The sequence below is a fragment of the Desulforamulus aquiferis genome, from assembly GCF_030577015.1.
Lineage (GTDB): Bacteria > Bacillota > Desulfotomaculia > Desulfotomaculales > Desulfotomaculaceae > Desulfotomaculum > Desulfotomaculum aquiferis.
This window is the reverse complement of the sequence record NZ_JARPTC010000008.1, coordinates 1-102,378: the sequence shown is the minus strand read 5'-3', so window position 1 is coordinate 102,378 and position 102,378 is coordinate 1. Positions and strand designations below refer to the sequence as shown.

General features: G+C 41.1%; 90 protein-coding genes, 1 pseudogene and 1 riboswitch. Of the genes and pseudogenes, 6 read left to right on the top strand and 85 right to left on the bottom strand.

All coding sequences use genetic code 11. From position 1 onward, the window contains the following. From P6N53_RS06580 to P6N53_RS06565, 4 genes are all read right to left on the bottom strand, one after another. Positions 1-422: FAD-dependent oxidoreductase (locus P6N53_RS06580; RefSeq protein ID WP_304542007.1), on the bottom strand; the 422-nt coding region annotated here is incomplete at its 3' end. Positions 423-460: 38 nt separating this feature from the next. Continuing rightward, on the bottom strand, positions 461-1,789 hold the full coding sequence (locus tag P6N53_RS06575) for an LCP family protein (RefSeq protein ID WP_304542006.1): 1,329 nt from the start codon (positions 1,787-1,789) through the stop codon (positions 461-463). Positions 1,790-1,873: 84 nt separating this feature from the next. Continuing rightward, complete coding sequence (locus P6N53_RS06570) at positions 1,874-2,329, bottom strand: hypothetical protein (RefSeq protein WP_304542005.1); 456 nt, start codon at positions 2,327-2,329, stop codon at positions 1,874-1,876. A 136-nt stretch (positions 2,330-2,465) separates the two neighbouring features. Then, positions 2,466-3,194 carry a WecB/TagA/CpsF family glycosyltransferase gene (locus tag P6N53_RS06565; RefSeq protein WP_304542004.1) on the bottom strand — a complete coding sequence of 243 codons (729 nt, stop codon included), beginning with the start codon at positions 3,192-3,194 and terminating at the stop codon, positions 2,466-2,468. A 124-nt stretch (positions 3,195-3,318) separates the two neighbouring features. Here P6N53_RS06565 and P6N53_RS06560 point away from each other — a divergent pair, with 124 nt between their 5' ends. After that, on the top strand, positions 3,319-3,891 hold the full coding sequence (locus tag P6N53_RS06560) for a hypothetical protein (RefSeq protein WP_304542003.1): 573 nt from the start codon (positions 3,319-3,321) through the stop codon (positions 3,889-3,891). A gap of 8 nt (positions 3,892-3,899) precedes the next feature. Here the strand turns inward: P6N53_RS06560 and P6N53_RS06555 are convergent, their stop codons facing one another. The 8 genes from P6N53_RS06555 to galE all read right to left on the bottom strand — a co-directional run bounded on the left by P6N53_RS06555 (position 3,900) and on the right by galE (position 12,697). Then, positions 3,900-4,163 (bottom strand): hypothetical protein, encoded by a 264-nt coding sequence (locus P6N53_RS06555; protein ID WP_304542002.1) that lies wholly within the window; start codon positions 4,161-4,163, stop codon positions 3,900-3,902. A 44-nt stretch (positions 4,164-4,207) separates the two neighbouring features. Further along, a riboswitch (cyclic di-GMP riboswitch) is annotated at positions 4,208-4,289 on the bottom strand. 89 nt (positions 4,290-4,378) lie between these two features. Continuing rightward, complete coding sequence (locus P6N53_RS06550; RefSeq protein ID WP_304542001.1) at positions 4,379-4,972, bottom strand: hypothetical protein; 594 nt, start codon at positions 4,970-4,972, stop codon at positions 4,379-4,381. Between the two features lie 14 nt (positions 4,973-4,986). Then, complete coding sequence (locus P6N53_RS06545) at positions 4,987-5,811, bottom strand: tyrosine-protein phosphatase (RefSeq protein WP_304542000.1); 825 nt, start codon at positions 5,809-5,811, stop codon at positions 4,987-4,989. Positions 5,812-5,901: 90 nt separating this feature from the next. Continuing rightward, complete coding sequence (locus tag P6N53_RS06540) at positions 5,902-8,532, bottom strand: S-layer homology domain-containing protein (RefSeq protein ID WP_304541999.1); 2,631 nt, start codon at positions 8,530-8,532, stop codon at positions 5,902-5,904. Between the two features lie 97 nt (positions 8,533-8,629). Next, positions 8,630-10,186 carry an S-layer homology domain-containing protein gene (locus P6N53_RS06535; protein ID WP_304541998.1) on the bottom strand — a complete coding sequence of 519 codons (1,557 nt, stop codon included), beginning with the start codon at positions 10,184-10,186 and terminating at the stop codon, positions 8,630-8,632. Positions 10,187-10,221: 35 nt separating this feature from the next. Continuing rightward, positions 10,222-10,929: a CpsD/CapB family tyrosine-protein kinase gene (locus P6N53_RS06530; protein ID WP_308447260.1), complete on the bottom strand. Its 708-nt coding sequence runs from the start codon at positions 10,927-10,929 to the stop codon at positions 10,222-10,224. Between the two features lie 11 nt (positions 10,930-10,940). After that, entirely contained in the window at positions 10,941-11,648 is a 708-nt protein-coding gene (locus tag P6N53_RS06525) for a YveK family protein (RefSeq protein WP_304541996.1), read from the bottom strand. 35 nt (positions 11,649-11,683) lie between these two features. Next, on the bottom strand, positions 11,684-12,697 hold the full coding sequence (gene galE, locus P6N53_RS06520; RefSeq protein ID WP_304541995.1) for a UDP-glucose 4-epimerase GalE: 1,014 nt from the start codon (positions 12,695-12,697) through the stop codon (positions 11,684-11,686). Between the two features lie 385 nt (positions 12,698-13,082). Between galE and P6N53_RS18735 the strand changes: the two genes are divergently transcribed. Next, a complete protein-coding gene (locus P6N53_RS18735) occupies positions 13,083-13,235 on the top strand; it encodes a nucleotidyltransferase domain-containing protein (protein ID WP_373323013.1) in 153 nt (50 codons plus the stop codon). A 99-nt stretch (positions 13,236-13,334) separates the two neighbouring features. Here P6N53_RS18735 and P6N53_RS06515 read toward each other — a convergent pair whose 3' ends face one another. The 11 genes from P6N53_RS06515 to murJ (P6N53_RS06470) all read right to left on the bottom strand — a co-directional run bounded on the left by P6N53_RS06515 (position 13,335) and on the right by murJ (P6N53_RS06470) (position 28,267). Next, positions 13,335-17,756, bottom strand: a complete 4,422-nt coding sequence (locus tag P6N53_RS06515; RefSeq protein ID WP_304541994.1) for a coiled-coil domain-containing protein — start codon at positions 17,754-17,756, stop codon at positions 13,335-13,337. A gap of 12 nt (positions 17,757-17,768) precedes the next feature. Further along, positions 17,769-18,506, bottom strand: a complete 738-nt coding sequence (locus P6N53_RS06510) for a DUF6063 family protein (RefSeq protein WP_304541993.1) — start codon at positions 18,504-18,506, stop codon at positions 17,769-17,771. Next, positions 18,493-20,049, bottom strand: coding sequence for a hypothetical protein (locus P6N53_RS06505; RefSeq protein WP_304541992.1), 1,557 nt, complete (start codon positions 20,047-20,049; stop codon positions 18,493-18,495). The genes P6N53_RS06510 and P6N53_RS06505 overlap by 14 nt, the downstream gene beginning before the upstream one ends. 21 nt (positions 20,050-20,070) lie before the next feature. Beyond that, positions 20,071-21,144 (bottom strand): Wadjet anti-phage system protein JetD domain-containing protein, encoded by a 1,074-nt coding sequence (locus tag P6N53_RS06500; protein WP_304541991.1) that lies wholly within the window; start codon positions 21,142-21,144, stop codon positions 20,071-20,073. 685 nt (positions 21,145-21,829) lie between these two features. Further along, complete coding sequence (locus tag P6N53_RS06495; protein WP_304541990.1) at positions 21,830-22,408, bottom strand: Uma2 family endonuclease; 579 nt, start codon at positions 22,406-22,408, stop codon at positions 21,830-21,832. Positions 22,409-23,041: 633 nt separating this feature from the next. After that, positions 23,042-23,467 carry a type VII toxin-antitoxin system HepT family RNase toxin gene (gene hepT / locus P6N53_RS06490; protein ID WP_304541989.1) on the bottom strand — a complete coding sequence of 142 codons (426 nt, stop codon included), beginning with the start codon at positions 23,465-23,467 and terminating at the stop codon, positions 23,042-23,044. Continuing rightward, positions 23,460-23,867: a type VII toxin-antitoxin system MntA family adenylyltransferase antitoxin gene (mntA, locus tag P6N53_RS06485; protein WP_304541988.1), complete on the bottom strand. Its 408-nt coding sequence runs from the start codon at positions 23,865-23,867 to the stop codon at positions 23,460-23,462. Before mntA ends, hepT begins: the two co-directional genes overlap by 8 nt. Before the next feature lie 122 nt (positions 23,868-23,989). Then, a complete protein-coding gene (xerA, locus tag P6N53_RS06480; protein ID WP_304541987.1) occupies positions 23,990-24,913 on the bottom strand; it encodes a site-specific tyrosine recombinase/integron integrase in 924 nt (307 codons plus the stop codon). 233 nt (positions 24,914-25,146) lie between these two features. Then, positions 25,147-26,085, bottom strand: coding sequence for a tyrosine-type recombinase/integrase (locus tag P6N53_RS06475; RefSeq protein WP_304541986.1), 939 nt, complete (start codon positions 26,083-26,085; stop codon positions 25,147-25,149). Between the two features lie 123 nt (positions 26,086-26,208). After that, entirely contained in the window at positions 26,209-26,355 is a 147-nt protein-coding gene (locus tag P6N53_RS18730) for a hypothetical protein (RefSeq protein ID WP_373323012.1), read from the bottom strand. A gap of 337 nt (positions 26,356-26,692) precedes the next feature. Next, the gene (gene murJ, locus P6N53_RS06470; RefSeq protein ID WP_304541985.1) at positions 26,693-28,267 is read right to left on the bottom strand and encodes a murein biosynthesis integral membrane protein MurJ; all 1,575 of its coding nucleotides are present in this window, start codon (positions 28,265-28,267) and stop codon (positions 26,693-26,695) included. A 229-nt stretch (positions 28,268-28,496) separates the two neighbouring features. On the opposite strand from murJ (P6N53_RS06470), the pseudogene P6N53_RS06465 reads away from it, so the two are divergent. Beyond that, positions 28,497-29,928: pseudogene (locus tag P6N53_RS06465) on the top strand (IS5 family transposase). 344 nt (positions 29,929-30,272) lie between these two features. Here the strand turns inward: P6N53_RS06465 and P6N53_RS06460 are convergent. From P6N53_RS06460 to spoIID, 32 genes are all read right to left on the bottom strand, one after another. After that, entirely contained in the window at positions 30,273-31,481 is a 1,209-nt protein-coding gene (locus P6N53_RS06460; RefSeq protein WP_304541984.1) for a Coenzyme F420 hydrogenase/dehydrogenase, beta subunit C-terminal domain, read from the bottom strand. Positions 31,482-31,627: 146 nt separating this feature from the next. Next, positions 31,628-32,776, bottom strand: a complete 1,149-nt coding sequence (locus tag P6N53_RS06455) for a polysaccharide pyruvyl transferase family protein (RefSeq protein ID WP_304541983.1) — start codon at positions 32,774-32,776, stop codon at positions 31,628-31,630. 89 nt (positions 32,777-32,865) lie between these two features. Next, on the bottom strand, positions 32,866-34,020 hold the full coding sequence (locus P6N53_RS06450; protein WP_304541982.1) for an EpsG family protein: 1,155 nt from the start codon (positions 34,018-34,020) through the stop codon (positions 32,866-32,868). Between the two features lie 239 nt (positions 34,021-34,259). Continuing rightward, positions 34,260-35,354, bottom strand: a complete 1,095-nt coding sequence (locus P6N53_RS06445) for a glycosyltransferase family 4 protein (protein WP_304541981.1) — start codon at positions 35,352-35,354, stop codon at positions 34,260-34,262. Positions 35,355-35,537: 183 nt separating this feature from the next. Continuing rightward, the gene (locus P6N53_RS06440; protein ID WP_373323011.1) at positions 35,538-35,993 is read right to left on the bottom strand and encodes a D-glycero-alpha-D-manno-heptose-1,7-bisphosphate 7-phosphatase; all 456 of its coding nucleotides are present in this window, start codon (positions 35,991-35,993) and stop codon (positions 35,538-35,540) included. Continuing rightward, complete coding sequence (locus P6N53_RS06435) at positions 35,990-36,685, bottom strand: nucleotidyltransferase family protein (protein WP_304541980.1); 696 nt, start codon at positions 36,683-36,685, stop codon at positions 35,990-35,992. Before P6N53_RS06435 ends, P6N53_RS06440 begins: the two co-directional genes overlap by 4 nt. 2 nt (positions 36,686-36,687) lie before the next feature. Beyond that, entirely contained in the window at positions 36,688-37,338 is a 651-nt protein-coding gene (locus tag P6N53_RS06430; protein ID WP_304541979.1) for a D-sedoheptulose-7-phosphate isomerase, read from the bottom strand. 43 nt (positions 37,339-37,381) lie between these two features. Beyond that, the gene (locus P6N53_RS06425) at positions 37,382-38,410 is read right to left on the bottom strand and encodes a GHMP family kinase ATP-binding protein (RefSeq protein WP_304541978.1); all 1,029 of its coding nucleotides are present in this window, start codon (positions 38,408-38,410) and stop codon (positions 37,382-37,384) included. A gap of 128 nt (positions 38,411-38,538) precedes the next feature. Further along, a complete protein-coding gene (gene wbaP, locus P6N53_RS06420; RefSeq protein ID WP_304541977.1) occupies positions 38,539-40,053 on the bottom strand; it encodes an undecaprenyl-phosphate galactose phosphotransferase WbaP in 1,515 nt (504 codons plus the stop codon). Positions 40,054-40,656: 603 nt separating this feature from the next. Continuing rightward, positions 40,657-43,170: a glycosyltransferase gene (locus tag P6N53_RS06415; protein WP_304541976.1), complete on the bottom strand. Its 2,514-nt coding sequence runs from the start codon at positions 43,168-43,170 to the stop codon at positions 40,657-40,659. Positions 43,171-43,192: 22 nt separating this feature from the next. Next, a complete protein-coding gene (locus P6N53_RS06410) occupies positions 43,193-45,337 on the bottom strand; it encodes a glycosyltransferase family protein (protein WP_304541975.1) in 2,145 nt (714 codons plus the stop codon). 19 nt (positions 45,338-45,356) lie between these two features. After that, entirely contained in the window at positions 45,357-46,838 is a 1,482-nt protein-coding gene (locus tag P6N53_RS06405; RefSeq protein ID WP_304541974.1) for an ABC transporter ATP-binding protein, read from the bottom strand. Positions 46,839-46,867: 29 nt separating this feature from the next. Next, positions 46,868-47,644, bottom strand: coding sequence for an ABC transporter permease (locus P6N53_RS06400; protein WP_304541973.1), 777 nt, complete (start codon positions 47,642-47,644; stop codon positions 46,868-46,870). Positions 47,645-47,700: 56 nt separating this feature from the next. Continuing rightward, positions 47,701-48,981, bottom strand: coding sequence for a nucleotide sugar dehydrogenase (locus tag P6N53_RS06395; protein WP_304541972.1), 1,281 nt, complete (start codon positions 48,979-48,981; stop codon positions 47,701-47,703). Positions 48,982-49,473: 492 nt separating this feature from the next. Continuing rightward, on the bottom strand, positions 49,474-50,844 hold the full coding sequence (locus P6N53_RS06390) for a phosphohexomutase domain-containing protein (RefSeq protein WP_304542010.1): 1,371 nt from the start codon (positions 50,842-50,844) through the stop codon (positions 49,474-49,476). Between the two features lie 14 nt (positions 50,845-50,858). Further along, complete coding sequence (locus P6N53_RS06385; protein ID WP_304541971.1) at positions 50,859-51,995, bottom strand: glycosyltransferase family 4 protein; 1,137 nt, start codon at positions 51,993-51,995, stop codon at positions 50,859-50,861. Beyond that, positions 51,973-53,172, bottom strand: a complete 1,200-nt coding sequence (locus P6N53_RS06380; protein WP_304541970.1) for a glycosyltransferase — start codon at positions 53,170-53,172, stop codon at positions 51,973-51,975. The genes P6N53_RS06385 and P6N53_RS06380 overlap by 23 nt, the downstream gene beginning before the upstream one ends. 4 nt (positions 53,173-53,176) lie before the next feature. Continuing rightward, positions 53,177-54,694 (bottom strand): murein biosynthesis integral membrane protein MurJ, encoded by a 1,518-nt coding sequence (murJ, locus tag P6N53_RS06375; RefSeq protein ID WP_304541969.1) that lies wholly within the window; start codon positions 54,692-54,694, stop codon positions 53,177-53,179. 203 nt (positions 54,695-54,897) lie between these two features. Next, positions 54,898-56,064 carry a glycosyltransferase family 4 protein gene (locus P6N53_RS06370; RefSeq protein ID WP_304541968.1) on the bottom strand — a complete coding sequence of 389 codons (1,167 nt, stop codon included), beginning with the start codon at positions 56,062-56,064 and terminating at the stop codon, positions 54,898-54,900. Next, the gene (locus P6N53_RS06365) at positions 56,061-57,179 is read right to left on the bottom strand and encodes a glycosyltransferase (protein WP_304541967.1); all 1,119 of its coding nucleotides are present in this window, start codon (positions 57,177-57,179) and stop codon (positions 56,061-56,063) included. The genes P6N53_RS06370 and P6N53_RS06365 overlap by 4 nt, the downstream gene beginning before the upstream one ends. Next, a complete protein-coding gene (locus P6N53_RS06360; RefSeq protein WP_304541966.1) occupies positions 57,142-58,599 on the bottom strand; it encodes an O-antigen ligase family protein in 1,458 nt (485 codons plus the stop codon). The genes P6N53_RS06365 and P6N53_RS06360 overlap by 38 nt, the downstream gene beginning before the upstream one ends. 23 nt (positions 58,600-58,622) lie before the next feature. Further along, complete coding sequence (locus tag P6N53_RS06355) at positions 58,623-59,969, bottom strand: UDP-glucose dehydrogenase family protein (RefSeq protein ID WP_304541965.1); 1,347 nt, start codon at positions 59,967-59,969, stop codon at positions 58,623-58,625. Between the two features lie 14 nt (positions 59,970-59,983). Further along, on the bottom strand, positions 59,984-61,363 hold the full coding sequence (locus P6N53_RS06350) for a mannose-1-phosphate guanylyltransferase/mannose-6-phosphate isomerase (protein ID WP_304541964.1): 1,380 nt from the start codon (positions 61,361-61,363) through the stop codon (positions 59,984-59,986). Positions 61,364-61,374: 11 nt separating this feature from the next. Continuing rightward, a complete protein-coding gene (gene wbaP / locus P6N53_RS06345; protein WP_304541963.1) occupies positions 61,375-62,880 on the bottom strand; it encodes an undecaprenyl-phosphate galactose phosphotransferase WbaP in 1,506 nt (501 codons plus the stop codon). Positions 62,881-62,906: 26 nt separating this feature from the next. Beyond that, complete coding sequence (locus P6N53_RS06340) at positions 62,907-65,426, bottom strand: O-antigen ligase family protein (protein ID WP_304541962.1); 2,520 nt, start codon at positions 65,424-65,426, stop codon at positions 62,907-62,909. A gap of 263 nt (positions 65,427-65,689) precedes the next feature. After that, positions 65,690-66,763 carry a TolC family protein gene (locus P6N53_RS06335; RefSeq protein ID WP_304541960.1) on the bottom strand — a complete coding sequence of 358 codons (1,074 nt, stop codon included), beginning with the start codon at positions 66,761-66,763 and terminating at the stop codon, positions 65,690-65,692. 92 nt (positions 66,764-66,855) lie between these two features. Then, positions 66,856-69,075: a stalk domain-containing protein gene (locus tag P6N53_RS06330; protein WP_304541959.1), complete on the bottom strand. Its 2,220-nt coding sequence runs from the start codon at positions 69,073-69,075 to the stop codon at positions 66,856-66,858. A 429-nt stretch (positions 69,076-69,504) separates the two neighbouring features. Beyond that, on the bottom strand, positions 69,505-70,866 hold the full coding sequence (locus tag P6N53_RS06325) for a stalk domain-containing protein (RefSeq protein WP_304541958.1): 1,362 nt from the start codon (positions 70,864-70,866) through the stop codon (positions 69,505-69,507). A 99-nt stretch (positions 70,867-70,965) separates the two neighbouring features. Continuing rightward, positions 70,966-72,003, bottom strand: a complete 1,038-nt coding sequence (locus P6N53_RS06320; RefSeq protein ID WP_304541957.1) for a rod shape-determining protein — start codon at positions 72,001-72,003, stop codon at positions 70,966-70,968. Positions 72,004-72,187: 184 nt separating this feature from the next. Then, the gene (spoIIID, locus tag P6N53_RS06315) at positions 72,188-72,439 is read right to left on the bottom strand and encodes a sporulation transcriptional regulator SpoIIID (RefSeq protein WP_304541956.1); all 252 of its coding nucleotides are present in this window, start codon (positions 72,437-72,439) and stop codon (positions 72,188-72,190) included. A 181-nt stretch (positions 72,440-72,620) separates the two neighbouring features. Continuing rightward, positions 72,621-73,328, bottom strand: coding sequence for a M23 family metallopeptidase (locus tag P6N53_RS06310; protein ID WP_304541955.1), 708 nt, complete (start codon positions 73,326-73,328; stop codon positions 72,621-72,623). A gap of 67 nt (positions 73,329-73,395) precedes the next feature. Continuing rightward, complete coding sequence (spoIID, locus tag P6N53_RS06305) at positions 73,396-74,364, bottom strand: stage II sporulation protein D (RefSeq protein WP_304541954.1); 969 nt, start codon at positions 74,362-74,364, stop codon at positions 73,396-73,398. A 232-nt stretch (positions 74,365-74,596) separates the two neighbouring features. Between spoIID and P6N53_RS06300 the strand changes: the two genes are divergently transcribed. Continuing rightward, a complete protein-coding gene (locus P6N53_RS06300) occupies positions 74,597-75,514 on the top strand; it encodes a stalk domain-containing protein (RefSeq protein WP_304541953.1) in 918 nt (305 codons plus the stop codon). Between the two features lie 47 nt (positions 75,515-75,561). Here P6N53_RS06300 and murA read toward each other — a convergent pair whose 3' ends face one another. From murA to P6N53_RS06205, 19 genes are all read right to left on the bottom strand, one after another. Next, positions 75,562-76,827: a UDP-N-acetylglucosamine 1-carboxyvinyltransferase gene (gene murA / locus P6N53_RS06295; RefSeq protein WP_304541952.1), complete on the bottom strand. Its 1,266-nt coding sequence runs from the start codon at positions 76,825-76,827 to the stop codon at positions 75,562-75,564. A 253-nt stretch (positions 76,828-77,080) separates the two neighbouring features. Continuing rightward, complete coding sequence (locus tag P6N53_RS06290; protein WP_304541951.1) at positions 77,081-77,479, bottom strand: F0F1 ATP synthase subunit epsilon; 399 nt, start codon at positions 77,477-77,479, stop codon at positions 77,081-77,083. A 2-nt stretch (positions 77,480-77,481) separates the two neighbouring features. After that, positions 77,482-78,900 carry a F0F1 ATP synthase subunit beta gene (atpD, locus tag P6N53_RS06285; protein WP_304541950.1) on the bottom strand — a complete coding sequence of 473 codons (1,419 nt, stop codon included), beginning with the start codon at positions 78,898-78,900 and terminating at the stop codon, positions 77,482-77,484. 44 nt (positions 78,901-78,944) lie between these two features. Next, positions 78,945-79,796, bottom strand: a complete 852-nt coding sequence (gene atpG, locus P6N53_RS06280; protein ID WP_304541949.1) for an ATP synthase F1 subunit gamma — start codon at positions 79,794-79,796, stop codon at positions 78,945-78,947. Between the two features lie 40 nt (positions 79,797-79,836). After that, on the bottom strand, positions 79,837-81,342 hold the full coding sequence (gene atpA, locus P6N53_RS06275) for a F0F1 ATP synthase subunit alpha (RefSeq protein WP_304541948.1): 1,506 nt from the start codon (positions 81,340-81,342) through the stop codon (positions 79,837-79,839). A 21-nt stretch (positions 81,343-81,363) separates the two neighbouring features. Then, positions 81,364-81,909, bottom strand: a complete 546-nt coding sequence (locus tag P6N53_RS06270; protein WP_304541947.1) for a F0F1 ATP synthase subunit delta — start codon at positions 81,907-81,909, stop codon at positions 81,364-81,366. Then, positions 81,903-82,397, bottom strand: a complete 495-nt coding sequence (atpF, locus tag P6N53_RS06265; RefSeq protein ID WP_304542009.1) for a F0F1 ATP synthase subunit B — start codon at positions 82,395-82,397, stop codon at positions 81,903-81,905. The genes P6N53_RS06270 and atpF overlap by 7 nt, the downstream gene beginning before the upstream one ends. A gap of 127 nt (positions 82,398-82,524) precedes the next feature. After that, the gene (atpE, locus tag P6N53_RS06260; protein ID WP_304541946.1) at positions 82,525-82,755 is read right to left on the bottom strand and encodes a F0F1 ATP synthase subunit C; all 231 of its coding nucleotides are present in this window, start codon (positions 82,753-82,755) and stop codon (positions 82,525-82,527) included. Positions 82,756-82,862: 107 nt separating this feature from the next. Then, the gene (gene atpB, locus P6N53_RS06255) at positions 82,863-83,597 is read right to left on the bottom strand and encodes a F0F1 ATP synthase subunit A (RefSeq protein WP_304542008.1); all 735 of its coding nucleotides are present in this window, start codon (positions 83,595-83,597) and stop codon (positions 82,863-82,865) included. Positions 83,598-83,660: 63 nt separating this feature from the next. Continuing rightward, positions 83,661-84,071 carry an ATP synthase subunit I gene (locus P6N53_RS06250; protein ID WP_304541945.1) on the bottom strand — a complete coding sequence of 137 codons (411 nt, stop codon included), beginning with the start codon at positions 84,069-84,071 and terminating at the stop codon, positions 83,661-83,663. Between the two features lie 4 nt (positions 84,072-84,075). Beyond that, on the bottom strand, positions 84,076-84,306 hold the full coding sequence (locus P6N53_RS06245; RefSeq protein ID WP_304541944.1) for an AtpZ/AtpI family protein: 231 nt from the start codon (positions 84,304-84,306) through the stop codon (positions 84,076-84,078). Positions 84,307-84,532: 226 nt separating this feature from the next. Further along, complete coding sequence (gene wecB, locus P6N53_RS06240) at positions 84,533-85,684, bottom strand: non-hydrolyzing UDP-N-acetylglucosamine 2-epimerase (RefSeq protein ID WP_304541943.1); 1,152 nt, start codon at positions 85,682-85,684, stop codon at positions 84,533-84,535. 137 nt (positions 85,685-85,821) lie between these two features. Next, positions 85,822-86,133: a MazG-like family protein gene (locus tag P6N53_RS06235; protein WP_304541942.1), complete on the bottom strand. Its 312-nt coding sequence runs from the start codon at positions 86,131-86,133 to the stop codon at positions 85,822-85,824. Between the two features lie 196 nt (positions 86,134-86,329). Then, positions 86,330-86,770: a deoxycytidylate deaminase gene (locus tag P6N53_RS06230; protein WP_304541941.1), complete on the bottom strand. Its 441-nt coding sequence runs from the start codon at positions 86,768-86,770 to the stop codon at positions 86,330-86,332. A gap of 12 nt (positions 86,771-86,782) precedes the next feature. Further along, complete coding sequence (glyA, locus tag P6N53_RS06225; protein ID WP_304541940.1) at positions 86,783-88,021, bottom strand: serine hydroxymethyltransferase; 1,239 nt, start codon at positions 88,019-88,021, stop codon at positions 86,783-86,785. A gap of 39 nt (positions 88,022-88,060) precedes the next feature. Continuing rightward, positions 88,061-88,516: a ribose 5-phosphate isomerase B gene (gene rpiB / locus P6N53_RS06220; protein WP_304541939.1), complete on the bottom strand. Its 456-nt coding sequence runs from the start codon at positions 88,514-88,516 to the stop codon at positions 88,061-88,063. A gap of 69 nt (positions 88,517-88,585) precedes the next feature. Further along, positions 88,586-89,047: a low molecular weight protein arginine phosphatase gene (locus P6N53_RS06215; RefSeq protein WP_304541938.1), complete on the bottom strand. Its 462-nt coding sequence runs from the start codon at positions 89,045-89,047 to the stop codon at positions 88,586-88,588. Positions 89,048-89,201: 154 nt separating this feature from the next. Then, positions 89,202-89,741 (bottom strand): manganese efflux pump MntP, encoded by a 540-nt coding sequence (locus tag P6N53_RS06210; protein ID WP_304541937.1) that lies wholly within the window; start codon positions 89,739-89,741, stop codon positions 89,202-89,204. A gap of 95 nt (positions 89,742-89,836) precedes the next feature. After that, positions 89,837-90,901 (bottom strand): L-threonylcarbamoyladenylate synthase, encoded by a 1,065-nt coding sequence (locus tag P6N53_RS06205; RefSeq protein ID WP_304541936.1) that lies wholly within the window; start codon positions 90,899-90,901, stop codon positions 89,837-89,839. A gap of 147 nt (positions 90,902-91,048) precedes the next feature. On the opposite strand from P6N53_RS06205, the gene P6N53_RS06200 reads away from it, so the two are divergent. Further along, the gene (locus P6N53_RS06200; RefSeq protein WP_304541935.1) at positions 91,049-91,816 is read left to right on the top strand and encodes a HoxN/HupN/NixA family nickel/cobalt transporter; all 768 of its coding nucleotides are present in this window, start codon (positions 91,049-91,051) and stop codon (positions 91,814-91,816) included. 11 nt (positions 91,817-91,827) lie between these two features. Here the strand turns inward: P6N53_RS06200 and prmC are convergent, their stop codons facing one another. From prmC to rpmE, 3 genes are all read right to left on the bottom strand, one after another. Beyond that, the gene (gene prmC, locus P6N53_RS06195; RefSeq protein ID WP_304541934.1) at positions 91,828-92,691 is read right to left on the bottom strand and encodes a peptide chain release factor N(5)-glutamine methyltransferase; all 864 of its coding nucleotides are present in this window, start codon (positions 92,689-92,691) and stop codon (positions 91,828-91,830) included. A 190-nt stretch (positions 92,692-92,881) separates the two neighbouring features. Continuing rightward, entirely contained in the window at positions 92,882-93,952 is a 1,071-nt protein-coding gene (prfA, locus tag P6N53_RS06190; RefSeq protein ID WP_304541931.1) for a peptide chain release factor 1, read from the bottom strand. A 90-nt stretch (positions 93,953-94,042) separates the two neighbouring features. Beyond that, positions 94,043-94,243: a 50S ribosomal protein L31 gene (rpmE, locus tag P6N53_RS06185; protein ID WP_304541930.1), complete on the bottom strand. Its 201-nt coding sequence runs from the start codon at positions 94,241-94,243 to the stop codon at positions 94,043-94,045. Between the two features lie 424 nt (positions 94,244-94,667). Here rpmE and P6N53_RS06180 point away from each other — a divergent pair, with 424 nt between their 5' ends. Then, positions 94,668-94,994, top strand: coding sequence for a hypothetical protein (locus P6N53_RS06180; protein ID WP_304541929.1), 327 nt, complete (start codon positions 94,668-94,670; stop codon positions 94,992-94,994). Between the two features lie 394 nt (positions 94,995-95,388). On the opposite strand, the gene P6N53_RS06175 is transcribed toward P6N53_RS06180, so the two are convergent. The 8 genes from P6N53_RS06175 to P6N53_RS06140 form a co-directional block, all read right to left on the bottom strand. Then, on the bottom strand, positions 95,389-96,315 hold the full coding sequence (locus P6N53_RS06175; protein ID WP_304541927.1) for a LysM peptidoglycan-binding domain-containing protein: 927 nt from the start codon (positions 96,313-96,315) through the stop codon (positions 95,389-95,391). A 76-nt stretch (positions 96,316-96,391) separates the two neighbouring features. Further along, positions 96,392-97,720 (bottom strand): transcription termination factor Rho, encoded by a 1,329-nt coding sequence (gene rho / locus P6N53_RS06170; protein ID WP_373323014.1) that lies wholly within the window; start codon positions 97,718-97,720, stop codon positions 96,392-96,394. Positions 97,721-97,788: 68 nt separating this feature from the next. Then, the gene (locus tag P6N53_RS06165) at positions 97,789-98,295 is read right to left on the bottom strand and encodes a DUF2062 domain-containing protein (RefSeq protein ID WP_304541924.1); all 507 of its coding nucleotides are present in this window, start codon (positions 98,293-98,295) and stop codon (positions 97,789-97,791) included. A 111-nt stretch (positions 98,296-98,406) separates the two neighbouring features. Further along, positions 98,407-99,051, bottom strand: coding sequence for a fructose-6-phosphate aldolase (gene fsa / locus P6N53_RS06160; RefSeq protein ID WP_304541923.1), 645 nt, complete (start codon positions 99,049-99,051; stop codon positions 98,407-98,409). Between the two features lie 88 nt (positions 99,052-99,139). After that, entirely contained in the window at positions 99,140-99,994 is an 855-nt protein-coding gene (locus P6N53_RS06155) for a class II fructose-1,6-bisphosphate aldolase (protein WP_304541922.1), read from the bottom strand. A gap of 188 nt (positions 99,995-100,182) precedes the next feature. Beyond that, positions 100,183-100,872, bottom strand: a complete 690-nt coding sequence (locus P6N53_RS06150) for a hypothetical protein (protein WP_304541920.1) — start codon at positions 100,870-100,872, stop codon at positions 100,183-100,185. A gap of 105 nt (positions 100,873-100,977) precedes the next feature. Then, positions 100,978-101,364, bottom strand: coding sequence for a response regulator (locus tag P6N53_RS06145; protein ID WP_304541919.1), 387 nt, complete (start codon positions 101,362-101,364; stop codon positions 100,978-100,980). 124 nt (positions 101,365-101,488) lie between these two features. Then, on the bottom strand, positions 101,489-102,271 hold the full coding sequence (locus tag P6N53_RS06140) for a Yip1 family protein (RefSeq protein WP_304541918.1): 783 nt from the start codon (positions 102,269-102,271) through the stop codon (positions 101,489-101,491). Positions 102,272-102,378: the final 107 nt, after the last annotated feature.

Here is a 102,378-nt window from a genome sequence, read left to right as displayed (position 1 = left end):
TTCTCTTTATTTACCATCTCATGGAATACATTGGCGGCAGTGGTCACATCAAAGGAGTCTCCCTCAATCTTGTCAAAGAACTCCTGGAAAATACCTTTATTTAAAATAACCCTACCAGGGCCATAGTTCATATCCAGGCTGTTTAACCAGCCCTGGGTCATCAGGCCCCCTAGTATAGGTCGGGTGTCGATCAGCAGTGTTTTCATACCACTGCGAGCGGCGGCAACTGCGGCGGCTACCCCCTCGGGGTCCCCACCGACAACTACAACCTGGTAGGAGTCAGTTAATTCCGGATAGTTTACAGGTGTCACCCGGTTACTGGCACTGCTGCAATCTGGTATAATCAGCCAGGCCAAACCGGTAACCAGGATTGTGGCACACAATGAAAGCAGGATATAGTGCCACTTCTTTTTGCGAATCATTTTTCCTTACCACCTTCTCTCTGTGTTATTAAATGTGCTTATATGGGCTTTGTTGGAAGCCAACTGCCGGACCCATTATCTGAGCCCTGCTGGTTGCCGCTGTTAGTTGGTACTTTGGTCTCCTCAGAACCGATTTGGTTCTCAGCAGAGCCTGGTACCGGCTGAACTATAATCTCAACATTAGCTGGTTTTTGTCCATCGGTATTCTTAGAGTCTTTTTTACCGTCAGTTTGATTGGCAGCCGAACCAGTTTGGTTGGTTTTTGGATCAGTCTTTTTGCCATCGGTCTGCTTATTATCAGTCTGCTTGTTATCGGTCTGCTTTGTTTCAGTTCCGTTGCCGGGCAGATAATCGACTTTATTCTCGGCACTGGCTTGCTGTGTGGTATTTTGTGGCGCCTTAGTATTGACCGTTTCTTCACCCAGCACTACATCAAAGACCTTGCCCTCTTGAATCATGGATTTAGCGACGTTTTTGGCCTGGGCCGGATCGATGCTCCAGTAGCTAATCCCATCCATATCCAGGAATTTGCCGGGCATAGTTTGGGAAACAATCTCAACATTGCTCAAATTCTGGGCCGCCCGGGCCAGTGACACCATATCGGTAAGACCCAGGTTTGTGTCAATATACTTGTTAATAGTAGGAACCAGCTTAGGAAGCTTGGTAATAGTGGAGGGCTGCATCATTTCTTTAGCCAGGGCCTTCAGAAACTTCTGCTGACGCTCGGTCCTGGTTACATCCCCCAGGGCATCGCTTCTAAAGCGCACATACTGCAGAGCCTTATTTCCATCTAATTTTTGAACCCCAGGCTGCAGATCAATTTTTCTTAAATCCGGTTCATCAAAGGGATCGTAATAATACATTCTCTTTTCAACATCCAGGGTAACTCCGCCAATGACGTCCACAATGTCCCTGAAGCCCCGGACATTGGTAACTACATAATTATCTATATCCACACCCACCAGGTCGGATACTGTCTTCATTACTAATTCAGGCCCGCCATATACGTTGGCTGAGTTGATCTTATCATAGCCATGGCCGGGTATTTTAACCCGGGTATCCCTGGGCATGGAAAGCAAGGCTACACGGTTGTGCTCCTTGTCATAGCTGACCAGCATGATGGTGTCCGTACGGGTATTTTTTTCCCCCTCCCGGGCATCAACCCCCATTAAGAGGAAATTCATATGGTCCTTCATGACTACTTCTTTCTCTTTGTTTTCATCACTGGAGTCCAGAATATCAAACGGGTTGTTGTTAAATATATACTGGTTAGCTAGCACATAACCGACACCCAGCATTAAAACCAAAAGGGAACAAAATACTATAAAGGGACCTTTTTTTAATCTTCTACGTGGTTTATGATCCAACTTTAACCACCCCTCTAATAAACAAAATGACATACATAGGTATTGTACACTTTTAAAATGCAACTTTCAATGTGCAAAAACAGGCTATTGAATATCAAAGCCACCTTTACACATAATTATTACCTGGGTTGTGGCGGTAAAACCGCGTCCGTCTGCTCTAGGAACCATCAACAGGTGGTTGGCCGGGACAGCCTGGTTGGCCAGGACATTGCCGCCACTGGTCATATTCAAGATGCCGCTGGTGCTGGGGTCTACAGCCACAGCCTTGCCCGAGCGCAAAACAAACTCAGTCCCACCATGACCCGCAAAGGTTTGACCTGCCTGAACCGTTATTACTTCCCAGCCCCCGGTATTTTGGGAGGTTTGCTGCTTGATTTTGTCATCTACATATTTCTGGACATAGCTTTGGGTAACCAGCGGATCAGTGCTGCTGCCCGGGTCCCCTTGTCCAGCTCCAGCAAGGCCTTTAAAGGCCAGCAAAGCTATCAAGGTTAATAGCGCTATAATAAACAGCTTGGGTTTGTCCTTAAATTTTGTCACTAACTTACCTCCCAATAGTTTTTCTAATATATAAAATTCGACAGATTGCTTGGTATCCCTGCATTTATTGCCTTAGTAATATAGACGGAAAATAGCGGCAAAATGTAACACCCCTGTGGAAAAATTTACAGGGGTGTTACATTTTAAATAAGTATCTTTTTAAAACTAATCCGGCAAACTTTGGCAAAACCAGCTGGCGCCTCCAACGATGGGGCTCCTTAATAAGACGTCCCAACCACTCCAACTGAAGCTTCTGTAGTACCGGGGAAACTCGCTGAACCCTTCCGGCGATGACATCTAAGCTGCCGCCAACTCCTATGGAAACAGGGACTCCCATCTCATCCTTGTACTTGGCTATCCACTGCTCTTGCCTTGGCATACCCAAAGCCACAAAAAGCAGTTCCGGTTTGGCAGCCTTTATCAGTCGGACTACTTCGTCTTCTTCATGGCTCATAAAATAACCGTGATGTATTCCAACAATCTTCAAGCCTGGATATTTATCTGCCAGGTTTTTGGCCGCCTCTTCAGCTACCCCGGGAGCCGAACCAAGTAAAAAGATGCCCCAGCCACCCTTTGCCGCGACTGGCATCAAATTTAACATCAGATCTATGCCTGTTACCCTCTCTTCCACCGGGACACCTGCCATCTTGCAGGCCCAGACAATACCTGTACCATCGGGGGTTACCAGTTCCGATTTGTTAACCAATTCTAGGAGGTTACCCTCCTCCTGGGCGCGGTATAGATATTCAGGATTTAGGGTAACTACCTGGTTAACCTCTCCGGAAGAGACCATTTCAGAAATCCGCTTCACCGTAGCCTGCATATTTAAATTATCTATCTGGGCCCCTAGTAGGGAAATGCGCACCTTCTATCACCCTCAAAAATTTTTTAGTAATTTTTTCCATTTAGTATGTCATATCCATGGCTAACACCATATATTAATTTTAGCTTAAGCTGAATTGTTCACAGAAAGAGGAGGCTCTCAACATATGGAAGGGTATTTAGCAAACCCTGAGTCAATAGCTGCCATTATTCCTGACTATCAAGATAATGGTGATGTATCAATTATTATTTACCGGGATGGAAGTAAAGAAACTGTCTTGCAAAAAGTTCGCAGTGTCGTTAATAAGCTGGCCAAACACCACTGTGCCGATCTTAAGCTGCTCAAAAAGAAAGCTGCGGATATACTAGGGAAAAAGATTTTTTGCCCTATAATCCTAGGCTCCGAATTAGTTCTGATACCAGTTAAAGTTCGAAAGCCCCGAATTGAGGGGGATAATACTTTAGCCTACATTAATCTATATTCTGTAAAAAACACCTCTGTATCAAAGAATCCGCCCTTTAAGACCCTGGTCCAGTTAGAAAGAGGTCTTTCCGTGGAAAGTTACTGGTCTATCAGCACCCTGACTAGCAAAATAAATCACGCAGGTTTGGCCAGTAAAACCCTTTTAAATCAATTGCCTTGGACACAAAAAAACAGAGCAACATCCGTAGAATTAACAGACGTTGCCAAAAGACTAATGGAGCTATGTTGTGAGCTTGTTAAATCGCGGAATGCATGATAAATGCCTTAGCCTTTAAACAGTTGCTTACACTTCTGTGCAATTAGAATCTGTTTTTCCAAAGCTTCAATTGCTATGTCAAGCTGTTCCATACTCATCTCAGAAACCTTTGCAGTTCCTAAAGCAGACTTAATGAAATACTCAGACTCAGATGGCTGGTATCCTTCTTTGACTAATTTTAACTTAAGTACTTCAATTCTTTCCAACTTATTATTTAGTAAACTTTCTTGTTCTGATGGAAAACCGGTCAGAGCTTTATGATAAAAACTCAATGCTGATTTCCTCCCCCGGCACCGATATTAGCATTATATGGGTATTCGGTAACCCGGCAGCCATAGATAAACCTTAGGCCCGTGGTTTTGCGTCCCAACCTTTCGGCAGGTTTGCCTTTATCGGAACCTGAAATTTTAGCATTACTCACTTCGACAAAAACTGTGTTTTTCCTTTAGCATTTCGTAATTCATTTAAATTTTATAAAAAATATTTCTTAAAGCTTACTAAGCAATTGTGAACGCTGCTGCTTCTTAGTTTGTCGGTATGTTTCCCTGGCCTTATCCGCTATATCGGTGGAATAACCATAGCTCGTTAATTCATTTTCCGCCCGGGCAATTGCTGCATACACCCTGGCATCACATTCGGCCTCCATACCTTCTACTAAACCTATATATTTTTGGGCCAGAGCTTTTTTAGACATAGTAATCTGCCCAGACTCAATTTTTTCATATTCCTTCTTAGCTGCGGCAATATAACTGTTTATCTTACCATTATATTCCCCTTGTAGCGACTGCATCTTTTGCACTAGCCTTGCCTCAAGTTCTCCCTGTGATGGGACACTCGCAGCAGTTTCACCAGCATCGAAGTCTTGGCCCCCGGGCGAGTTTTTCTTCTCCTGCTGGGCCATTTGTTCTTTTAGTTCAACAACCTCGGGCAAGTTCCCAAACCTTTCATTTGAAAGGAGTTCTTTTTTCTGTTCTGCCTTATCCTTTGCGTCCATCATAGATTCAGTATTTAAAAAACTGTATTTAAAATAATATAATCCCGAGAGCAAGAGCACCCCGATTATAGCTACAATTATAAGCACCTTTTTTATTGTCCTCACCACCTCTTATTTATACTTTTCCACAGGGCAGACCAAAAACCTTTTCTTTTTTTAATGCTGCTTCTACCCTTAGGAAAAGGCAGCACTTCATGATTTTCTATCGTCTCCCCCCTAATAACCTTTAGGGGGTTTTCCTCAAAAAGCAGTTTAGCATTATCCTCGCTCGACAGTTGTGCTGTGACTAGCCTAGCCTCTTTTAGCTTTAATGGCCGTTTAATGGGATGATGGGCATCGGAAGCCACAAAATGCACCCAGCCATGTTTTAATATTTCCTTTGTAAAATTCTGAACACCGGAACCAAAATCTCCGGTTATACTGCCTGATGTTATCTGAACCAAGCAACCCTTTTCAAGCATTTTAAATAGTAATTGGGGATTTTCTATAATTTCCTTATTGCGCTCAGGATGAGCAATTATCGGCCTTATGCCCTTTAACATACATTCAAAGACCACTTGTCCTGTGTTTGGCGGAACTGAACTTAGGGGTAACTCCACCAGCAAATATTTACCCTGGTCACATAATGAAAGAAGTTGTCTATCAGCTACCTTAGCGGCTATATTGGGTTCCAGCCTTATTTCCAGACCCGGATATATATCTAAAGCTATTCCCTCCATGTTTAACCTATGCTTAAAAGCTTCCATCACCGGAACTACATCTTTTCTCTCATTATAAAAAACCCCGGAGATACAGTGGGGAGTGGCAATTACTGCTGTTACACCTTCTTTTACGGCGGTTCTGGCCATTTCTAAGCTTAATTCCATAGATTCCGGACCATCATCGAGGCAAGGTAAGATATGGCAGTGAATGTCAATCATTTTCATTCCTCTGACTTCAATATTTAAGTAAACCAGTATATAAAGTAGACCCTGCACTAAACAGGGTCTACTTTATATATTAAATTGAGCTAGCTGCTAGTTAAGTGGGATAAATATCTTGCTGGTCTCGATTGTTAACTCCATCAAGGAAATAATGGTTTTAAATTTCTCTTGATCATCTGTTAGCTCAGAAACCAAGTAGGACTTCACCAAACGCAGATCATTACCTGTTAAGGTGGCAAACTCTTTCTCTGCAATGATTTGCCTGATTAATTTTTTGAATTCACTGTCGGTATCCCTTGGAGTAGAGTACTGTGTTTTAAGGGTTTCAAAGGCAGTTTCGGCAGCATCCTTTATTGCGTCATGTTTTCCGTTCCTTAATTCCTTTAAAGCTGCTTCAAATAAATCAGCTTCATAATTTGACTCTCTAACTAGATACTTACCTACTAAAATATTATCATATAGGTCGGTAATATAGTCGTATACAGCCTGCTGGTTTATTCCCTGAGAAATTAATCTATCCAGCTCTGTTCTAAAAGCTTGCTTTAGCTCATTGATTTTACTGCTAATCAGCGCCCGGCTTTCCACCACGTTGTCCTTACCAATATCAGCCAAGACCCGAATAGCAGCAATAGATATTCTCATTTGGCTTTCAGTAATGTTTGAATTGATCACATTCTCAAAGGCCTTTGCCAGGCCGGTATCCTTAAGGGCCTGAAGGATCTCTTCATCGGTACGCAGCTTTAAGGTGTCCTTGTATTCCCTTAATTTTTCCCAGTCTTCTTGACTAATGTTTGCTAAAGCTTCTTCTATCGCATCTAAGATAGCAAACAGATTGTTGGCGGGGATTGCTACAGGTGCTGTTGTTATTGTAACCTTGTCAGATTTTTTAGAGGAAAACTTATTCTTATTGATGGTCACAACCTGATAGGAATACTTATAGCCAGCTGCCAGACCTGTATCAGTAAGCAATAGATTAGGTGTTGTACCAACAAGCTTTGAGCCATCTCTGTAGAGCTTATAGGTATAAGCACCTGTCACGGAAGTCCAGGACAAATCTACACTACTCTTATTAACATTAGCTGCACTTAGCTTAGGTGCTGCGACCTTTTTGGAAACAGCCACAGGGCTTAGAGTTGTCTTAAAGGTAATATTATTACCATTAATGGTAGCCTCGCGGTAATCCCACACCTGCTCACCATTGTTATAGTGGTAGGCTGCTGCATCGGCTGCCAGAAGGTTTGCAGGCAAGGGCAGTGTTATCGAAACCTCTTTACCTTCCATACCGGCTAAGGTAATGTCAAGTCCTAAGAAAGGAACATCATCTGTGGGTTTGATGTTGTCTGCCACTTCAGTAACTGTAAGGCTCACAGACTCACCGTTTGCTGCAAAATCCAGCACCAGGGGGATAGTTTGTCCCGAAGGTAAAGTAACATTGGCGTTAACCTTAACTGTTCCGGTTAAGGTACCCAGGGAAACGGGAACACCCGGAGTTACTTCCTTATCAATAACGATAGGTCCGGGCGGTGTCACTGGGCCACCGCCACCACCACCGCCACCACCACCGCCGCCACCACCGCCGCCACCGCTAGTAGCGGAAACGGTAAACTTGGCCTTGAAGTTAGGAATGCTGTGTTTCCCTGCAGCCCCAACTACTAGGGAACTGGTCAATATTTCGGGCTCTTGATCTGCTGCCTCTGGATCATACACCCTTACGGTGTAGGTGTGGTTAGGTAAAACCGAGATGGTGTATTTACCTGTAGCCCCTGTTTTTGTTATAAAAGTAGGGTTAGTTGTAAAGGTCAGCATAGCATTTTTAACAGTATTGCCTTTAGCATCAACTAAGGTTCCAGTAAGTATAGCGGCCTGAACCATCTCTAACTTGATAGAAACTACCTGGTTTTGGTTCAAGGTTACACTACCCTGGAAGGCTACTGCCTCTTCATTTGAAGCTGTTATGTCATATTTACCCTCTGGCAAACTTAGCTTGAAGGACCCATTAGCATCTGTTTGAGCTTCTTTAACTACTTCAATACTACCAGCAGCAAATACTTTTATTGCTGCGTTAGCTACATTTTTACCTTCAAAGGTCACTGTACCTTCCACAGCACTGGTAACAGCCTGCTTTTTAGCCAAAGCCCTATCCAACGCTACAACAGCTTCCGCACGGGTAATGCTCTTGGCTGGCTGGAAGGTGTTATCAGGAAAACCGGCCATTAGACCACTATTAACCACTGCACCCACACTGCCGCGGGCCCAGTCCTGGATCATATTGTTGTCCGAGTACTTATCTAGGCCTGCTTCAGTAGACTCCAACTTTAACAGTCTTACCAGGATACTAGCAACTTCCTGCCGTGAAATGGACTGTTCAGGTTTGAAAGTGCCGTCACTGTAGCCGCCAATATAGCCTGCTGCCTTAGCCGCTACAACATCACCATAATACCATTGTCCACCTACTACATCAGTAAATTCTAAAGCCACATTTTGGTTGGGAATACTAAAGGCCCTATTTAGCAAGGCGACAAATTCAGCCCTGGTAACCTGGGCATCTGGCTTAAAGGTCCCGTCCTGGTATCCTCCAGCTAGACCATTTGTTGCCCACTTGTTTACCTGGTTTTCAGCCCAGTGGCCGTTCATGTCCGAAAACCCGGCTGCAAATGCATTGCCGGTTAAGCTAACCAGCAGGCATAAGCATAGCAACATCGAAATACATGCTTTTTTCTTCACCCCTGAATCCCCCTCTTTTTAATCCCTTCTTAAATTGATATTTAAGCTCCCACATTAAATAGCATCATTACTCACTATATGTATTTATAGCCTTTAGCTATCTAATGTCCAGGAAATTCTTTAAAATCACTACAGCTTCAGCCCGGGTGGCATTATCGGCAGGGGCAAAGGCTAGACCTTCAGCTACTGGTTTCCCTTTGATAATTTGATAATTATAGGCTTCTGCTGCTGCTTGCTGGGCCCACTCATCTATGTAAGACCAATCAACAAAGGCTTTTATTGGCTCAACCTCACTCTTCACGGGATAACCCTTGTACCTTAAGGCATTACTAATCATAGCTGCCATCTCTTGTCTGGTAATTGCTGCCTGGGGAACAAACATATCATTTCCTTTTCCCTTTGCCAGCCCAGCTTTATATGCCTTGGCAACACTGGAATAATACCAAGCATCTTTACTAACATCATTAAAAGAAATATCTTCCTGTTCGCTAATGGCCAATACATTTGTCAGCATGGCAGCAAATTCTGCCCTGGTAACCTGGGAATCTGGGGCAAACAGGTCGGGAGTTGCTCCATTTATGTAGCCCCTATCTGCCATATACTGTATATCATTGGCGGCCCAATGACCCCCTATGTCCTTAAACTTCTTGCTTTGGGCAATTTCTGTCACCTTCTCAAGTAAGGCAAACTTGCCAAAGGATGAAGCTTCAAAGGCAATGGCATTTGTTTCAGAATTGTAGACACCTGCCACAACCTCCCAGGTCGAGTTAGCAGCATCATAGAAACAAACATTTAATGTTCCATTGGCAGCACCCTCCTTATATGAAGATAATGAAAGAGGCATAGAAAGCTTAATACTTCTATTAAAATTAATTTCTTTCAAATTATTTTCTGCATCTATGGCCCCTGCAGAAAACTCATTGATACTCCCTGCCAACCTTAAGCCGTCTTGACCTTCCAACAGCTTATTGGCCTCCATGCCAGTAATTTCCTTAAGGCTTATGATTAAGCTATAATCCGAATTATTAATCAACTGGTCAAAATTAATAGCTGAATATTCCAGTGATACTGTGGCATTGCCAAATATCACATTCAAGGGCTTCTTAGCAGCTTTTAACTCTTTAACCTGTGAAGGCGAAAGGACAATATATTGTTTTCCCTTAGCATCTACGGAAGCAAGATTGCTAGTGTACTTTACAGCAAATTCCTCAACCCCGCTGACCGCACCACCACCTGCCGCACCTGGTGTAGTTGGCTTTGACAGTTCATTTTTTACTAAGTCCCCCAGTGTCTTAAGTGAGTCCGGGATTTCTCCTTTTTTAGCCTTGGCAATATCGCTATCAGAAAAACTATATAGCACGGCTTCGGTCATTTTTGGGTTTTCCAACAAAGTAGAACTTGCCGCATCTAATATATTTTGATTGGTCAATTCTTTACCCGAAAGGCTATCCACCACCTGCCGTACAAAGCTATCCACTTCAGCTGCGTTAACTTTATCCGTTGCAGTAAGCTTGTCTACTACTTCTTTATAAGCCGGTTCATTTTTTATACTCTGAACTGCCTCTTCCATAGTAGCCGCCAGCACCTGTGGGGCAAACAAAAGCTGTCCCGATAGTACAATTGTAGTAGCTATTGCGCCTAATGTTTTTTTCATTTTCCCTCTCCTTTTCACGCCATACAATGAGGTCTTTATCCTTTACTACCCTTTTTCTTCTTATCGTTACCCTCTCCATAATAATAATAATAATAGTAATAGTCCTGACTTTCCTGTTCCACCATATTAAGAACGGTACCAAGTATTCTAGCCTTACCGTTAAGAAGCATTTCTTTTACCCTCTGGGCTCCCTCTATCCTGGCAATACCCGATCCAACCACTAAAATCACCCCATCTACCTGGGGGGCTAGCAATGCAGCATCGGTCACAGCAATAACAGGTGGTGAATCGAAAATGATAATATCAGCATAGCCAGTTAGCTTTTTGATCATAGAGGACATTCGCTGGGAACCCAACATTTCAGCCGGGTTCGGAGGGATCGGACCGGTAGTCAATACCCGCAAGTTATCCATAGGGGTTGGCTGCAAAATCTTTTCGACCTCTTCATCGCCAATAAGTAAATTTGTCAATCCAACCATGTTTTCTAATCCCCATAACTTATACTGGGTTGGCTTACGCATATCTGTATCCACTATAATGACACTCTTGCCAGACTGGGCAAAGGCAACGGCCAAATTTGCAGTAGTTACAGATTTCCCTTCACCTGGCCCGGAGCTGGTAAGCAGTATTGTTTTGATCTCTTTATCCACTGCCGCAAACTGTACATTGGTCCTTAATATGCGATACATTTCTGCAATGGGTGATTTAGGTTTTTCCAGTACCACTAGTTTACCGTTAGCCATCATCAGTCTCCTTATTCATCAATCTTCGGTATCGCTCCCAGTACAGGAAGTCCTAAATGTCTTTTAACATCTTCACTGGTTTTTATGGTTCTATCCAAAAATTCAAGCAAAAACACCAATCCCAGTGCTATCATCAACCCAACCACACCGGCAATAAGGATATTCAGCTTCTTATTTGGTTTGACGGGGTTACTGGGTGTCACTGCCAGGTCAATAACATTGACATTGTCAACCTTCATAATTTCAACAACCTTACCCATAAATACCGCTGCTGTGTAGTTGGCCAGCCTAGCTGCCCGCTCAGGGTCTATATCTTCAACGGTAATGCTTATTAACTGGGTATCTTTTACCGGCTTAACGTCAATTTTTTGGCTAAGCTGCTCGGGTGTAAAGCTAAGCTTTTCAGCTTCTATTACCTTCTCTGTAATAGTCCGGCTTTTTGCGATTTGGCTATAGGTTTTAACCAGTTGATTAGCAGTTAAAATATCATTATATTGCAGCATCATGGCATTTTGCCCTTCGTAGGTCTTACCTACCATCAGTGTGGTATGAGCCTCATATCTCGGGGTTAAAACAAAGAAGCTTATTATGCCGCTGGTAAGCATAGCAATCAAAGGTAGTGCAATTAATATCCATTTACCCTTTTTTATTATGCGCCAGATATCCCTTAGATCAATTACCTCAAAGTCATCCCTTTGATCAGTTCTATCTCCGTTCAAGCTGAAAACTCCTTTAGCTATAGGCTGATTTTAAACTACTCACCATAACCCTTCGGGTTATTTATCTGCCAATTCCAAGTGTGAGCACACATTTCTTCAATGCCCCTCTTTGCTACCCATTCCAGTTCATTTTTGGCCTTTTCGGGATTTGCATAGCACATGGCAATATCACCGGGTCGACGATCTACAACTTTATATGGAACCGTCCTACCGGAGGCCCTTTCGAAGGCCTTGATCATCTCAAGGACACTGTATCCTATTCCTGTACCAAGATTATAGGTATAGATACCCGTTGTCCGCACTATTTTCTCCAAGGCTCTCAAATGACCTATAGCTAGATCAACTACGTGAATATAATCCCTGACTCCGGTACCATCGGGCGTAGGATAATCACTGCCAAACACTCTGAGTTCTTTCAATTTCCCCACTGCAACCTGTGATATATATGGCATAAGATTATTTGGAATACCTTCCGGGTCCTCACCGATAAGTCCACTCTCATGTGCTCCAATGGGGTTGAAGTAGCGCAGTAAAGCAATACTCCATTTCTCATCAGATATATAAAGATCCCTTAATATATCCTCAATCATTAGCTTTGTCCGGCCATAAGGGTTTGTGGCACTTAAGGGAAAATCCTCTGAGATGGGTACAGTTTCTGGGTTACCATACACAGTAGCAGAGGAACTAAACACCAGCCTCTTTACACCGTATTTTTGCATAACCTCACAAAGAGTTAGGGTACCAGTGATATTATTGTGATAATAACGCAAGGGTATCTCTACAGACTCCCCCACAGCCTTAAGCCCGGCAAAATGGATTACTGCCTCTATCCGGTTTTCAGAAAAGACCTTGTCCAGCCCTTCTTTATCTAAAACATCAACGTTATAAAACACAAATTCTTGGCCGGCAATCTCCTTGATACGCTCTAAAGAACCTGGTTTACTATTGGAAAGATTATCAATAACTACAACACTTTGCCCCTGATTAAGCAATTCAACACAAGTATGACTTCCAATGTAGCCAGCTCCACCTGTAACCAATATCGCCACTAGGTTACCCCCCAGTACTATTTTGATTTAAGTTTAGATATTCCCTGTCTACACTTGAAAGTGTGCGTCATCGCACACCCACCAAGACTCGCTATAGAATGGTTGGTTTAACCTCTAATAGTGGAGTTTATGATTTATATTCATTCTATAGTCAAAACTATATTACCTTTGTATCGTTTTGTTTATTTGTCGACAAATTCTATCATAATGTAACTTAATGCAACAATATATGACGCTATATCCTGTCTTCAGGTAACTAATATGGCCATCCTACTCTATTTGATAATTATTTCCTATTCCTAATTATATATTATTTCACTTGGATTAAAAGTTGGTTTTCAAAACTTTTTGCATAGAAACCATAGGCTAGTCTTTATATATAGCCTTGAAACATTCACAGCAACTTTTTAAGCCTTATCCCAAAATTGTAGCAGTATATCTTTTTGGTTTTTATGCTGAAAACATTGCCCTTGCCAGAGATGTAGATTTAGCTGTATTAACTTCACCCAGTAAATCTTTATATGGAGCTATACCCTAACCTGACAGATGTTTTTGCGCAGCAAAATGAATTACGCCTCTATCTCATTTTCAGAGAATACCTTGTCAAAGATACTAACCTTGACAATCCCTCGCTAATTTACATCAATAATGCCATTTGTGCTCCTCCATCTAATGCCGTATCATAACGGTAAAACCCGGTCTCCATTTGTTCTGCTTTCATTACCTCTTTCCCATAGGCATTGCGTAATTGCAAGCTGTACACAACTGGAAAATGCTGAAGAATACTGTCCTGTTTATGGGCTGTTAGACAGATTAGTTGAATCTTATTAGATCTTGCCACTTGAAAGACCGTCTCTAATATATGAGGAGAAGAAGCTCTGCCAAAGGGGTTATCAGCCACAATAACTTTCCAAACCTTCCTAGTCCCTTGGGTCTGCTGGCGAATATGACTTATCATAATCATAAACATAGTAATATAGATACTATACTCCTCCCCACCGGACCATCGACAAACTTCATCCCAGGGGGAATAGTCTAATTTGTAATGACGAACAATAGATTCTTTCCTAGGTTTGTATACCGTTACACGGCAATCCTCAATGGGTGCTACCACTTGTATTAGATTACGTGTTTTCAGCAGCTCCTCCATGCGACGATCCATTTCATCATCATCTAAACCCTCTTGTTTCCACTTCTGCAGATCCTTAAGCACCTGTTGTAAGTAGTGGTGCATTCTTTCGTATGCTTCTTGATCCTCCACTACCTTCCAGTCCATTCTTATAACTTGAATATCTCGCTCATATATTTTTACCTGAGAATTTTTTTGAATTTCCATAATGCTATCGTAAATTGTTCTGGCCCGTCTCAAACAGAGGTCTATTAGTATTGCTTGATTCTTTTCCCTTTCATTTAATATAAGTTGATAGTGTTCTAGATATTTATCTAACCCTTCAAATATACGTAAGAACTGTGTTTCCACAAAGTCATAATCATAAATTCTATGGTTATCCATTATTACATTAACATCACGGATAAACTGCTTAATTTTAGGGTTATCCGTAGACTCCAGTTTGCGTAAGTAATCTTGAAATCTACGCCCAACCACTTCCTGTTGCTCACGCAATCTCTCGTTAATAATTTTAATTTCCTTGTCACACCGACGAACCACTGTCTTAGGCTTAGCTTTATAATCTTCCCATTCCATATCAGTCAAGGGTTCTATCTTATGCCACCATTTATTAAACGAACTTTCATCTATATCTGCAACCATTTCATATGCTTCTTTATTTTCACTTCGCCATTCATAATTATCTTTAATAGCTTGGTCCAGCTTACTGAGTTCCTCTTGTAATCTTTTAAGCTCTTCTACTATAGCTTTAAATTCTAGAGTGTAGTTAATCTCTGAAAACCCAAGATATGGCTCACGGTTAAAATTATCCTTAATTCTTTTTACTCTATCCTCCAATACACTCAGAATCGAACCAGCAGCACTTTCTGCTTCTTGCCACTTTTCTTTTAACTGATCATATTGCTGTTTTTGTTCCGTGGTTAACTTTTCTGCCTGCTTAACTTCATCGACAGAAACCCATCTTTGGTTTAGCTTGAGCCACTGTTCCTCTAAACCGGTGCCCTCGATTATTGTCCATGCATCCTGTTCCCTTTCCTGGGCTTTTCGCAACAGTTCGTCCACGTAATTCCGGCTGCTCTGCTTCGTCTTCAATTCTTCTATGACAGCATCTACTTCTGCTTTTAAAGCTTCATAGCTGGATGCCACTTCTACAAGCTGGGATATCTTTTCTAACTGATAATGTCGGAAATCTTCTTCATGTGTCGCCTTCAGCCTTTTACTCTCACTTAAACTCTGCTTTATGTCAGGCATTAAGTTATAATTATTCGTCCTTTGCTGTTCCATAAATTTAATTACATCACCTATGGCTGACAATTCAGATCGATATTTTTCTTTCTCTTCGCTCTTCCCAGGATACAAGCTATAATCTTGCAGATAATCCTGCAACTTTAGGATTATATCGTTTTCATTTCTTTTATCATTTTGTAACTTAATAAATTCTTGCTGTTTCTGCCCTAACTGCTGCTTTAACTCTTCTTTATGCTTTTTACCAGCCTCTGTAGCTTCGGCCAATTTCTTTATCTGTTCTTGATATTCTTTCTCTTCAACATGCAATTTTTCAATAAGCTGCTCGTTATACTGTTGATAGAAAGCTTTAACCCGTTCCCTAATTTGCACATACTTATCTTCTTCATTAATTAAGTTCTGAACAATATTTTTTGCATCGGCAAGTTGCTGTTCCATATCTTCTTTATACTTCTGCAACTCATCCTTTGACGTAAAGATACTGTGGGATTGGGGCTGATAGAAAATTAGTTCTTCACCCAAGGGTAAAAACTGTTCGTTTTCCATGCTGACCCGTCGCAAACTCTCCTTACTTTTCACTAAAAACAGAAGTGGTATATCCCTCGACCAGTCTTTCGCTTGCTTCATTGCGTATTTAACCGCATTAGCTTGATTTTGTTCAATTATTATAGTGTATGGTATTAGAGGTTGATGCTTTAAATAAGCTTCTTTTTCCACTTTATTTAATTGCTGATTTGCAAGCCATTCACTACCCAACAATACATATATATCTTTTTTCTGTAGGTATTGTTTAATTTTTAACAGTTCCCTGTGAGGTATATAATAATCTTTATCTTCCAGCAACACCCACTTCTCTTCTAGGTTTGCCAACCGAGCTTGTTCCACTACGCGATTCTCTTGAGCTCTGCGCAGTTTATCCTGGGCCCAAAACCAAACCCTCTCTTTTTCTTGCAATAATGATTTTGTATAAAATTCATTTTCCGCGAGCAAACTGCCTAGCTTCTCTTGTTCCCCCTCATACTGCTCTATCTTTTCATCTACAGCTTTGGCAAGGGATTGTAATTGTATGCTTTCGTTCTCCCATTGCGATATATTACTGTCTAGCCCTTCCTGTTGCTTACTTATACTATCTATCTCGGATTTCGTTATTTGCTCAGTGGTTTCTAAATTAGCTAACATCTCTTCATGGGTACTAATTGCTTTTTCCGGTTCAATTACCTCTGCCTGAGAAACATGCTTCAGTAATCTTTCTTGGTGACTATAAAACTGGTCAAGCCATGCCTCAACCTTGGCTAGGCTTCCTTGCACATTCGTTTCCTGCCCTCTACTTTCAGAAAGCTCAGTCTCCAGTTGTTTATTTTCATTCTGCAGATTTTTATATTCCTGCTCTTTTTCGTTTACCTGCTTCTGCAATAATGCCTTTTTCACTTCCCAAGCACCGCGCAGTTGAGTTTTCTTCTCTTTTAATTCTCGTTGCAGCTCTGGTTGATCCTTATCCATTACATCTAGTTGAGCTTGATATTTTATAACATCCTGCTTAGCATAAATTACTTTATTATAAAAATGCAGTGCCCTAACAATATTCTCAGTTTCTTTCGCCTGTTGCCACAGTTGTTCTTGTCCATCCCGGGAGATACTAATTTCATCTACTTGTTTCCGCGCATTTTTATATTCCAGATGTTTTTGAAAAACACTATAGCTCTCTTTCTGCCAGCGCAGGTCTTTTAATTGGTCTTCTTTCCTCTTCTTAGATTCTTCCAATTCTTCAGCTAGATTCTCTGCATTATCTTTAAAACAGGTAAAGGTTTTAGCCAGCACAACAAGTTCTTTGCTTTTATTGCTCTGCTCCTGCTGTATATCATCTAAATTTTTTACCTCTTCAACCAGTCCTTCAGCATTCTCTCTAATTGCATCAAAATCCTTAAGGTTCTTTTTAATCTGCGGTATCTCGATTAGCATATTGCGATACTCACTGAAGGCGTTAACCAACTCATTCTTTTTTCTTTCACTTTGAAAAACCATATCCTCAACACTAGGGATAAGGAGGTTGTCCATCAACTGCTGGGTGGTTTTACTCTTTTCAAAAAATTTGTCCACCCCTCCTTCAGAACCATTGGTATCGCGAATATTCTTCCACTCTTCAGGCAAAATTTGATAATACCTTAATCGTTCTTGATAAGTATTCTTATGTTCTATTACCTGAACATGATTTTTAGTTTCTTCTTTTAAGTAATCCTTCAACTGCACATAGCTGATGGGGTGTTTCATACCCTGCTCATCTTCATTAACCAGCGGCAGTGTTTTAATATTTAGTCCAGAAAGTTCCTGGTATTCAAATAAATAATTAAAGTACCGAATGCTTTGATCATTATTTAATCCACTGGTAAAACAAAAGCCCGTGCATAAATAATGCCTTTGTTCACCGGTATCATCTAAAAGCCACTCTACCACTACATGGCCAGTATACCTATTAGACAGCAATAAATCAGAAACTTTTCTGCCGCCCATTCTCTCATTAGGTAAGATGGTTTGAATAATCAACTGTATAAGTAGCGTTTTCCCACCACCATTGGCCAGCAGAATTACGGTATCTAAACCATTAGCATCCACCATGATGTCGGGCAACTGTTTTTTACCGTTATCATACTGAATGTTAGTCACCCTAACACGGGTAATCCGTGGCATAGTATCTCTCCTTTATTCTTTCACCTTTAGTGACAGGGGGCGGGATAAAAGCTCCAAGAGCATCTCTTTACGCTGACTGTGAAAATAATATTTTACAACCAAGTGCTCCATTTTAGGTAAAATTCTAATTTCCCTGTCCTCCAGTATTTGTACCAAGCCCTCTTCTTCTAAAAACCTCATCACCCGTAATAAAAAGCTTACCCGGTTGTTTCTGGCACTCTTCAAATTCTTAACACTATCATCAAAGGCAGGCATATCCTGCCATGTTTCAGAAACAGTACGCAAATTAATCTGGTACTTCTCTTCCTGTAATTCAACCTCTTCTGGTTCAGATTCCAGCACGGTGTTCACATGTTCAGTTACTGTTTCCTCTAGCTCTTCTAATGGTACAAATTGCCGAGAGGTCAATGACTGATCCTCGCTGTTATAGAATTTAGCTAGAAAACATAAAATTACAAAGTAAGCCAAGTAAAGCTCACTATTGTTACGCAGCTTCATCTGTTCTCTTAATTCGGCATTTTTATAGCCAAATAAGCTGTTAGCCACCCCGGGAGTTAGATAAATATTACCCCCCGCAGCAAATATTTTCACTTCTGCTTCCAGTTCAATTACCTCTTCCAGTACTTGTCTAACTTCATTGCGCTGGTAGGCATAATGATAGTCACGTTCATTTTCATCTATCACACCATTATGTAATAGCCTTGTAAAAATGCGAAAGGCCCACATCACATCATCCTTATGCCATTCCATCTTTATCTCTCCTTGTGACAATAAAATCAGACATCACATAACCGTTGGGCAAATATATCACTTCTCCAGTTGCTACTAATTCAACGGCATTCAGCCCATGTATGTCAGGATGTTCCCCTGCAATTTTTACCAACACCCTGGGCAAATCATCTAGGGAGTAGGTTTCTAACTCCCAACTGGCAAGTATGGGTATCTTACCTAACTGATGCAGTTGAATAAGTAAGGGGTAAAAGTTCATTTTATTAATTAACCCTTGAAACTTATCCGGTTCACTTTTACTTATATCCTCCATTAATTCACTAATCTTAACTTCCTGCTGTTGTATCAACGGTCTTAATAGCATTAATAAGTGGGCTTCTAAATCCCGTTCCCGTTCTAACTGTTGTTGCAATTCCTTTTCTTCTTCTCGCCTTATTAACTCTTCTTCCAATTCCCACAACTCTTGTTCTGATAGATTATTCTCCGCAGCTGTTTTTAAGGGCTGCTCTAAAAACACCCTGCCGGGATGAAAAAAGGGACGTCGTTTAATCGGCAGTATCGGATCCAGTACCTTTTTCAGAATATCCATACTCAGATTTTTCTGAACCACAGGCCTTAAAAACTCTGTTTCGAAGTTAACCTTGGTATTAAAGGCTGATATAATCATTGATTCAATGCTTTGATTCATCAGTTTTTGAATGCGTATCTTATCAGTAAATAAAGATTCATGTTCAGATATTACATCTAAAAGCTTGCGTTTAATTTGCATCACTTTATTAATTGCTATTTCTTCTTTTTCCGTTAAGCTGCCAGTATTTAATTGCTCCATAGTATATTCAATTAACTCTTCTAATTCTGCAAAAACCTTCTTCTCCCGATTCAACTGCTCGTTTATTCGGTCAATTTGTTTTTCCAGCTCCTGTTCACGGGCCACCTGTAATACGTCGCGAATTATTCTTTCTTGTAACTTTTTAATTTTATTTTTCTCATTTTTTACAGCCAAGGAAAGTTCCTCAACCGAACGGAGGGCGCCATCAAAGACTCCCTTCTGGATTTGCTGCCTTAAGTATAGTTGGGTAATAGAAACCTGCAGCTCATTATACAGTTCCTTTGTTTTAAACAGCAGTTCCAACCCATCTGTGGAAAGCTTTAATCGAACTATTTTATCTTTAATTTGATATTCTTCCAGTTCAAGCAAATGGAACTTATGGCTCTTTTCTGCCCCTGTTTGCAAATCCGGGTAGGTATAAGTATGGGGGCGGCCCCGGTTCATAAGCCCTTCCCGGACAAGGTATTGAGTAATTTCAATTGCTAAATCATAAGTTATCTTCTCTTTAAATTTGCTGTTAATTAAGTCTTGCAAAAAATAAGCAATTTTTTCATAGGTGCAATCCTTTTTGCCCCTCAGCATATCTTCTAAAACATATAGCATTATAGCAACGCCCAAAGGTACTGGGGGGTATGGATATTTTGTTTTTTGATTTAATTCTAGGATGGGAAAGAAAGCAGCAATGTTACGCATCCTTTCCTCAAACCCTTCAAAAATCTCTTGAAACCATTTCACTTTATTTCCACCCTTAATAGCTTAATCAGATAATTCATTTAACAATTGGTAGTTTAAACCTTCCTGGGGCAAATATAAATTGCACCTCAGCATTTTAGATATCGCCTCTGATGCATCGGTTGAAAAGTGTGTTAAAAAAGCTTGTACAGCTTCCTCAGAAATCTTTTGTTCTTTTTTAATCGGTCGGGCCACATGCAAATATTTATTAATCAGTGCTTCGTAGAAAAAAACAAAAGGCTTAATATCTACCCACTCTTGCCTTTGCAGTTCATACCAAATTAAAACACCTTCTAAATCTAAATCCCCGAAATAATAAAAGATTGCATTGCTGTTTTTGTATTCTTCCAGCTCCCAGAAGAATGAAAAACTTTTTTCTATTTTTTTACCTTCTCCGTAGATAAGAAGAGAAAACGATGTCTTTGACCACGAGTAAATTCCTTTTTGAAAAAGCTTCTTTAAGGAAAAGAATGTATCTTTATTCTCTACTATTAACACATTGACTTCCTGTGCAGATCTGTTTTGTCTTTGAAAGTAAAAGAAAGGCTCATAAGTGGGGTAACATTGCAAGTCTTCTAGTGTTAAACCAACCCGCTGCAAAAAATTGCGACCTTGCTTGGAAAGAAGCCATTTTTCATCGTGAAAGATTTGAAAGGAACGTTCGTTGACTGTTATGGCAGGCAATTCAGTAAGGGCAATGTTTTGTTGTAGAAATTTATTAAGAGCAGTTAAATAGAATTTATCTTCTTGGTATGCTGACTTATGATTGAAGTAATATGAAACCTTTATCGCTGGATGATATTGCGTTGAAAGTAGTTGTATCAATGCAGCATCCAAATTATCCTCCTGCAAAATCACCTGATACCCATTATACAAAGCAGGCTGCTTACCATTTTGTTTCCATGATTTTACCGGTTGAATAACCCCTTCTTGTACCAGTGACTCAATGACTTTATTAAAGGAATTATAACCTCCACACTTACCCCAATACTCATCCAGTCCTAGCTTATCTATTACATATTTTTCTATGTCTTTAGTTTCGATGCGCCTCTTTTTTGAGGCTATTAACATTAAATAGTTATATATCATATCCTTCATTTGCATCACCTTAAACTGTTCATTGGTATATTAAAACTTCAATTAATTATCCTAGCATCTTTCCACACATTTCCTGATTATCCCTCCTAAAAAACCTCCAAAAGTCAGTTTTTATCGGGAAAAATATTAAATACCGGAGACCTTTAACCTTTCCTATTTTAGTATAAAAAAAACCATCACCGGTTAAGGTGATGAGCTCAATCCGACCAAAGATATTAACTTTGACCCCAAAAAGCAACTATGATCATGAAAGAAAAGAAAAAACTACAAATCATAATTATTGTAAAAAATGTCCTCAGCTGTCCAAAATTCACACATTTGCCCGGCCACGGTTTCAATATCTTTGCTCTTAAATACCTTCTACTTTGAATTCCTAAAAAGTCTTGTATCTCCTCCCGAGTTCTAGCCGTTCTACAAAACTCCAATATTTCTCTGGTCCTATCAACTTGGTCACTAGAGTTAGGAAGAAACGGAATAATTGTCTAAATACATCACCTTCAACGAATGTTGGCTCAGCCCCTGAATAAATATTATTGTATTTATAAATATTTCTAACTCCAGATCCAAGCTCTTCTACCCCGCCGATCTCCTTAAAGAACTTAAGTAGCCCCCCAACAATTCTATTAATAACGCATCGATAGCACTAGGTTACCCTCCATAACAAAAATAATTTAACTAAGTTAATCTAGATCAGATCCTCTACTTTAATCTTCAGACCCTCAAAAACACCAACATTGGCAATACCCTTCTCTATATAAATTTCTGGCATATCATATTCCCCATTATCTCTCAATCTAAAAATCATTACTTGTTTGTTTTGAGGATTAATAATCCAGTATTCCCGAACTCCATGCTTCTCGTAAAGGTGTAACTTTTTCACGTAGTCCATAGAAGGGGCGGAAGGCGAAGAAATCTCAACAATCCAGTCAGGTGCTCCTAGGCAATACTTTGCCTTGATTTTACTTTTGTCACAAACAACTAGAAGATCGGGCTGAACTACAGTTGAGCAATTATCTTCATCTTCCTCTTTACCTTTTAAAAGTACATCATAAGGAGAATAAAAAACCATACAATCATTTTCAAAAGTTCTCAAGTAACTCTTAATGATAAAGAACAAATTGCCACTAATGAGTTGATGCTCTGTAGAAGGGGCTGGAGACAAGGCGTAAGCTACCCCCTCTATTAGTTCCCATTGTTTATCCATAGGCCACTGTTTATAGTCTTGATAACTATATCTCTGATGCTTACCAGGTATTACAGCCATCTCACCCTCTCCTTACTATACCCTGTGCTATCAGTAATTTAGTTTCTATTATAATAGGAACCTTTGTTTTAAAAGAAATACTAACTTTGCCCCCAAAAAGCAATTTTGAGCATGAAAGAAAAGAAAAAACTACAAATCATAATTAAGGTCAAAAATGCCATAAATGGATCAATAGTATCCGCCCTGAGTACTATATTTACTAAATAAACACTGCTGACAAAATAAATAATCGTAGTTATATATTTAATAAACCTGATTTTTTGTCTGTATAATAAAAACTCTACTATGATTACTACAAATATAAAGGCAATTAATAACATCCTTGCTGCCATGAAGTTCACCACTTTTTTGTTTTTTAAGTGGAAATAAATTGCATTTTACCAATACCTAAGGACTTCCGCAATTTATTCCCGTTGCCAAAATAGGAGCCAATCAATCAATCAACTTTAAGTCTTTTATTTCAGCGGCTACACTAATATCTTTTTATGCGAACTCCCCCGCCAGGTGATCCAGCGAGGGAGCTACTAAACACCAACTTCTTTCCCCCGTATTTTTGCACAAAATGAGGGTGTATGACTACCAATATAGCCAGCTCCCCTGTAACTAGAATCGCCACTTAGCTTACCTTCACAACTACTTTTTTTTATTAATAAAATCTAAAACATAGTTGCAAAATTGGGTTAAGTCTGTCAAACGATTCTGCATAATTTCATAAATTTCCTCGGGCATTACTTTGTTATAGTCATGAATTAATCTATTACGGTAACCTGCCATTCCGATAGTATTTTGGGCAAAATCATCGGGCAGGCAATGTATTTCCCTTAATTTATCAATCACTGAACGGTAATCAACAGGTACACCTGCCCCTGATTTAATAACTATGTGACGGCCCAAATCAAATAGTGCTTCCAGTGCCCTCCGCAATCTGTTTTCTGCAATATCTATAGCATCCTCATCAACTTGGAATTGTTCCAGTGGCATACTCGCCAACAATTTCAGTCGATTTACTGATTTTGTTATAATTCCAATCCTTTCAGATATTATAGAATTATTAAACACCTAAATCATCCTTTACTGATTCATATAATTCCTTATAGCCAGTTTCTAGGTGATAACTAAAATCCATGTACCTTCCAGAAATATAGTATTCATAATCTGTGCGAATATCGTCATTACAGCAGTAAATAACTTTTCCTTTACTTATAATCTCTAGTGAAAGTGCTAAGGAAGCGTTTTTCAAGAAAAGCAAGTCTACCTCTAAGGGGCTAAAGAGTTCTGCTAGCTGAGGATATAACTTCATATATATATTGACCAGACTCTTTGCTGAATCTTTTGTTAGTATGGCTAAGTCTATATCTCTAGCCCTCTTTTTGTCCTCGATGTAAGAACCAAACAAATAAACAGCAATAATATCAGGATAGTTTGATAATATTTGTTTTACAGCAATTAGCTTATCCATTATATCACCTAACTTTCATCTTCCAGACAAGATAAACCTAAACAAATACAACTTATCTAACAATAGCCCTTTTCCATATTATACCATGGTTGCAGGGTTTATACATCTTGAATAAAAACCTTTCAATCCGCAAAATAATTGCTTTGTTCCTCTTTGACCGGCATCTTTTCCACTGCCAACTTTAGTCTATCCGCACTAGTATGGGTATAAATCTGGGTTGTCCCTATACTACTATGTCCCAATAGTTGCTGCAGTTCGACAATATCTACATCACTTTGGTATAAAAGGGTAGCAAAGGTATGCCTTAGCTTATGAGGAGTCAAATGTTTGTCTTTAATCTCTGCCGCCTTAGAGTATTTCCTAAATATATCTTGTATAGTGGCAACACTTATTCTTTTATACCTACCACTAACCAGCGTTAAGAATAGAGCTTCTTCCTTAATGTCAGCCCGTGAATCTATATACCTGGACAGTTGAGAGGTAATGGAATCAGTTAAAGGTATAATCCTTTCTTTAGAACCCTTCCCCATTACCTTAACCTCTTGCCGAGTCAAATCAATATCTTTAAGGTTTAAACCAGCAGCTTCACTTACCCTCATGCCGGTAGAAACCAACAACTTTATAATAGTAGTGTTTCTTAGGGAATGGGTACAACTAGTACTAATTACACTAATAAACCTCTCACATTCTTCCACCGTTAAATAAACAGGAATCTTCTTCTCCTTTTTAGGTTTCCCTAACCTAAGGGCAGGATTATTATCTAAATAGCCTTCACTAACGAGGTAATTAAAAAAAGTACGTAAAGATGATACCCGCCTGGACCTCAGGGCCGGCCCATTGGCCCTCTTATCTTCTAAAAACAGCAAGTACCTTCTTAATAATGGTAAGTTAATATCTTTTGCAGAAATGCTACCCACTTGCTCAACTAGAAACTGATTAAATATTCGTAAATCTAATGTGTATTCCTCAATTGTTCGGGCAGAAAACCTTCGTTCCACCCTCAAATAAGTGGTAAATTCATCAAGAAATCTTATGAAATCCCGCACTATTCCCCACCTCGCAAGCGTTTGATTTTATTATACACCAAACACTTGTTCTGAGGATACATATAAAGGGTATAAATTCGGCTTTGGATTTTCATTTAAAAGCATGTTAAAGAATTGATTCCGCAACAAAATAATCGGCATAGATTTCAACAAGAACATTTTTAACCATCTTCTTGTTCTTTTTGTTTCCATTTAATATATCTGTATCAATGCCTTCAAAGGCAGCTCGGTTTTCATTTCTTGAGATTATATTTGGTCCGGGCCTCTTTAAAGGGCAATTTTTCCACTGCCCTCTTAAGCCGTTCAACATTGGTATGTGTGTACATCTGTGTTGTCACAATGTTACTATGCCCTAATAGCTGCTGTAAATCAACAATATTAACATCATTCTGGTGTAACAAGGATGCAAAAGTATGTCTCAGCTTATGAGGGGTAACCTGTTTATTTTTAATCCCTGCTATATTTGCATATTTTCTAAACAGGATGTTTACCTCTTCTTGGTTTATCCCCCTGTATCCTCCATGAATATAATTTAGAAAGAGTGCTCCAGTCTTAACTTTCGGCCTTTCTTCCAGGTACCTAGTCAATTGTTCTGTTATAACTGTATTTAATGGAAGAATTCTCTCCTTAGATCCCTTCCCAATAACTTTAATTTCCCTACGTGTTAAATCAACATCCATTACTTTTAAACTTATCAGTTCCCCAGCTCTAATTCCAGTAAATAGGAAAAGCTTTATAATGGTAATATCTCTTAATGCATTGGGTAAATTATTATCTACTACCTGCAAAAACCTCCCGCATTCTTCGGGTGTTAGATAAACAGGTAGCGTTTTAGAGCATTTAGGTTTTGATAACTTCAAAGCAGGGTTTTGGTCTATGTAACTTTCACTAACCAAATAGGTAAAAAAAGAGCGTAGGGTTGATATCTTATGAGCTCTGGTTGTCGGACTATTTTCTCTCTCATCTTCTAAGTATAAGAGGTATTTTCTAAGCACAGTAAGAGTTATATCCTTGATTGATATAACTCCCATCTCTCGGCTTATGTATTTTTCAAAAACCCTTAGACTATTGTAAAATGATTTTATACTGTGTGAAGATGAACCTCTCTCCACTCTAAGATAAATCAAAAAATCTTGAACATGTTCGGCTATGGTTTTATTCGTTTCACCCATAGTGAACGGCCCTTTCATTTTGATGTTTAAGCTACTTCTCCTTCTTTGTATCTTCGTATTAATTTAAAGTATTTTTGGTAATTTAGACTTTACGATCTGTACAAAGACTCTTGATTCATTAATTTAGGTCTCTACTTGTTCCCTATCAAAGCAGGCATAATCGGTATAATCACTTTCTTGCCTGTAATCAAAGATTTCTGAGTAAAATTTTCCAAGTTCTTTGCTAACAAGCTCTTTTTTTACCCAGTATTGATTAAATAATGAACGCACTCCGAGTTAAAGAGTAAATTAGCTTCATCCAGTGATTCTTCAGCCCTTGAACCATAAAGAACTAATTGCGCTTTAGGGGCGCTACTTATCACTAATTCTTTGCAACATTGTAAAAGTTCATGATTAATGGAACCTTTGTATAATTTTATTAAAAGCACCCCCCAGAAGAAACTTATATTACTTATTCTACCAATTGAAGAGTGATGTTTCAACTAACATCTCAGATACCATACTTATTGCAACCCATATGGGGATAAATGTAATTTTTCCATAGCAACGAATACTTCTTGAACAATGAACATTTAGGTGAGGTTTTGGAAAATATTTTTAATATAACCTAACCAGCAAATTTCTTTCTTAGAGATGTCCTTTTATTTATAACACCCTTCACCAGATCTAAAACATAATACAGTTCATCTGTTTTTAGAATAAATGCCATGATAAAATAAACAAGTCCACCAAGTGTTATATCTATCAATAATCTAAGTGAAAGACTGCTTAATATATTAGCAAGAAAATTATCTACAGAATACACTGCCATACCCATAACTACAGAAGAAATAACAACTTTACAGCTAAAACTAATCAAACCCCTGCCCATAATTCTGGTAATATGTTTCCTAAGCAAAAATCCTAACAAAATAACATTAACTGTCATTGCCACGGAATTAGCAAGGGCTAAGCCAAGATGCTCCATTCTTTTTACTAATAATAATGATATAACAATATTAATAGCTACCGTTAATATTGAAACCTTTACTGGAGTTAATGTCTCCTGCAAAGCATAAAAGCCCCTAGTCATAACCGGACTCAAGCATTGACCTATTAATCCAATAGAAAGAAATAATAATACTCCTGAAGTTAACAACAGTGCCCTCTCATCAAAGGCACCCCGTTTAAAAAGCACCGCAACAATCGGTTCCCGTAATACAATTAAGCCAACTACTGCAGGTACCGAAAGAAGAAAAACCATTTTAGATCCTTTAACTAGAATATTGGAGAACTGCTCCCGGTCAATATTAGCAACTGATCTGCTTAAACTTGGAAATATGGCAGTGGCAACCGCCATTACAAATATTCCTTGCGGTAAAAGTATAAGCTTAGTTGCATAATTAAGGGCAGATATTGTACCCTCTGCAAGACCAGATCCTAAGTAGTAGTATATTAAAATATTTATTTGTGCTACCCCACTACCTATAAATATAGGTAACATTAAACCAAATACTTTACGTACACCTTCATCTTTTATATCTATAACTGCACGAAATCTAAAATCGGTATACTTTAGAAAAGGAACCTGAATTAATGCCATTACTATAGTCCCTAAAAGAACCCCCCAGGCAAGACCATAAACACCAAATGTCTTTGCAACTGTAAAGGCAGTCCCAATAATTACTGTATTTAATACAACGGGAGCCAATGCTGATGGAGCAAATATATTGTGCGTATTTAGTAAACCCGCAAAGAAATTTGCCAATGCAAAGAATAATATTGACGGGAACATTATTAATGCTAAGTTAGATGCTAATTCTGATGTTTCCAGATCAAATCCAGGGGCAAATAAATTAATAATATCGTTGGACTTCCAGATGCCGATAATAATAACAAAGGCTAATATACTTAGAAATAGTATAAATACCGTACTAAAAAGTCTTCTTGCCTCTTCAGTTTTATTATTAATTTGATATTGCATTAAGATAGGTACAACAACTACAACAAGGGCTGCATTTAATATCCCATTAAACATATAAGGAATATTAAAAACAACTAGAAATGCATCTGCAATACTAGTTGCACCGTATTCTCTCGCGATAACTGCTTCTCTTGCAAAACCTAGTACTTTAGCAAATATAGTAATTATTGCAATAACTAGGGTTGCCTTTACAACTGTTCCCGTTCCTTGCTTATTCATTATATAGTCAATCCTAACCTAGTTTACTCTGTACCATTCGACGTCCGGCTATAATTTTTTAAAACTAGACCACAGAACCATAGGATAATCCCTTCGGGCACGACTAATTAGGGCTAGCTGAAACAAACAAAAACCCATATAAATCAAGGATTCATGAACATTAATGTCGAAATAAGATGCAAGGAAAATGCAGTAAACCCTGCAAAATTCGTGCACTTGGAGGAAAATAATGTTCCAGAAACTGGAAAACCAACTGTACATCGAAGAATTTGTGTTACCCTTCGAAGGAAAACTTAGAGCTGGCAAAAATTATCCCTTGGGATACCATCGAAGAGCGCTACGCTAAACTTTTTAAGGGCAAGCGTGGACAGGTGGCCAAACCCGTCCGGATGGCCCTCGGGGCACTCATTATCCAAGAAAAGTGTAGGTTTATTGATCGCGAGACCGTCGAGCAGATTACGGAAAAACCTTGCCTCCAATATTTCATTGGATTTAGGATATACCAGGACTCCCCACCATTTGACCCTTCTCTCATGGTGCATTTTCGTAAGCGTTTTAACGCAGAGACCTTAAAAGCTATCAATGAAGAAATCTGCAGTGCAGCCAAGAAAGTTGAAGAGAAAAAAGCCGACGATGATGATAAGTCCGACCCGCCTCATGGTGGCACTAATGTAGAGGAAACCACCACACAAGAAAAGAAGGCTTCCTCCTTTGAGGTATATCACAAAAACCAGGGTAAGCTCATCCTGGATGCCACCTGTACTCCGGCAGATATTCGCTACCCCACTGAACTCTCCTTGCTTAACGAAGCCAGGGAGAAGTTGGATGAAGTTATAGATATCGTACACAAGAGCATTGGTAAACCCAGCAAAAGACCACGCACTTATCGCAAGATCGCTCGTAAAGCTTACTTAAGCATTGTACGCAATCGGAAACCCGAGAAGAAAGCGATCCGGAAGGCTATCGGCCAGCAGTTACGCTATGTTGCCCGGAACCTGCGTGCTGTAGACGGGCTGCTTACTCAAGCTGGCGACGGGCATGGCCTAGGCCGGAAGCATTAAGAAAATTTAAACACCATACGCAAAGTCTATGAACAGCAGCATCATATACGTCCCATTGTCAGAGGTAAAGCCAAGACTGATGTTGAGTTCGGTAGCAAAGTAGCCATCAGCATTGTAGAAGGCTATGCCTATGTAGAAAAGCTGAGCTGGGATGCCTTTAATGAATCAACTACCTTAATGGAATCAGTGGAACGATACCACAAGAGGTATGGCTACTATCCCAAAGTTGTTCAAGCCGATAAAATCTATCGGAATAGAGATAACCTTCGATACTGTGCCGGGCTTGAAATACGCCTCAGCGGACCAAGGCTAGGAAAACCGCTGGTTGACAAAGAAAAACAGAAGGAGCAAATACCCCTCGAACGACAAGATGCCAGCGAACGTAATGCCGTTGAAGGAAAATTTGGTGAAGGCAAGCGTCGCTATGGATTAGGACGTATTATGGCTCGGCTCAAAGAAACAGCAGAAAGTGTAATTTGTCTACAGTTCCTGGTGATGAACTTGGAGCATAGGCTCCGTGTTCTTTTGTTCAATTTTCTGCGGCACCTGTTGAATGGAATCTGGTCTTCCACTGTGCCACAATTTTGGTGTTATAGGTAAAATGGGATTTGTTCAGCTAACCCTAATTATATTTATACTTTAAAAAAAGTAAGAACAAGATATCAGAGCAATACTTCTAGAATATCTAAACTATTGGATTATACTTAAATTTTAGGTTCTTCTACTAACATTCAGTGACAAGTATAACGTTCTTAGATGGTCCAATACACACCCCATTAATACACATTTTGCAATTACAATAATCCATATATTATCTTAAAAGTTCTACTGCATAGTAACATGGCTCCCAATATTATTCATGAACCTCTATAAACGAACGCTAATGAAATACCTAAAACTGTTCCGCCTCCTTCTGCTACAATTTGTAAGTTTAAGCTCTACTCTTATGCATTGTCTCTCTTCAGAAAGTTTTTGAACTTATCGAGCACCTTGACAAAATACAATTTTCTTATCATCTTTCGATAAGCTAGTTCAAATGAACTTTCATTAACCAAATGCATGAATTCTAGCTTTAGGCGATGACGGCTTTGCAACGGTTGCTGCAGAGCCCCCTGATTTGCGGCAACTGCTCTGTTTATATCTGTCTTAACCATCTTAATGAAACCAGTGCACTGCTGTAGTAATTCGGCTCCCTTTTCAGTATGTATCAATACAAGCGATGTGCCTTTATTGTCATCCATTTCGAGATGTTGCTTCTCCACCCCCCAGAAATCTGCCAACGTCAAATCTGCAGCTTCGTGCTCAACTTTTCTATATTGGCAGTGATAGCATGATTCTCGCAAACAGATATCACTAGCAAAGCAACTCATGTATGGATCCTTACGATTGTGCTTCAGATAAACATTTCCGTTATCAAAAGCAATTTCCATTGAATATGAGTACCGGGTCCAGCCACTTTTTTTGCTGCGCATATTAACCCTAGTAGGCATGTACTTACTTTCTGCATTCTTCATCCTATAAGCAAGATATTTTTCCCATACCAGTGGGCTTGGAACCCCATGACAAACTATATCAACACAAAATAAATTGTCAAAACCTTTCCCCAGATAGGATTTTAGTCCTCCGATTTGACAGGGGGTTCCTGAAAACAGTACAAGCTGTCCGGTTAGCAACATCGTCTTCGCCTCTCTCATGGCAAGGCCCATCTCACTCTGCAAATACTTTGAGCCACGTAATCGACCAAGAGAAGCACTATCAGTCACGCAAGTGTGTGCAGTTTTAAACTCAGGTGTGTACTGTACACCATAAACTGCTCCGCCCGCCTTAAGTATCTGATCTGCTAGTTGGGAAAACACCCCCCCCGAAGAACTGACAGCACGAACATCCTCATCTAACACCTGCACAGCATAGGCCCTAGGTGGCTTATGTCTATTATCGTAATAGGTATTACCACTCCCTTGATTTGCTGGGCAAATCCTATGACATTGTCCGCACTTCATACAGGAACTCATGTTAATTCTTGGGTATAAAAATCCTTCAATCCAATACATTTTTATAGCATTATGTACACATATATTGACACATGCACCACAGCCGGTACAATTAGCCAATTCCTTTACGACGTTTGGCGTTACTGTACCGTTATAATCCATCGCAAAAACAACTCACCCTCTCTATTTAGCTCTTTAGATAGAGGCTACCATCGTAGCATACTTTAAATTAACAGCCTCAGTATAAATTCTCCAAGCTGGATGGACTCTTCAAAAATGCTAGGGAATTGGATTATCAAAAACTAGATTCACTTAATCGCATTGACCAAAAATGTTCTCGAATCCTGGCGTAATGCATCCAGAAGCAGTTCTGATTTATTATAATTAATAGGTTGGCTTAACTGATTGTCTGTTAGATTTCCCTTAAATTGTAGGATTCTATCCTGTAAACCAAGCTGTAGCAGTAAGCTTTCTATCCTTAGGCTACCTGTTGGCACATCTTTGTCCACCTTAGGTTCAAAACACCAGAAATTTTTGTTATAGTTTACTGAAAAAGCAGTTCCGTGAAAGGAATCCGTGAACACATAAGTAGCATTACGAATTAAACCTATCCATTCACAAGGGCCAATATCATAAGCTAAAATATCACTGTACTGCTCGTCCTCTGGCTTATAGTACCCCTGTGTATGCGGGACAGAAACCATCCGTATGCCACTGCGGCAACAGAAATCATAAACATTCTTCTTTGTATGCTCATTGCTTCCTATCATATATACAAATACATATGGCTCCTTAATCATAGGCTGAATTGCAATACCATCCCAGAATTTTTTGTCAAACAGTAGTGTTGGATCAAGAGTAATAGAAATCTTGCCTTTCCAAAAACCCTCAATTAGCTTTTTTGTCCCTATCTCACGTACTGAAACGGCATGAAAATGGTTCAAATTTGTTCCCATATAGGCTTTCTCATCATCTGATAGGCGAGGAACCCCAATACTTGCGGCATAAGAAATTCTTTTTTTCCCGGGCGGAACAAAGTTAAGGAAGAGCGCATCTCTCCAAAGCCCCGGATTCCAAACTTGATCGCTGCCAGTGATAAAGTAATCATACCGTTCGGTGCAAGACCTCACAGTATCTACTGTGCAAAAAGGCGAATGTGGAATAGAATTAGCGAATTCACGAAATTTAATCTCTCTTGCAACCATTTGTGACCGAAATTTAGGATTTAGTCGCCTCAACTTTAATCCTATCTTCTTCTTAAATATCTTTGCCGACTGCACTAATCCTAGATACCTAAAGCGATCCCATATGCCGTTCATACTAGCTAACTCGCAGTCGATCACCTCACTTTCAAAATCCAACCGTTCGAGTTCCTTCTGAAGTGCATATGCTTGAAGCTGTCCGCCAAAATTATAGTTTTTATGATACAAGGTCATAATTCCAATCTTTTTTATCATTCTCATCCTCCTTCTGTCTCCCACTAGCATGGTCTTCAAATATAATAATATCTTTTATATATTCCAGACATTAAAATGAAGTAATCCCTTTAATAGTTAAAGAAAAATTCATATGGAATGGTAGCACCTATGTTATTAACATTCATTCTTAAGATATATTGAGCTATACAAACAATGACAATTAAAACATAGTAAAAATGACTAAATTTTTGTCGTGTAGTAGTCTGGTTTTTATTTAGATATAATGTCTCTTTTACACCTTTCCTTATTGAAAAAGCTAACATATTAGGAATAGTAATAATTAGATAAACCGAAAATAGAAAAGAAACACGTGAAAACATTTTATTTTCAAATGCGAAAAAATACATCACACTTTCAATTAAAAACATGTACAAACCAATCTTGTTGTTTTGAAAAAATTCTTGTCTTCTTCTAACCCTACAAGCCGCAAACCAACATATCATAATAAGTAAAACATGTACTAACCACACATATATTTGAGATGTTATCCCAATCTGTTCAACACTAGAAATATATATCTGATAACTTGTAGGTATTACCCAAGCAATAGGCTTTTGTAAAATATCATAAAGCATACTAAGAATAAATCCACTACCTAAGAGTATTAAGAAACGTTTCTGAGTTAGTTGAAATTTAAAAATGAAATATAGCGGCAAAAATATTAATGCCGATTGATGAATTACCATAGCTACCGCAATTTGCAAAAAATAATATAGTGGTTTTTTTCCCCATGCATATGGAATCGCTCCCATTGCTATAAGGGAGGAAATAGAAGAAGGTGTTAAGTTTAACGCAGTCTGGTAAAATCCTAACGTAAGATAAAGAAAAATACTTAACCACCAGTCTGGAGATTGGCGCCTAATTAGAAGGGCTAGGAAAGCAATTAACAATACACTGTTTGCAACTGTTACTGTTTGACTGCTCTGTGAAATAAAAGAAAGTAATTTATTGTAAATTTTATATGTATACTCAGCATCCCAATAAGTGTAGGATTGAGAAGTATAGATTTGGGGAAAGCTTAGGTTCTTAACCCAATCAAAGATCCATTGATATTGTGCAGTATCAGCACCGACATTTACCGAACGTAAGGCGGCAAATAAAAATAATACAAAACAGCATATAATAAAAGCGATCTTTGTAAAATCACAACCTAATTTTTTAAGAATAATAGTATAACATCCTAATAACAAAAACATCCCTAGAATAATGAGGTACCATATCATTTCTTAGCAACCCCCTATTTGAGGAAGCAATTCAATGTCAAAGTAAAAAGAGAATTACTAAAAACATTTTAATACTTCTTTTCTGTGTAAAAATATAAGTAAAGTATTGTAAGTCATAGGTTTTTTTGATTGACGACCAGGGAGTGGTAAAAAGCATATTTTTTCCTCATAATTAATATGACAGATATCGTATACTTTTTCATGCCCCTTCATACCGAACAATGGAGAGGGTGCCTTCCTTAATCAATCTGATTAGTTGTGTATATCTTAAACAAAGATTCAGCCATTTTTTCACTAGCAAAATGATTTTTCCCAAACTCCCATGATAATTTAGACTGTAATCGCAGTGTATGAATATCAGATACTAACTGATATACTTTCTGAGCATATGCACTAATATCAAATGCCCGCACACTCCACTCAGTATCCCATAAAAATTCTTGTATTCCATCTATCTGAAATGCAACGATTGGCTTACTATGACTATAAGCATCTAAAATCACACCTGACTGTGTAATGGAAGTATGTGTAATCAGCACTACATCACAATTGTAAAAGTATTGATCAAGCTCATCTTCTGAAACAAATGAGTTATAAAATTTAATGTTTGGGCATTTTGCAATTGCATCTAAGGTCTTCGCTTTCACGTCTTTAGAAGCCTTACCAGCAATAATAATATTTATTTCACTATCTCTTTTTTCTATTTCTCTTGCAATAGCGGGTACCAAATCGCATCCTTTATACGGGTTAATTCGCCCGAAAATAAGCAATTTTTTTAAGATTTGTTTTGGCTCTCTATATGCATGCCACTTGGTACAACCCAACGGAGCATGAAACACTTCAGCCTTTGGCTTAAGTTTCTCAATTGTCTCTTTATAGCAGTTATCTGAATGTACAACAACCCCGTCAACAATACTCCCAATTACTTTGTAATATAAAATAACACCATAACGTACTAAGTCGCCCTTATGTCCAATAGGGTCGTGAAAGGTATGTATAAGTTTTGCAGAAGTACGGTTTTTTAATTTTCTAATTAACATGTAGTTCCATGTATGCTTTGAAACAAAATGTACAATATCTGGATTCAGTGCCTCAATTTGTTCAGATATAATATCTATTTTCTGTATCATCACTTTTAATGAGGAAAGTGTAGGGAGCGGTGAGCTTGGAACAGATACTGTTATGTTTCTTTCACCAATCTCAACATTGGCCTGTATCTCATCCGCCCCTACTGTATATACATTGAGACCCATCTCCAGCAAATGCCCATAGGCGTAGTATAAATAATTTTGCAATGTTGGAAGTGTAGAAAAGGATACCAATACAACATTCATATGCTAGCCTCCATGGCCTGTCCAAAATTATTTAAATTCTTCTCTTTCCATAAATATTTTTTAGAAAAAATACTACTTGTACTTACTATGATTGTTTCATTCCTTTTTAATGTAATAGCAAAACCGAACCTACCCCAAATGTCCCAAATGTTTACTAATTATTATCAAACGCGGGTTCAAACATCATACAACAATGCTTAAAATGCCACATTTTTCTCCTGCTTCAATATCCCATGGCTTGTCCCCAAACAATATTGACTGGCTTACATCAATATCAAAGTCTTTAATCGCCTGCTCAATCATTCCCGGTTTGGGCTTACGGCAATTGCAATCAACCTTGTATTTCCCAATCCCGTGTTCTGGATGGTGTGGGCAAAAATAAAACGCGTCAATATGAGCTCCTATCTTTTTAAGTTCTGCATTAATGTGTCTATGCAGTTTATGCATGTCCTCCTCAGTATAATATCCCCTGGCTATCCCTGCTTGATTTGTTACAATAATGACCTTATATCCATTGTCGTTATATTTTTTTATCAACTCAGGAATTCCTTCAATAAATTTCAAGTCCTCTATTTTGTATAAATAATTTACTTCTACATTGATCGTCCCATCTCTGTCGAAAAAGGCTGCTTTGTTCATCGTTCTTTCCTCATTTGTTTAAAATCAATCTGGGCTCTTGCGTAATCGTCAGGTACTCCAATATCAATAAAATAGCCGTTCGATTGAAATACCGTAATATGAATATTGTTAACTAGTTTTTCCATAACGTCCGTTTCAAAGGAGAAAGCACCACCATATCCGTCTAGTAGCGACTTTTTCATTAAATAAACTCCCCCATTGATAAAGCCACCTTTAATTAGACGTTTTGCATAGAAATTTATGATTCGCTCACCCGTAAACTCAACTGTGCCATATCTATCGAAATTATACATATGTTTAACCGCAATTTTTAATACAGATCTGCTACTAACAAAGCATTCATGCATCTGCTTTAAATCAACACCAAAATATGTATCTCCATTTATAACAAATATATTATCATTCTTGCAGTAGGAAAGAGCCTTTTTTATCGCCCCCCCCGTAAGAAGGGGAGTTTCTTCCTCAGAATAAACAATGCTTACTCCATGAAAATCAGTTCCAAAATACTCTATGATTTTCTCCCTCATATATCCAACAGCCAATACTATTCTTCTTACACCGTTTGACTTAAGATAATTTATTATATATTCCAAAAATGGTTTTCCACACACAGGAGCCATGGGTTTAGGCACATCTGAAACAATATGCTTTAATCTAGTTCCAAATCCGCCAGCTAAAATAACTGCTTCCATAGTCATTCCTCACCAAAAAATTCATACTCAACTGCCATACATAAAGCATGGTAAATAGGAAGATGATATTCCTGTATTCTATATGTTTCATCGCTAGGAACATCGATAATAATATCTGCAAGTTCGCGGAGCTTACCACCTTTTTCACCAGTGAAGGCAATTACAGTCATCCCCTGCACCTTTGCAACCTGACTAGCATATAAAACATTGTTAGAATTCCCAGAAGTACTGAATGCAATTAGAATGTCCCCTCTACTTCCGTAACCCAAAACCTGTTGTGCAAAGGATAGGTCCGACGTCACATCATTTGCATAGGCTGTGGTAAGAGCCGTTTCTCCAATAAGAGAAATTGCAGGAAGTGCAACCTGTAAATTTTCTATGAGGTAATCCGCACTATTTGGAAAACACTCTCTGATTTCCTTCTGTTTAGACAGTGGTAATACCCTTGTCAAAACAAATGATTTCATTAATTCTCCAACGATATGTTGTGCATCAGAAGCACTGCCACCATTTCCACAAGTTAGTAGTTTATTACCTTCCCGATAACAATGGATAATACACTGAACTGCTAAGAGAATATTATCTCTGCAAAATTTCAAATCCGGCATACGATTTATAAGATCTAAAAGTATTGCTTTTGTATAATCCTTCATCCAACACGTCCCCTTGCTATCCATTTAGCTGTCTTAAGAAATATTAATAAATTGTCCATGCCTGAGTACCTTTTTCAGTAAATGCAGCAAGCATCACCTGTCCATCAGTATGTTTTAACTTTTTAATTAACTCATACCGGCGCTTCGGATCACAAATTATCATCATAAATCCACCGCCACCAGCTCCAGATATTTTTGCCGCCTTACCTCCATGCTCCATGACATAATCGTATATCTCTTCAATTCTACTATTTGTTACTATCGAAGAAGTCTTCTTCTTAGCTTCCCATCCTTTTTTCAAACTCTGTGCGAATCCTTCAAAATCTCCTTTTAAGACTGTTTCTTTCATTATTTCTGCTTGTAGTTTTAATTCATGTAGACCACTTAAACCGCTAGAGTTTTTAGCTGAAGTATTTCTTATCTGCTCTTCAATGATTGCCGCACTCTCTCTTGATGTTCCCGTGTAGTACAGAATTAAAGAACTCTCAATTTCATTTTTTATCCAATTCTTAATCCTTAGAGGATTCACAACTACGCGATTGTCTTTATAAAATTCAATATAATTAAAACCACCAAAAGTTGCCGCATATTGGTCTTGCTTTCCTCCAGATAATTTTAGATCCACTCTCTCAATCTCGTATGCAAGTGACGCCAGATCATATTCTCCCAAGGGTAAATTTAGCCACTCCATATATGCTTTAAGAATAGCAACAACCATAGTTGAGGATGAGCCTAATCCAGAACCAGCAGGGGCATCGGAATAGGTAGTCATCCTAAATGATAGTTTTTCTCCCTTAGTAAACTCATTAACAATACGATTATATATACCCTTATGTAATTTTAGAGTACTATCAATCTCAAATCTTGGTACACTTGGAGATACAAATTGTTCACTTCTATCTACTGCATAAAACCCAACAATGCCGTCATTTGTAGGCTCAATAGTACAGTATGCATACATATCTATTGTTACATTTAGAACACAACCCCCATGTGCATCACTGAAGGGAGAAACATCGGTACCCCCACCCGCAAGGCCTAATCTTAATGGAGCTTTTGAACGTATTATCATAATTTCTTCCTTCCTTATTATTTCTTCTTAACTACTACTCCATTGATCACTATGTCACTTCAAACAATTTAAATAGAAGATACGCTCATCTATCAAAGGATCTAATAAAATAATTGCTAGTAATCCTTTTAATACGCTCCTTTTTTACCTAAAACAACTCCAACTGTACGTATCAATATAGTAATATCCATCCATAACGACCAATTTCGAACATACCACACATCTAGTTGAACTCTCTCATCATAATCAACATCATTCCTACCACTAACCTGCCAAAGTCCAGTTATACCTGGAAGAACCATCTTAAAATCCTTAAAGTATTCGCCGTATTTTTCAACTTCTTTCTGAACAATTGGGCGTGGACCTACCAAGCTCATCTGCCCTAGCAGAACATTAAATATCTGGGGTAGTTCATCAAGGCTTGTTTTCCTTAAGAAGTTTCCAACCCTAGTAATTCGAGGGTCATTCTTTAATTTGAATTCTCTTTCCCATTCTTCGCGGATTTCTGGATTACTGGCTAATAACTTTTCTAGAACATCCTGGGAATTAGTTACCATGGTTCTAAATTTGAAACATTTAAAGGATTTACCGTCTTTACCAACACGCTTATGTGCGAAAATTGCAGGTCCTTTTGAATCTATTATTATTGCTATTACAATTCCAATCATTACGGGCAACACTACTGTTAACATAGAACAAGCTACCACAATATCAAAAGTTCTCTTTAGAATCACATTGCATACTGATGCTAAGTTGTTCTGCATAGATAACATCAAAGTCTTCTCATCAAACAAATGGTTTACTCTAATGCCCGTTAATGGAATTCCAAAAAGGTCAGGTACTAGCATGACATTAGCGGACATATTCTGCAGTAAGTTAGTTAGATTAACTAACTTCTTATTTTCTAAACCCGGAACAGCAATAATTACATCTCTTACTCCTGTACGTTTCATAACTTCTTCAACTTCTTCAAATTTACCTAACACAGGAACAATGCGATTACCTCTAAGAATTCCTTTCTTCTTAGGATCGTCCTCAAGCAAGCCAACAGGTCTATAGCCCATTGTACTTTCTCTCTCGAAACCTTTTATTACTAGTTCCGCAGTCTTCCCTGCACCTAAAATGAGAACGGATTTTTGCCACAACCCTGCTTTGTTCAAGGAGAACTTTATAAGATATCTACTAAGTGGTAGTAGCAGAACAGCATATATGTAGGTTAATACAATGAGGGCTCTTGAATAATCTAATGATTTGGAAAGGTACATAAATAAAATTGCAAACACTATAGACCAGGTTACAGCTTTTACCAATCTCTTAGCCCCCCTCCAAAAGGGAAGGCGATTATGGTACATACCTTCATAGGCTAGAACAATAACAGTAAGCAGTGGAAACCACCAGAGGTTCAGCAATGCATCTCTCTGGATAGGCTGAAATCCTTCATAAATAAACGGCAAAACGCTGACTCGACTTAGGTATGCCAAACCCATAGAAATAACTAGAGCCAGCAGATCATTGAAAACAAGAATCGTCACACCCAGAACGGCGGACAAGTGCTTTCTTAACCCTGTACCTTGATGTCGTTTTGCTAATGAAAGGCTGTCCACCCGAATAGCTGGATCATCGATTCGTGGACCAACAGACATCGTTCTCCCCTCCACTCAACTAAGTAACTGCGTGAAATCTCCGTTTGATATAATTACCTGGCCCTAGCGTTCCTTAGTCTATAAAACCACCACAGTAATTAGAGACTGGGGTGGTTTTAAGTTCCTTTATGTACACTGTTTACCAACGCATAGTAATTCAATAATATTAACTAGTAAATCTTCACCCAAATCTGCGTTTGTGTTGATATTCGACAACTTTAGTCATTTTGTCCTGACATCAGTGTGACTTTAGTCCTATAATTAGGACAAAAATAAAACTTTAGGATGATATGCATGTTTTTCCACTATCTTCACCCTAAGGTTTAGGTTTTACCAAGCACAATAATACAAATATCTCTAAAACAGAATTGGTTTAAAAATTATAGTATGATTCTAGTACTATTTTGTAATTTTATTCCACATAAAACACAATATCCCTTTAATAATGACATGTTTTTTGTTAGAAATTTCCGATAATATACGCTAATATAATACATTATTCGACAATGACAAAGTTTTAAATTAAATGATTATGCCCCCAAAACGCGTCCGAATGGCTGAACACGTTTTGGGGGCATATATAATATATTTATATATTTTCTCTTAAAGTTTCTGATACAACTGACAAACCACTTCTGCCTGTCTTTTCCAATCTCTTTCTGATACTACCCAGTCTCTACCTGCCTTTGATAATGTTTTCCGCAATTCTGGCTGATCAAGAAGCAGTTCCAGCACTTTTGCAAAATCTTTTACATCGTCCTTCTTAAATAACATCCCGGTTTTGTTGTCTTGCACAATTGCTGCCAAGGCCGCAACATCGGATGCAACTACACACTTTTCCATGGCCATGGCTTCAAAGGGCTTTAAGGGTGAGATAAGCTCACAGACTAAAGCTCCTTTGCGGGGGAACGGTGCAATATCTATGAGGGAGTAATATTGTTCCACCTGTTCATGGGGGACACGTCCCGTGAAAATCACCTTGTCAGCAATGGACTTTTCCCTTGCTAGCTTTTTCAATTCTTCGTAGCATCGACCGTCACCGACTAAAAGTAAGCGAAAATCATCTCTTTGGCTCAAAAGAATTGCAGAGGCCTCCAGCAGTAAGTCCAGCCCCTCATACTCGACCATTGAACCAACAAAACCAATCACCGTTTTACCAGAGAGTCCCAACTGGGATTCTAATTGGATATTTCGTTCCACGGGCTTAAAGCGGGTGGTGTCTACCCCGTTTGGCACAACTGTTATCTTCTCCTCAGCTATGCCCCTTTGGTTAACTAAATAATCCTTCAAGGATGGAGTAATGGCAATTACCGCATCGGCATCGCGGCAAGCTTCTGTCTCCAGGCGAACACACATGGCATATTCCTCCGAATGCTCCCAATCAGGTTCCCTGGAGATTCGGGTGATCTCCCAAAGGCCTCTTACTTCGTATATGCTTGGTATTCCGAGTATTTTAGCTGCCTTGACTGCTACATTTCCTTCCACATAATTAGAGGCTGCATGAATTATTGCTGGTTTGTAGACCTTGGCTAGATTTAGCACTTCCTCCAGGTACCGCTGCATATATTCATCTAAGGGAATTTGGCTGAATCCCGCATCTTCGGTTGGCATTCGCAGATACGTCACATTGCCTATAGACTCTTTTTCCACAACATCTTCAACCGACATATTTTTAAGATCCCAGGGGAAGCCCAGGCGAGATACACCAAGTACATTAAATCCACCGGAGCATAGGCTGGATATAATCTCTTGGGAACGAACTGCATAGCCGCTGCTAACATAGGGAAGTGATGCGTGAAGAAGATAAAATACACACCCCTCTTTAGGAGTGTAGTTTTCCGGAGTTGAGATTTCTACCGGATTAAAACCATGCTGCAGCAGGTTTAATTTACCCCTTTGAAAGGGACTTCTGGGATTTAACTTTTGAGTGTTCTTTTCTCCGTTTGATTGTACACTTTGTATGCTTTTGTCAGATGTCCTTACCCTATTGGCAATGCCCTGGGTGAACAGCCTAGCTAAACGGAAAGGCAGGGCTAGTGTATTCCACCCCGGCCTGGTTATCGCCTGGATCAAGGCCTGTCCCAAACGAAAAGAGACTGATTCCTTTACTTCCCTTAGCTTATCTCGGGTTTGATAATAGTTCTGGGCTGCCCTATTACGTGATTTCCGTTGATCGTCATTTTGCTTGTGTAGTACCTTAACTTTAGCTTGAAGGACTTCATTATCAGCCTTTAGCCATTCTAGCCGTTCTTTTTCCTGCTTAAACAGGCTGATTTGGTGATTTAGCTCTCTTTCTTTAAGGGTCAATTCTAGGGCTAGCTGATTTTTTTCTGTTGTAAGCTTGTCAGCATGACCATTGATATCTTGAATTTGATTTTTGTTTTTTCTATATTCCTGGCGCAGCTTATTTTCCGCCGCTTTCCATCGTTCGATATTTTTCCACAGAAAGATTTGCTGCTCAATTATTGCCTTGTCCGAAATAGCTAAAAGAAAGGTATCGTCAAAGCTATCCCACCCTGACCCGCCATTTTCCCTTTTTCTACCGGCAAAGCGGATATACCCATCTTCAATTGCAATCTCCACCGGGGAGATAAATGGCTTTAGTAAGGCTGAAAAGCTAGCTAGGGTGAAGGTTTGTTTGTGGTCAGTCGAAGGGAAGTAACCAAAGGGTGTGGTTACTAAGAGTTTTCCTCCTGGCTTTAGGAAATGGCAGGCCCTTTCAAGAATTAATGCAGGGTGCAGTAAATGTTCAAGCAGTTCACCCAGAATCACTGTGTCAAAGGAGTCACCTGCAAATTCCACTGCCATTAAATCCCCGTTGATAAAACTGGCCCTTTTGCACACTGATTCTGCCTCATTCTTAAATAGGCCTTCGGCATATTTAAGGGCCTCCTGATTTATATCAACACCTACTACTTTAAAGCCTTCCCGGGCCAACAGCAGGGCTAATATTCCTTCACTGCAGCCCACATCCAGCACTTGTTCCCCTTCGGCTTGGCCGGCTAACCAATTAATACGCCTCTTGGCCCTCTCTTGTGTATCAGTTCCGCCCCAACTACCTAGATAGGCTTGGGCTATTCTATCCCGCTCATTTATCTGATTTGTATCGCTGCTCATGCTATCTCCCCTAAGGTTGACATTATATTTCAATTTGATTGATATAATCCTTTGAATAATTTACTATTTCATAATCAGCTAATTTAGTTGCTTTACCCTTTTGTATTTGGACAAAATTATATCTATCCGCTGAATATATTTTAAAACCTTCTGAAGCACAGTCTGTGAGAAAATTTCCTTGCTGGGCCTGGTTTGACTCAGTTTTAGCTTTTAATCTGCTGAATACTTCCTTTTTTATAATACATGCCTCGGCCAATACCAAGGGAGTATAACAGTGGTTCATATGCCGGTTGTTAAGGGCCAATGCTTGCTCATCTTCAAAATAAGTATAATAGCTGCCTTTACCCACAATACTTGCATCAGTAAAGTCAAAGGCCATGTTTAAATCCCCAAGATAGTGTTTTCCATAAAAGCAGGCACCATCAAATACTGCTATATATTCATATTTAGCCACTTCTAAGGCTTTATGCATCCACTCTTGCCGGTCAATTGTTTTATCGACTTTGGTTATTGTAATACTCTCACAGGCCTGGGCCAATCTTTCCCATTTTGCACCATTGAGATTGGTTTCATCCAATAGTAAAATCATTTCTTTTTCAGCATACTCCTGCCTGGAATAGCTTTCCAATAATGAATTTATACTTTCTTCGGAATTGGCATAGGCGACAATGGTTATTTCCCTTTTACTTGTTTCTGAATCCTTTGTGTTTAAATCAATGTTGTCTATTATATACTTAAGCCGATTAGAGTAGGTATGGTGCTGTAGTACCATTCGCACGCCCAGATGGGCTAACCTTTCCCTTTTAGCTTCATCTTTTATTAGTTGATCCAAATGCCTTTTAGTTTCTTCCCAGGAATTACTCATTTTAACAAGGTCGGAGCCTAATATTTCATCAATACCCTTGGAATAACTGCTGACAACGCAGGTACCGGACGCCAGGATCTCAAAAACCCTTCTAGAAAACATGGTGGGACTTGCTGAAACACTATTTACATTCAAAAATACCTTGTAAATTTTATATATATAATTTATCTCCTGATACGAAGCCTCCCCTACAATGAAAGGCATATATTTTTCTGGGAAGCGTAATGTATCGTTATTTCTTGAGTAATTCCGGTCAAAGATATGCAGTTTATATTTAAAGGCAGGCTCAAGCATGTATTTCATTTGCCTCTTTCTGGCATCGTGGTTTTTTTCATACCAGGAACCGGCAAAGGCCACGTCATGCACTTTGGGTTTGCTGCCAATGGGATTGTGTATTTTAGGCTGGGCTCCAAAGGGCAAACAAAACACCCTCTCATGGCCCAGCATACCTTTATACCTTGGTACACAATCTATATCTGTAGTGAAAACATAGTCAAATAATTTTGCCGCAGTTATAAATCGTTCGAAGTGAGGTGGGTCCTCTTTATTCCAAAAAACTGTCTTGATGTTTTTATCTTTACACCAGTTCACCAATTCAAACAGCCGACTATCCTCTACTTTTCCCAAATCATTTAGATAACCCATCCAGGAATTATTGTTTCCCCGCCAAGCCGACTCAACCAATAAAAAATCCGGTGTATTATTACTCAATACTTCTTTCCAGTTTTCCGGTGTAAATATTACCAGGTTAGCTTCATATTTAAAACAATCATAGCTAAACTTATCCATTATTACACCGATAGTGATGTCTTTTCTTTTAGGCTGGAAATCCTCAGCCGCCATAATTAACGTGTTTTTAACCAGGTTGGCTTTTGGTCTACCGTGAAAGCATGTATTGATTTTTTTGTACAGGGGTCTCAATAGGGATAAGATTATTTTTCTAAGGGGTAGTTTAGTTTCATTTTTTCTAATAAAGTAATATGCCTTAGAAAAAAAATATTTGGAGAAAAATAGAATCTTACGGGGTGCTTTTACCGGATTTGTTAAACTCTCTAATAGGGTATCCAGCAATACATATTTCGTGGAGTTTTCTAAGTCTATAATCCTTTTTCTTGAACTTATTAACTCAATGAATTTTATCTTAAAGAATTTTCTCTGATCATAATTAAGCTTTGTAACATTCCCAAAATCCTGTTCAAAGCTTTTCACTAGATAATCCAAATTCTCTTTTTCTTTCTTCAATTTATTGTATTTGTCTAGGTTCTGCCGATATCCTGGTCTATTTACATCTGTGTTCTGCACTGTTTACACCTATAATTTTCTAATTTACATTACCTTGTTTAGTATTCTCTCTATATTTAGCAACGGCCTCCCTGGGATCGCCATCAAACACTAATCGACCTTTATTTATCCAGATGGCCCTTGTACAAACCTTTTCTACAAACATCATACTATGTGTTACTACCATCACGGCTTTAGATGCAGCTATCATTTCTTGTATTCTCTCACTTGCCTTTTCATAAAAGGCTATGTCCCCCACAGATAGAGCTTCATCAATTATAAAGATATCCGGTTCAAGGGTGGCTGCAATACTAAAACCCAATCTTGCTCGCATACCACTGGAGTACTGTTTTACAGGTCTATTAATAGACTTCTCCAATCCGGAAAAGCTAACAATATCTTCATAGACCTGCTCAATTCTCTCCTTGGTTAAGCCCAGCATCAGGCCATTTAAGTAGATATTATCTGCTCCGGATAGCTGCCCGTTAAAACCGATACCAAAACTTAAGAGGGCTGCCACCTCTCCATTAACTTCAACTCTACCCTCATCCTGTTTAAGGATTTTGCTTAAAACCTTGCATAAGGTGGACTTACCCGCCCCATTATTTCCTATAATACCAACTATTTCTCCTTTTTTTACAGTAAAAGCAATATCCTTTAAAGCCCATATTTCTTTCCCCGACAGGTTATATCTGACTCCCACATCAGCTACATTAATAATTACTTCTTCACTTATTTTACTTTCTGTCTTCTTTAAATCGGCAATTATCTTTTTCTTCTTTTTGGGGGAAGCCTCTAACCTGTATTGATTGGCTATACTTGCCGCATCACCAAAGGCCTTTATAGTCCCGCCGTCAAGCCAGATGGCTTTAGTGCAATTCTTTTCTATGAAGTTTATATCGTGGGATACAATTATAACAATTTTGGCATTTTGTACCAGTTCTTTCATTTTATCTGCTGCAGTTGCTTTAAAACCAATATCCCCTGTGCTTAAGGCTTCATCTAGCACTAATATTTCAGGGGCCAGCATCGAGGCAATACTAAACCCGAGTCTTGCCTTCATCCCGCTGGAATAGTACTTGATGGGCTGCTCAATAAAGCTATTATCAAGTCCAGAAAACTCAACTATTTCATGATATAGCTTATCTATATCTCTTCTGGAAAACCCCAGCATCATCCCGTTTAAATAGATATTTTCTTTCCCCGAAAGTCCTTTATTAAAACCCGTGCCCAGGGAAAGCAGTGCCGATATCTCTCCACCAACCTGTATCTCTCCGGAATCAGGTCTCAATAATTTGGATAGTACTTTGCAAAGGGTGCTCTTCCCTGCACCGTTTGAGCCAATGATACCAATTATATCTCCTTTAGCTCCTTCAAAGCCTATACCTTTTAAGGCCCAAAATTCCCCTTTGGCAGCCTTTTTATTATTTCTTCCCAGCACAAGATTATCTATTGCAGTTCTAAATTCAATCCTTTTTTTATTAAATGAATACTTTACACCTACATCTGTCAGCCTAATCACTATTACACCTCAAATATAAGTAAATGCCTTTATAAAGCTTTGATAATTTTGTGTTCATTACGATTGTAGTAATAGATCATAAAACCAATCACTATAATAGATGCGGTACCTATAAGCAATAGCTTTAATAATTCGGGGTTACTGCCATGCATAAATATATTTCGATAGCTAATTAAAAAGGCCGAAGCCGGATTGATATCTATAAGCCAACTATATTTAGCCGGTATTCTGTCGGCCTCCCATATTACAGGTGAAGAATAAAACCATATCCTCATTAGGTGGCTCAGCACATTTTCTATGTCCCTTATAAACACACTAATATATCCCAGGGTCAAAGATATGGCCAATAAAAATAACTGCTGGATAAACATGATAAAAGGCAGCCACAATATCTCTACCCCTGGCATTATTTTGAAATAGACTAAAAACAAAGCAATTATTACAAGGCCAAAGGAAAAGTTTACCAATTGGGTTAGGCTGGTCCCTAATGGGAATATTATTTTGGGCAAATACACCTGGGAAATAATACCTGATTGGCCGGTAATCGCCTTGGCTGACGACATGGTCGTCGTGCTTAACCATCTCCATGTAATCATTCCCACGACTAAATAAACCCCGTAAGCCTCTCCTCCATGGCCAAATAATACAGCCACCAGGAAATAATAAACAACCACGCCCAACAGCGGATCGAGCAACCACCAAAAATAGCCTAAAAAACTATTTCGATGCTGGGCCTTAAGTCCCGAGGTAACTAGATAGATTAAGAGATCCCTACGTTTGATTAACTCCTTGATATAACTATCCATTAAAAGTCTTTCTGCTCCTCTCAAAAAGCAGCAATTTAATTTTATAAATTATAGTTCTAGGCGTAAGAGATTTGAGCTTTTTGCTCAACCCCCAAATTGTAGGGTTGTCCGTCTCCCAATAGCAGCACCTGGAATCCTGCTTCTCTCCATTCCCTGTGGTTAATGGTGTTTTTTGTATCTATAACTAATTGGTTTGCCATCAGACCTTCGCACATTTCTGGATTTAGTGTTTTGAAGGAATCATGATCCACTGTGATAACCACACAGTCGGCATTATATAGGCACTCTTTCAAGCCGGCAGAATCCTCGACGAAAGGATCGTGGGCACTTACTATATATCCCTTCTGCCTCAATAGCTCAACAATTTCTATGGAGGGACTTTCCCTGGTATCGTCTATATTAGCCTTATAGCTTAAGCCTAATATCGCCACTTTCTTTTTAGGAATTACATTAGACTGAACCATTTCAAGAACATATTTAGGCATATTACGGTTGATTTGGCGTGCGGTTTTTATCAATTTGGATTGTTCCGGGGCAGATTCAATAACGAAGTAGGGATCGACTGCAATACAATGTCCGCCTACTCCAGGACCTGGTTGGTGAAGATTGACTCGGGGGTGCTTATTTGCCAAACCGATTGCTTCCCACGCATTTATTCCTATCTGGTTGCAAATCTTTGCCATTTCGTTTGCCAGGGCAATATTAACATCCCTAAATGTATTCTCCATCAGTTTAACCATCTCAGCCGTTTCAATGTCGGAAGTATATATTTCTCCCTTAACAAAGAGGCTGTACAATTCCTTGGCCTTTTCTGCCGATTTCTCATTTATTCCGCCAATGACCCGATAGTTGTTTACCAATTCCTCAATAATCTTACCGGGAATAACTCTTTCCGGACAGTGGGCTATATATACGTCTTTGCCGGGTTTGAAGCCCTTTTTCTTCAGTGGCTCAAGTACCACTTCTTTGGTAGCACCAGGGTAGACCGTTGATTCTAAAATTATTAGATTGCCCTTTCGCAGATATGGCTTAATAGCCTTCATGGCATTGTGACAATAACTAAGGTCGGCTTTATGATCACTGGTGCAAGGAGTGGGTACGGCAATAATAAATACATCCGCTTCAATGGGCCTTATGCCTACGGTCAGCATACCTTGACCTATAACCTTTTTGATCAGTTCATCTAGCCCAGGTTCTACATAAGGGTTTTCACCCTTTGAAACCTTATTTATTAATTCCTCGTTTATATCAACACCATGTACATATGCCCCAGCCTCTGCAAATGCCCCAGCGGTAGGTAAGCCAATGTAGCCCAATCCAACTACACAAATTTTCACTGCCGAATTTTCCCCTTTCTTATGTTATCACCGCAAACGAACAGCGGGTATTTACGTTGAGCAATATTTCAGGGGATTTGTCAAAGCATTGAAATAATTGAAAGGTAGGGTGTATTCTACCTTTCAATTATTTCATCTTTGTGGTAATTACTTCTATGGCAATAATCAATGCCAAGATATCTAGTTTTTAACTTTCCCCTAACATTAATTTTTCTACAAATTAATTGGATTCCCTTTAGAAAAATGACAACAATTTCTGTTCTTTCCTAGGCGCTAAATATTAAGGTGAATTTGACATAATGAACCCCGGTACAACTTAATGGTTAACACCAGGGTTTGCGTCATCAGATTCAATTTTTATTACTACGGCAGTAGTTCGGCATTTTTCCAACCAGGGCATAAATTCATCAAGCAATGTCGGGTCGCTCTTAAAGTCTGCCCCTGGCATGTTGCTGAAAATTGCATAACCAATTTTATCTTATAAAATCATAATTACCCCAATGAATCAATAAAATTTAGCAGTTCTTTCGTTTTCTCCTCCATTAAGTCCTTGTTCCCCATAGCTTCCACGTTTAACCTAATAACAGGTTCCGTGTTAGAGCTGCGTAAATTAAACCTCCAATCTTTAAATTCCATGCTTAAGCCATCAATATAGTTTATATTAACGGTTTCTGATATGTAATTACCTTTTATACTTTTAATAACGTAATTAGCATCATTGACCTTTCTATTAATCTCACCACTTGCGGGATATGCCTTCATTCGATCTTCAACTAATTTCGATAAACTTTTACCCTTCTGACACATTTGTTCTAGCACTAAAAGCCAGGGTATCATTCCGCTATCGCAATAGGCGAATTCACGAAAATAATGATGGGCTGACATTTCACCACCATACACGGCATTTTCCGCCCTCATTCTTTCTTTTATAAATGCATGTCCTGTTTTACTCTCTATTGGGAAGCCCCCTGCTTTTTCTACTATCTCCTTCGTGTTCCAGGTTAAACGAGGATCATGAATAATCTTACCTCCAGGATTCTTTGCTAGGATCGATTTGGCTAATAGCCCAACTATATAGTATCCCTCAATAAACTGCCCCTTTTCATCAAAAAAGAAACACCTATCAAAGTCACCATCCCAGGCTATTCCGAGATCTGCCCCGGTCTGGCGTACTACACTGGCCGTAGCTTCTCTATTTTCAAGTATTAACGGATTTGGGATTCCCTTTGGAAAATTTCCATCCGGAAGATGCTGTATTTTAATTAATTGAAATGGTAATCTATCCTCTATGGCATCTATAACCGGACCAGCACAGCCATTTCCTGCATTGACTACTACTTTGAGGGGCTTTAGATTGTCAATATTTATATAAGATAGTATATGTTCAGCATATTCTAACATGATATCTCTTTTAGTGTAGGTCCCCATAGACCCTTTATAAGTTACCTGAAATCCTTCAATAACTAGTTTTTCAAGCTCCCTTAAGCCACTATCTCCACTAATTGGTTTTGCCCCTGCTGTTACTAATTTCATGCCATTATAATCCATGGGGTTGTGACTTGCCGTAACCATTATCCCACCATCCAGTCCCAAATGAAAGGTGGCAAAATATATCTGTTCAGTTCCACATTGTCCTATATCAACTACATTACAACCACTGTCTCTTAGTCCACGGACTAGTGCAGAGGTTAGAGGTATACTAGTAAGACGTACATCGTACCCTACTCCCACCAGTTTAGGTCTAAACAATTCCACATAGCTTATGCCAATAGAGTACGCCATTTCTTCGTTTAGTTCCTCTGGAACTCTTCCTCTGATATCATATGCTTTAAAGACATTTCTCCACTTATCCTTTAACACCATCAATGAACCTCTCCTTAACACAACTCTCTTCCTTTAAATACCTTGATTTCTCGTTCAACAAGCTGTCTAAATTGGTTTCTAAATCTTTCAGACGAAAACCGAATGGCATTTTCTCTGCAAGCTTCTGGTGTTATTCTTCCTTGATTCTTTTCAAATAGTTTTAAAGCGGACAAAAGTTCGGAAACAGTTTGTTCATGAAAGAAAACGCCTGTAGGGCTTGTATTTTCAAGACCTTTGACCGTTTCTAAGGCTCCTCCCCTACCATATGCAATTACAGGTGTGCCACAAGCCTGAGCTTCAACAGGAGTAATCCCAAAGTCCTCCTCTGCCGCAAAGATAAAGGCCTTGGCCCGCTGCATGTAATCTTCCAAAACTGCAAAAGGCTGGTATCCCATTAAAATTATATTATCAGCAGACTTTTCTTTTATTTTTTTAAAATCAGGTCCATCTCCTATTACAATCAATTTTTTGTCCGGTTGCTGTTTAAATGCCTCAACAATTAAATCCATCTTTTTGTAGGGAACCATTCTGGATGCGGTTAAATAGAAGTCTTCTTTTTCTTCTTTTAGTCTAAAATCTTCAACTGCCACAGGTGGGTATATAATTTCTGCTTCTCGTCGATACACTTTCCAAATCCTACGTGATATAAATTCTGAGTTTGCAATAAAAACATCTACTCCGTTAGCAGTCCTGACATCCCACATTCTCATTTTATGTAAAATATATCTAGCCAACCAACCTTTTAGCCCATGGCTAAGGCCAGATTCCTTCAAGTATTGGTGCTGTAAATCCCAAGCGTAGCGTATAGGGGAATGTACATAGGAAATATGTACTTGATTAGGGTTTGTTAGCACTCCCTTAGCTACAGCATGTGAACTAGAAATAATTACATCATAGGCAGACAAATCGAATTGTTCAATTGCCAATGGCATTAGTGGCAAATAACTCCTATATTTTCTCTTAGCAAAGGGAAGCTTTTGAATAACTGACGTTTGAACTGGTTTATTCATAATAAACTGGCGCCCATCATCCGGGAGAAAGTCAACAAGACAAAATATATCTGCTTCTGGGTATAGTAAAAGAATCTGTTCCACAACTCGCTCGGAACCAGCATAATTTACCAGCCATTCATGGACTATAGCTATTTTCATTAGATAAGCACCTTCCATCATTGTTGACTATTTTCATCATTTCTTCTGTGCGAGTTTTATAGGTATATTTGCGAGCTATGTTAAGACGTTCTTCTAACTCTGATCCTAGACCATCAAGGGATAATTTTATACCTTTAATAAAATCGATGGGGCTTTTAGCTATATAAACAACATTTTGAAAATCTTGCAAAGCTGGAAGCTCCACACTGATTACAGCTTTTCCTGCAGCTAAATATTCGAAAAACTTCATAGGAAACATAGACTCTGTATATTCGTTAAGCATGTTTGGTAAAAGTGCCACATCAAATCCTTTTAAATAATTGGGTAATTCTTTATACGAGCGGGGTCCCAACAAGTGTACATTGGGTAGATTAGTTAATAACTCCGAATTTGTCCATGGATCCCCTTCTCCAACCTTGCCTATTAAGATCAGCGACCAATCTGGTCGACTTTCAGCCACAAATCGCAGTAGGTTAAAATCTACTTTGTAGCCGCTAATAGCTCCAATAAATCCAATTCTAGGTGATGAAATGTTTATTAAATCCGAAGGTATTTCAGTTGTGCTATCTAAAGCTTTTGAAAAATGATCAAAATCAGCTACATTCGGAAAGTAGTATGTCTTTGGGTTCCATTCTTTTCTTGTTTCAAACAGCTTCGGTGCTGTCACAAACACAATGTCTGAAAGTTCCACCAATTCCTGCTCGGTCTTTTCTAAAATCTCTACGGGCATACCTGGTTGTGCTTTTATCTCGTCCACACAGTGATATATTAGCTTATTATATCCTTTATAGTTGATAAGTCGAGTTGTTAGTGGATTGTATGTCCAAAGTAAATCCTTATTTATTCTTAAACGAAAGAGCCAAAAGTTTAACCAACAGCTTATTAATAATTTGTTTAGGTAGCGAACGGCTGGGTATCCCTGAAAAGGTAGTACGACAGGAGACCACACCCAAAGATTTTCCCTAACTTTTCTAGGTGCCTTTAAAGCTTTCTTTAGCCTACTAGCCATACGTCCCAAATCCTGGGAACTAGCACTGGGTCTACGCAAACCAAGGGAATCGATATAAAAAACTCGATGCCCTCTATCTGCCAATTGTACTGCAACATGCTGTTTATTGGTCCAGAAAGGATTATCCCAGTCTGCTGTAGAAAGAAGAATAATATCTACTGGCTTCATAATTTTATCCCTCATGACTTGATCTATATTTTTTCATTATTTGGTTTACCTTTGGTTGAAAAGCTTCTAATAAAGATCCTGCACTTTTTCTTAATAACGGCACTGCTGCAATGTAAATTACCCAAAAAAATAAGAAAATTAAAGTAGATAAGGCTAAACCTAACCACCCTTGTCCAAGTAAAAACACACCAACGGGAGCATATAAAATTACACCAATACTTAACCAAAATAACTGTGGCAATGTGACCTCCGTAATTTTCAAGGCTTTTATAGTTAATAAAAACAGAATAATTCCATATACACTTGTACCAACTCCTAATGCAAGAGGTCCCAGTGTTTGATATAAAAGTATATTTGTTAATGCATTAGCACCTAATGCAATACCCATATATTTTACAACTTCCCTATTCCTAAGCTGAGCATTCATAATCTTAATTAACACATATGACGATACCTGTGCCCAGAAACCCAAGCCAAGTCCCAAGAGAACGGTTTGAGTCAAATTTACAGATTCTCTATTAAAATTACCCCTCTCGTATAACAAATGAACCAGAGTTTCGCTATGAATAGCTAAAAATGCTGAAACAGGTACTGTTATAAGAAGGATTACAGTAATTACCTGTTGAATGCGCTTGTTTTGTTCTTTATCGCTAATGTTACTAAAAATCGAAAGTCCCGCAAGACCCAGTGGTACTGCAAGTAGATTAATCCCTGTTTCAGTAACAAACTTAGCATAATCCAATGCAGCAACTACGCTTACACCCATTAAGGATGCAATGATTCTTTCTACTGCTATATTGCCTTGAAGCATAAAGGGAAGTAGTAGTAATGAACGGATTGTTTGCCAAAAGGACTTGAGTACTTCAAAGGTTTCCGGCCATATCCAATTAGAAGGCCATGTTAATAGTCCCAGTTTAGTAAGTCGTAAATACCCCAATATAAAAAATGTAATATATGCCCCAGTAAACCCCCAAGCTAAATAAACTGGTTGTTTAAACCAGAATGCAGCTATGGTACCTGCTATAAGCCCAATACTTTGAATACTCGGCCGTATGGAAGTCAAAGTATAGCCATCATTACCCATTTCTAAATATGATAAGAGGGAACCTATGATGTAGAATGGCACACTTAAACTCATAACTTCAACAAAAGAGGCCGTCACATCCAAGATATGACTGTCAAAGCCCGGGGCCATAACTTTAACCCATATGGACGCCCCAAAGTAGAGAAAAAGCATTATCATAATAGATATTAGAAAAATTAATGACTTAAGGACCCAAAATAGTGTCTGAGCCTTGGCTGGTTCCGAATTAAGATACCGCTTGTATAGAGGAATAAACCCAGCATTTAGACTTTCAGCGGTAAAAAAATTAATTGGTACTAATGTGGCAGTTTGGGCAATTCGATAAGCACCCACTGGAGCAGTCGTACCGAATAAAGCTGCCAACAGTAATTCACGTAGAACGCCTAGGATCTTTCCCAATAATCCACCGCTAAATATCGTAAGAAAAGCCTTAAACACTCTGTTTTTTTCCTCCTAGATTTTACGAATAACGTTTAATTATCTTTTGGCACCTATATGCAAACTATATTTAAATTATAGTATGAGTGTTTTGTCTTCAGAGCCATAATTCTTAAAATTTATAATTATGTCGTGTGTGTAAAAATTCTAACATTGTTCTTTTTACAGTCCTTAGTTAAAACATACTTAGCTCCTCCGAATTCCTATGATATACTAAGTAACGCGTAATACCTCTTTGCACAAAACGAAAGACTATATTCTTTTGGCAAAGTATTTATACCCCTACTTGTTTTAAACATTTTATCTATTTCCTCTACTATTTCCCTCTCACTTCCAGGGTCTACACCCCTAATAAGAGAGTTAATCTTTATTACGCCTTGTAAGTGCTCTGATACTACAGCAGGAAGTCCAACTGATAATGCCTCTAGTACATTTAGTGGTAAGCCTTCAGACCTAGTTGTTGTAAATAGAAATAAATCTCCTGCCCTGAGATAGGGAGGTAAATTTTGCCGTTCTACTTCACCTGTAAATAACACCTTATCTGATATATTCAGTTCACTTACTTGCCTTTCAAGATTTTTACGTTCCGGACCGTCTCCAATAATCATATACCTAGCTTTTGGGTTTTTTTGACTAATTTTAGCAAAAGCATTTAATCCTAAGTGCAATCCCTTTTGTATATGTAGTCTCGAAGCAGAAACAATAACTTGTTCATCATTTGTCCATCCTAATGCTGTTCTCATTTCATACCGGGAATTATCATCCGGTGCAAAAAGCTTTGTGTTAATTCCGTTAGAGATTAAATGTATTTTTCTGTATGGTAATACATAAGAAACGGGCTTTTTTAATAAATCACTTTTTACAGCATCACCTACAGCAACCACTGCATCAAACTTAGAGTAGGCCCATATATCTTTGATTAGCCATAACATATTTCTAACGGATGTTATTATAGCCTTTGGAGAACGGGACTTCCATTTCGAATTAATTTCCCCCCATGAGGTTCCGTGGGCTTGAAAGACAAAGGGTGTTCCGACCATGCGATGCTTTAGTTGAAGTAAACCATAAGCTGCAGCACTAACACTCAGAACACCTGTGACAGAATCCATTAGGTGCTGTTCAAAATACTTTCTCGATAGCCTCCACCAGGATCTAGTATAGCGTTCTGGTGTTGCATCTTTTATCGCCACCACCTCAACTCCGTTTTGGAAAAAGTGTTCGGGCATATTCGGTATATGTGTTGTAATGACCGTAATCTTTAAACCATCAGCTGCAAATTGACATGCCAGATCCCACGCTATTGCTTGCATGCCCCCCATACTATGAAATGGTAGTGTACGTGAAAGCATAACTATGTGTTTCTGTTTCATGATAACTCCTTATATAATTCTTCTAGCATTGCGGTTTGGTTCCTAATATTAAATTCCCTTTCAACAAGTTTTCTTGCAGCTTGCCCCATTCTATCACATAAGCCATCGTTTTCTAAAAGATTCCTCAAACATTCAGCTAGTGAGTTTATATCTTTTTCTTTTACTAAATATCCTGTCTCTCCATCCTTAACAACTTCCGGTATTCCTCCATGATAAGTTGCAACAGCAGGTACTGCCATAGCTGCTGCTTCTAAAAACACCATGCCTAACCCCTCCGAATCTCCAGAACTAGCTACAATGCTAGGCAGGCAAAACAAGCTCGCCCTACCCATCCATTTTATTACTTCGGAATGGTTTTGAACGCCCAGAAAGTTTATCCTATCATTTATTCTCAAGGAACATGCCAGAGATTGAAGCTCATCTCTAAGTGGTCCTTCACCAATTATTACTAGTTGGTAGTTCTTTTTTGCAGTACTGATTTTACTAAAAGCTTTTATTAAATACTCTGTTCCCTTTTTTTCAACTAAACGAGCAACATGTAAAATTATTTTTACATGAGTTATCTCTTTTATAGGCTTTATAGTCTCAGTATCAATTCCAATATAGTGTGTAATTGTACGTTCCTCTGGAAAACCCATTTCTAGTACTCGGTCTCTAATGTAATTTGAAACACAAACAAACATCTGTCCCTCTTTTGCTAATTTTCTTCGATGAATTAGATAGTTTACCCAAGAAGGTTTCCCAGATGTTAGCAAAGCTTTATTTGTAATAGTTGCGTCAAATCCGTGAAATGTAGTAACAAGGGGAGTATTAAGACTTTTTGCTAGTTCTAATGCATAAACCCCTTCTACCCCAAAATGTGCATGAATCAGTGCAGGCTTCAGCGGTTTTATCAATCTTTCAAAATACTTTGCGTTTCTAAAAACTACATTTTTATATATTTGATAACTCCCAGCACCCACTAAACTAATAACTTTTGCTCCTTCTGGAGCTTTGCCAAGTACACTTCGGCCAACAAATACCGGATCATATTTCTGCATAGCTCTAGCTTGCTGTGAGATAAATATCTCCGATGGTTTAAAGAGCTGATGACGATATATTATTGCGTGTTTCATTGACTTCTCCTTTATCTTTCTTCAGAGAACAAAGCTTAGCATAGGTCATTCCCAACATCAAGCCAAGAATAGGCTGAATATGCACATCACCCAGAATTCCCCAATTCTCTGCCATGCCGTGAATAAAAACCCATAAGAATACAAACGTTGTTGTAATCGTTAGAACTGAAAGTTCAGTATCACTAACTTTTAAAGCATTCCAACCAAACCTAATTATACTAACTATAAAAAATATCCCTAAAAATGCAGCTATAATACCACTTTGGGACCATAGATAAATAATTGTATTATGGGGAGGAAATTTATTATTAATTTCTACTGTTTGAGCGTAATCTGCAAAGCCCTGTTGCCAACCGCCAAATCCCTGCCCTAATATGGGAGAATCTTTAAAGGATTGCAGCCCATATTTCCATATTTCAACTCTAATATTAGTCGTGCTAGAGGATTGTTCAACAAAATCTACTGCTATTCTTGATATTGCACTAGTCTCTTTTTTATCTTCAACCACATATTTATTATCTACATTACTAACACTGTGCATAAAAGGAATAAACCAAAACACTACAATTGCTACGCATAGGCTTATGGTATTGTAAATTGCAAGGCTTTTTAATAATTGATAAAGATTAAGCTTTTTATTATGATATTTATATAATAAATAACCTGCTATAGATAGAGTATAGATGAGTATAATACCAGCTTTAGATCCCGTAAACCACACAGATATCCATAATAATACTGATGCTACCTTATACCATTTTAATTGATACGCTTCACCTATACCCCAACTGATAAATGAGCATATCCCTAAGTAACATGCAGCAATGTTAGCATTTACGAAAAACGCCCCGGATTTTACGGGATCTAATATATTGTTTCGCTCAGTAGTATATAAATTCTCTAAGGTGTTTGGATTTATAAATAACTTTGCTATCGTAGAATGTAGAAACATTTCCTCTAGAGAAGGGGCCACGCGAAATATTATTACGATAGAGGCTACGGTTAGAGCACTTATAACAAATATAGATAATATTTCTCTTAACTTGTAAAGATTTTCTAATGCAAGATTATAAGAGGCACAAAATACAATAATAAATGGCAATAGGTATATAATAGTTCTAAAACCTAGCCTAATATCATCCGACCAAAGCAAACTCATTCCGTGGATTACCAGTAAACCTATCAAAAGAGCTATAGGCTCCCATTTTAGTATTCTTTTATTTTTTATTGCTTCCGGCCAAAGGGCTAATGAACTTAATAGACCTACGGAAGGATATATCCCTAATATTGGAATAGTATATATTTGAAAGACTGAACTCCAAATAGCTAAACCTAAACGCCAAACTCTTGGTATTATAAAATAAAATACTCCTACGGATATTAATACGGCTATTATAACAAGGAATTTATACGGTTCCATTTATATCTCCTATTTAATATCAGTTATTTTCGTCCTATACCCCAGTATTCAAACCCTAGCTGTTTCAGACTTCTGCTGTCTAGTGAATTTCTTCCATCAATCAATATTTTGTTCTTCATTAATTTTCCAAGTTCATTCCAACTTAACTCTCTATAAAATCTCCATTCGGTTAGTAAGATTGCGGCCTCAGCATTGATAAAGATATTTTCTATTGAATCTGATAGCATTACAGTTTTAGGCAAAAATTTCTGTGCTTTTTCTATAGCAATTGGATCATGTGCCCAAACTTCTGCACCTTCTTCAATAAGTTGCTGAACGATAGGTATACTAGGAGCCTCTCTAAAATCATCAGTCCCGGGCTTAAATGTAAGTCCCATTACGGCTATTTTTTTACCTTGTAAGTTAGTCAAGACATTTTTTAATTTGCTTATAATTATTAATCTTTGATCATTATTTACTTCTATGACTGAACTTAGTAGCTTAAATGAATATCCTTTTGTATTTGCTATATACTGAAGTGCTCGGGTATCCTTTGGAAAACAACTACCACCATAGCCAATTCCGGCATTTAAAAATTCCTTACCAATCCTAGGATCTGAACCTATTATTTCCGCTACCTTAGCAACATCTGCCCCAACCTTATCGCAAACATTTGCAATTTCATTGATAAAACTTATTTTCATGGACAAGAAAGCGTTAGCAGTATATTTAGCCAGTTCTGCACTTCGACGATCAACAGCTAAGAAGAGAACATCTTGTGCCCTTTCCTTTGGAGGTTTAATATCCTCAGGTTTTGTAAACGACTGCTCGATTATGGGTTTATAGAGGTTACGAAGGCATTCTACAGCTTCACAATTACCTCCTACTACAATTCGATCTGGGTATAGCGTGTCAGCCATAGCTCTACCCTGCCTTAAAAACTCAGGGTTTGATACTATCTGTGTATTGGTTATGCCATAATCTTTAATAATACTATCTAACTCATCCGCAGTCCCTACTGGTACAGTGCTTTTATTAACTAATACAGTTAATTTTTCTTTCCTTTTTAGGTAATTTAATATTTCAAAATAGGCATTATATAAGTATCTTAAGTTTGGTGATCCATCTTCATTTGGCGGAGTACCTACCGCAAAGAAAATAATATCGGAGTTAATAATACATTCGCTATATTTAGTTGCAAAATTTAATCTTGCCTTAGCCGCTTTCATCATATTTTCTAACCCGGGTTCATAAATGGGTGTAATTCCTCTGTTTAGCATAGAAATTTTATCTTTATCAACGTCAATACATGTTACTTCATTACCTAAATAAGCAAGTGTGACACCAGTTGTCAAACCTACATATCCTGTACCAATAATTACTACGTTCATAATTTCTCCTTCCATTAGTAATTGGAATTCCTACCGAAGTCATCATCAATTCTTACAATATCATTTTCCTCCAAATACTCACCTAACTGAACCTCAATAACCTCCAAATTTACTTTTCCTGGATTTTCTAATCTATGTTTAAATCCAGTTTTTACATAGGTGCTTTCTCCACTTCGCACAAAAAACTCTTCACCTTCGACTGTTACTTTTGCGGTTCCCTTTACAACAATCCAATGCTCACTCCTGTGATGATGTAACTGATAGCTCAGTTTTTTATCTGGCAAAACTGTAATTCGCTTAATTTTATAAAATAATCCTTCTTCCAAAATCGTATATGAACCCCATGGTCGGTAGGTGGTTAGGTGATTATCTAGTCTAGGATCCCCTGATGATTTAAGTTTTTCTACTACTTTTTTTACCTTTTGTGCATTATCTTTTTTGCATATTAGAAGGGCATCTTTTTCATCTATTACGATTAAGTCATTTACACCGATTAACGCCACGACTTTGTCATTATCGGTGTATATTAGGTTATTTTTTGATTCCACAAGATTGTCTTTTCCAAAGTTAATATTGCCGTTCTTATCCTTTGGGAACTCTTCATAAAAGGAATCAAAACTTCCTAAATCACTCCACTTCACATCCATTGGTATTACAGCTATTCTTTGAGACTTTTCCATTATGCCAAAATCTATAGATATGGAGGGAACTGCCTCAAAAAAATCCTTAAGGTCATTATTGTTAAATAAGTTATAAATTATTGGGCTATACTTTTTTATTTCTTCAGCAAATACATCTGTCCGAAACATAAACATACCACTATTCCATAAGTACCCTTTTTCTAAATATAATTGTGCACTTAAATACTCAGGTTTTTCCTTAAACTCATCAACCTTGCTGCCTTCGCCAATGACTTGTCCAGGTTTTATGTACCCATATCCCGTATGTGGTTTGTTAGGTTTTACTCCAAAGGTAACAAGGTAATTGTTAGTTAATCCAATACCTTTGAATATAGTATCAGTAAAGCTAGCCTCATCCTTTATCAGGTGATCGGAGGGAAATACGACTACTACTTCGTCCTTTTCTCTCTGAATCTCTTTTACCCCATAGTAAATAGCCGGGAGTGTATTTTTACCTAGCGGCTCAATTAAAATATTGTTTTTACTTGCCTCATAACCGAGTTCTTCAATTTGCCCCATAACCAAAAATTTATATTTTTCGTTAGTTATAATGTAGATATCATTCAGAGCAGTTAATTTTAGACTTCTATCTAAAGTCATCTGAAAGATAGACTTGTTCATGTCTTTAAGTTTAAGAAACTGTTTAGGATAATTTGTACGACTTAAAGGCCACAACCTAGTGCCGTTACCTCCTGCTAGGATTATTACCTTCATCTGTTCCCCCCCTAATAAGCACCCTTTGACTTTAACACCACGGTAATGGTTCTTACTAATATTGTAAAATCTAACCACAACGACCAATTTCTAGCATACCATACATCTAGTTGAACTCTTTCAGCATAATCAATATCATTCCGCCCATTTATTTGCCAAAGCCCACTTATACCAGGTGGTACCATCTTAAAATAGTCAAAAAAACAGCCATATTTTTCTACTTCATCATCTATAATAGGTCTAGGTCCCACCAAGCTCATTTGGTTCACAAGCACATTTATTATCTGAGGTAGTTCGTCAAGACTGGATTTTCTCAAAAATTTTCCTACTCTAGTTATGCGAGGATCATTTTTTAATTTAAATTCCTGCTCCCATTCTCTACGCATTTTAGGATCATTATCTAACAGCTCTTTTAAAATCTCTTGAGAATTTACTGCCATTGTTCTAAACTTTAAACACTTAAATTTCCTTCCAAATTTCCCTACCCTTTCATGGGCATAAATAACCGGACCTTTTGAGTCAACTTTTATTGCAATAGCAATCATTAACATTACAGGTACTGCAAAAATCAAGCATATTCCACCTACCACCAGATCAAAAGCTCTTTTTAAAAACCTGTTCCATGGTGAAGCTAGATTGTTTCGCATGGTTAAAAATAATGTCTTCTCATCAAAAAGGCATTCGACATTAATGCCTGAAAGGGGTATTCCAAACAAGTCAGGTACTAGCATAACATTAGCAGACATTTGTTGTAATCTATTTGTTAACTGAACCATTTTTTTGTCATCCATACCCGGTGCGGCTATCACAACGTCTTTTACACCTGTTTTCTTTATAACTTCCTCTAAATCCGCAAATCTACCTAAAACAGGAATCAGTTCCTTACCATTATTTATTCCACATATTTTCTCAGGGTCGTCTTCTAATAAACCAATTGGACGATACCCCATGGTATACTCCCGATTAAAGCCTTTTATGATAAGTTCAGCAGTTTTTCCAGCACCCATGATTATTACTGGTTTTTCCCAAATTCTCATCCTAAAGAGTATTTGTTTTACTAATAATCTACTGAAGGGCAACAAAATTAGGCAGTATATATAAGTTAATACTAGCAATGTTCTTGAGATAAAATCTGAAGTTTTAGAGAGGAAGATAAATAATACTGCTATTATCATAGAATAAGTAATTGCTTTAATAATCTGTTTTGTAGCGTCCCAGAAAGGAAACCTTTTGTAGTACATACCTTCATATATAAGTAATATTGATATTAGAAGAGGAAACCACCATATAATAATTAAAGACTCAATATTAAACTCACTAAACCCCGAATAAAAGTAAGGTAATATATGCAACCTTGTAAGATATGCAACAATTAAGGACAAGACTACCGTCATAATATCTGTGGTTGCAAGTATCAACATGGCGATTGTATTAGATATTTGTTTTTTAAACGGAGTTGTTACCAGGTTAACATCTACCTGTCTGCTTATATTTCCTATTCGGGGCCCAATTGACATTTTTAAACCTCCACGGAAGTGTTTTGTTATTTTATATAGGGAAGCAATATTATCTCATCTATTTTTTCTAGATTGTTTGAGTTTTTGACTCTAGCCTTTTCACGCCAGATTTTATAATTAGATTCGTCTCCTAATTTATAATAAGCTGCCGCATTCAAATTTGTTGACTCCTCTACTAGATTTATATCTTTAATGACAGTCTTATTTAACTCAATTGTTTCTTCGTAATTGCCAACTAGATAATATGCTTTAGCTACATGAAGAAGCGCCTGCAGACTTATGTCAAAGTGTCTTTCTGCTCCTCCTTTAACTTGTTTAGTTTCTAAAATCCCCTTAATTTCCTGAATTTTGTTGTAGTATTTTATAACATCTTCAAGTTCTGTTCGTACAGACGTCTGTAATCCATTTTTAATCTTTTCTTCCGCTATTTGATAACCCATAATAATTCTTTGATTATAGATATCTGAATTATATGGTGCAATCGACATTGCACTTTCTAATTCTCTCTTTGCTCTATCCATATCCCCCTTTTTGTAGTTAAGTTCAGATAGTTTGACCTTTACCAAGGTTGAATATGGTAACCTGGAAGCAAGGTTCTCTAATATAGTTTCTGCTTCCTCTTGTTGAGCCTTCCTTATGTTTTGGTCCTTTTGGATGCTAGCAATTGAATATAGGTACTCAGCATAATATACAGACATATCCGTATTTAGCGGATCATTGTTCTGAGCTTTTTGCAAATAATTTAACGCAGACATATAATTGCCTTGCATTATCAAGTTTTCTGCTTTTCTTGCATTGTTTATAGCGGCCACAGGTAATGCATTAAGAACGAATACTAAAACACAACCTAATTTTAATAAAAAAATGCTTCTCTTTCCCAAAAAGATATCTTTATTTAGCAAAGATATTAGTTTATTGTTCTTTCCTCTTTCTATCAAAGAATTAGCGGTATTATTGCTTTGATTCTCATAAGATAACCAGTTTTTACTAAATATGCAAGCAAACAACACCCATACTATCATGGCATAAGATGACAGTGACATGTTAAAATCGATAAAGCTGTGGCTCATCAACATTAGGCATCCTACTATTGCTGCAATTATGATATATTGGTTTCTATTATTTTTATACCTCATGTATAAGCAAGTAGAGATTAATAAAAAGGAAATTAATATCAATGCTAAAGCAATCAATCCTAATGTCCCTGCCTCTATTGCCAATTGTAAGTAATAAGTATGTGCCTGCCTTGACCAATAGGAATAACTTTGATATGTTTCAAAAAGTGCCTGCCAAGCTCCTCCACCAGCACCTAAAATTGGGAAATTCTTATATATCTTTATGGAATCATTATAGAATACTATACGAGATGCAGCGCTACTATTATCTTGAATATTATTAAAAGCCTCTAGTCGATTAATTATGTTTTCCAAAGAACCGATATCTTGGGACACTTTATCTGAAATAATATTTATTCCAATAAATATTATTAAGATACCAACTACTATGGTAGCAATTTGTAGTACCCGATATTTTTTTAAATCCTTTTTGAAGTGTAAAATAATCATAGTGTAAATAAATGCTGCTATTGCTGCTATTGCTGCAGCGACCAGCATAGTTGCCCAACCACCATTCGGTATAATGGTATTTTGTTGCAGTATATTTGCTTGGTATGAAGCCACCATAATTTCATTAGACTTCATAAGTACATATACAGAAGGAGTTGCAGCAATAGCTGAAAATGTTAAAAAGATTATCTTATCTCTTAATGGTACTAAAATAAATGTAATAATATAGATTAGTAAAAATACAAGCAAAGCCCCACGGGAATGGGCTAATAAAAATACAGATATTAAAATTGTAGTTATTCCTAAGTACAAAGCGGCGTATACACTACATAATGTATTTTTTTCTCTATTATTTTCATCGTAATAAGCCCTTATTGCCAATACTAGAGCGACCAATATTGTAGCGCCTAAGAAAGATGCTAGAGTATTATGGTATTGGAATACTGATGATATCATTGGGGTACTTTCCCAACTAACAGCATCTTTGTATTCCCAGCTACCCATAGCAACTCCATATCCGAATAGGGATACCCATAGTCCTAAAATAATTATTGAGTTTAAAACAATTATTTGATGTTTGTTGCTTTTGATAGTTATAATTAAAATATAGTATATCAATACATAATTAATATTTCTAAATATCTCATCCCGGGCCATACCAGGATCCACTGAGCCGATAAAGGATAGCATAAACGCTATTGGTAAGCCAAACATAATAATATCTATTGTTCGGTTTGGTAAATTTATATTTTTACTAAAAAATTGTTTAACTAACAAAACTATAAATAACCCTGCAGTGATAAGGTGAAATATATAGTAGTTCTCTCTGAAGAATAGTCCTCTAAAATAAGGAGCTATCATAATCATCATTAGACATGCTGCAAAGATTACATTTTCTACTGTTAATATTTGGTTCTCATATAAATTGTCTTTTTCTTGTACATGCTGATTCTTTGCTTTCTTTTTATTTGGTTGTACCAACTAACACTACGCCCCTTTTTTATATTATTCAATATTATGTAAATCTATAGTGTAAATTGTATTAATTATTTCTGTTTTCTACAACTGTCAGCAAGATTCCTTTTTATTTCTAACTTATCTTCAAAACAATATGCAGCATTTCTACCATCTTTTGCTAAAATGTATATTTTTGTCATTATCTGTTATTTTTGTTTGATGAATACCAAAAGCCGACCTATGATTTAATATCATAAATCGGCTTTACGCATGATTCATATTATAACCTATAGTAATATAGGAAAATCACCTGTTAATTTTTTTAATGTTAACAATGTCACAGTATGCCTGGAAGCAATGTCTAATTGTGTATTTTTAAGTTTCTTTACATTTGATTCAACTGTTAACATATTGTCTTTAGTCACTAGACCTAGGTCTGAATGTAGCTTTAATACTCTTAGATTTTCTTCCAACTGCTCAATCTGTTTCTCTATTTGTTGATAATTAGCTTCTAATGTCTTTACTCCATTGCAAAGAGTAACAGTTGAAACACTTATCTCTTCTTTTGTACTTTCTACAGTGTTATTCGCTTTGGCCTGATTATTGTTACCAATGTCTGAATAAAATTCAAAGTACTTAGTTACCGCAGCTGTTCTTGCAGCCTCAGTAGCACTCCAAATTTCAAAGGAATTATTAATGGCCTTTGTCACTTGCATATCTACATCGAATTCTTCTGGGTAAAATCCTATCTCTTCCTCTAATTTAGGTCGAGCACTAATATTTTGCCCTGTAATTTTATTTAATTCACCATAGGCAGTGTCTAGTTTTCCTTCAGCATCTTTTATGTTAGCTCTGGCACTCACTACTTGGGCATCTGCTGCTAATAAGTCTGCCATCGTAGCCATCCCTACATCGTATTTTGCCTTAACCTGATCCCTTTTAATAATATTCAGTGTCAAATTTGCTTTCATTTCATCTAAGAGTTGATTGTTTTTTATAACCTGATGATATGCCTCTGTAACATTAATAGAAAGCTGCATTTTATCAGCATTCAATTTTTTTTGCGCTTGTCTAAGCTGGTGCTGAACCCCATAGTAGGATTTAAATACATTTGTATCATCCTGATTATAATTATAGTCAATAGGTGTATATTTTACTAATTCCTGAAGGCTATCACGCTGTATTTCTGTGCTATCTATATCTAATTGTGCATTCAAAATAGATTTATTGTGAGACAATGCTTTTTTGATTGCATTATCTAGGGTTAAGGTCTGGTCCGTAGCTTCATTTGCAAAAGCAGGAACTGCAATAATTAATAGGGCCAGCAACAGGAGCAATGTTTTTGTAATTTTCTTTAACATGCTTTTTCCTCCATTAGTTAGAGAGGGAAGAAAGCCCGAACCAGAGGTTCGGGCTTTCTGTGATTACTGGTTACCCTTTGTAATCAGACTTATTATTGGGAGATAACTACTTGACCGTTAGCAAAGCCAACAATTGCGCCGAATGCTTCAGCTACAAAGCGGGCAGGAAGCATGGTGCGGCCATCAGTAATTTCAGGAGCTACATCCATTTCGATGGTGCTGTCATTGCTAACCAGGGACTTGCTGCCAATGGTCAGTTGGAGAGTGGTGTCACCTTTAACCAGGGTTACAACGCCATTCTCAAAAGCGATGTCGCTTTCATTTACGCCCATTGCCAGAGCCATGTAACGTACAGGTACGTAGGTACGGCCATCCTTGATGTAAGGAGCAGCATCCATAACCTTGGTTACGCCACCAGCGGTGTAGATGGTGGAACCGATGTTGAATACAACGGTGCCAGCTTCAGGGGCAGGAGTTACAACATTAGCTACAACAACCTTGGAAGCGGTGGATTGGTCAAATTCACCGGGATCCAGTACGTCAGAACTACCTTTCTTACCATCATCGTCAACTACATCAGCTGTACCTTTGTAGTAACCTAGTTGATCCTTGTGGTTACGTACAATTGATTTACCTTTTAACTTAGCAACTACTTCACCTTCAGGAACTATACGGTTAATGTCAACTTTAATGTTGGAGATCTTGATAGCAGTTACCTTGGAGCTGGTGTTCTTGATAGGAATGGTCAGTACGTTATCAGAGGTGCTGATTCCATCTTTATCAATTTCGCCATTACCTTCGATAACTTCAACGGTAGGCTTGCTGGTCCACTCGATGTTATCGGGAAGTTCTACTTTCAGGTCGCCTTTTTCAAAAGCTTCGGACTTGTTTTCTTTGATAATGATGTCGCCAATAGACTGACCTTGAACACCAATTCTAACTTGAGCTACGGAAGAAGCATTAATAGATGCAGGGGATACTGCTTTAGCTACTACAATGCTACCAGTAGCACCGGATTTACCGGATAAACTTACTTCAACATCACCAGTCATGTCAGCTTTGATGGACAGTTCAAACTTAAGTTTGATTTTACCAACTGTGCCGCTTTTACTAGCTTCGTCAATGGTAAATTCTACTTCGTTGTCAGTGCAATCATAACTCAGGTCTTTAATCTTGATACCAGTATGGGTACCTTGGGTTACATTGGTTACTTTAACCCAGCTGGGGAACTCAAGGTTAACTTTACGGCCTTGAACCAGAGTGCCAGCCACTGTTTCTTCAATGGTTAATTCTTCAGTCTTAGCATTGAATATACCAGCTACACGCTCTTTAACTTCTTTTATTTCTAATTTTAGGCCAAAATCAGCATATTCAGCAACTACGATATCTGCATCATCAACTTCAGTACCAGAGATGTTGATTTCTACTTCACCGTATTTAGCAGACTTTTCTGCAGAGATGAATGGGGTGATGTAGATGGTACCACGCTGAGAAGTGGTTTTGGTTGCTTCAACATAGATGTCCAGGTTACGGCCATCTGCCTTCTTGTCAGTAACTTTAGCGGAAGCAAAGCCACCACCGAAAGTAACTTCGGTCTCTGTAGCATTCCACTTAAAGTTGGAAGGTAATTTCAGAGTGATTTTTTCAACTTCACCTAGGGAACCCAGGGAAGTTTCGTCAATCTGGATGGTGCCAGTTTTGCCACTTTCACCGATGGTTTCAACGCTCAGCGCAACAGCTGTGCTTGCTCCACCAGAAACGCGGGCTAGAAGAACTTCACCAGTGGTAACGCCAGATTCTCTCTGGTCAATCTGAACTCTGATATCACCAGTTGCGCCATCAACTTCGATGCTAGGGTTAATAACGATATCATCTTTTTGGCCAGTTGTGTTGCCAATAACTACTTCAAAGATTTGGTCGTTTACTTTTTTGGAGCTATATACAGCACCGCTAACGGTGGTGTCATCATTCCACTTAACACCTGAAGGCAGTACCAATCTAAAGCTCTGATCGTCTTCAAAGTCAGCCGGGTAGTCACTGTCTTCTGCAATGGTAATTTTGTTGCCCAGTTTGCCGTTAAAATCGTCGGCAATTGATACAACTCTGTCAACACGGTTTACTGAGGCTGCGAATGCGCCACCTGCGGGTAGCAGTAGGCCAAGGAGCATAGCCAGAGTAACCAGAATGGAGATAGCCTTTCTAGCTTTCTTCAAGATAAATTCCCTCCTAGTTGTTTTTCCAAGGATATTGCTGTGTCCGGACTTCCATTTAATGTTACCGGTTGGTTTCCTCCCCTTGGAGAAGTTTACCAAGTAATTGATTGGTTAGTTTGGACGAACCATTCCCCTTAGGTCCGCCATCCCCCCTTTCAATAAATTTTAAAAGGTGCCTGGATTTTTGCCTTATTAAAAGGTGACCATAATGACATTTTTAACCATTAATTTCGGCACCAATTGCTAGAATTGCATATTTCTACACTAGTTGGCAAAAACCCTTTCAATCTGGAGCATTTTTTCTTGCCAGGTATCTTTTGCTTTCTGGCAACTTATTTAGTTAGACGCAATAGCTTATTTAAAGGTTCCACCAATCTGAAACTATTTTGTCTAAACTTGATAACTAATTCAATTTCATACAGTAAAGGAAGCGCCTAACCTTCCTTCCAGAAAGATAGACGCTTCCAAATTATGATTTGTTCCCAATTTAACAATTTTATTTTTTAAATCTTATTATTTAAGAAATAGTTATTCTGGCCTACAAAACTCACAAGGTTTATATCCATTGTCCTTTGCATGGGTTGCATCCTTAAACCATACCCGATCATAAAAATCTATCTTTTTTGCCCGGGAGCAGTGGGGCCAGTGAAATATATCCCCATCTTTGTGGCCGACATAAACCCCTTGTTCAGCTGGAGGTTCAATGCGTCTTTTTGTCTCAGGAAGTTCATTTTTACTAATTTGCACGCCGTAGGTTTTACCATTAGTGCTTATAACGATATCGCCATTTAAGTCAGTTCGGAATACCTGGGCTTCCATTTCACTAATTCTTTCCAGCGTGTCTTCGTGTGGAAATCCACCAGTATTATTTTTGCCCACAGATATTATCACCGTCTCTGGTGTTACTTTGTTTAGAAAATCCTGGCTGGTTGAGGTCTTTCCACCCTGAAAGGCTGCTTTAAGTATTTCAACAGGTCCATTGATCTTTAATTCCCTGTCATAGGGATAGCAAACGTCTGCCATAAATAAGAATCTTACTTCACCAACCGTAAGTAGCGAAACAACCGACTTACCGTCTACGTCCCGACTCCAGGTTTCATCTCGGCTGCTTAATATCTCTAGTGTAGCTCCGTTCAGGTTTACCTTTTGTTTTTCCGCAACAGAATATTTGTAATTACCCTTCCTTAGCAAGCTACTATATTTCATATATGTTTCAGTGCCCGCTCCTGCCCCACTATCGATTATCTGTTTTACCGTAAATGTCTCTAAAACAGAAGGAATCCCTCCCATATTATTTTCGTGGGGGTGAGTTGCCACAAGAAGATCTATTTCGGTGACACCATTCTCCCTCAAAGCACTTAGGACATCTTTGCCGGCTACTTGGCTACCCGCATCAATTAAAACATTCTGGTTATTGGGCAGTTGAATAAGTATTGCATCTCCATTGCCTACATCTATAAAGTGAACCTTGACATAGTCCTTTGTGATTAGATCAATTTTATCCTCTTCATACTTAACATCCAGCCCCAAAGCCTCTCCTACAAACCGAAGTGGTACCATTGTAGTACCGCTAATAACTTTAGCAGGTGCATCTAACAAAATTGGCTTGTCATTAATATAGGCCTGATCAGAGTCCAATGTGAGTCTTAGAAAAGTACCATGTCGGGATGCCCGGACTGTACGGGTGTCATTATCATATTTGACTTCCGCACCAAGGGCCTCCGAAACTGCGCGTAGTGGGACTAATATCCGATTGTTTTCCAGTACTGGTTCCTTAGTTAGAGCGATTTTTTCCCCGTCAAGGGTCACTTCTGTGGCTGCCGCTGCAGGCATTGCCCACACCATCATTAGCAGGACCAGAATTGCAAGAAGAAACCGTTTCCTTTTCATAAATCCACCCCCACTTGAATATGTATAGCGATCCTATTCGATTTATAACTAGTTTTTTAGACTCTATTTGGGTCTTAATAGGTAATAGATCATTTAAGCCTACCCAACAACTTTCTTAAATAATTTACTGCTCTTAGGCTTTGGCAATATATTCATCATGGCCAGGGCCTTGCCGGTGCCGCTGGCTACGCAGGAGATGGCGTCATCGGCTACGTAAACCGGCAGTCCGGTCTCCTCTGAGATAAGTGTATCTAAACCGTGCAGCAAGGCGCCTCCTCCGGTCATAACAATTCCTTTATTCACAATATCGGCAGCTAATTCTGGAGGGGTGATTTCTAACACTTCTTTGACTGTTCCTACTACTGCCTCAAGGGTCTCTTCTATAGCGTGATATATTTGATGGCTGCTTACTGTTACAGCCTTTGGCAACCCGGTCAAAAGGTCCCTTCCACGGATCTGCATAACACGTTCCCCGGTTTTCTTAGGAAAGGCCGTGGCAATTTCCACTTTGATTTCTTCCCCAGTTCGTTCACCAATCATTAGGTTGAATTCTTTCCTAATATAACGTACTATGGCTTCGTCAAACTTATCTCCACCAACCCTAATGGATCGGCTGCATACTATACCCCCGAGGGAAAGCACAGCCACATCCGAGGTGCCTCCTCCAATGTCCACTACCATAGAACCGCTGGGTTCGGAAATATCAATACCTGCACCCAGTGCTGCAGCCAGGGGTTCTTCTATGAGGTGTGCAGTTCTAGCTCCTGCCTGGATAGCTGCCTGACGAACAGCTCTTTCTTCTACACCAGTAACCCCCGAAGGGATGCAAACCATCACCCTGGGACGGAAAAACCATCTCTTGCCGGCGGCCTTATTGATGAAGTATCTGAGCATCTTTTCTGTCACGTCATAGTCGGCAATTACCCCTTCCCTTAAAGGGCGGGTGGCAACTATGTTGCCTGGGGTGCGGCCCAGCATGCGGCGGGCTTCTTCACCCACGGCAATAATTTTGCCGTTATCTTTATTTATGGCTACCACTGAGGGTTCTCGGAGAACGATTCCTTTACCTTTTACATATACCAACACGCTGGCTGTTCCCAAATCCACCCCGATGTCGGTGCTTAATCCAAAAAACATTTTTGCTTTTCCCCCTAGACTTTCTAATTGGATAATCAATATTAATTTAGCTTGTCTGCCATTGGGGTGAAGTGGTTGTACACCAACTCAACAAGAAAAAACAGGAATGGCAGATAAAACCTTGAGGGTTAAATTCTATCTTTCCTGTTAAAATTCCTCTATTAATATATAATTTCAGCCATTATTAGATAATTTCTTTGTACTTTCTCCTGGTAGCTTCCCCACCTCTTAAATGACGCTCTGCCTTATTCTCGTCCAGTATTACCTTGACTTCCTGTGCTAGATGTTTGTTCAAGGATGGCAATCTTTCCGTCATATCTTTATGGACCGTGCTTTTACTGACCTGGAACACTTGGGCTGCCCTACGCACTGTGGCCTTGGTCTCTAATATATATGCACATATGTCCAGCACCCGTTTTTGGATGTAGTCCTGCATTTCCCTACCTCCTGTTTGCTCATTCAGACGCCCCCGCCGGCATCAAATAAACCTTCTTAATTAATACATAGCCGAGCTAAACTTTTATTTAAATATATGCGGGGGGGTAGGAGAAATGTCACAAAATAAAAAGAAAATGGCCAATATTTGGCCATCTGGATAAGCAATGACAAGCTATTATTTATTTCCAGTAAATATTAGGGTCGATGGGTTCACCATTATTAACCATTGTGAAGAATAAATGGTTTGGTTTTACTCCATTTACCTGGCTGTATTCTCCAAGGGAACCAATTATTTCGTTCTCTGTAACTTTTTGGCCTGCTTTGACCACTACCTGTTCTAAGCCGCTGTAGCTTGACTGCCAGTCATTACCATGGTCGATGCTGACTTGAAGCATGTCCCTTTCACAGGTAGAAATTAATGCCACTGTTCCTGCCAAGGCTGCCTTAACCTCGGAGCCGGGGTTCGCCTCTAAGGCTATGCCGGTATTATAGCGATAGTCTTGAAATACATCAGAGTATGCAATTCCCACATTTGTCAAAACATGCCCCATAACAGGCTTTACCATTTCTTCCGGGTTTATGGGTACTTCAGGAATTATGGTCTCTTGCTCCAATTGCCTAAATGAATCCGCTGGTTCGCTTACTAGATTTTCCTTTGCCGACTCGTTGACTACGATTGTTCCGCTGGCTTGCTGCCCTGCTGTGCTATACTTCCAATTATATATGCCATAGGCCGAAAGCATAGTAACTGCCAAAGCAAGGCCAATAAAAAGCAGCACATTCAGCCGGTTCCCTTTAAAGTTCCACCTCTTTAACCACTCACGGTATTTCTTCATAAGATCCTGACTGCGCAATTGGTTCTTTAGGGAATTTTCGAAGGGCCACATAGTTATCACCTCTGTTACTCATTTAGTTAGAGTATTACCAGAATGGTGATATATTATACTTTTGATATTATCTGGGCTGAGTTATTTCTACCCCTGTATAATAGTGTTTTATAATTTCCCCGTAGGTTTTTCCCTGCTCAGCCATTCCTTTGGCTCCATACTGACATAGTCCTACTCCGTGCCCGTAGCCTCTAGTGGTAAAGGTAATCTTGTCCCCCTGGATAGACCAGGCTATTCTGGTTGAGCGAAGGTTTAGCATCTCTCTAAGAAGAGTAGCTGAGTAGGTTTTATCGCCTACCTTTATTTCCTTTGGTCTGCCTGTAGTTGTTTCCGATATTATAGCTATTGCCTTATTAGGGTTATCACCTGCCATAACGGGTATGGCAGATAGGTTTGTTTTTAGCTTATTGTCCACTTCTGCCAGGGTATAGCTAGTCTGTCTTTCCGGCTCAGGGTCAGCACAGTAGGGGCAGGGCACTCCCTTTAGATAGGGGGTTGCGGCCACCCACACTTCTTCTGAGTTTTCCGTACTGCCGCCACAGGAACTATGAAAGGCCGGAAATATGAGCTGGGATTTATAGGTGATGACCTGACCTTTTGTATTATCCACAGCCCATTTGATTTTATAATAATACTCCAGGGTTTTTACCTTGCCCCAGCGTTTTTCCATTTCACTTTGGGAGATCCAAGCTTGTCCTTCCTTAGGATCACTGGATACGTCAGCTCCAGGGTGCTTTGTATTGGTTACTCCCCCTGGCCCCATGCGTTGAAGGACGTAGGTTCTGGCCGCCACCGCCTGGGCCTTTAGTGCCTCCACCGGGAAGGATGCAGGCATCTCAGCTGCTACTACTCCCACCAGATAGTCCTCCAGAGGTATCTCTTCAATTTGTTCTGTAAGGTGATTGTACATTTTGACATTGGTCCCTTTAGTTTGAATCTCTGTTGGACGAATAATTTGAAATAGTTTTATGGTTACGGATGGAAAAGCTACCATAAATATAACCAGCCCCAGTAAACCTAGCAATAGCCTTTTCACTATGGAGCACCCCCTTATGGTTTATCCATAGGTATATTTATATTAAAATACTTCCATTTTATTCCATTTAATTTAATATTATTGTAATTTTATATATTGTTGTAATTTGTTCTTTCCCGACTAAAGGTTTTTTCATATATTTAAGGAATTTAATTTTAACTAGCTCCAGATGGAGGTGATTGAGTCAACTTTCTTAAATGTAAGGTTCAAATTTTATATGAGGAGATTGGGTATGAAGAAATCATTTAGTATTCTAATAGTTACCGTGTTTTTGGCATTAGCATTGCCACTATCCGCCTTTGCAGGAATAGTTGTAGTTATTGACGGCACCCCTTTAAGCACCCAGGATGAGCCGGTTTTTCAAGGTGGCCGCTTAATGGTCCCCATGAGGGTAATCTTTGAAAAACTTGGTGCTAAGGTTGAGTGGGACAACGGTAACATTACAGCTTCTAAGGGCAATACTTTAGTTCAGTTGAAGGTTGATAGTATTAATGGGAAATTAAATAATAGACCACATATATTACCTGTGGCGCCAGCCATTATAGATGGAAAAACAATGGTTCCACTGAGATTTATCAGTGAAACCTTAAATGCTGGTGTAGATTATCTTCATGAGCATCAGGTTGTTTTAATATCCTCCGAGACATATAAAGTAGGCTTAACCTCTACCGATACAGCCCTTAAGAAAAATTCAGAGCAATATAATTATTACAAAAACTTCACTATGACTAACGAAACTTCGATAGTAAACTATAAAAACTATCAAGACAAAGTTAAAGAGGCCTTTGATACCCTAGTGGCCTATGAGGATAAAATTAGTGGTAATATGGCAGCCAAAGATCCAACTGCGGTTGAGGCAGCCTTAGCAAACCTCCAAAACCTTCAGAGCATGAAAGATAATATAAAGAATATATCGGATCAGTTAGCCAAGGATACCTTGACCATTCAGTTAGGCAAAGACCTGATGGCTTATCATACCAGCTTGACTTATGTCTATAAGCTGCTGGCGGATGAAAAGAAAATCACATCGACTAGTGATACAAAATTGCAGGATGCCAAAACATTTAGGCAAGCAGTTAGTCTTGGCTTTAGCAATATTGAAAAGAAAATGAGTGATTGGATTGCTAAAGGTCGAAGTGGCAGTCTATAGGATTACGCAAAAAGGAGCAGGGAGATATATTAATCCCCTGCTCCTTTTTATACCAGCACACACTCCTCAACCCGACGAATGCCGGCCCCAATTCCTTGCAGCTTTTCTATCAGGTTTTCGTAGCCCCGGTCAATATGGAATATATTTGATACTTCCGTTTCTCCCTCTGCCGCGAGTCCGGCCAGGATCATTGCTGCACCGGCCCGGAGGTCTGTGGCCTTGACCTGGGCGCCTGTTAGTCTCCTGACCCCTTGGACTATGGCGGTACGTCCTTCAATTTTTATTCTAGCACCCATGCGCTTCAGCTCGTTTACATGCATAAATCTGTTCTCAAATACTGTTTCCGTGATGATGCTTGTTCCCTCTGCAATGGTGGTAAGGGCCATTAGCTGGGCCTGCATGTCCGTGGGAAAGCCCGGGTAGGGTAAGGTTTTTATATCTATTCCTTTAACCCGGTGATCACAGTAAACCCTAATGCCTGTGTTTTCCTCCCTTAGCTCTACCCCTGTCTCTATAAGTTTAGCCACCACCGGCTTCAGGTGGTCCTCAATGATATTTTCAACTAGAAGATTACCCTTAGTTATTGCCGCTGCCACAAGATAAGTGCCTGCTTCTATACGATCCGGGATTACTGCATGGGTGCAACCTCCCAGGGCCTCTACACCATCTATGCGGATTACCTTGGTACCAGCTCCTTTGATCTTAGCTCCCATGGAGTTTAAAAAGTTTGCCAGATCGACTATTTCCGGTTCCTCGGCAGCATTTTCTATGGTTGTTGTGCCCTTAGCCAGTACAGCAGCCATCATGATGTTTTCTGTGGCACCTACGCTGGGGAAATCCAGGTATATTTTGGCACCTTTAAGTTGCTTTGCTTTTGCTTCTATGTAGCCTGAGCCGAACTTTATTTCTGCCCCCAGGGCTGCAAAGCCCTTGAGATGTAAATCTATTGGTCGGGTTCCGATGGCGCAGCCGCCGGGAAGAGATATTCTGGCTTCCCCTGCCCTGGCCAGTAGTGGTCCCATCACCAAAAAGGATGCTCTCATTTTCCTGACATATTCATAGGGTGCTTCAGTCTGGATAAGATTTGGTACAGTTATGTCAAGTTCTCCGGGCTTGACCTCTATCTCTGCGCCTAATTCCTTTAGTACTGAAGATATCACCCCCACATCTGCAAGGTTTGGAACGTCTAATAGTCTAGTTGTAGTGGTGGTCAAAAGTGAACCGGCTAGGATTGGCAATACTGCATTTTTCGCACCACTAACTCTTATATTTCCTTCCAGGGATTTTCCACCGTTAATAATTATTTTATCCATTTTCTCTCCCAGAACTAGCGGTCTTAATAGCTCCTTGCAAAAGGAGGCAATCTTTTCCTTAGTATTGCCACTTAGTTCTAAGGAAATACAATGAAAAAAGCCGGGATATCAATAATCCTGGCTTTTAGTAGATTGTCGAGAAACTGCCTATATTCGGGTTTTAATAATCCCTCACTTCGGGATTATTAAAACCCAGGTGTATCTTTTCAATAGGCAGAAAAAAGCCAGGATATCAATAATCCTGGCTTTTAGCTTACTTAATGGTTTTTATGCGGTTGAGTGCCCTTTGTAGAGCAGCTTCTGCCCGCAGGACATCGACTTCGGCGCTCTTTTGAGCTAAGCGTTGCTCTGCACGCTGCTTGGCAGCATTGGCACGGTCGACATCAATTTGGTCGGCACGCTCGGCGGTATCAGCTAGAACAACCACTCGGCTGTTCTTAACTTCCATGAACCCACCGCTGACGGCCACCTTAAAGAACTTGCCGCCCTGCTGTACCCTCATTACACCAACTTTAAGGGAGGTTACCAGAGGGGCGTGTTCAGGTAAGATACCAAGTTCACCGACAGAGCCTGGGGCTACGATGAAGTCGATTTCTTCACTGAATACTACCTTTTCAGGAGTGACAATATCAAGGCGTTGGGTTTTTGCCATGTTTATACACCAGCCTCAATGCGTTTTGCCTTCTCGATAACGTCTTCAATACCGCCTACCATGTAGAAGGCTTGCTCAGGCAGGTGGTCATATTTACCGTCAACAACCTCATTAAAGCCACGGATGGTGTCTTTCAAGGTTACATACTTACCAGGTGCACCGGTAAAGGTTTCTGCAACGTGGAAGGGCTGGGAAAGGAAACGCTGCAGTTTACGGGCGCGGGCCACGATAAGCTTATCTTCGTCGGACAGTTCGTCCATACCAAGGATGGCGATAATGTCTTGCAGTTCTTTATAACGCTGCAGAACGCCCTGTACACGGCGGGCACACTCATAGTGCTCTTTACCCACTACATAGGGGTCAAGAATACGAGAGGTGGAATCCAGCGGATCAACCGCAGGATAAATTCCAAGCTCGGAAATGGCACGACTCAAAACAACGGTGGCGTCCAAGTGCGCGAAAGCGTTAGCAGGCGCCGGGTCAGTCAAGTCATCCGCAGGCACGTAAATGGCCTGAACCGAGGTAACGGAACCCTTGGTGGTGGAGGTAATACGTTCTTGCAATTGACCCATTTCAGTTGCCAGGGTGGGCTGGTAACCTACCGCGGAAGGCATACGGCCTAGCAGCGCGGAAACCTCGGAGCCTGCCTGGGTGAAACGGAAGATGTTGTCTACGAAGAGCAGGGTGTCAGCACCCTCTTCATCACGGAAGTACTCAGCCATGGTAAGACCGGTCAAGCCTACACGCAGACGTGCACCTGGTGGTTCGTTCATCTGACCGAACACCATGATGGTCTTATCCAAAACGCCGGCTTCCTTCATTTCATGGTAAAGGTCGTTACCTTCACGGGTACGCTCACCCACACCGGCGAACACGGAGATACCACCGTGCTGCTTAGCGATGTTGTTGATAAGCTCCATAACGATAACTGTTTTACCTACACCAGCACCGCCGAACAGACCGATTTTACCACCCTTAAGGAAGGGGATCATCAAATCGATAACCTTGATGCCAGTCTCAAGCATTTCTGCTTTGGTGGACTGGTCAACCAGGGCCGGAGCGGGACGGTGAATGGGATAATACTTGTCATATTTTCCTGGTGGTAAACCATCAACCTCGTCACCCTGTACGTTTAGCAGGCGGCCCAGAACGGGACGGCCAACGGGAACAGAGATGGCTTTTCCGGTGTCTACCACTTTCATGCCGCGCTTAAGGCCCTCGGCGGAGGACATAGCAATAGCACGAACACGGTTGTTGCCCAAGTGCTGGGCCACTTCAAGGGTTAAGTCTACCTTGGTGGACTTATCGTCCTGGTCCTCGGTACGGATCTTAACCGCGTTATATATGTCAGGTAACTGGCCTGGTTGGAACTCGATGTCCACAACAACGCCGATTACCGTGACGATATGGCCAACGTTCATTACGTTCTCCGACCTCCTTGCAGTCAGATTTTAAAACCTCTTTTTTATTCCAGTGCCGCTGCACCGCCAACAATCTCGGAAATTTCCTTGGTGATGGCAGCCTGACGGGCACGGTTCAAGGACAGGGTTAATTTATTAATCATATCCTTGGCATTCTTAGTAGCGGAATCCATTGCAGTCATACGGGCACCCTGCTCGCCGGCCTTAGCTTCCAGCATAGCACGGAAAACCGTTGTTTCTACATATGTGGGTAATAAATCCGCCAAAACGGCCTCAGCAGAGGGTTCAAAGATGTACTCCACCTTTGGTCCCTTAGATTCGTCTGCAGGAGACTCTACAGGCAGCAGTTTCACTGCAACCGGACGCTGGGTAAGAACGTTAACGAATTCACTAAATACCAGATAAACTTCGTCAAAGTCACCAGCAATGTATTTGTCTATAACAAACTTAGCTATCTCTTTGGCCTGGAAGAACTGAATATTTTCACCTAAACCAACGAAGGAAGCTGCCATTTCATAGCCACGGCGATTAAAGAAATCCCTGGACTTACGTCCAACCCCTACAATAGCGGAGCTCTTAGGATCCTTAATTGCATTAGAAGCTTTCCGCAGCACGTTGGCATTAAAGCCACCACAAAGACCACGGTCCGCGGAAATTACCACGTAGCAAGTCTTTTTGACCTCACGTACTTCAAGAAGCGGGTGACTGGCACCTGCACTGGCAGCAGCTACTCGGCCCAGAACCTCTTTGATTTTTGTAGCAAAGGGACGGGCAGATACAACTGACTCTTGAGCACGACGCAGCTTTGCAGCAGCAACCATCTTCATCGCTTTGGTGATTTGTTGGGTATTCTTAACACTCTTAATCCGGCGCCTAATATCTTGCGCACTGGCCATCTACTAAATCACCACCTTACTTCCTTTAACTTAAGTATTCTTAAGCAAAGGACTTCTTAAACTCTTCGATGGCTGCCTGTAACTTGGCATCGGTCTCGGGCTTGATTTCCTTGTCGGTCTTGATAGCCTTCAGGATATCAGACTTGCTGGAACGCATGTAGTTGATGAAGCCTTCTTCGAAGGCGCCTACACGGTTGATATCAATATCATCAATGAAGCCTTTAACAGCTGCAAAGATAATTACAACTTGCTCTTCAACAGGGTAAGGCTTGTACTGACCCTGCTTCAGGATTTGTACTGTACGGGCACCACGATTCAGACGGGCCTGGGTAGCTTTATCCAGGTCAGAACCGAACTGGGCGAAGGCAGCCAATTCACGATACTGGGCCAGGTCCAGACGAAGCTGACCGGCAACCTGCTTCATGGCTTTAATTTGTGCAGCACCACCAACCCGGGATACTGACAAACCTACGGAAATCGCAGGACGCTGACCGGCGTTAAACAGGTCAGACTCCAGGAAGATCTGTCCGTCGGTAATGGAGATAACGTTGGTAGGGATGTATGCAGACACGTCACCGGCCTGGGTCTCAATGATTGGCAGAGCAGTCAGGGAGCCGCCACCGAAATCTTCGTTCAGGCGGGCTGCACGCTCTAACAGGCGGGAGTGTAGATAGAATACGTCACCAGGGAATGCTTCACGTCCGGGAGGACGGCGCAGCAGCAGGGACAATTCGCGGTAAGCGGCGGCCTGCTTGGACAGGTCATCGTATACAATTAGAACGTCCTTGCCGTTATCCATAAATTCTTCGCCCATGGCGCAACCGGCATAAGGTGCCAGGTAGAGCAGTGGGGAAGGCTCAGAAGCGTTAGCGGCTACTACGATGGAGTATTCCATGGCACCGTTAGCTTCCAAGGTTTGTACTACACCGGCAACGGTGGAAGCCTTCTGACCTACGGCTACGTAGATACAGATAACGTCCTGACCCTTTTGGTTGATGATGGCATCTACTGCAACAGCAGTTTTACCGGTCTGGCGGTCACCGATGATCAATTCACGCTGTCCGCGGCCGATGGGAACCATGGCGTCAACAGCCTTGATACCTGTCTGCAGAGGAACGGAAACTGATTTACGGGTAATAACGCCGGGAGCAATACGCTCGGTAGCACGGTATTTATCTGTTTTAATGGGGCCTTTGCCGTCGATGGGCTGGCCCAATGGGTTAACAACACGACCAATTAGAGCATCGCCTACTGGAACGGAGATAATACGTCCAGTACGCTTAACAGGGTCGCCTTCTTTAATATGGGTATAGGGACCCATAATAACGCAACCGATGTTATCTTCCTCCAGGTTAAGGGCCATACCGAGAGTACCGCCTGTGAACTCTAATAGTTCTGCAGACATGCAATCCTCGAGGCCATAAACACGGGCGATACCATCGCCGACCTGGATAACGGTTCCCACGTCAGATACTTCAACCTGGGCCTCGTATTTGTCGATTTGCTGCCTAATGATCGAGCTGATCTCTTCAGGTCGCAAATTCATCTACTGGTTCACCCCTATCTATTAACTGGTTTTTGACATGAGGCGTGATTTCAGGGTAGCAAGACGGGTTTTAATGCTTCCGTCAATTACTTTATCACCAACACGTACTACTACGCCGCCAATAAGGGAAGGATCCACCTCAAAGGTTGGGCTAACTTCTTTGCCGGACAGCTTAGCCAGTACTTTTAGAAGTTCTTGTTTGTTTTCTTCACTAAGCTCAACTGCCGAGGTAATGCTGGCAGCTGCGGTGTTGCGGGCTTTGTTGGCCAGAGCAACAAACTCGGCAGCAATACCCACAATATAATTTTCCCGGCGCTTTTCTACCAGCAAGCCAAGGAATTTCATGGCTTCGGCAGAGTATTCAGCACCAAAAATTGCTTTTAAAATCTTTTTCTTTTCAGTAGGCAAAACTTGAGGGTGATATAACACCTTTTGGAGCTCCCGGGACCCTTCAACTGTCTCGGCCACTTCCTTTAATTCCTTTTCCAGAACTTCAAGGCTATTGGTGGCTTCGCCAATTTCATATAGGGCCTGGGCATAACGTCTGGCCACGGCCCCTCTTAACATGGCAGATCCCCTGCCTCTTTAACAAATTTGTTAACCAGGTCCTTTTGGATGTCATCGTTAATTTTCTGCTCAATAATTTTGCCAGCTACTAAAATGGAGAGTGTAGCTACCTGATCTCTCAGTTCGGCCACAGCCTTTTCCTTTTCCCGCTGGATTTCTGCCAGAGCTGAATCTTTAACACGATTCGCTTCTGTTTTAGCTGCTTCTATAATCTGCTGAGCTTGATCCTCGGCAGATTTAGTAGCACGGGCCATAACGTCGGCAGCTTCTTCACGTGAACGCTTCAAGTCAGCTTGTAAGGAGGCACGCAGTTGTTCTGCCTGCTTTTTATCTTCTTCAGCTGCAGAGATGCTGCTTTCAATAAGTTCCCTACGCTTTTCCAGCACATTCATAAAGGGCTTGTAGGCAAACACCCGTAGCAGGACTAATAAGACCAGGAAGTTGAACATCTGGGCAAACAGAGTTCCGTTAAAGTTCAAGCTAGTAATTAAACCCTCCACAAATTCCCCTCCTTCCTGTCTAAGCGGACAATAGGAAAGGCGATTGCGGGCTTGGTCATAGCGATAAGCCCGCCACATCGCCCCCTGTCCATAAAAAACAAATTAAAATAACGGCTTACAGTTTGCCAAACAGCATGAAGGCGATAACTACGGCAATAATGGGAATAGCTTCGATTAGACCTACAGAGATAAACATGGTGGTAAGAAGGTTACCTCTAAGTTCGGGTTGACGGGCAATGGACTCAACGGTTTTACCGGTAACGAGACCGTTACCAACGGCACCACCCAGAGCGGCCAGACCTACAGCAATACCGGTTCCTAAAGCAGCAGCTGCAGCAACATCCATTCATTTCCCCTCCTTTCAAAAAATAATTTTTATAAACACTTGTTCTTTTGTGTCAGTACAATACCTAATTGATTAATGTATTGTGAATTACCTGACACCCCAAAGGATTAGTGGTGTTCCGCTGCCATCTGAGAAATATAGGCAATTGTCAGCATACAGAATACAAAGGCTTGAACAAAACCTACGAATACGCTGAAGCCAAGCCAGATAACTGACGGTATGAAAGCACCGAATAAGTATGCCGAGGCGGGTATCAGACCAAGTAGTACAGCTATAAGTACCTCACCGGCGAAGATGTTCCCGTATAGACGAAAGGCCATAGTTACTGGTTTGGCAATTTCTTCTACCAGGTGTAAGATTACAAAGACTTTGTATGGTTGGAAATAGTGCTTGATGTGCCCCCCGATTCCATTGTACTTGATAGCATAGAAATGGATTAGGAACACTACTATCAACGCCAGACCAAATGTGGTATTTTTATCTGCGGTCGGTGATGCAAGGGAGGGTATTAGTCCCAACAGGTTCATAAATATTATAGTAATAAAGAAAGTAAATACTATATTAACAAGGGGCGCCCCTCTCTTATGACCCATGTTGGCCAGAACCTGCCCACCCATGAAATCATAGAGCAACTCATAAAGAACCTGTCCCTTTCCTGGTTTCCTTACATCCAGTTTTCTGGTACAGGCCCAGGCAAAGAGCAATACTAGAGCCATAGCAATCCAGGTCATAATCATGGTCCTAGGACTGATGCTAAGGCCAAATACTTGCCAGTACTTATCGTAGTCAGTAAACAACGGTATGTTCCAGAAGTTTAGTTGCTCTTCAACATGGTGTAGCATATCATGATGCCCTTCAGCAGCCACGCATTTTCACCCCCTTCTCGTTTATATTGTTTAACTTTATTAACGAGAGAGACTCTGATGAAGGACTCTCTCTTTAATCACCCTTATAAGCAGGTCTGTAATTGAGAGTGCCGGGGCAACAAACAAGCCTACCGCTGCGGCATGTACGCTGATACTAGGAATTCTGATAGACAACCACAGGGTGGCCATGATAATGATGAGTCTAAAGAAAAAGCCCCTGTTCACATATGGAATTGCCTGTCTTGTATCGGTTATTTGTGCGATTTTTTTAATATTCCGACTTAATATGACAACATTTTGCAAACTGACTAAGGAACCGATAAATAGTCCTCTATAAACCGGGTTCTGGAAATCCATTATCAGCATGATAGCCACAGCGATTACTACCAGGGCGGTCGATCTCACTGTGCGCATGTACTGATCTTCTACTCTAATCTCGGTTCCCAGCATTGGTTCACCCCTTGTCCTTCTTGTTAAAGGCCTCCAGCGTGAGTATAATCCCCCACATTCCCCCGGCTAACCCCAGGAGCAGGCCTACTATCATCAGCCAAGGATCGGTGCCTAATTTACTATCAAGCCACCGCCCGGAAAAATATCCCATGACGGTACCTGCCGCTATTTCTACACTGATGGACGAGGCCAAGGCCATAGCCCTTAGGGGATTTCCCTTACCGTTTTCACCCATGGCCTGATTCGCATCCTTTATTTTTACTTTAGCTTTTATTAAATACTAAAATTCACAATGCCCTTTGGCGGGTTGGAAATTTTTTTACATGCATCATACGCTATTTTTGATATATCTTCTACAAAGTTGCCGTTATTCCTCCAACCAAATTGTCATTTTGCTTAATTTTTTAAATAATTTTTTAATAACTTAGTTTTATTTTGTCAGCACTGACATTTAGTGGTATTTATTTGACTAAAAATTCTTGCGGTTGTTGATCTGACAAATGAAACTTGTAACAAACGAAATCGGCAATCCTCTTGGAGGCCCTTCCATCACCATAGGGATTGATCGCTTCAGCCATTGCTTTATAGGCCTGTTTGTCATTCAGGAGGCGCTTAGTTTCGGCAAGTACAGCCTCCCTGCCAGTACCTACCAGCTTTACTGTCCCGGCATCCACTGCCTCAGGTCGTTCGGTGGTGTCCCGGAGCACCAGCACCGGCTTACCAAGGGAGGGAGCTTCCTCCTGCATGCCCCCGGAGTCAGTCAGCACCAGGTAGCAGCGCTGCATCAGGTTGATAAAGGGTTCATAATGCAATGGCTCTATCAGGTGTACCCTTGGCAGATTGCCTAACACTTCACTTACTACCCGACGTACCGCCGGATTTTTATGAACCGGGAAAACCACAGCCACATCGGGGTGGGTCTCCACAATCTCTCTCAGGGCCTGAAAGATTGCCCTCATGGGTTCACCCAGGTTTTCACGCCTGTGGGTTGTTACCAAAAGGACACGCTGCCCCACGAAATCTATATTATTCAGGAACGGATCAGAAAATACATAATTTTCTTTGACCGTTGCCTTCAGGGCATCAATTACGGTGTTTCCCGTCACAAAAATATTGTCGGGATTGGTATTTTCCTTCACTAGGTTCTGCATGGCCTTCTCTGTAGGTGCAAAATGAAACTCAGCCAATGCCCCGGTAAGGTGCCTGTTCATTTCCTCGGGGAAGGGGGAATATTTATTATGGGTCCGAAGCCCCGCCTCTACGTGCCCCACCGGTATCTGCCTATAATAGGCTGCCAGAGCTGCCACAAAGGTGGTGGTGGTGTCCCCATGGACTAAAACCAGATCCGGGTTGCTTTTTATTAGTACGTCCTTAAGCCCTTCCAAGGCCCTGGTGGTTACGTCATATAGGGTCTGTCCCTGCTGCATGATGTTTAAATCATAGTCTGGGACTATATTGAACAGGTCTAATACCTGATCCAGCATTTCTCTGTGTTGAGCTGTTACGGCTACGTAGGATTGTATTTTGTCACCCCGGTTACCTAGCTCTTGGACTAAAGGGGCCATTTTGATGGCTTCCGGGCGTGTGCCAAATATGGTTAATACTTTGATCATTGGTTACCTCCGGGTTAAAAAGGGGTTCTGTATTATTTCTTGTCCTGCCCTGGCTAGTAGCTAGTTTTCCGGGTCTTGCCCGGACCTATTCTGCTTTTTTCCATAAAAGTTTACATCCGATATTGTATATCAATTTCTTATACGTTTATATAGCCTTTTTTGGCAAGCTTCTCAACATGTTGCTCCTTAGCCTGCTCGATGTTGATTCCGTATTGTTCCTCCAGCACAAACATCATGCTGACGGCGGTTTGGGCCACGTCCAGGAGTTCCTTGGTGATTAGCTCCATTACTTCTTTTTCCTCACAGAGGGCTTGCTCACCACTCATGCCTCGGAGTTTTCCGATGGCCTGGGCTAGTTCGCCTGCTTCTTCCATGAGCTTGAGGGCGGTAGATTCCATGGTAGGGGATAGGTTGTTTAGCTTAGGGAGAGAGATATTTTTAGTGAGCATAAAATAAAACCTCCAGGAAAAAGAGTAATTACTTCTTTAGCTTTGAGTTTTTTAATATGTCGATACCCACAATTATTAGACATTAGGCATAAATTTAGCTAATCCTGCATGTATAATTAAATTTTTCTATGGGTTTTAATTTTGTAACTGTCTTTAGCTCCTAGCCAAGTGAAAAAGGCCAGAATCTTTCTGACCTTTAGGAAAACCTCTGAAGCTCTATATCTGCTTCTTTAAATATCTCCAAGGAAAGTTCATCCGGGTAATCCCCCGCAAAGACCACTTTGCGAATACCTGCGTTTACTATCATTTTAGCACACAGAACACAGGGCTGGTGTGTAACAAATATGATACTGCCCTGGATAGGTATGCCGTGTACCGCTGCCTGAATAAGGGCGTTTTGTTCGGCATGGAGTCCTCTGCAAAGCTCATGTCTCTGGCCGGAGGGAATTTCCATGGCTGCCCTTAGGCAGCCAATGTCAAGACAATGGTTAAGACCAGCGGGCGCCCCGTTGTACCCGGTTGTTAAGATTCTTTTGTCCTTAACAAGGGCTGCGCCGACCTTCCGGCGCAGACATGTTGATCTGGTGGCAGCCACCCTGGCAATTTCCATAAAATATTCGTCCCAGGAGGGGCGCATGCTACTCCCCCCTTAGTACAGCGGATACTTATCGCACAGCTCCTTAACCATCGCCCTGGCACGATCTTTTACAGCTTCGTCCTCTGGGTTTTTCAGGGTGCTGGTGATGATTTCAGCTATGGTATCCATGTCGGCCTCTTTAAAGCCTCTGGTGGTTACTGCGGGAGTTCCCAGGCGGATGCCGCTGGTAACGAAGGGCTTTTCCGGGTCGAAGGGAATGGCGTTTTTGTTGCAGGTTACATGAACCTCGTCCAGAAGCTTTTCAGCAACCTTACCCGTGATTCCTGTACCCCGGAGGTCTACCAGCATTAGGTGATTGTCGGTACCGCCGGATACCAGGTTTATGCCGCGGGTCATTAAGCCCTGGGCCAAGGCCTGGGCGTTGTTGATGATTTGCTGCTGGTAGGCCTTAAACTCAGGCTTAAGGGCTTCGCCAAAGGCCGCAGCCTTGGCGGCTATAACGTGCATCAGCGGACCACCCTGACTGCCGGGGAAGATGGCCTTATCCATCATTTGGGCGTATTGCTCCTTGCAGAGAATCATGCCGCCCCTGGGTCCCCTTAAGGTTTTGTGGGTGGTGGTGGTTACTACATCTGCATAGGGCACCGGATTTTGGTGCAGGCCGGCCGCCACCAATCCGGCGATATGGGCCATGTCTACAAAGAGGTAGGCATCGATTTCCTTAGCTATTTCACCAATACGTTTAAAGTCAATGGCCCTGGGATAGGCACTGGCCCCTGCCACGATCATCCTGGGCTTTTCCTGCAGGGCTATCTGACGAAGCTTGTCATAATCTATTTGGCCGGTTTCTTCCTCCACACCGTAGGCCACCACATTAAAATATTTTCCGGAAACATTCACCGGGCTGCCATGGGTCAGGTGACCGCCGTGGGCCAGGTTCATACCCAGTATTTTATCGCCGGGTGTCAGGAGGGCAAAATATACAGCAAAATTTGCCTGGGCACCGGAATGGGGCTGAACGTTGGCATGGTCTGCTCCAAATATCTCTTTAGCCCTGGCAATAGCCAGGCTTTCTGCTATATCTACAAATTCGCAACCACCGTAATAGCGCTTGCCGGGATAGCCCTCGGCATATTTATTGGTAAGGACTGAGCCTTGGGCCTCTAATACCGCTGGGCTGACAAAGTTTTCCGAGGCAATGAGCTCAATATTTCTTTGCTGGCGCAAAAGCTCCAATTCTATGGCCCTGGCCAGCTCGGGATCGGTTTGGGCAAGGATTCCTTTGTACATTTTTTAACATCTCCTCTTCTTTTTAGATGGTAATTTATATCAAGAATATTTCTTTTCTATATCAGCGATTTTGTTAACCCTCTTTGCATGGCGGTCACCGGCAAACTCTGTGCTCATAAATTTATCTACAATCTCTACGGCCTTCTGCAAATCCAGAAATCTGGAGCCCAGGGTCAGTACATTTATATCATTATGTTCCCTGGCCAGCCCTGCAATCACCGGATCAAAGATATTAGCAGCCCTGATGCCCGGCACCTTGTTGGCGGCAATAGCCATGCCAACCCCTGAGCCGCATACTAGAATGCCTTTCTGGCAGGCACCCGAGCGAATCTTTTCTCCCACCGCCAGGGCGAAGTCGGGGTAATCACAGGATTCTGTGCTGTTACAGCCCATATCTTGAACGGAAATACCCCTACCTTCCAGGTAAGCACATATTTTTTCCTTCATCTCAAAGCCTGCATGGTCGCTGCCCACTACAACTGTAATTTTTTCCAATTTTTCTTCCTCCAAGCAATAGATAATTGGTCATTCTCCATAAATCTATCTTATCCTCTATTTTTCTCCCTATGAGGATTGTTTTTTTAGTTTTTCCAGGGCCAGGGCAATCATTTTTTTCATCTCCCCGGCACAAAATCGATAGTTTTCTAAGGAACTGCCGAAGGGATCTGGTATGTCTCCTTTGATACCGGCATAGGAACCTAGGGTAAAGACTTTCCCTTCTGCCTCCGGGACCATGCTAAGAACCTGCTCCTGGTGAGCAGCAGTCATGGTTAACACAAGGTCTGCCCGGCAGATCAATTCCGGCGTTAGGGGCCTAGCCCTGTGCCCGGAAATTTCAATTCCTTGCTCCGATAGTGTTTTGATGGCATTGTCGGCAGCCCCTTCACCAGGCCAGGCCATGGTCCCGGCAGAGGAGAAGCTAACTCCCTCAATATGCTTCTGGGCAGCCAGGGCTTTGGCTAGGCCTTCGGCCATGCTGCTGCGGCAGGTATTTCCTGTGCAAATAAAAAGTACTTTCTTTTCCATAGTTCCACTCCTTGGTGCTATTATTCCCAGGGATGGTAAAGGCCATAAGAAAAACTGCCCGCTTCTAACGGACAGTTTATTACATTTCTACAAGCTATACTGTATTTCCTGTCAAAGGATATATGTATACAGGAAAAAGGAATATTTGTTTTGACTAAAAAAATAGTTTGATGCCTATGCCTGCCAGTATGACGCCGCCAACCAACTGGGCCTTGTCACCAATCCACCCGCCAATATATTTGCCCAGGGTCAGACCGGCCAAGGTCATAAGACCTGCCACCAACCCTATTATTCCTGCTGCCAGGAGTAAGGAAACCTGCTGGGTACCCAGGGTAAACCCTACACTAAGGGCATCCAAGCTAACGCTGGCAGAAAGGAGCAGCAGTCCCCCCGTATTGGTTATTACAAAGTGGGGACCTTCGTTCTCGGCCTTATATACATCCCAAATCATTTTGACACCCAGGTAGACCAGCAAGGCTGCCCCAGCAATACCTGCCGCTCGACCAATCCTTTCGCCGAGGAATCCTCCCGCGTACCACCCCAAAAGAGGCATGAAAATATGAAAGACCAGAACCGTCAGGCTGATTATGGCAATCTGCCGTTTATTTACACCGGCCATGCCAATGCCCACACATAACGAAAAGGCATCTGACCCTAAAGCCACCGCCAGGGCCAGTAGAGTTAGCAAACTCAATTATTCCACCATCCTTAGGTATCACTGGTAGATATATCCCTAGGCTAATATGTATGTCCCAAAGGATGAAAATAGCATATCATATTACTAAAGTATTAGCTGCATCCTATAACTTCCCTTGCCGCTCTCCGCAGGCGATTCATTACAGCCAATCCCATGCCCCTGGTTTCTAAGCCTTCGGCTAGGATAACATCCACCTTCAGGCGATCAAAATCCCTCAAACGTCCAAAGAGTACCGAGGCAGCAGCTTCAGGGGATAGGCTAGAGCCCAGCTCCAGTACTATGGCCTCCCCTGGATACCTCCCGGCATTTTCCTCTGTGGCCAAAATCCCTACCCTTAGCCCCTGGCCCATTAATTTTTCGGCCCTCTCCGTGATTAACCGGAGTTTGCCTTCCCCCTTGCCCTCAAAGAGAAGGAGACTGGCCGAGGGTGCATAGTGGAGGTATTTCATCCCAGGCGATCTGGGGGCCATGTTCTCCGGGAGCCTCTCCCCAAGCACCGATGGATCTATTGTTACCGAGTCTAAAAACTCCTGAAGCTGTTCAAAGGTCACCCCGCCCGGTCGCAGGATAATGGGTATCTCAGAAGTTAAATCAAGCACCGTTGACTCCACACCCATTCCCGCCTGTCCACCATCCAAAATAGCATCTATCCGCCCCGCTAAATCCGTATGTACATGCTCTGCCGTTGTAGGGCTGGGCCTGCCGGACCTATTTGCGCTTGGTGCCGCCACCGGAACCCCCGCTGCCCCAATGAGGGCAAGGGCCACCGGATGGTTTGGCATCCTTACCGCCACAGTATCCAGCCCTCCCGTTACTTCTGCCGGTATGCCTGGTTTTTTGGGCAGCACCAAAGTAAGGGGACCTGGCCAAAATTTCTCCATTAGCTGTTTTGCAATTTTATTCAGTGTGCTAAGTTTGTCCACCTGGTCCGGATGGGATACGTGTAATATTAGGGGATTGTCCGAAGGTCTCCCTTTGGCCCCATATATACCGGCCACGGAATTTGGGTCGAGGCCGTTGGCCCCTAGCCCGTAGACTGTTTCAGTGGGAAAGGCCACCAGCCCGCCCTTTGTTAGTATGTCCGCAGCCCAACTTATAATTTCCGGCTCTGGCCTCGTCGGACTAACCTTCCTTATTGTCGTTGCCTTTGTTTCCATATAGCTTTATCTCCGTCCTTTACCGGGACAGTATATCATATTTCTTTTCCGCATATCCAGTAATGAGGAATAATTTCCCGCCCCCGCCGAATAAGTTCTATATACAAGCCAACCAACGGAATACCACAAATCAAGGGGGTACAGGCATTGGATTTCTGGTTGTATTTTGGGTCGGCCCTGGGGATTGGGGCACTGCATGCCCTGGAGCCAGGACATGGGAAAAGTATTATGGGAGCCTATCTGGTCATGTCCCGGGGACGTTCCAGTGATGCTGTGTTATTGGGGTTAACCTCTGCCATTACACACACTTTAGTTATAGTAGTAATGGCCTTCATGGCCCATTCTGCCGCCACCATAGCTATCAATAGCACTGAAATACCTCAGGAGCAAATGGAGCTCTGGTTAAAGCTCATTTCCGGGGCGATCATTGTGCTGGTGGGCCTGCGCATGCTGCTCCGCAAGAACACCACCTGCGGCTGCGGCTGTGGACATACCCATCATCAAGGCTTCCCTGCCGGCCCTATTAAAGGAAGGTTTTTTACCAGCCAGTTATCCTCCGGCAGGCTGTCTGGCAGTAAGCTCTCCAGAAAAAGCTTAAATCGCCCCGGTAGTTTACTAGATATCCTGCTACTGGGCTTTACCAACGGCCTAATGCCCTGTCCAAGCGCCCTGGCCATCCTTCTTTTATCAGTCAGCAGCGGCGCACTGATGACGGGGCTTGCCCTGGTATTTGCCTTTGGCATCGGCGGAGCCATTGCCCTGGTGTCCGTAGGACTAGTCTTTGTAAAGATCTCTTCCATGGCAGGAGGCCTGTTCAATAACAAGGCCTGGGGTAACTTGTCCAGGCTGAGTGGAGCATTAATTTGTGCCATCGGGCTGGTGACCACGTATAGTGCGGTGGTTGGGCTGGGCTAAGTTACCTCGGCTTATACTGCTAAAGCTTTCGTCGCTACCACCAATCGTTCGCGATTTGCCAGGTCATGGTACAGTTTGCCCTGCCAGGTTTCCTCAGGGAGTATGGCCAGGGTGGCTTCTCCCTGTCCGGGGCCTATCTCCATGAGAAGGTGGCCGCCTGGTTGGAGGAAGGCCTGGGCGGCGGGTAGAATCTGCCGATATAGGTCTAAGCCGTCAGCTCCCCCGTCTAGGGCTAAATGAGGCTCATAGTTTTTTACATCTGGCATCAGGCCATGAATGTCTTCCGTTGGTATATAGGGTAGGTTGGCGGTTATTAGTCCCACTTTGTCTAAAAGTTCCTGGGGAAGGGAAGCAAGCAGATTTCCCTGGTGGAGCTTTACCCTTTGGGCAACCCCATTTAACTCTGCATTTTTAGCTGCCACCTCCAGGGCATCGGCAGATATATCAACACAATGCACAAGGAGTTCTGGAACTAAATAAGCCAAGCTTATAGCAATGGCTCCACTGCCGGTCCCCACATCGACAACCAGGAGATTGATTTTCCCTTCCTTCAGGAGTTCAATCGCCTTCTCCACCATCAGCTCTGTATCCGGCCTAGGAATCAGTACCGCCGGGCTAACCATAAAGTCCAGCCCCATAAACTCCTTACCTCCGACCAGATAAGCCACCGGCTCCCCCTCGGCCCTCCGCTCCAATAACCTACTATAATCCTCCCGTTCTCCTCCAGAAAGCACCCTATCACCATTCAATAAAATACCCGTATGGTCCAATCCAGTAACCCTTGACAACAAAACCCTGGCATCAATATCACAGGAACCAATTCCCCGCTCCCTAAGATATACTCTACCCACTTTCAAAGCCCCTTGTACGTTCATGGCACTTCTCCAATTTCCCTTTAAATATTTTGAAGCCTTTATTTGATAAGCCAGCCATTAAAATATAATAGAACAAGCCAAATAAGTCAAAAAACCAAGCCCTCCGCACACAAGCAAAGGGCCCCGCCCAAGGCGAGACCCCAAAGAAAAACCCCTTTTAGCCCTCAAAAGGCTACCCTAAAGCACCCATCTACTCTTCAACCGCCTTTAGCCGTTCTGCCTGGTCGGTTGTAATTAGGGCTTCGATAATTTCGTCCATATCCCCCTGGAGTATATATTCTAAGCGATGCAGGGTCAGGCCAATGCGGTGGTCCGTTACCCTGTTCTGGGGGAAGTTGTAGGTGCGGATACGCTCACTGCGGTCGCCGCTGCCCACCAGGGACTTGCGGGTACCGGCAATGGCCTTCTGCTGCTCTTCTATGGCCTTATCCAGAATCCTTGCCCTTAAAACACGCATGGCCTTATCTTTATTCTTGTGCTGGGACTTTTCGTCCTGGCAGGATACCACTGTCCCGGTGGGGATGTGGGTAAGGCGCACCGCAGACTGGGTGGTGTTTACACACTGACCTCCGGGACCGCTGGCGCAGAATAAATCTATTCTAATATCATTGGGATTGATATCGATATCAACCTCCTCGGCCTCTGGCATGACTGCCACAGTTGCCGCAGAGGTGTGAATGCGCCCGCCGCTTTCGGTGGCCGGCACCCGTTGAACCCGGTGTGCCCCGCTTTCAAACTTCAGGTTACTGTAGGCACCCTTACCCTCAATAACAAAGGTAACCTCCTTAAATCCACCCAGGTCTGTTTCGTTGGCCTCCATTACCTCAATACGCCAGCCCTTACGCTCGGCATAGCGGGAGTACATCCTAAACAGATCTCCGGCGAATAAAGCAGCCTCGTCTCCCCCGGTGCCGCCACGGATTTCCACAACCACGTTCTTATCATCATTGGGGTCCTTAGGCAGCAGCAGAACCTTTAGCTTATTTTCCAGCTCTACCTTTTTTTCTTCTAGCTCATCAATCTCCAACTCCACCATCTCTTTGAAGTCGGGCTCAAGCTTATCTTCCAGCATTGCTTTGGAATCTTCTATACCCGAGAGCACTTTTTTGTACTCCCGAAAGGCTTGCACCACATCTCCCAAATCCGAATGGGCCTTAACTAATTGCTGCCATTTTACCCTATCGGCAATAATCTCAGGATCACTTACCTGAGCCTCCAGTTGTTCATATTTATCTTCCAATGCCTGGAGCTTATCTAACACTTATGTGTCACCATCCTTATGGACTGCATTAAAGGCTTTGCTCCTTAGTGTATATAAAGAAATAGCAGAGCCCCTGCTCTGCTAAGTTAGCTATTTCAAGCCGTATTTCTTACGGAACTTGTCGGCCCGGCCACCAACTTCTATTTGACGCTGAGCCCCCGTGTAGAAGGGATGGCAGTTGGAGCATATTTCCACTTTGATTTCCTTTTTGGTGGAACCGGTGGTGAAGGTGTTCCCGCAAACGCAGCGAACTTCAACTTCATTATACTTGGGATGGATCTTTTCTTTCATTGGACAAACTCACCTTCTTTCTCGAATGCTAAATGCCTGCGGGCTATTTATACTATCAATGGTTATGTATGATAGTATAAGGTCAAAGTTATCTTTGCCTATAAACATACGTCGATATTATAGCATAGATGGGCAAGTGCCGCAAGAAAGTTTTTCAGCCGCCCAGTTTCCCAAAAAAACTCAAATTTGTATTCAAAAATATTTATAAAAATATTATTTCCAAAAAAAGGTATTTGAAAACAGGTGGCGTATATAGTTTATATACCAAAATTTGGTATATGCCTGCGCCCAGAAGCTTAGTCTACGGGGATGAGATATACCTCCGCCGGGAGTATTTGCTCCACTGACAGCCCTGGAATTATAGGCAGGCTTACTACAACTGAATATTTGGTCCTCTTTGACACTGCTGAGGGAGGCGATTTAGATGTCCTACATCAAACATATACCTGAAGACATCAGTAACAATATAACCTGGCCATCCGGTCCACCAAGCAGAATGTTCAAAGAAGAGGGGGTGAAACCACCACCGGGCAAACCGGACCACCTGAGTATAACGGGAGATTCCGTACAGGTTGGTGCAGCGAAGCCCTGGGTTAGTCCAGGTGATTCGTTAGGTCCCCCAGGAGGGCTAGTTAAGATCGCTGCTCCAACCATGTCAGGGGACCCTGGTAATCCCAGACCACCAACAAGACAAGAATTTGTTAAACTATTGAAAGGATGTGATGCTCTCTTTACCCGTGATGGAACTTAAATGATAGTCCGCACTTTTTTAGGGCACCTCTTATCTGCCCATTTATAGCCGACAAACCGGCGGTCATCTTGTTTTACTGATTTATTTTTTACCTTCCTTATGTCCCAAATAAAAGGTTCACTTAAATTCTTTCGGCGCTGCATTGCCCATAGTAGCCAAGTCAAAGGGCCGCAGCTTGCAAAACCTTTTTTGAGAGACGCCCCCAACCCTGGAAGAGACATAGGGCCCAAGGCCTTTTCCCATCAACTAAAGCGCTTATATATACTGCCTCCGGAAGCAGTTGGACAGCGAGTCTTAAGTAATAAAACTCATTTGACGGGAACACAGGGACGGCGTTACGGATAACTTAATAAATAAAAATGCCCCCATCAATGGATGGGGGATTTTTTTGTTCTTATCCAAAAAGCCTTTCCCTAAGGAACAGCAAGGGGTCCAGAGGAACACCCTGGCGCAGAATTTCCATATGCAGGTGAGGCCCCTGGGAATTACCGGTGTTGCCTACCCTGGCGATGGGTTGATCCCTCTTGACCTGCTGACCTTCATGTACAAGTAAGCTGGAGCAGTGGGCATAAAGGGATCTTATACCGTTGCCGTGATCCAGAATTACCGTAAGGCCATAGGTACCCCTAGGGGCAGACCAAACCACCGTACCTGCCTCGGTAGCAGATATTACCGCCCCTTCCCCGGCACCAATATCAAGTCCCTCATGGGGACGATCGCCTCGAATACCGAAGAGGGAGGTTATTTCCCCCGCCACCGGCCAAGCCCAACCACCAATTTGGATTTTACCATACTGGGTACCGGAAGTAGGAACAGCCTCCTCCGCCACTTCCCCAGGAACAGTTAATCTCATACCTATCCTGATAAAGTCCGCGTTTGTCAGGTTATTGGCCTGCATTAGCTCCCTTACATCCACACCATATTGGGCAGCAATATGGGAAAGGGTTTCCCCGCTGACCACCTGGTGATAGGTTGCAGAGGATCCGGGAATAGTAATGGTTTGACCGGCAAAAATCAGTTCCTCTTGACTCAGATTATTGGCCTGGGCCAGCTTTGCTATGGAAACACCGGAACGCTCGGCAATACTCCAAAGATTATCCCCTGGGCGTACCTTATATTCTATTTCCACCCTGGCTACCTTGGCCGCAGGCTTAACCTCATTAATAATTTCCTGCTGGGCCACCGGTGGTGTATAGATGCCATCCTGACTGATAACCTCGTCAGGACCTGCATTAACCGGCATCACTCCAAAGGCTGAGCTGGTAATTATGGAAGCAGCCAAAACCGCAATTACTTTTTTCTTAGTTATGTTTAATTTCATAAAAAATCACCTCGAGTAAAACAAACTATTAGCAGTTTACCCGAAGTAATGGTGCTTTATACATTAATTGGCAAGTTTATTGTTGTTGTGGCTCAACGGCTGTTCTCCGACGGTATTGTCTTTTTACCTGCAATTCAGGTTCCGGTGAGGCTTGGACCCGGGGCTTTGGTTTAAAATCATAGAGCATTTCTGCATTTGTCCGGGTGTGTTTAATCCGATCCAGGAGGTTTTCCAAGGATTCAATGGGGGTCATATTGGCGATGGCCCGTCTTAGGCTCCAGGCATATTCCAATTCATCCCGGGAAAAGAGTAAATCTTCCCGGCGAGTGCCGGAGCGCTGAATATCTATGGCCGGGAAGAGACGGCGATCCGCAAGCTTCCGATCCAAAATCAGCTCCATATTGCCGGTACCTTTAAATTCCTCAAATATAACATCATCCATCCGGCTGCCGGTTTCGACCAGTGCTGTGGCTAGGATGGTGAGGCTGCCGCCTTCCTCCATATTCCGGGCAGCTCCAAAGAAGCGCTTAGGCTTGTGCAGTGCAGCGGGATCCACACCCCCGGAAAGTGTCCGTCCACTGGGGGGGATAACCAGGTTGTGGGCTCTGGCCAGCCTGGTGATGCTGTCCAGCAAAATAACCACGTCTTTGCCGCTCTCCACCAAACGTTTAGCCCTCTCCAACACCATTTCAGAGGCCTTTACGTGGTTATCCGGCGGCTCATCGAAGGTGGAGCTAACAACCTCAGCCTTAACGGAACGTTCAATATCGGTAACTTCCTCCGGCCTTTCGTCAATTAATAATATAAACAGCTCAGTCTCCGGGTGGTTAGTAGTGATGCTATTGGCAATTTCTTTAATCAAGATTGTTTTACCGGCTTTTGGAGGGGCAACGATGAGACCACGCTGACCTTTTCCCAGGGGAGAGATAAGGTCGATTATCCTGGTGGAAATTTTATAGGCTTCGGTTTCCAGCTTAATACGTTCTTGGGGATATAGGGGGGTAAGTCCTTCAAAATGCATACGTCCCGTAGCCAAGTCAGGATTGTTGCCGTTTACCTGCTCTACCCTTAGAAGTCCGTAGTAACGTTCGTTATCCTTAGGCTTGCGCACCTGCCCAAAGACCATATCACCTGTCCGCAGGTCAAATCTGCGTATCTGGGACACAGAGACATATATGTCATCATTACTTGGCACATAGGTCGATGGCCTCAAAAAGCCATAGCCGTCAGGCAAAATTTCTAGTACCCCACCGGCCAGGGAAACCCCGCTTTTCTGGGTTTGCAGCTTGGTTATCTCAAAGATGAGTTCTTTTTTTCTGAGCTTATAATAACCTGGTATCTCCAATTCCCGGGCCATGGCATATAATTCACGCATGGTTTTAGCCTCAAATTCCGCCTGGGTCATGGCAGGTTTCTGAATCTCTGACAAGTCAATACCACCTTTATTTGTTCTACTTAACTGTATAACCAGGGTTATATGGTTTTATTCGCCTTTGCCAAGCTAGGTTTTTTTTTGAACTGTTGGCGGCTTAAAAGAATTCTGTGGGCGATGAAATATACAATAATCCCGGCGAGCGCAGCATTTACAACACTTCCAGCCAGGAAGGGCACTCCCAAATCTTTAATTAAAATTAGGGCCTTGTGTAAGAGAGGTATCTCAATGATAGGATTAATATTAATAGGTAGTGGACTTCTTTCTCCGCCCATTAATAATCTTCCTGTAAGGATATTCAAGGTAAGGTAAATTGGCATGATTGGCTTGAAAAGGCAAACAGTTAGAGCTGCAGCAACTGCATGCACACGAAGGGATTTTGCAACTAAGTATGAAAGGGGAATATTAATAATAGGAATGGGCAGGAATCCAAAGGCAAATCCCAAGGCAATCCCCTTGGCCACATATTGTGGAGCTTCCGGTAAATCAAGCAGTTGCTGCCAAGCTTCCTTGCATCTGCAAATAACATGTCTGAAATATCTAGCCACTTGGACTCCTCCAAAGAACAACCCTTGCCGGGTCTTAACCTTTAGTATAGACCCGGCATCGGCAGCAGTCAAGTTGGCATTAAGGTATGAGTCAAAGGATCGTCCCTTGACTCACTTTTGGAGGGTCGCCCAGTCTGCCAGGAAGGCATCAATTCCTTTATCCGTAAGGGGGTGCTTGGTCATTTGCAGCAGTACCTTGTAGGGTATGGTGGCAATATGGGCACCGGCCTTGGCGGACTGAAGTGCGTGTAGTGGATGGCGAATGCTGGCTGAGATTATTTGTGTATCCAGGTCGTAGTTATCAAAAATCTCTACTATTTCATAAATAAGCCCTATCCCGTCGTGGCCAATATCGTCAAGACGCCCCACGAAGGGGCTCACATAGGTGGCACCTGCCCTTGCTGCCAATAGGGCCTGATTCGCAGAGAATATCAGGGTGACATTGGTCTTGATTCCCCTTTGGGAGCAGGCCTTGGTTGCCTTTAGTCCCTCTGGAGTCATGGGCAGCTTCACCACAATATTAGTATGAATGGCCGCTAGCTCTACCGCCTCTTTAAGCATCCCCTCGGCATCCAGGCTAATCGCCTCGGCGCTGATAGGCCCGTCTACTATAGAGGCAATCTCCCTAACCACCTCAGCAAAATCCCGACCTTCCTTGGCTATCAGGGATGGATTAGTAGTTACTCCAGAAATAACGCCCAGGGAGTAAGCAGCCCTGATTTCATCAACATTGGCAGTGTCTAAAAACAAAAGCATGTTAGTACCCTCCCGCTCTGCTTATAAGTATTCCTTTTCCGTCCTGCAGTATTTGCTCAGGCAGGTCCCCGATGTCCTCAGTATAAGCCTAGGCCTTTCCCGAGCTGCCGAAGACGCGAATTTTTTCGCGGATGACTTGGGTGGCAGCTTCCCTGGCTGGGCCAAGGACTTTGCGGGGATCGATTTCCTTGGCATCTTTTTCTATGACTTGTCTGCAGGCGTAAACAAAGGCCTCCCGGATGTTGGTGTCAATGTTTACCTTGCGAACACCCAGGGAAATTGCCTGCTGTACCGCTTCATCGGGAACACCCGAGGAGCCGTGTAAAACGATAGGGATGTTAACCAGACCGGCTATCTTTTCCAGGCGGGCAAAGTCAAGCTTGGGAACACCCTTGTACTGACCATGGGCTGTACCGATGGCAATAGCCAGGGAATCTACACCGGTCTTTTCTACAAAATACCGGGCCTCTTCTGGGTCTGTGAAAAAGGCATCCTTTTCATCAACATGGATGTCATCCTCAGTCCCACCAATTTTACCTAGCTCCGCTTCAACGGATACTCCGGTTGCTCTGGCCACATCTAAAACCCTGTTTGTTAGGGCAATGTTTTCTTCCAAGGGCAGCTTGGAACCGTCGATCATTACGGAGCTAAAGCCTACCCGGATGCACTTCATGCACTGTTCAAAGCTTGTACCATGGTCCAGGTGCAGGGCAACCGGCACAGTGGCCTGGCTGGCGGCTAGGTTGGCCAAGGTGAAGATGTACTCAATGCCAGCATATTTAATAGCTCCCTGGCTTGCCTGCATAATTACAGGAGCTTTTTCCGCTTCGGCTGCTGCCAGGATAGCCTGTACTATCTCCATATTGTTTACGTTAAAAGCACCTACGGCATATTTGCCCTCTTCGGCTTTTTTTAATAATTCGGTAACAGGAACTAATGGCATCTTATTAAGCCCTCCTCATTTTTTATATAATTATTATGCCCATAAAAACAGAAAAAGCTTGGACCGCGTCTAAGCCGACGAACTGGTGCCAAGCTAGGGTTCAGGAACCATATTCCGGCGGAAGAACGGTTATATCCCAAAAGCAAGAGTCATAGACAGTATGGCCCTAGTAGCCCGGAATTATGTTGCTACTGCTGTTTATTCCGCTTTCGCCGGGTCTTTTTTGCAGGCTTGTTGGAATTTGATACGCTGTCCAGGCATTTAAAGCCGTGCCTGGCCAGTTCAATGGTTTCCACCTGCTCAATTACTCTCAGGTCTTCTTCCGTTTCAGCATACACTATATTAATGCTGTCGCATTCTTTGCAATGGAGCTCCAGCCTGTCTAAAAAAACATCCACTTCGATGCGCTGGTTGCCGCATTGACAAAACAGCCCACCATTATCGGCAATTTCTTGGAGACACTGCATTACCTGATGCATAACCTCAGGATTATTAAAGTATTCATCATACCCAATCTCATCCATCAGTGTTTCCAAACCTGTATCCAGGGTTTGGGCCAGCTTCTTGACCTCTTCTGCCCGGCCCACAAAACCAAGCTCTAAGCCAGAATCCGAGCAGGTCAGGTAAATGACCTCTCCAGACCAGAGGCGGCTACCGGAAACCTCACGGAGATGCTTTGTCTCACAAATGACACAGGGAATCTGCAGCCAATAGCCGTGCTTTTTCTTACGGGCAATGCCCAATAGAAATGCACCACAGGAACATGTTACCTGCATGTTTCCCCTGCCAGCAAGGCCAAAGCGTGAAAGGCTATGAAATTCTAAAGCCCCGCATTCCGGGCATCTAATAGCTAACGTGGTGACAGTGGTTAACAGCACCGCTATAACCTCCTCTTTAGCTAAAAGAGTTCGCCACCGATGATTAAATTCCTTTTTTTCTACTCTGAAATACAGAGCCGGTTATGAACTAATCTCCTACTTAAACTAGGCGCTCTCCTTATTGTTAGAGACTAGCAATTTAGCTAAATGGCGAACATCATTCAGATCGAAGGGCTTATTCAGGTAATGCTCAACACCAAGTACTCTGCTCTGATTCACAATCTCCCCGTCCCCATAGGCAGTCATCATTACTACAGTCAATTGGCCATATTGAGCCCGAATTTCATGAAGGGTCTCGATACCAGTCATGCCCGGCATCTTCATGTCTAAAAATATAAGGGAAGGGATGGATCTTGCTAATGTATTTAATGCCTCTGCCCCTGAAGCTGCCATTTCAACCTTATAGCCTTCATCTGAAAGTGCCTCAAAGAGTAGTCGTCTAACTCCCACCTGATCATCCACTATGAGAATATCAATAGTGTCTCTACCCATTATATTCAGCTACCCCCTACTAAATAACAAACCAATTCACACAAAACTGTGTTTATTTGATTTCGACACCGACAGCCTTATCCCTTCTAGATTGGCAAAAAATTAGAAGTTTTTTCCACTGGTATTACCACCCAGAGGGTATAAAGGATGAAAGGGCAGTTAAAGCACCCACAATTGTCACAACTACCACTACAATTAGGGCAACTACTGGGGTGAAAACAACGGCCAGGGCACGGCCTGTACTTAGCTTATGGGCCTCCCGGATACCGATGGTAAGGAGTGCAATTCCCCAAACCAATACAATTAATCCACCAATCGTGTTTACCACTGTGGCCATTCTCGGTATGGCTAGGGTTGTTAAAACCTCCAGGGGAATCAGCAGAGCACCGGGCAGCCCCGCCAGGCCGTACATTACAAATACCGTCTTGGCCCTGCCGTTACCGCCATAAAACTCCGCTAATAGATGAAGCAGTGCGCTATAAAAGAACCACTTTAAAAAATAAAAGATGGTCCCCAGAAAGGCTAATACCGGCGCAGCCGCCCGAAGGGCCTCGGAGAAGATCATTGCTTGGGTGAAGGGCAGCCCCATCTCCAGGCCAAGATTTCTTGTCCCTCCGTAGGCAGATGTATATAATCCAGTAAGCAGTTCCACCAAGGCCAGGGCTATGACGATAAGGAAGGTGGCTCCCACGGGAGGATTTTGGGCAATTCTTCCCATTGTCTTAAGGGGATCAAAGAGCACTCCATAGATGATATCGTAATAACTCAGGGGTGGATAATTCTCCTCCTCCGCCTGGTTGGCATACTCCTGTACCCCTACCTCGGCGGTGCTGCAATCAGATATATTTTCCTCCTTAGCAGGGTTAATGGGCTGTTCCTCAAGGTTTTTATCTTTGAAGTCTGTCAATAAACTTTACCTCCATCCTAATTATTCATGGGTAGGGGTGTGGTCTTGGGGTCAGGCATTAGTAGTAGCCCTTCCAGGGGGATGGGCAGTATATTTGAACGACCCTG

Excerpts from the sequence above, each read along its gene's own strand:
- P6N53_RS06560 (WP_304542003.1), top strand. The coding sequence starts at position 3,319 with ATGGAAGGGTATTTAGCAAACCCTGAGTCAATAGCTGCCATTATTCCT.
- P6N53_RS06545 (WP_304542000.1), bottom strand. The coding sequence starts at position 5,811 with ATGAAAATGATTGACATTCACTGCCATATCTTACCTTGCCTCGATGAT.
- P6N53_RS06535 (WP_304541998.1), bottom strand. The coding sequence starts at position 10,186 with ATGAAAAAAACATTAGGCGCAATAGCTACTACAATTGTACTATCGGGA.
- P6N53_RS06530 (WP_308447260.1), bottom strand. The coding sequence starts at position 10,929 with ATGGCTAACGGTAAACTAGTGGTACTGGAAAAACCTAAATCACCCATT.
- P6N53_RS06515 (WP_304541994.1), bottom strand. The coding sequence starts at position 17,756 with ATGCCACGGATTACCCGTGTTAGGGTGACTAACATTCAGTATGATAAC.
- P6N53_RS06510 (WP_304541993.1), bottom strand. The coding sequence starts at position 18,506 with ATGGAATGGCATAAGGATGATGTGATGTGGGCCTTTCGCATTTTTACA.
- P6N53_RS06500 (WP_304541991.1), bottom strand. The coding sequence starts at position 21,144 with ATGAAGGATATGATATATAACTATTTAATGTTAATAGCCTCAAAAAAG.
- P6N53_RS06495 (WP_304541990.1), bottom strand. The coding sequence starts at position 22,408 with ATGGCTGTAATACCTGGTAAGCATCAGAGATATAGTTATCAAGACTAT.
- mntA (WP_304541988.1), bottom strand. The coding sequence starts at position 23,867 with ATGGATAAGCTAATTGCTGTAAAACAAATATTATCAAACTATCCTGAT.
- P6N53_RS06475 (WP_304541986.1), bottom strand. The coding sequence starts at position 26,085 with ATGGGTGAAACGAATAAAACCATAGCCGAACATGTTCAAGATTTTTTG.
- murJ (WP_304541985.1), bottom strand. The coding sequence starts at position 28,267 with ATGAATAAGCAAGGAACGGGAACAGTTGTAAAGGCAACCCTAGTTATT.
- P6N53_RS06460 (WP_304541984.1), bottom strand. The coding sequence starts at position 31,481 with ATGGATTATAACGGTACAGTAACGCCAAACGTCGTAAAGGAATTGGCT.
- P6N53_RS06455 (WP_304541983.1), bottom strand. The coding sequence starts at position 32,776 with ATGATAAAAAAGATTGGAATTATGACCTTGTATCATAAAAACTATAAT.
- P6N53_RS06450 (WP_304541982.1), bottom strand. The coding sequence starts at position 34,020 with ATGATATGGTACCTCATTATTCTAGGGATGTTTTTGTTATTAGGATGT.
- P6N53_RS06445 (WP_304541981.1), bottom strand. The coding sequence starts at position 35,354 with ATGAATGTTGTATTGGTATCCTTTTCTACACTTCCAACATTGCAAAAT.
- P6N53_RS06440 (WP_373323011.1), bottom strand. The coding sequence starts at position 35,993 with ATGAACAAAGCAGCCTTTTTCGACAGAGATGGGACGATCAATGTAGAA.
- P6N53_RS06435 (WP_304541980.1), bottom strand. The coding sequence starts at position 36,685 with ATGGAAGCAGTTATTTTAGCTGGCGGATTTGGAACTAGATTAAAGCAT.
- P6N53_RS06430 (WP_304541979.1), bottom strand. The coding sequence starts at position 37,338 with ATGAAGGATTATACAAAAGCAATACTTTTAGATCTTATAAATCGTATG.
- P6N53_RS06425 (WP_304541978.1), bottom strand. The coding sequence starts at position 38,410 with ATGATAATACGTTCAAAAGCTCCATTAAGATTAGGCCTTGCGGGTGGG.
- wbaP (WP_304541977.1), bottom strand. The coding sequence starts at position 40,053 with ATGTCTGTTGGTCCACGAATCGATGATCCAGCTATTCGGGTGGACAGC.
- P6N53_RS06415 (WP_304541976.1), bottom strand. The coding sequence starts at position 43,170 with ATGAGCAGCGATACAAATCAGATAAATGAGCGGGATAGAATAGCCCAA.
- P6N53_RS06400 (WP_304541973.1), bottom strand. The coding sequence starts at position 47,644 with ATGGATAGTTATATCAAGGAGTTAATCAAACGTAGGGATCTCTTAATC.
- P6N53_RS06390 (WP_304542010.1), bottom strand. The coding sequence starts at position 50,844 with ATGGTGTTAAAGGATAAGTGGAGAAATGTCTTTAAAGCATATGATATC.
- P6N53_RS06385 (WP_304541971.1), bottom strand. The coding sequence starts at position 51,995 with ATGAAAATAGCTATAGTCCATGAATGGCTGGTAAATTATGCTGGTTCC.
- P6N53_RS06380 (WP_304541970.1), bottom strand. The coding sequence starts at position 53,172 with ATGAAGCCAGTAGATATTATTCTTCTTTCTACAGCAGACTGGGATAAT.
- P6N53_RS06370 (WP_304541968.1), bottom strand. The coding sequence starts at position 56,064 with ATGAAACAGAAACACATAGTTATGCTTTCACGTACACTACCATTTCAT.
- P6N53_RS06365 (WP_304541967.1), bottom strand. The coding sequence starts at position 57,179 with ATGAAACACGCAATAATATATCGTCATCAGCTCTTTAAACCATCGGAG.
- P6N53_RS06360 (WP_304541966.1), bottom strand. The coding sequence starts at position 58,599 with ATGGAACCGTATAAATTCCTTGTTATAATAGCCGTATTAATATCCGTA.
- P6N53_RS06355 (WP_304541965.1), bottom strand. The coding sequence starts at position 59,969 with ATGAACGTAGTAATTATTGGTACAGGATATGTAGGTTTGACAACTGGT.
- P6N53_RS06350 (WP_304541964.1), bottom strand. The coding sequence starts at position 61,363 with ATGAAGGTAATAATCCTAGCAGGAGGTAACGGCACTAGGTTGTGGCCT.
- wbaP (WP_304541963.1), bottom strand. The coding sequence starts at position 62,880 with ATGTCAATTGGGCCCCGAATAGGAAATATAAGCAGACAGGTAGATGTT.
- P6N53_RS06335 (WP_304541960.1), bottom strand. The coding sequence starts at position 66,763 with ATGTTAAAGAAAATTACAAAAACATTGCTCCTGTTGCTGGCCCTATTA.
- P6N53_RS06325 (WP_304541958.1), bottom strand. The coding sequence starts at position 70,866 with ATGAAAAGGAAACGGTTTCTTCTTGCAATTCTGGTCCTGCTAATGATG.
- P6N53_RS06320 (WP_304541957.1), bottom strand. The coding sequence starts at position 72,003 with ATGTTTTTTGGATTAAGCACCGACATCGGGGTGGATTTGGGAACAGCC.
- spoIIID (WP_304541956.1), bottom strand. The coding sequence starts at position 72,439 with ATGCAGGACTACATCCAAAAACGGGTGCTGGACATATGTGCATATATA.
- P6N53_RS06310 (WP_304541955.1), bottom strand. The coding sequence starts at position 73,328 with ATGTGGCCCTTCGAAAATTCCCTAAAGAACCAATTGCGCAGTCAGGAT.
- P6N53_RS06300 (WP_304541953.1), top strand. The coding sequence starts at position 74,597 with ATGAAGAAATCATTTAGTATTCTAATAGTTACCGTGTTTTTGGCATTA.
- murA (WP_304541952.1), bottom strand. The coding sequence starts at position 76,827 with ATGGATAAAATAATTATTAACGGTGGAAAATCCCTGGAAGGAAATATA.
- P6N53_RS06290 (WP_304541951.1), bottom strand. The coding sequence starts at position 77,479 with ATGGCAAAAACCCAACGCCTTGATATTGTCACTCCTGAAAAGGTAGTA.
- atpD (WP_304541950.1), bottom strand. The coding sequence starts at position 78,900 with ATGAACGTTGGCCATATCGTCACGGTAATCGGCGTTGTTGTGGACATC.
- atpG (WP_304541949.1), bottom strand. The coding sequence starts at position 79,796 with ATGGCCAGTGCGCAAGATATTAGGCGCCGGATTAAGAGTGTTAAGAAT.
- atpA (WP_304541948.1), bottom strand. The coding sequence starts at position 81,342 with ATGAATTTGCGACCTGAAGAGATCAGCTCGATCATTAGGCAGCAAATC.
- P6N53_RS06270 (WP_304541947.1), bottom strand. The coding sequence starts at position 81,909 with ATGTTAAGAGGGGCCGTGGCCAGACGTTATGCCCAGGCCCTATATGAA.
- atpE (WP_304541946.1), bottom strand. The coding sequence starts at position 82,755 with ATGGATGTTGCTGCAGCTGCTGCTTTAGGAACCGGTATTGCTGTAGGT.
- atpB (WP_304542008.1), bottom strand. The coding sequence starts at position 83,597 with ATGCTACACCATGTTGAAGAGCAACTAAACTTCTGGAACATACCGTTG.
- P6N53_RS06250 (WP_304541945.1), bottom strand. The coding sequence starts at position 84,071 with ATGCTGGGAACCGAGATTAGAGTAGAAGATCAGTACATGCGCACAGTG.
- P6N53_RS06245 (WP_304541944.1), bottom strand. The coding sequence starts at position 84,306 with ATGGGTGAAAACGGTAAGGGAAATCCCCTAAGGGCTATGGCCTTGGCC.
- wecB (WP_304541943.1), bottom strand. The coding sequence starts at position 85,684 with ATGATCAAAGTATTAACCATATTTGGCACACGCCCGGAAGCCATCAAA.
- P6N53_RS06235 (WP_304541942.1), bottom strand. The coding sequence starts at position 86,133 with ATGCTCACTAAAAATATCTCTCTCCCTAAGCTAAACAACCTATCCCCT.
- P6N53_RS06230 (WP_304541941.1), bottom strand. The coding sequence starts at position 86,770 with ATGCGCCCCTCCTGGGACGAATATTTTATGGAAATTGCCAGGGTGGCT.
- glyA (WP_304541940.1), bottom strand. The coding sequence starts at position 88,021 with ATGTACAAAGGAATCCTTGCCCAAACCGATCCCGAGCTGGCCAGGGCC.
- P6N53_RS06215 (WP_304541938.1), bottom strand. The coding sequence starts at position 89,047 with ATGGAAAAGAAAGTACTTTTTATTTGCACAGGAAATACCTGCCGCAGC.
- P6N53_RS06205 (WP_304541936.1), bottom strand. The coding sequence starts at position 90,901 with ATGGAAACAAAGGCAACGACAATAAGGAAGGTTAGTCCGACGAGGCCA.
- prmC (WP_304541934.1), bottom strand. The coding sequence starts at position 92,691 with ATGAACGTACAAGGGGCTTTGAAAGTGGGTAGAGTATATCTTAGGGAG.
- rpmE (WP_304541930.1), bottom strand. The coding sequence starts at position 94,243 with ATGAAAGAAAAGATCCATCCCAAGTATAATGAAGTTGAAGTTCGCTGC.
- P6N53_RS06180 (WP_304541929.1), top strand. The coding sequence starts at position 94,668 with ATGTCCTACATCAAACATATACCTGAAGACATCAGTAACAATATAACC.
- P6N53_RS06175 (WP_304541927.1), bottom strand. The coding sequence starts at position 96,315 with ATGAAATTAAACATAACTAAGAAAAAAGTAATTGCGGTTTTGGCTGCT.
- rho (WP_373323014.1), bottom strand. The coding sequence starts at position 97,720 with ATGACCCAGGCGGAATTTGAGGCTAAAACCATGCGTGAATTATATGCC.
- fsa (WP_304541923.1), bottom strand. The coding sequence starts at position 99,051 with ATGCTTTTGTTTTTAGACACTGCCAATGTTGATGAAATCAGGGCTGCT.
- P6N53_RS06155 (WP_304541922.1), bottom strand. The coding sequence starts at position 99,994 with ATGCCATTAGTTCCTGTTACCGAATTATTAAAAAAAGCCGAAGAGGGC.
- P6N53_RS06145 (WP_304541919.1), bottom strand. The coding sequence starts at position 101,364 with ATGGGTAGAGACACTATTGATATTCTCATAGTGGATGATCAGGTGGGA.